107 protein-coding genes, 1 riboswitch and 1 other annotated feature (1 of these 109 running past the window's edge) are annotated in these 115343 nt (G+C 44.6%); of the genes, 59 read left to right on the forward strand and 48 right to left on the reverse strand.

Annotated elements, in window-relative coordinates; translation table 11 throughout:
* The first annotated feature begins 88 nt into the window (after positions 1-88).
* Positions 89-355 (forward strand): DksA/TraR family C4-type zinc finger protein, encoded by a 267-nt coding sequence (locus R7M92_RS06370; RefSeq protein WP_005437185.1) that lies wholly within the window; start codon positions 89-91, stop codon positions 353-355.
* A gap of 69 nt (positions 356-424) precedes the next feature.
* Here the strand turns inward: R7M92_RS06370 and bioA are convergent, their stop codons facing one another.
* The gene (gene bioA / locus R7M92_RS06375) at positions 425-1705 is read right to left on the reverse strand and encodes an adenosylmethionine--8-amino-7-oxononanoate transaminase (RefSeq protein WP_005388097.1); all 1281 of its coding nucleotides are present in this window, start codon (positions 1703-1705) and stop codon (positions 425-427) included.
* Positions 1706-1835: 130 nt separating this feature from the next.
* Here bioA and bioB point away from each other — a divergent pair, with 130 nt between their 5' ends.
* The 4 genes from bioB to bioD are packed head-to-tail and all read left to right on the forward strand — an operon-like array spanning position 1836 to position 5530.
* Complete coding sequence (gene bioB / locus R7M92_RS06380; RefSeq protein WP_086369529.1) at positions 1836-2888, forward strand: biotin synthase BioB; 1053 nt, start codon at positions 1836-1838, stop codon at positions 2886-2888.
* The gene (gene bioF / locus R7M92_RS06385) at positions 2875-4026 is read left to right on the forward strand and encodes an 8-amino-7-oxononanoate synthase (RefSeq protein ID WP_171342739.1); all 1152 of its coding nucleotides are present in this window, start codon (positions 2875-2877) and stop codon (positions 4024-4026) included. The genes bioB and bioF overlap by 14 nt, the downstream gene beginning before the upstream one ends.
* Positions 4026-4847: a malonyl-ACP O-methyltransferase BioC gene (gene bioC, locus R7M92_RS06390; RefSeq protein ID WP_005388087.1), complete on the forward strand. Its 822-nt coding sequence runs from the start codon at positions 4026-4028 to the stop codon at positions 4845-4847. The genes bioF and bioC overlap by 1 nt, the downstream gene beginning before the upstream one ends.
* Positions 4844-5530 carry a dethiobiotin synthase gene (bioD, locus tag R7M92_RS06395; RefSeq protein WP_005378217.1) on the forward strand — a complete coding sequence of 229 codons (687 nt, stop codon included), beginning with the start codon at positions 4844-4846 and terminating at the stop codon, positions 5528-5530. The genes bioC and bioD overlap by 4 nt, the downstream gene beginning before the upstream one ends.
* An 82-nt stretch (positions 5531-5612) precedes the next feature.
* Here bioD and R7M92_RS06400 read toward each other — a convergent pair whose 3' ends face one another.
* On the reverse strand, positions 5613-5780 hold the full coding sequence (locus R7M92_RS06400) for a hypothetical protein (RefSeq protein WP_005378215.1): 168 nt from the start codon (positions 5778-5780) through the stop codon (positions 5613-5615).
* A gap of 509 nt (positions 5781-6289) precedes the next feature.
* On the opposite strand from R7M92_RS06400, the gene htpX reads away from it, so the two are divergent.
* The 9 genes from htpX to R7M92_RS06445 all read left to right on the forward strand — a co-directional run bounded on the left by htpX (position 6290) and on the right by R7M92_RS06445 (position 13508).
* Positions 6290-7159, forward strand: coding sequence for a protease HtpX (gene htpX / locus R7M92_RS06405; RefSeq protein WP_005388085.1), 870 nt, complete (start codon positions 6290-6292; stop codon positions 7157-7159).
* 209 nt (positions 7160-7368) lie between these two features.
* Positions 7369-7788, forward strand: a complete 420-nt coding sequence (locus tag R7M92_RS06410; protein WP_005378211.1) for a nuclear transport factor 2 family protein — start codon at positions 7369-7371, stop codon at positions 7786-7788.
* Positions 7785-8510 carry an SDR family oxidoreductase gene (locus tag R7M92_RS06415; RefSeq protein WP_047100788.1) on the forward strand — a complete coding sequence of 242 codons (726 nt, stop codon included), beginning with the start codon at positions 7785-7787 and terminating at the stop codon, positions 8508-8510. Before R7M92_RS06410 ends, R7M92_RS06415 begins: the two co-directional genes overlap by 4 nt.
* A 12-nt stretch (positions 8511-8522) precedes the next feature.
* Entirely contained in the window at positions 8523-9833 is a 1311-nt protein-coding gene (locus tag R7M92_RS06420) for an NAD(P)/FAD-dependent oxidoreductase (protein ID WP_053349496.1), read from the forward strand.
* A gap of 1 nt (position 9834) precedes the next feature.
* Positions 9835-10653, forward strand: a complete 819-nt coding sequence (locus tag R7M92_RS06425; protein ID WP_154204701.1) for a DUF1365 domain-containing protein — start codon at positions 9835-9837, stop codon at positions 10651-10653.
* Positions 10647-11903 carry an SAM-dependent methyltransferase gene (locus R7M92_RS06430; protein WP_213970491.1) on the forward strand — a complete coding sequence of 419 codons (1257 nt, stop codon included), beginning with the start codon at positions 10647-10649 and terminating at the stop codon, positions 11901-11903. The genes R7M92_RS06425 and R7M92_RS06430 overlap by 7 nt, the downstream gene beginning before the upstream one ends.
* A 6-nt stretch (positions 11904-11909) precedes the next feature.
* Complete coding sequence (locus R7M92_RS06435; protein WP_318132951.1) at positions 11910-12422, forward strand: DUF2878 domain-containing protein; 513 nt, start codon at positions 11910-11912, stop codon at positions 12420-12422.
* A complete protein-coding gene (locus tag R7M92_RS06440) occupies positions 12382-12975 on the forward strand; it encodes a chalcone isomerase family protein (protein WP_213871563.1) in 594 nt (197 codons plus the stop codon). Before R7M92_RS06435 ends, R7M92_RS06440 begins: the two co-directional genes overlap by 41 nt.
* A complete protein-coding gene (locus R7M92_RS06445) occupies positions 12975-13508 on the forward strand; it encodes a DUF3833 domain-containing protein (protein WP_213893734.1) in 534 nt (177 codons plus the stop codon). Before R7M92_RS06440 ends, R7M92_RS06445 begins: the two co-directional genes overlap by 1 nt.
* Before the next feature lie 133 nt (positions 13509-13641).
* On the opposite strand, the gene purB is transcribed toward R7M92_RS06445, so the two are convergent.
* From purB to mnmA, 3 genes are all read right to left on the reverse strand, one after another.
* Complete coding sequence (gene purB / locus R7M92_RS06450) at positions 13642-15012, reverse strand: adenylosuccinate lyase (protein WP_005378198.1); 1371 nt, start codon at positions 15010-15012, stop codon at positions 13642-13644.
* Between the two features lie 153 nt (positions 15013-15165).
* On the reverse strand, positions 15166-15783 hold the full coding sequence (gene hflD / locus R7M92_RS06455) for a high frequency lysogenization protein HflD (protein WP_005378194.1): 618 nt from the start codon (positions 15781-15783) through the stop codon (positions 15166-15168).
* A gap of 10 nt (positions 15784-15793) precedes the next feature.
* Entirely contained in the window at positions 15794-16918 is a 1125-nt protein-coding gene (gene mnmA, locus R7M92_RS06460; RefSeq protein WP_005378192.1) for a tRNA 2-thiouridine(34) synthase MnmA, read from the reverse strand.
* Positions 16919-17106: 188 nt separating this feature from the next.
* Between mnmA and R7M92_RS06465 the strand changes: the two genes are divergently transcribed.
* Together R7M92_RS06465 and R7M92_RS06470 are read left to right on the forward strand one after the other, a co-directional pair.
* A complete protein-coding gene (locus tag R7M92_RS06465; protein WP_318132953.1) occupies positions 17107-17376 on the forward strand; it encodes a hypothetical protein in 270 nt (89 codons plus the stop codon).
* Between the two features lie 117 nt (positions 17377-17493).
* Positions 17494-18798, forward strand: coding sequence for an inosine/guanosine kinase (locus tag R7M92_RS06470; protein ID WP_005378187.1), 1305 nt, complete (start codon positions 17494-17496; stop codon positions 18796-18798).
* Positions 18799-18925: 127 nt separating this feature from the next.
* Here the strand turns inward: R7M92_RS06470 and R7M92_RS06475 are convergent, their stop codons facing one another.
* Positions 18926-19333 (reverse strand): H-NS family nucleoid-associated regulatory protein, encoded by a 408-nt coding sequence (locus R7M92_RS06475; RefSeq protein ID WP_005378185.1) that lies wholly within the window; start codon positions 19331-19333, stop codon positions 18926-18928.
* Between the two features lie 582 nt (positions 19334-19915).
* Positions 19916-20098, forward strand: a riboswitch (Lysine riboswitch).
* A gap of 109 nt (positions 20099-20207) precedes the next feature.
* On the opposite strand from R7M92_RS06475, the gene tet(35) reads away from it, so the two are divergent.
* Positions 20208-21809 (forward strand): tetracycline efflux Na+/H+ antiporter family transporter Tet(35), encoded by a 1602-nt coding sequence (gene tet(35), locus R7M92_RS06480; protein WP_005378182.1) that lies wholly within the window; start codon positions 20208-20210, stop codon positions 21807-21809.
* A gap of 324 nt (positions 21810-22133) precedes the next feature.
* Here tet(35) and R7M92_RS06485 read toward each other — a convergent pair whose 3' ends face one another.
* On the reverse strand, positions 22134-23087 hold the full coding sequence (locus tag R7M92_RS06485) for a sigma-54 interaction domain-containing protein (protein ID WP_005388056.1): 954 nt from the start codon (positions 23085-23087) through the stop codon (positions 22134-22136).
* Between the two features lie 369 nt (positions 23088-23456).
* Positions 23457-23594 (forward strand) — a sequence feature (His leader region).
* 53 nt (positions 23595-23647) lie between these two features.
* Between R7M92_RS06485 and hisG the strand changes: the two genes are divergently transcribed.
* The 8 genes from hisG to hisIE all read left to right on the forward strand — a co-directional run bounded on the left by hisG (position 23648) and on the right by hisIE (position 30822).
* Positions 23648-24544, forward strand: coding sequence for an ATP phosphoribosyltransferase (hisG, locus tag R7M92_RS06490; RefSeq protein WP_005378180.1), 897 nt, complete (start codon positions 23648-23650; stop codon positions 24542-24544).
* A 5-nt stretch (positions 24545-24549) separates the two neighbouring features.
* Positions 24550-25842, forward strand: coding sequence for a histidinol dehydrogenase (gene hisD, locus R7M92_RS06495; protein WP_033905089.1), 1293 nt, complete (start codon positions 24550-24552; stop codon positions 25840-25842).
* An 18-nt stretch (positions 25843-25860) separates the two neighbouring features.
* Positions 25861-26901, forward strand: coding sequence for a histidinol-phosphate transaminase (gene hisC, locus R7M92_RS06500; protein WP_170893708.1), 1041 nt, complete (start codon positions 25861-25863; stop codon positions 26899-26901).
* A gap of 69 nt (positions 26902-26970) precedes the next feature.
* Complete coding sequence (gene hisB, locus R7M92_RS06505) at positions 26971-28044, forward strand: bifunctional histidinol-phosphatase/imidazoleglycerol-phosphate dehydratase HisB (protein ID WP_170893707.1); 1074 nt, start codon at positions 26971-26973, stop codon at positions 28042-28044.
* Between the two features lie 26 nt (positions 28045-28070).
* Complete coding sequence (hisH, locus tag R7M92_RS06510; RefSeq protein ID WP_005389830.1) at positions 28071-28685, forward strand: imidazole glycerol phosphate synthase subunit HisH; 615 nt, start codon at positions 28071-28073, stop codon at positions 28683-28685.
* Between the two features lie 12 nt (positions 28686-28697).
* Positions 28698-29435, forward strand: a complete 738-nt coding sequence (gene hisA, locus R7M92_RS06515; protein WP_318132955.1) for a 1-(5-phosphoribosyl)-5-[(5-phosphoribosylamino)methylideneamino]imidazole-4-carboxamide isomerase — start codon at positions 28698-28700, stop codon at positions 29433-29435.
* Positions 29417-30190 (forward strand): imidazole glycerol phosphate synthase subunit HisF, encoded by a 774-nt coding sequence (gene hisF, locus R7M92_RS06520; protein WP_004749837.1) that lies wholly within the window; start codon positions 29417-29419, stop codon positions 30188-30190. Before hisA ends, hisF begins: the two co-directional genes overlap by 19 nt.
* Positions 30187-30822: a bifunctional phosphoribosyl-AMP cyclohydrolase/phosphoribosyl-ATP diphosphatase HisIE gene (gene hisIE, locus R7M92_RS06525; RefSeq protein ID WP_005533681.1), complete on the forward strand. Its 636-nt coding sequence runs from the start codon at positions 30187-30189 to the stop codon at positions 30820-30822. Before hisF ends, hisIE begins: the two co-directional genes overlap by 4 nt.
* A gap of 280 nt (positions 30823-31102) precedes the next feature.
* Here the strand turns inward: hisIE and R7M92_RS06530 are convergent, their stop codons facing one another.
* The 4 genes from R7M92_RS06530 to R7M92_RS06545 all read right to left on the reverse strand — a co-directional run bounded on the left by R7M92_RS06530 (position 31103) and on the right by R7M92_RS06545 (position 34304).
* Positions 31103-31618: a YchJ family protein gene (locus R7M92_RS06530; RefSeq protein ID WP_318132957.1), complete on the reverse strand. Its 516-nt coding sequence runs from the start codon at positions 31616-31618 to the stop codon at positions 31103-31105.
* A gap of 80 nt (positions 31619-31698) precedes the next feature.
* Complete coding sequence (locus R7M92_RS06535) at positions 31699-32913, reverse strand: EAL and HDOD domain-containing protein (RefSeq protein WP_005378158.1); 1215 nt, start codon at positions 32911-32913, stop codon at positions 31699-31701.
* Positions 32914-33011: 98 nt separating this feature from the next.
* Entirely contained in the window at positions 33012-33749 is a 738-nt protein-coding gene (gene lpxH / locus R7M92_RS06540; RefSeq protein WP_005389817.1) for a UDP-2,3-diacylglucosamine diphosphatase, read from the reverse strand.
* A gap of 60 nt (positions 33750-33809) precedes the next feature.
* The gene (locus R7M92_RS06545) at positions 33810-34304 is read right to left on the reverse strand and encodes a peptidylprolyl isomerase (protein ID WP_318132958.1); all 495 of its coding nucleotides are present in this window, start codon (positions 34302-34304) and stop codon (positions 33810-33812) included.
* Positions 34305-34506: 202 nt separating this feature from the next.
* Between R7M92_RS06545 and cysS the strand changes: the two genes are divergently transcribed.
* Entirely contained in the window at positions 34507-35889 is a 1383-nt protein-coding gene (gene cysS, locus R7M92_RS06550) for a cysteine--tRNA ligase (RefSeq protein WP_005378155.1), read from the forward strand.
* A gap of 87 nt (positions 35890-35976) precedes the next feature.
* Entirely contained in the window at positions 35977-36555 is a 579-nt protein-coding gene (locus R7M92_RS06555; protein WP_042522050.1) for a thymidine kinase, read from the forward strand.
* 60 nt (positions 36556-36615) lie between these two features.
* On the opposite strand, the gene R7M92_RS06560 is transcribed toward R7M92_RS06555, so the two are convergent.
* The 3 genes from R7M92_RS06560 to R7M92_RS06570 are packed head-to-tail and all read right to left on the reverse strand — an operon-like array spanning position 36616 to position 38975.
* Positions 36616-37254, reverse strand: coding sequence for a YdcF family protein (locus tag R7M92_RS06560; protein WP_318132960.1), 639 nt, complete (start codon positions 37252-37254; stop codon positions 36616-36618).
* A complete protein-coding gene (locus tag R7M92_RS06565; protein WP_213963957.1) occupies positions 37251-38078 on the reverse strand; it encodes an NAD-dependent epimerase/dehydratase family protein in 828 nt (275 codons plus the stop codon). Before R7M92_RS06565 ends, R7M92_RS06560 begins: the two co-directional genes overlap by 4 nt.
* 18 nt (positions 38079-38096) lie before the next feature.
* On the reverse strand, positions 38097-38975 hold the full coding sequence (locus tag R7M92_RS06570) for a LysR family transcriptional regulator (RefSeq protein ID WP_318132962.1): 879 nt from the start codon (positions 38973-38975) through the stop codon (positions 38097-38099).
* Positions 38976-39064: 89 nt separating this feature from the next.
* Between R7M92_RS06570 and R7M92_RS06575 the strand changes: the two genes are divergently transcribed.
* Positions 39065-39511, forward strand: coding sequence for a PACE efflux transporter (locus tag R7M92_RS06575; protein ID WP_042522041.1), 447 nt, complete (start codon positions 39065-39067; stop codon positions 39509-39511).
* A 43-nt stretch (positions 39512-39554) separates the two neighbouring features.
* Here the strand turns inward: R7M92_RS06575 and R7M92_RS06580 are convergent, their stop codons facing one another.
* Positions 39555-39788, reverse strand: a complete 234-nt coding sequence (locus R7M92_RS06580; RefSeq protein WP_005387662.1) for a TIGR02647 family protein — start codon at positions 39786-39788, stop codon at positions 39555-39557.
* 299 nt (positions 39789-40087) lie between these two features.
* On the opposite strand from R7M92_RS06580, the gene focA reads away from it, so the two are divergent.
* On the forward strand, positions 40088-40948 hold the full coding sequence (gene focA, locus R7M92_RS06585; protein WP_256902846.1) for a formate transporter FocA: 861 nt from the start codon (positions 40088-40090) through the stop codon (positions 40946-40948).
* A gap of 85 nt (positions 40949-41033) precedes the next feature.
* Here the strand turns inward: focA and R7M92_RS06590 are convergent, their stop codons facing one another.
* Positions 41034-41159, reverse strand: coding sequence for a hypothetical protein (locus R7M92_RS06590; RefSeq protein WP_254903806.1), 126 nt, complete (start codon positions 41157-41159; stop codon positions 41034-41036).
* A 366-nt stretch (positions 41160-41525) separates the two neighbouring features.
* A complete protein-coding gene (locus R7M92_RS06595) occupies positions 41526-42338 on the reverse strand; it encodes an ABC transporter permease (RefSeq protein ID WP_137281860.1) in 813 nt (270 codons plus the stop codon).
* A 462-nt stretch (positions 42339-42800) separates the two neighbouring features.
* On the opposite strand from R7M92_RS06595, the gene torE reads away from it, so the two are divergent.
* The 4 genes from torE to R7M92_RS06615 all read left to right on the forward strand — a co-directional run bounded on the left by torE (position 42801) and on the right by R7M92_RS06615 (position 48642).
* Positions 42801-42980: a trimethylamine N-oxide reductase system protein TorE gene (gene torE / locus R7M92_RS06600; RefSeq protein ID WP_005378141.1), complete on the forward strand. Its 180-nt coding sequence runs from the start codon at positions 42801-42803 to the stop codon at positions 42978-42980.
* 50 nt (positions 42981-43030) lie between these two features.
* A complete protein-coding gene (gene torC / locus R7M92_RS06605) occupies positions 43031-44215 on the forward strand; it encodes a pentaheme c-type cytochrome TorC (RefSeq protein ID WP_064368035.1) in 1185 nt (394 codons plus the stop codon).
* A gap of 26 nt (positions 44216-44241) precedes the next feature.
* A complete protein-coding gene (torA, locus tag R7M92_RS06610) occupies positions 44242-46704 on the forward strand; it encodes a trimethylamine-N-oxide reductase TorA (protein ID WP_042522039.1) in 2463 nt (820 codons plus the stop codon).
* A gap of 198 nt (positions 46705-46902) precedes the next feature.
* Positions 46903-48642, forward strand: a complete 1740-nt coding sequence (locus R7M92_RS06615; protein ID WP_318132964.1) for a glycoside hydrolase family 36 protein — start codon at positions 46903-46905, stop codon at positions 48640-48642.
* A 76-nt stretch (positions 48643-48718) separates the two neighbouring features.
* Here the strand turns inward: R7M92_RS06615 and R7M92_RS06620 are convergent, their stop codons facing one another.
* Complete coding sequence (locus R7M92_RS06620) at positions 48719-49933, reverse strand: putative manganese transporter (RefSeq protein ID WP_318132966.1); 1215 nt, start codon at positions 49931-49933, stop codon at positions 48719-48721.
* A 186-nt stretch (positions 49934-50119) separates the two neighbouring features.
* Here R7M92_RS06620 and R7M92_RS06625 point away from each other — a divergent pair, with 186 nt between their 5' ends.
* Together R7M92_RS06625 and R7M92_RS06630 are read left to right on the forward strand one after the other, a co-directional pair.
* A complete protein-coding gene (locus R7M92_RS06625; RefSeq protein ID WP_017634678.1) occupies positions 50120-51025 on the forward strand; it encodes a manganese-dependent inorganic pyrophosphatase in 906 nt (301 codons plus the stop codon).
* A 68-nt stretch (positions 51026-51093) separates the two neighbouring features.
* Positions 51094-51483: a DUF2750 domain-containing protein gene (locus tag R7M92_RS06630; protein ID WP_005378129.1), complete on the forward strand. Its 390-nt coding sequence runs from the start codon at positions 51094-51096 to the stop codon at positions 51481-51483.
* A gap of 84 nt (positions 51484-51567) precedes the next feature.
* Here R7M92_RS06630 and R7M92_RS06635 read toward each other — a convergent pair whose 3' ends face one another.
* From R7M92_RS06635 to pspF, 6 genes are all read right to left on the reverse strand, one after another.
* On the reverse strand, positions 51568-52359 hold the full coding sequence (locus R7M92_RS06635; RefSeq protein ID WP_005393308.1) for an ATP-binding cassette domain-containing protein: 792 nt from the start codon (positions 52357-52359) through the stop codon (positions 51568-51570).
* On the reverse strand, positions 52356-53351 hold the full coding sequence (locus tag R7M92_RS06640) for an oligopeptide/dipeptide ABC transporter ATP-binding protein (RefSeq protein WP_256901048.1): 996 nt from the start codon (positions 53349-53351) through the stop codon (positions 52356-52358). Before R7M92_RS06640 ends, R7M92_RS06635 begins: the two co-directional genes overlap by 4 nt.
* Entirely contained in the window at positions 53351-54238 is an 888-nt protein-coding gene (locus R7M92_RS06645) for an ABC transporter permease subunit (protein WP_017634676.1), read from the reverse strand. Before R7M92_RS06645 ends, R7M92_RS06640 begins: the two co-directional genes overlap by 1 nt.
* Positions 54225-55187 (reverse strand): ABC transporter permease, encoded by a 963-nt coding sequence (locus R7M92_RS06650; protein WP_005378122.1) that lies wholly within the window; start codon positions 55185-55187, stop codon positions 54225-54227. The genes R7M92_RS06645 and R7M92_RS06650 overlap by 14 nt, the downstream gene beginning before the upstream one ends.
* Positions 55187-56806, reverse strand: coding sequence for an ABC transporter substrate-binding protein SapA (gene sapA / locus R7M92_RS06655; RefSeq protein ID WP_005387652.1), 1620 nt, complete (start codon positions 56804-56806; stop codon positions 55187-55189). The genes R7M92_RS06650 and sapA overlap by 1 nt, the downstream gene beginning before the upstream one ends.
* A gap of 205 nt (positions 56807-57011) precedes the next feature.
* The gene (gene pspF, locus R7M92_RS06660) at positions 57012-58019 is read right to left on the reverse strand and encodes a phage shock protein operon transcriptional activator (RefSeq protein WP_017820869.1); all 1008 of its coding nucleotides are present in this window, start codon (positions 58017-58019) and stop codon (positions 57012-57014) included.
* A gap of 232 nt (positions 58020-58251) precedes the next feature.
* Here pspF and pspA point away from each other — a divergent pair, with 232 nt between their 5' ends.
* The 7 genes from pspA to R7M92_RS06695 all read left to right on the forward strand — a co-directional run bounded on the left by pspA (position 58252) and on the right by R7M92_RS06695 (position 65591).
* On the forward strand, positions 58252-58923 hold the full coding sequence (gene pspA / locus R7M92_RS06665) for a phage shock protein PspA (RefSeq protein ID WP_005378119.1): 672 nt from the start codon (positions 58252-58254) through the stop codon (positions 58921-58923).
* Between the two features lie 14 nt (positions 58924-58937).
* Positions 58938-59171, forward strand: a complete 234-nt coding sequence (gene pspB, locus R7M92_RS06670) for an envelope stress response membrane protein PspB (protein WP_005378117.1) — start codon at positions 58938-58940, stop codon at positions 59169-59171.
* A complete protein-coding gene (pspC, locus tag R7M92_RS06675; protein WP_017634673.1) occupies positions 59164-59553 on the forward strand; it encodes an envelope stress response membrane protein PspC in 390 nt (129 codons plus the stop codon). The genes pspB and pspC overlap by 8 nt, the downstream gene beginning before the upstream one ends.
* A 161-nt stretch (positions 59554-59714) precedes the next feature.
* Positions 59715-60746 carry an efflux RND transporter periplasmic adaptor subunit gene (locus tag R7M92_RS06680; protein WP_005378114.1) on the forward strand — a complete coding sequence of 344 codons (1032 nt, stop codon included), beginning with the start codon at positions 59715-59717 and terminating at the stop codon, positions 60744-60746.
* Position 60747: 1 nt separating this feature from the next.
* Positions 60748-61845 carry an efflux RND transporter periplasmic adaptor subunit gene (locus R7M92_RS06685; protein ID WP_205460897.1) on the forward strand — a complete coding sequence of 366 codons (1098 nt, stop codon included), beginning with the start codon at positions 60748-60750 and terminating at the stop codon, positions 61843-61845.
* Entirely contained in the window at positions 61842-64952 is a 3111-nt protein-coding gene (gene vmeI, locus R7M92_RS06690) for an efflux RND transporter permease subunit VmeI (RefSeq protein WP_262606120.1), read from the forward strand. Before R7M92_RS06685 ends, vmeI begins: the two co-directional genes overlap by 4 nt.
* A gap of 72 nt (positions 64953-65024) precedes the next feature.
* A complete protein-coding gene (locus R7M92_RS06695; protein WP_005378109.1) occupies positions 65025-65591 on the forward strand; it encodes a DNA-3-methyladenine glycosylase I in 567 nt (188 codons plus the stop codon).
* Between the two features lie 24 nt (positions 65592-65615).
* Here R7M92_RS06695 and R7M92_RS06700 read toward each other — a convergent pair whose 3' ends face one another.
* The 4 genes from R7M92_RS06700 to cls form a co-directional block, all read right to left on the reverse strand.
* Positions 65616-66476, reverse strand: coding sequence for a lipase secretion chaperone (locus R7M92_RS06700; protein WP_308387142.1), 861 nt, complete (start codon positions 66474-66476; stop codon positions 65616-65618).
* Between the two features lie 12 nt (positions 66477-66488).
* Entirely contained in the window at positions 66489-67394 is a 906-nt protein-coding gene (locus R7M92_RS06705; RefSeq protein ID WP_005378107.1) for an esterase/lipase family protein, read from the reverse strand.
* A gap of 248 nt (positions 67395-67642) precedes the next feature.
* Positions 67643-68848 (reverse strand): cystathionine beta-lyase, encoded by a 1206-nt coding sequence (locus R7M92_RS06710; RefSeq protein ID WP_042522027.1) that lies wholly within the window; start codon positions 68846-68848, stop codon positions 67643-67645.
* A 211-nt stretch (positions 68849-69059) separates the two neighbouring features.
* On the reverse strand, positions 69060-70514 hold the full coding sequence (cls, locus tag R7M92_RS06715; RefSeq protein WP_017820861.1) for a cardiolipin synthase: 1455 nt from the start codon (positions 70512-70514) through the stop codon (positions 69060-69062).
* 430 nt (positions 70515-70944) lie between these two features.
* Here cls and R7M92_RS06720 point away from each other — a divergent pair, with 430 nt between their 5' ends.
* The 3 genes from R7M92_RS06720 to R7M92_RS06730 all read left to right on the forward strand — a co-directional run bounded on the left by R7M92_RS06720 (position 70945) and on the right by R7M92_RS06730 (position 74063).
* Positions 70945-72315: a sodium-dependent transporter gene (locus tag R7M92_RS06720; protein WP_042522154.1), complete on the forward strand. Its 1371-nt coding sequence runs from the start codon at positions 70945-70947 to the stop codon at positions 72313-72315.
* An 82-nt stretch (positions 72316-72397) separates the two neighbouring features.
* Positions 72398-73090, forward strand: a complete 693-nt coding sequence (locus R7M92_RS06725) for a TIGR01621 family pseudouridine synthase (protein ID WP_138939984.1) — start codon at positions 72398-72400, stop codon at positions 73088-73090.
* Between the two features lie 31 nt (positions 73091-73121).
* Positions 73122-74063, forward strand: coding sequence for a class I SAM-dependent methyltransferase (locus R7M92_RS06730; protein ID WP_054574036.1), 942 nt, complete (start codon positions 73122-73124; stop codon positions 74061-74063).
* A 213-nt stretch (positions 74064-74276) separates the two neighbouring features.
* On the opposite strand, the gene R7M92_RS06735 is transcribed toward R7M92_RS06730, so the two are convergent.
* From R7M92_RS06735 to R7M92_RS06775, 9 genes are all read right to left on the reverse strand, one after another.
* Positions 74277-75332, reverse strand: coding sequence for a hybrid-cluster NAD(P)-dependent oxidoreductase (locus R7M92_RS06735; protein WP_262580395.1), 1056 nt, complete (start codon positions 75330-75332; stop codon positions 74277-74279).
* Between the two features lie 81 nt (positions 75333-75413).
* Positions 75414-77075, reverse strand: a complete 1662-nt coding sequence (hcp, locus tag R7M92_RS06740; protein WP_138939981.1) for a hydroxylamine reductase — start codon at positions 77073-77075, stop codon at positions 75414-75416.
* Between the two features lie 174 nt (positions 77076-77249).
* Entirely contained in the window at positions 77250-78779 is a 1530-nt protein-coding gene (gene norR / locus R7M92_RS06745) for a nitric oxide reductase transcriptional regulator NorR (protein ID WP_318132969.1), read from the reverse strand.
* A 202-nt stretch (positions 78780-78981) separates the two neighbouring features.
* Positions 78982-79461 carry a glycine zipper 2TM domain-containing protein gene (locus R7M92_RS06750; protein ID WP_005386695.1) on the reverse strand — a complete coding sequence of 160 codons (480 nt, stop codon included), beginning with the start codon at positions 79459-79461 and terminating at the stop codon, positions 78982-78984.
* Between the two features lie 123 nt (positions 79462-79584).
* Positions 79585-80196, reverse strand: coding sequence for a CDP-alcohol phosphatidyltransferase family protein (locus R7M92_RS06755; protein ID WP_047100743.1), 612 nt, complete (start codon positions 80194-80196; stop codon positions 79585-79587).
* Positions 80189-80836: an ATP-binding cassette domain-containing protein gene (locus R7M92_RS06760; RefSeq protein ID WP_042522013.1), complete on the reverse strand. Its 648-nt coding sequence runs from the start codon at positions 80834-80836 to the stop codon at positions 80189-80191. Before R7M92_RS06760 ends, R7M92_RS06755 begins: the two co-directional genes overlap by 8 nt.
* Positions 80802-82511, reverse strand: a complete 1710-nt coding sequence (locus tag R7M92_RS06765) for an ABC transporter permease (RefSeq protein WP_238844518.1) — start codon at positions 82509-82511, stop codon at positions 80802-80804. Before R7M92_RS06765 ends, R7M92_RS06760 begins: the two co-directional genes overlap by 35 nt.
* A 9-nt stretch (positions 82512-82520) precedes the next feature.
* Complete coding sequence (locus R7M92_RS06770) at positions 82521-83681, reverse strand: ABC transporter substrate-binding protein (RefSeq protein ID WP_042522009.1); 1161 nt, start codon at positions 83679-83681, stop codon at positions 82521-82523.
* Between the two features lie 435 nt (positions 83682-84116).
* Positions 84117-84563 (reverse strand): META domain-containing protein, encoded by a 447-nt coding sequence (locus R7M92_RS06775; RefSeq protein WP_065274387.1) that lies wholly within the window; start codon positions 84561-84563, stop codon positions 84117-84119.
* 184 nt (positions 84564-84747) lie between these two features.
* On the opposite strand from R7M92_RS06775, the gene R7M92_RS06780 reads away from it, so the two are divergent.
* Complete coding sequence (locus R7M92_RS06780; RefSeq protein ID WP_205460902.1) at positions 84748-84996, forward strand: DUF1289 domain-containing protein; 249 nt, start codon at positions 84748-84750, stop codon at positions 84994-84996.
* A gap of 135 nt (positions 84997-85131) precedes the next feature.
* Here R7M92_RS06780 and R7M92_RS06785 read toward each other — a convergent pair whose 3' ends face one another.
* A complete protein-coding gene (locus R7M92_RS06785) occupies positions 85132-85353 on the reverse strand; it encodes a hypothetical protein (RefSeq protein WP_005386686.1) in 222 nt (73 codons plus the stop codon).
* A 415-nt stretch (positions 85354-85768) separates the two neighbouring features.
* Complete coding sequence (gene ushA, locus R7M92_RS06790) at positions 85769-87457, reverse strand: bifunctional UDP-sugar hydrolase/5'-nucleotidase UshA (protein WP_005378064.1); 1689 nt, start codon at positions 87455-87457, stop codon at positions 85769-85771.
* 752 nt (positions 87458-88209) lie between these two features.
* On the opposite strand from ushA, the gene R7M92_RS06795 reads away from it, so the two are divergent.
* A complete protein-coding gene (locus tag R7M92_RS06795; protein WP_017634886.1) occupies positions 88210-88725 on the forward strand; it encodes a GNAT family N-acetyltransferase in 516 nt (171 codons plus the stop codon).
* Between the two features lie 147 nt (positions 88726-88872).
* Here R7M92_RS06795 and rplY read toward each other — a convergent pair whose 3' ends face one another.
* The 5 genes from rplY to R7M92_RS06820 all read right to left on the reverse strand — a co-directional run bounded on the left by rplY (position 88873) and on the right by R7M92_RS06820 (position 93783).
* The gene (gene rplY, locus R7M92_RS06800) at positions 88873-89151 is read right to left on the reverse strand and encodes a 50S ribosomal protein L25 (protein WP_005378066.1); all 279 of its coding nucleotides are present in this window, start codon (positions 89149-89151) and stop codon (positions 88873-88875) included.
* Between the two features lie 284 nt (positions 89152-89435).
* A complete protein-coding gene (locus R7M92_RS06805) occupies positions 89436-90785 on the reverse strand; it encodes an ATP-binding protein (protein WP_258657255.1) in 1350 nt (449 codons plus the stop codon).
* Positions 90775-91434, reverse strand: coding sequence for a response regulator transcription factor (locus R7M92_RS06810; protein ID WP_005378073.1), 660 nt, complete (start codon positions 91432-91434; stop codon positions 90775-90777). The genes R7M92_RS06805 and R7M92_RS06810 overlap by 11 nt, the downstream gene beginning before the upstream one ends.
* 76 nt (positions 91435-91510) lie before the next feature.
* Positions 91511-91876, reverse strand: a complete 366-nt coding sequence (locus tag R7M92_RS06815; protein WP_372036143.1) for a PepSY domain-containing protein — start codon at positions 91874-91876, stop codon at positions 91511-91513.
* A 155-nt stretch (positions 91877-92031) separates the two neighbouring features.
* Entirely contained in the window at positions 92032-93783 is a 1752-nt protein-coding gene (locus tag R7M92_RS06820) for a DEAD/DEAH box helicase (RefSeq protein WP_065274390.1), read from the reverse strand.
* 121 nt (positions 93784-93904) lie between these two features.
* On the opposite strand from R7M92_RS06820, the gene rsuA reads away from it, so the two are divergent.
* From rsuA to R7M92_RS06835, 3 genes are all read left to right on the forward strand, one after another.
* Positions 93905-94606 (forward strand): 16S rRNA pseudouridine(516) synthase RsuA, encoded by a 702-nt coding sequence (gene rsuA / locus R7M92_RS06825; RefSeq protein ID WP_064368069.1) that lies wholly within the window; start codon positions 93905-93907, stop codon positions 94604-94606.
* Positions 94607-95043: 437 nt separating this feature from the next.
* Positions 95044-96246 (forward strand): Bcr/CflA family multidrug efflux MFS transporter, encoded by a 1203-nt coding sequence (locus R7M92_RS06830; protein WP_017820848.1) that lies wholly within the window; start codon positions 95044-95046, stop codon positions 96244-96246.
* Positions 96246-96908 (forward strand): DUF2913 family protein, encoded by a 663-nt coding sequence (locus R7M92_RS06835; RefSeq protein WP_017820847.1) that lies wholly within the window; start codon positions 96246-96248, stop codon positions 96906-96908. Before R7M92_RS06830 ends, R7M92_RS06835 begins: the two co-directional genes overlap by 1 nt.
* A 30-nt stretch (positions 96909-96938) precedes the next feature.
* Here R7M92_RS06835 and R7M92_RS06840 read toward each other — a convergent pair whose 3' ends face one another.
* Positions 96939-98390: a DUF2867 domain-containing protein gene (locus R7M92_RS06840; protein WP_065274393.1), complete on the reverse strand. Its 1452-nt coding sequence runs from the start codon at positions 98388-98390 to the stop codon at positions 96939-96941.
* A gap of 94 nt (positions 98391-98484) precedes the next feature.
* Here R7M92_RS06840 and R7M92_RS06845 point away from each other — a divergent pair, with 94 nt between their 5' ends.
* The 8 genes from R7M92_RS06845 to fabV all read left to right on the forward strand — a co-directional run bounded on the left by R7M92_RS06845 (position 98485) and on the right by fabV (position 110844).
* Positions 98485-99861 (forward strand): MATE family efflux transporter, encoded by a 1377-nt coding sequence (locus tag R7M92_RS06845; RefSeq protein WP_172563313.1) that lies wholly within the window; start codon positions 98485-98487, stop codon positions 99859-99861.
* 187 nt (positions 99862-100048) lie between these two features.
* On the forward strand, positions 100049-100720 hold the full coding sequence (locus R7M92_RS06850) for an ABC transporter ATP-binding protein (protein WP_005378040.1): 672 nt from the start codon (positions 100049-100051) through the stop codon (positions 100718-100720).
* Positions 100701-103154: an ABC transporter permease gene (locus R7M92_RS06855; RefSeq protein WP_005378038.1), complete on the forward strand. Its 2454-nt coding sequence runs from the start codon at positions 100701-100703 to the stop codon at positions 103152-103154. The genes R7M92_RS06850 and R7M92_RS06855 overlap by 20 nt, the downstream gene beginning before the upstream one ends.
* A complete protein-coding gene (locus tag R7M92_RS06860; protein ID WP_318132975.1) occupies positions 103154-104278 on the forward strand; it encodes a lipocalin-like domain-containing protein in 1125 nt (374 codons plus the stop codon). Before R7M92_RS06855 ends, R7M92_RS06860 begins: the two co-directional genes overlap by 1 nt.
* A gap of 330 nt (positions 104279-104608) precedes the next feature.
* Entirely contained in the window at positions 104609-105760 is a 1152-nt protein-coding gene (gene nhaA / locus R7M92_RS06865) for a Na+/H+ antiporter NhaA (RefSeq protein WP_005378034.1), read from the forward strand.
* A gap of 717 nt (positions 105761-106477) precedes the next feature.
* On the forward strand, positions 106478-107113 hold the full coding sequence (locus R7M92_RS06870; protein ID WP_318132977.1) for a TetR/AcrR family transcriptional regulator: 636 nt from the start codon (positions 106478-106480) through the stop codon (positions 107111-107113).
* 71 nt (positions 107114-107184) lie between these two features.
* Positions 107185-109467, forward strand: a complete 2283-nt coding sequence (locus R7M92_RS06875; protein WP_318132980.1) for an acyl-CoA dehydrogenase — start codon at positions 107185-107187, stop codon at positions 109465-109467.
* Between the two features lie 174 nt (positions 109468-109641).
* Complete coding sequence (gene fabV / locus R7M92_RS06880) at positions 109642-110844, forward strand: enoyl-ACP reductase FabV (protein WP_005388648.1); 1203 nt, start codon at positions 109642-109644, stop codon at positions 110842-110844.
* 78 nt (positions 110845-110922) lie between these two features.
* On the opposite strand, the gene R7M92_RS06885 is transcribed toward fabV, so the two are convergent.
* The gene (locus tag R7M92_RS06885; RefSeq protein ID WP_005378028.1) at positions 110923-112605 is read right to left on the reverse strand and encodes an aspartate:alanine antiporter; all 1683 of its coding nucleotides are present in this window, start codon (positions 112603-112605) and stop codon (positions 110923-110925) included.
* Positions 112606-112780: 175 nt separating this feature from the next.
* Complete coding sequence (locus tag R7M92_RS06890) at positions 112781-113047, reverse strand: GrxA family glutaredoxin (protein WP_005378026.1); 267 nt, start codon at positions 113045-113047, stop codon at positions 112781-112783.
* 377 nt (positions 113048-113424) lie between these two features.
* Here R7M92_RS06890 and R7M92_RS06895 point away from each other — a divergent pair, with 377 nt between their 5' ends.
* The gene (locus tag R7M92_RS06895; protein ID WP_005388646.1) at positions 113425-114669 is read left to right on the forward strand and encodes an iron-containing alcohol dehydrogenase; all 1245 of its coding nucleotides are present in this window, start codon (positions 113425-113427) and stop codon (positions 114667-114669) included.
* 76 nt (positions 114670-114745) lie between these two features.
* Here R7M92_RS06895 and R7M92_RS06900 read toward each other — a convergent pair whose 3' ends face one another.
* A protein-coding gene (locus tag R7M92_RS06900; RefSeq protein WP_005378021.1) for a MurR/RpiR family transcriptional regulator crosses the window boundary here: on the reverse strand, positions 114746-115343 show its 3' portion. 257 nt of this gene lie beyond the right edge of the window; only the last 598 of its 855 coding nucleotides appear in the window; the start codon falls outside the window, past its right edge; the stop codon is at positions 114746-114748.

Consider the following 115343-nt stretch of genomic DNA (forward strand, 5'->3'; position numbering starts at 1 on the left):
CCCTAATTATCTTGTTATTTGTAATCGATATAATCGTCCACCTTACCACGGTAAGTAGATTTTCTCATTCAAGTAACGAGGAGGGCTTATGGCCGTAGGGTGGGCAAACGACGATAGTGTCAGCCAACAAATTCAAAACACAATAGACGACGAGATTTCTCGTGTTCGTGGCAGTATCACAAAGGGTGAGAGCGCCCATTACTGCGATGAGTGTGGTGATGAGATTCCGGAAGCTCGTCGTCTTGCTATGAAAGGCGTTCGTCTGTGTATCGAATGTCAGTCAACAATCGAATTGGTATCTCAACGCCAAGCATTGTTCAATCGACGAGCGAGTAAAGACAGTCAACTCCGATAACTTTACTGTTCTAATAAATAATGAGACGGTTTGAGTCTCATACTCAAACCGTTTTCGTATTGAATTGGACTATGAAGCGAAGCAGTCTTTACGTTGCAACGCCGCATCAATCGCGTTAACTAGCTTCTCAATATCTTCCGGCTTGCTGATGAACGGCGGCATCATATAAATCAGTTTGCCAAATGGACGAATCCAAACTCCGTGTTCAACAAACAAGGCTTGGATGGTTTCCATATTCACAGGGCGATGCGTCTCCACTACGCCAATGGCACCTAGCCAACGGGTGTTCTTCACCAACTCGTATTCTTCAAGTTTTGGTAGTAACTCAGAAAACAGCGTTTCAATTTGTTGGGTTTGTTGCTGCCAATTACCTTGCTCAATCAATTCCAAACTTGCGGTGGCAACAGCACAGGCGAGTGGATTCCCCATAAAGGTTGGACCGTGCATAAAACAGCCTGCATCACCACCACAAACGGTGTCTGCTACGTGTTTGCTCGCCAGGGTCGCAGAGAGGGTCATGTAGCCGCCAGTGAGTGCTTTCCCGACACACAGAATGTCTGGTTGAATGTCTGCATGTTCGCAGGCAAACAACTTACCGGTACGACCAAATCCGGTAGCGATCTCATCTGCAATCAATAACAAGCCGTATTTGTCGCAAAGCCTACGCACGCCTTTGAGAAATTCTGGATGGTAGATGCGCATGCCGCCTGCGCCTTGAACAATAGGTTCTAGGATCACCGCAGCAAGTTCTTCATGGTGCGTTTCAATCTTGTGCTCGAAGTCGGTAAGGTCCTCTGGCTTCCATTCATCCCAATAACCACAAGTTGGTGACTCCGCAAAGATATGCTCAGGCAAAAAGCCTTTGTAAAGAGAGTGCATTGAGTTATCAGGATCGGTAACCGACATAGCCGCAAAGGTGTCGCCGTGATAACCGTGTCGCAAAGTAAGAAACTTCGGTCGGCGTTCGCCTTTTGCATGCCAATATTGCAGTGCCATTTTTAAGCTGACTTCTACGGCAACGGAGCCTGAATCGGCAAGGAATACATGTTCAAGGTTATTTGGTGCAAGGGACAATAGCTTCTTACACAAACTGATTGCTGGCTGGTGGGTAATCCCGCCAAACATCACGTGAGAGACCTGATCGATTTGCTGGTGAGCGGCTTGATTTAAATGCGGATGGTTGTAGCCGTGGATCGTCGACCACCAAGAAGACATGCCATCGACCAGCTCAGTACCGTCTTCCAATTTAATATGAACACCATTTGCCGATGCCACTGGGTAGCAGGTCAGAGGTGTCAATGTCGAAGTGTAAGGATGCCAGATATGCTGGCGGTCGAAGGCGAGATCCATGTGCGATTCCAATAATAATTGAGGTTAAAAAACAGACAGATGTAAACTTTGTTCTTTTGCGTTGTGTTGACAGTTTATCGAGACTCAGTAGACTGTCAACACAACAACAAAAGTGACTAAAGGAATACACGTGGAAGTTCGTCATAACTGGACGCATGCTGAAGTGCGCGATCTCATGGAAAAACCATTCATGGATCTCCTATTCGAAGCGCAGCTTGTACATCGTCAATATCAACAAACCAACCATGTTCAAGTAAGCACGCTTCTGTCGATTAAGACAGGTGCTTGTCCAGAAGATTGTAAGTACTGTCCTCAGAGTGCTCGTTACACCACAGACATCGAGAAAGAGCGTCTGATGGAAGTAGAACGCGTACTCGATGCTGCGCAAAAAGCCAAAAATGCTGGTTCTACTCGATTCTGTATGGGCGCAGCATGGAAAAATCCAAAAGAGCGTGACATGCCGCATTTGACCGACATGATCAAAGGCGTGAAGGACATGGGTTTAGAAACGTGTATGACATTAGGTATGTTGACACCAGATCAAGCAAAGCAATTGGCAACCGCAGGTCTGGATTACTACAACCACAACCTAGATACCTCACCTGAGTTCTACGGCAACATTATTACCACACGTACTTACCAAGACCGTTTAGATACTTTATCTCACGTACGTGATGCTGGCATGAAGATCTGTTCCGGTGGCATCATCGGCATGGGTGAAAGTGCTAACGACCGAGCAGGTTTGTTGGTTGAATTGGCTAACTTGCCGGTACACCCTGAAAGCGTTCCAATCAACATGCTCGTGAAGGTAAAGGGGACACCACTGGAAGAAGTGGATGATGTTGAGCCTTTCGATTTCATTCGCCTGATTGCGATTGCACGAATCATGATGCCTCAATCAGCCGTTCGTTTATCCGCCGGCCGTGAAAACATGAACGAACAAATGCAAGCGCTGTGTTTTATGGCGGGTGCAAACTCCGTTTTCTATGGCTGCAAACTTCTGACCACGCCAAACCCTTCTGAAGACAAAGACATGATGCTGTTCAACAAGCTCGGTATTAACAGCCAAGAGGTGTCTCAAAAACCTGATGAAATCGAAGAAAACGAGTTACTCGATCGCGTCGTAGAGCGCGTTGCTGCTCGTCCAACAAAAGACGACCTTTTCTACGATGCCAGCGTTTAAATCTCGTATCGAGTCCGCCCTTGCTGAGCGTAAAACGCAAGGGTTGAATCGTTCTATGAATGTGGTGTTTGCCGGTAACCAGTCCGTTTTGGAACACGAAGGCAGACGCTACATTAATTTCTCAAGTAATGATTATTTGGGCTTGGCCAATGACCAAGCGCTTGTTCGGGCTTGGCAGCAAGGTTTAAGCGTATACGGCAGTGGCAGTGGGGCATCACCAATGGTGACTGGCTTTAGTGCAGCACACAGCAATTTAGAAGCCGCACTAACTGAATGGTTGAGCTACGACAGAGCAATTCTGTTTGGTTCTGGATTCAGTGCTAATCAAGCCTTGTTGTTCACCTTGTTAGAAAAAACAGACGTATTGATCCAAGATCGTTTGAATCATGCTTCACTGATGGAAGCGGGGATGTTGTCACCAGCTAAGATGAAGCGCTTCAAACACAATGACATCGAGCACCTGAAGTCGCTGATTAATAGCGAAGGCAACCATCTAGTTGTGACTGAAGGGGTATTCAGCATGGACGGTGACTGTGCACCACTCGCTGATATCGCTGCTGTCGTTGATAGCCACAATGCATGGTTTGCTGTCGATGACGCTCATGGAATTGGTGTTCTCGGTCAATCCGGTGGTGGTTCTTGCGAGTTGGCAACGGTTAAGCCTGAGTTATTGGTCATTACCTTCGGTAAAGCGTTTGGTATGTCTGGCGCGGCTATTTTATGTGACCACGCAACGGGGGACTTTTTAACTCAGTTTGCTCGTCACCATGTGTATTCCACGGCGATACCGCCAGCACAAGCGTATGCGTTGACTCATGCAGTCTCGATGGTTCAAGAGCAGTCTTGGCGACGTGAAAAGCTCTCTGAGCTTAGTGAAGTGTATCGAGATAGCCTTAGCGACCTTGAGGGGTTTGTTGAGACTCAAACTTCGATTAAGCCCTTTTTGATTGGTGAATCTGAATTGGCTTTGCGAGTAGCAGGTGCTTGTCGCCAAAACGGTATTTGGGTGACTGCTATTCGCCCTCCGACGGTGCCTAAAGGAACGTCTCGTCTTCGAATCACACTCACTGCCAATCACACTAATGAACAAGTTAAAACGCTTTCAATCGCATTGAAGCAAGCATTAGGAGCGCTGTAATGGATAATGCAACTACCGCATTAGCGCAAACGCTCGCGTTAGAGAGTTTCCATCAAGATAAAGACGCGATTGCCTCTTCGTTTGGTAAAGCAGCAGAAACATACGATAAACATGCGGCTTTTCAACGTGATGTCGGGCATCAGCTGCTTGATAAACTTCCTGAAAACTTGACGGGAAAACGTGTATTGGATTTAGGTTGTGGCACGGGTTATTTCTCCCAACTACTTCAACAACGCGGTGCGGAAGTAGTCTGCGGCGATATCTCTCAAGCCATGTTAGATAAAGCAGAGCAGCGTTGTGGTGCAGTACGAATGCACTACCAAGTTGCTGATGCTGAAAACTTACCATTTGACGATGATAGCTTCGATTACGTGTTTTCAAGTTTAGCGCTGCAATGGTGTACAGATTTAAGTTACCCACTAAAAGAAGTGCGCCGCGTGCTAAAAAATGGTGGGAAAGCGTGGTTCTCTACACTGGTTGATGGATCACTGTATGAGCTGCGTGCATCATGGGAAAAAATTGATGCATATCAACACGTCAATAACTTTCTAACGCTCAATCAGGTAAAAATTGCGTTAGCGCAATCTCGATGTGACAGCCATCAACTAGACTTGACCACCATCACAGTTTGGTACGACTCTGCATTTTCAGTTATGCGTGACCTCAAAGGTATAGGTGCAAATCACGTAAGCGGGCGCTCACACGGTTTAACTAGTCGCGAGACTTTGTTAAAAGTTGAGCATGCGTACCAAGCGTTTAAAAACGATCAAGGTCTTCTACCTGCAAGTTATCAGGTTTGTTTTGGAGTAATACATCTATGATTGATGCTTTTTTTATTGCTGGTACGGATACTGATGTTGGAAAGACGGTAGCGTCTAAAGCCATTTTGCAAGCGATCGCAGCAAAAGGACTAAACACTATTGGTTATAAGCCAGTGGCAGCAGGGAGTGACAAGACTGAAGCGGGATGGCGTAACTCTGATGCTTTACACTTACAAGACGCCGCAACACTCGATGTGGCCTATGATGATGTGAACCCATACGCTTTAGAGTTGCCTGCTTCTCCCCACATTGCAGCGAAGCATGAACATGTCGAAATAAGTTACGATGTTCTGAGTCAAAAACTGGCTCAACATAAGCAGCAAGCCGATGTTGTTCTCGTTGAAGGTGCTGGAGGCTGGCGTGTGCCAGTATCCGATACGGACTGTTTATCTACATGGGTAAAAGAAGAGCAGTTACCTGTTGTACTGGTGGTTGGCATTAAATTAGGCTGTTTGAGCCACGCTTTACTCACAGCGGAGAGTATTAAAGCGGATGGTTTGAATCTTGTTGGCTGGGTGGCAAACCGCGTCAACCCAGGCACAGAGCACTACGCTGACATTATCGAGATGCTAGAAGCACGTATCGATGCACCTAAGCTTGGGGAAATTCCATATATTCCAAGTGCTAAACGCAAAGAGCTAGGCAAGTACATTAATGTAGAGCCGTTGCTAAACACTGACTAATGGTGTTTAGGATAAAAGACTAAAAAACCCAAAGGGCTGCGCAATGCAGCCCTTTCTTGTTGGTGTAACCTAAAAAGTCAGATTACTTATCTTGGCTGAGCCCCATCAATGCTTGTTGTGTTTCTGCAACACGCTGAGACATATGATGATCGGTTGAAATACCAAGTTGTTGCTTTGCCTCGTCCTCTGAGATGCCTAGGTGACAACGTAGTAAATCAATAGCCATTTGATAGTCGTTAGTTTCTACCATGGTTTTTCCCTCAATACATGGAGTTTTTGAGCTCACCCAATGCACTTTTTGCAATGTACTTAGAGTGACTCTGTTTTGTTCATCTCATTCGAATTTAGCATGTCCATGTGGCCGCACAATAAGACCAAAGTCTATAGCAGAGCTAACGTACTGTTTTTGGTCTATTAAAAAATTTCTAGCTAAGTTGCTAAGAGGTGATAGATTTAACACCAAGATCATCTATCAATACATGATGGGTAGCTCAGAGCTTATTTCATCATTTTGATAAATGTATATGAGCGGAGGTTCCAGCTCCTACCAAAGCATGTTTTGAAATCGCTTGAATCAAATATTTCAGTCCCGAAAACAAATGTTGCAATTTATTGCTTAACCTTGTTTTTATCGCGGATAGACTATATCTATAACGCACGGAACATGAAAATCAACGGAATTGGCTTTTATAGCGATTACCATTTGTTCCTTATAACAATCCGTTTTAAAAAAACGATAAGCTTCCTCGGAGAAAAGTAATGAAGCGAATTATGTTATTCCTAGCAACTAACCTAGCTGTCGTGCTAGTGCTTAGTGTTGTTCTGAATATTGTTTACGCTGTAACTGGAATGCAACCAGGCAGTCTGTCAGGTTTACTTGTAATGGCTGCTGTATTTGGTTTTGGTGGCGCATTTATTTCGTTGATGATGTCAAAGGGTATGGCGCTACGCTCGGTTGGTGGTATGGTCATTGAAAGCCCGCGCAACGAAACGGAGCATTGGTTAGTCGAAACTGTGGGTCGTCAAGCTCAACAAGTGGGTATTGGTATGCCAACGGTGGCTATTTATGATTCACCAGATATCAATGCATTTGCGACTGGTGCAAAACGAGATGACTCTCTTGTCGCAGTTTCTACTGGTCTTTTACACAATATGACTCGTGATGAGGCAGAGGCAGTACTTGCACACGAAGTGAGCCATATTGCAAATGGTGATATGGTCACAATGACGTTGATGCAAGGTGTCGTGAACACGTTTGTTATCTTCCTATCACGCTTTATTGCCAATATCGTGGCATCGAACGATGATGAAGAAGGCCAAGGTACAAATATGATGGTTTACTTTGGCGTATCCATGGTGCTTGAACTGGTATTTGGTTTCCTAGCTAGCTTCTTGACTATGTGGTACAGCCGTCATCGCGAATTCCACGCGGACGCAGGTGCAGCGCGCCTCGTTGGCAAAGAAAAAATGATTGCGGCTCTAGAGCGTTTGAAGGTGAGTCATGAATCTCAACTGGATGGCACCATGATGGCATTTGGTATCAACGGCAAGCAGTCGCTGACTGAGCTACTAATGAGCCACCCTCCGCTAGATAAACGTATTGCAGCGTTGCGAGGCCAGCAATACTAATTGTTCCTACTTAAATAATTGTTAATCTGCTGAAAAGGCTTGGTTTTGACCAAGCCTTTTTTTTCGCCGATTGATCGCGTGCGAACTTCATCACGTACTACTTACAGAAATAAAGTTATACAAAATTATTTTTGTACAACTTTGGTGGAATGAACTATCTTGTACATATAATAATTTTGTACAACTTAATGGGCGTGTAGGAGTAAAAAATGGACATACAGTCTGTTGGCAATATCTATCAAAAGCTCAACAAAGCGAACTTACATCTACTTAAGGATATATATCACCAAGATGTAGTATTTGAGGACGCAGCGCATCGTTTAGAAGGATGGCCAGCACTTTCGGATTATTTCACCTCATTATATGCCAACGTCATCAGTTGTGATTTTGTAATCCATGAGCATCAACAAGTCGGAGATACAGGCTTCCTAACTTGGACAATGGACCTTCAGCATCCCAAACTTCAGAAGGGTGCGCCTATTCTCGTCAATGGTGTTTCGCACCTCAAATTTAGCGAAGGTCAGGTCATTTATCACCGAGACTATTTTGATCTCGGAGAGATGCTCTATGAGCATTTACCGTTACTTGGTTCAGTCGTTAAAACCATCAAGCAGAGGTTAGGACAATGAACAACACCATCTTAATCACAGGCGCCACCTCCGGAATAGGAAGACAGCTTGCCCTAGATTACGCGAACTCAGAATGGAATGTGATTGCTTGTGGTCGGAATCAAGATGTTCTTGCAGAACTGGAGGCAGTTTCCTCCAAAATTCATACATTGCAGTTTGATGTGACAAATTATGAGGAAACTCAGCAGGCGCTCTCTAATTTGCCCTTTACGCCAAATACATGGGTTTTTAACGCAGGCGATTGTGAGTACATGGATGAGGGAGTGGTCGACGCGAAACTCATGGCGCGTGTGATGAACGTAAATGTTGTCGGTGTTGCCAACTGCGTTGAAGGCTGCCAAGTGCATTTAGAGAGAGGGCACCGCATTGTTATTGTTGGCTCTATCGCATCAGAAGTGGCACTGCCTCGTGCAGAAGCTTACGGCGCATCCAAAGCGGCAGTCAGTTATTTTGCACGCACGCTCGCCGTCGACTTGAAAAAGAAAGGGATCAAAGTGGTAACGGTGTTTCCTGGTTTTGTTGAAACGCCGTTGACTGACAAAAACGACTTCGAAATGCCAATGATCATTTCTACTCAGCAAGCGTCGGACTCTATCAGGAAGCAGTTAGCCGCCAACAAGACCTATATCTATTTCCCGGCGAGATTTACCAGTATTTTACGTTTTATCTCGTTACTTCCATACAGTTGGCAAGCTCGCCTAACTGCTAAACTCGTATCATAAGAAGGAATAAAAATGAAAACAGCAGGAAGAAAGAAGATAGCGATTGTGGGAACGGGAATCTCTGGCCTTACTTGTGGTTATTACTTGCATAAAGAACATGATGTAACGCTGTTTGAAGCGAACGATTACATCGGTGGCCATACTGCAACCGTTGATGTGAGCCTTGATGGTAAAGAATACGCGATAGATACTGGGTTCATCGTCTATAACGACCGTACGTACCCTAATTTCATTAAAATGATGAGCGAGATTGGCGTTGAAGGTCTGCCGACTCAAATGAGCTTCAGTGTCAGAAATGATGGGAACGGACTAGAGTACAACGGCCACACAGTGTCGACATTGTTTGCTCAAAAACGTAACTGGGCAAACCCTAAATTTTATCGATTTATCTTCGAGATACTTCGTTTCAATAAACTTGCCAAGCGCTTCGCTAGCGAGCAGTCCACGCACTCTCAGACGTTAGGTGAGTTCCTTGACGAACACAAATTCAGTGCTTTCTTTACCGATAACTACATTTTACCGATGGGTGCTGCGATTTGGTCGTCGACTTTAGCTGACATGCGCGCATTCCCTCTTATGTTCTTCTTACGTTTCTTCCTCAACCACGGTCTGCTAGATGTGACTAACCGACCACAATGGTATGTGATTAAAGGTGGTTCACGTTCATACATTCCACCATTGACCAAAGGCTTTGCCGAGAATATTCGTCTTAATAGTCCTGTCGAAAAAGTGGTTCGCAACGAAAAAGGGGTTGGCGTTCAAGTTCGCGGAGAAACGCATTGGTTTGATGACGTTATCTTTGCTTGTCACAGTGATCAAGCAATGAGAATGCTAGAGGATATCAGCCCAATTGAGCAGGAAATCTTGGGGGATATGACATACCAAGCAAATGAAGTTGTTCTTCATACCGACTCTGCCGTACTACCAAAACGTAAGGCAGCATGGGCATCATGGAACTACCTATTGGAAGGCAGTGAAGAGGAACAGCAACGCCTCCCTTCGCTCACTTATAACATGAACATTCTTCAGCATATTCAATCAGAACACACGTTTTGTGTAACGTTGAATAGTACTGAGCAAATTAACTCAAATAAAGTCTTGCGTTCGTTCACTTATCATCATCCAGTATTCACCACTGAGTCTATTGCAGCGCAGCAGCGCAAAAATGAGATACAGGGTAAACAAAGTACCTGGTTCTGCGGCGCTTATTGGTACAACGGTTTTCATGAAGATGGCGTGCGTAGCGCGCTTGATGTTGTGAAAGAACTAGAAGAAAAGTACCGCGAACAAAATGTGGTTCCTTTCGAAAAAGGCGCAGCGTGATATGGATAGCCAAATGAACAGCCGATTGTTTATAGGCAACGTTCGTCACCGTCGATTCACGCCTGTGAATCATGAGTTGAACTACTCTTTATTTATGCCCGCCATCGATGTAGACGAGATCGATGCTTTAGAGAAAAAAGTATGGGGTTTTGGTTCGCGTTGGTGGCATTGGGCTCGCTTTAAGCGCAGTGATTACATTGGTGAAGGTAGCGTCAAGTCGGCAGTGCACAGCAAAATTGAAGAACTGACAGGTGTTCGCTGTACCGGCAAGGTAATCGCAGTCTGTCACTTGCGTTATCTAGGACTTTATTTCAGTCCCGTTAATTTCTACTACGTTTATAACACGGAAGGAGAATGGAAGTATCTCCTCGCAGAGGTGAGTAACACTCCTTGGAATGAACGACATTACTACGTGGTGTCAGCAGATAAAGAAGAAGAAAAGTTTGGTTGGGAACAAGATAAAGCATTCCATGTTTCACCATTCAACCCGATTGACCAACTCTACCGCTGGAGAATTAAACCTTTGACAGACAAGTTGAATATTCATCTTGAATGTCACAAAGGAGAGAAACACTTTGATGCCACCATGGTTATGAAAGCCAAGCCACTTTCAAGCAAAACCTTATTGAGGTGTTTGATCGTTACACCAATACAAACGGTAAAAGTAATGGTTGGTATTTATTGGCACGCATTAAAACTTTGGGTGAAAGGCGCACCTTTTTATTCTCATCCTAAATATTCAACGCATGAAGAAATAGAAGCCGATACTGAAAAAACAGACAAAAAAAATAAAAAGCACAAGGAGAATTCTGCATGTTAAATACTAGTTCTATGACATTGCCGCGTAAATTGACGACAACGCAAAAAGCGGCTCGCGGAGTTATTTTTCAATGTCTGCAAAAAATGGAAATCGGCTGCTTAACAGTTATTGAAAGTTTTAAGACGGAAACGACAGAGCGAAGCGAGCGTTTTAGTGCGCCAAATGGGGAGTACAGTGGTCAACCTGTTGTCGCTACTATAGAGGTAAAACATCCAGGCTTTTATTCACGGATCTTGCAGGGCGGCAGTATTGCTGCTGGTGAGGCTTATATGGATGGGTGGTGGGATAGCCCCGATTTAACCTCATTAATGAAACTGATGGCCCTTAACATGCGTGCTCTAGATAAACTCGAAGAGCAAGGCAGTTGGTTGACTAAAATACTGTACAAGTTCAGTCATTGGTCAAACAGAAACTCTGAAGAGAACTCACGTAAAAATATCCATGCGCATTACGACTTGGGTAACAACCTATACGAAGCGTTCCTTGATACCAATATGCTGTACTCGTCGGCGCTTTACAATCATGCGGATGACTCTCTAGAGCAGGCTCAAATCAACAAAATGGATCGTCTATGTCAGCAACTTGAGCTGAAGCCCACTGATCATGTTGTTGAAATTGGCACAGGGTGGGGCGCTATGGCGATTTACATGGCCGAACAATACGGTTGTCAGGTCACCACAACAACGATATCTGAAGAGCAACACGAGTACGCGGAGCAAAAAATCAAAGAGCGTGGCTTAGAAGACAAAATCACTCTACTCAAAGAAGATTACCGCAACCTAACCGGCACTTATGACAAGCTCGTTTCTATTGAAATGATTGAAGCTGTGGGCAAACAATTCCTGCCTTCGTACATTAAGGTCTGTGAGTCTTTATTAAAGTCCGGTGGCTTGATGGCGATTCAAGCGATTACGATTGCCGATCAGCGTTACGATTACTACAGTAACAACGTCGACTTTATCCAAAAGTACATTTTCCCGGGTGGTTTTTTACCGTCGGTAACCTCACTAACCCAAGCCACAACAAAATACAGTGACTTAGTGACGCGAGACTTGTTCGATATTGGTTTGGACTACGCTAAGACGCTGAATGAATGGCACCTACGTTTTAATCGAGCAGAGGGTGAAGTGCGCTCATTTGGCTACGACGACCGCTTTGTGCGTATGTGGCGCTACTATTTGAGCTACTGTGAAGGTGGCTTTTTGGCTCGCACGATCAGTGCCGTTCACATGACGTTTCAACGCCCGTAGTTCGTTATGAAGGTGTTTCTTGCTTCGACATGGTTCCAACTCTGCTGGTTTGCAGCGGTGCTTGGAACCTATCAATGGCAATGGGTGACGTTATTCCTTACTTTGGCAACCCTACTATATTGTTTGAAAACTGACGCATCTTCGCTCAAAAGTATTGGTGTTATCGCCACGATTGGTCTCGTGCTTGATACATTAAATCAGCAATTTTCAATTTTCATGTTTGCCACTCAATGGTTACCCCTTTGGCTTTTGTGCCTTTGGATTCTGTTCGCCTGGTATGCCTATCAACTCAACTCAATTTTGTACCGTTTCCCAAAAACCTACGTATCAATAGTAGGCGGTATCGGAGGAACAGCGAGCTACTTTGCTGGCTATAAGCTCCAAGCCGTTGAATTTGGATTTAGCACTGGCGCTACACTGGCAATGTTGTTTGCCGAATGGTGCGTCATGATGCTCTTGATACTCAAGGTGTACGGAAATGAAAAGCTTGAAGAGAGTTTTAACTCAGAGACTGACTAGGTTGCTTGCGTTGGTAATAGTAACTGGTTCTTTTGCTCTGCAAGCTCAACCCGTTGGAAACAGCGAAGCTGCTAGCAACATTGCTAATTGGAAGGGATGGAAAACTGTTGGAGAAGCCCAACTTACCTGGTTCATCTTCGATATTTATCACTCAAGATTAAAAGCGCCTGATGGAAAGTTCATCGTAAGCAATGACATATCGCCACATCCCCTTGCGTTGGAAATTAATTACAAGAGAGACATCAGTAAACAACAGCTGCTTGATGTGACGGATGAGCAGTGGGCGAAATTGGGTTTTACTGACTCATATCGAAAAACTTGGATCAGCGAGCTCGATCGTATGTTTCCTGATATTCAAAAAGGTGACGAGCTTACTTATCTAACAGATGGAAAATCTGGTCAGCTGTTTTATAAGCAGGTTGGGGACGTGCAAGTAAAGAACGTTGGCATCATTGAAGACGAACGAATGAACGATGCATTTTTAGCTATATGGTTATCACCCAACACAGAATTTCCGAAACTCCGAAAACAATTGATAGGGCAGGTTAGATAGTGTTTAAACGAATTTGTAAATCAGCGACTTTAGTGGCAGCTGTTTTTCTTTCGGCATGTTCCGCAGACATTGATAATTACCGCTCTTCTACACCGACTTTTGACGTATTCGGTTATTTCGAAGGCGACATAAAGGCGTGGGGGATGGTGCAAGATTATACCGAACAGCAAACCCGTCGCTTTGAAGTCGATATAGTGGGTACTGTAGAAGGTGATACGCTGACGCTGGTGGAAGACTTCGTGTTTGATGACGGAGAGGTGGACCAGCGAATTTGGGTTATCACTAGATTAGAAGACGGTAGTTATGAAGGTAAGGCAGACGATATTATAGGTGTAGCAACAGGGGAAGAGCAGGGCAATGCGCTACAGTGGCAATATGACTTTGAGCTACAAATGGAGGATTCATCAGTGACGGTTGCTTTTGATGATTGGCTTTACCGTCAGGATGACAGACACGTTTTCAATCTAACGAAAATAAAAAAGTTTGGTGTGGAAGTAGGAACAATAACCTTGTTCTTCCAAAAGCAGCCATAACAAATGGGGCAGATCTTCAATTAATAATCCATGCCATATAACTAACATTATTTTCTCCCGACCTAACTCTCCTAACTAAAAAAGGTTGACGCTTTCGCGTCAACCTTTTAGGTATCTGGTCGTTACAGGAGGATTACAGCTTATCTGTCAGCTCGATTGCTTGACCGATATAGTTCGCTGGCGTCATCTCTTTCAGACGTGCTTTCTCGTGCTCAGGAAGCTCAAGACCGTCGATGAAGTTACGCATTGCTTCGCCGTCTACACGCTTACCACGAGTTAGCTCTTTCAGCTTCTCGTATGGCTTCTCGATGCCGTAACGACGCATAACTGTTTGTACTGGCTCAGCTAGTACTTCCCAGTTCTTGTCTAGTTCAGCAAGAAGCGCTTCACGGTTTACTTCTAGCTTGCTGATGCCTTTAAGCGTAGAAGTGTAAGCGATGATAGCGTAGCCAACACCAACACCAAGGTTACGTAGAACCGTTGAGTCAGTTAGGTCACGTTGCCAACGAGAGATAGGCAGTTTCTGTGCTAGGTGGCCGAATACAGCGTTCGCAAGACCTAGGTTGCCTTCTGAGTTTTCAAAGTCGATTGGGTTAACTTTGTGAGGCATTGTTGAAGAACCAATCTCACCAGCAATAGTTTTTTGCTTGAAGTGGCCTAGTGCAATGTAACCCCAAACGTCACGGTCGAAGTCAATCAGGATAGTGTTGAAACGAGCGATAGCGTCGAACAGCTCAGCGATGTAATCGTGCGGTTCGATTTGAGTTGTGTAAGGGTTCCAAGTTACGCCTAGAGACTCTGTGATGAACTCTTCAGAGAACTTGTGCCAATCTAGTTCTGGGTAAGCAGAAAGGTGTGCGTTGTAGTTACCTACTGCACCGTTGATTTTCGCTAGGATCTCAACGTTTTCGATTTGCTTGAATTGACGCTCCATACGGTACGCCACGTTTGCCATTTCTTTACCCATAGTAGATGGAGAAGCAGGCTGACCGTGTGTACGAGATAGAAGAGGAATGTCGCGGTATTCCACTGCTAGTGCTTTGATAGCGTCGATTAGGTTACGGATTTCTGGAAGAATCACGTTCTCACGCGCTTCTTTAAGCATTAGAGCGTGTGATGTGTTGTTGATGTCTTCAGAAGTACATGCGAAGTGGAAGAACTCGTTTACTGCGTGCAGTTCAGGAACGTCTGCTACTTTCTCTTTTAGGAAGTACTCAACCGCTTTTACGTCGTGGTTAGTTGTACGCTCGATCTCTTTGATACGGCGTGCATCTTCTTCAGAGAAGTTTGCAGCAAGGTCGTCTAGGAATTGGTTTGCTTCTGCGCTAAACGCTGGCACTTCTGCAATTTCAGCAGTAGCAGCAAGCTTTTGTAGCCAGCGGATTTCAACGATAGTACGGTACTTTAGTAGACCGTATTCACTGAAAATTTCGCGTAACGCAATTGTCTTGCTTCCGTAACGGCCGTCTACTGGTGAAACAGCAGTCAATGCTGACAGTTCCATGATGTTCTCCTGAATTGGGTTTCTAAATTTCGTGAGCTTTATACCAATAACTGTGGCAATTGTCACGAATATTGCGCAAACGTTTGCGCGAGATTTATTTTAGTCGAAAAAAATGAGCTCGCGATAAACGCGAGCTGCTTATTTGATATTTTACTACAGACGAGCAAGAAGGATTTGTGCTTGCTCTACCATCTTCTTGCGCCCGAAGATTAGGTGGCGACGCTTACCACCAACTTGACGCCAAAGAACTGCACTACGAATGCCAGATAACAACAGCGCACGAACTTTGTGTTGGCTTGCCGTCTGCTGCAGTACAGATGGCGTGCCCGTTACTTGAATGCGTGGGCCAATAGGGCTAACGACATCCAGATAGATGCTCGCTAAATTGCTGATCATTTGATCGTCTAGTAGCTCAAAGTGCTCTGACTGACGCTTGGCCATTTGAATACGATCACCAAGCTGAGACATAGCATCGTTACGAGAGCTTAACTTACGTTCTAACGCCATTAAACTAATAATGTAACGAGTAATTTCACTGCCTGATGGTGTGCTATCAATCCCTTTAACCAAGCATTCTAGGCCGAGCTTTAGATCGGCTTCGCGACCGAATACGCCAACTGTGTTAGCAGGGTTCGTGCTCAAAATAGCGTTGATTGATGTTTCAAAAGCATCTTGATCACAATGTCCGTTTCTCGCTACCTGTTGAACTAAAGCAACAGCTTGGCAAATCCCAGCGAAAGCGATAGTACGGTCATAAAGTGTATTCGCCACGTAACGACTCCTAAGCTTGAGAATATTTAATGCGTTGCTCGATGATGCCGCCACCTAGGCACACGTCACCTTTGTAGAACACTGCTGATTGACCTGGAGTTACAGCAATTTGTGGCTCGTCAAAGATAACTTTAATGTTTTCATCATCGATAGGGATGATTGTACAAGGAATATCTTCCTGACGGTAACGAGTTTTCACTGTGCACTTCATAACATCGCGAATTGGCTCACGATCTACCCAGTGAAGTTGTGATGCAAGTAGACCTTCTGATTTCAACATTGGATGGTCTTTACCTTGAACGGCAATCAAAACGTTACGTTCTAGATCTTTCTCACCAACGAACCATGGGTCCTCGTTACCACCGCCGCCTTTACGGCCACCGATGTGTAGACCTTTACGCTGACCAAGTGTGTGGTACATCAGGCCTTGGTGTTGACCAATCACTTCGCCTTCTGGCGTCTCGATATTACCAGGCTGAGCTGGAAGGTAGCGACCTAGGAATTCCGTAAACTTGCGTTCACCGATGAAACAAATACCAGTTGAATCTTTCTTCTTAGCAGTAATTAGGTCTTGTTCTTCCGCAATGCGGCGTACTTCTGGTTTCTCTAGGTCACCAACAGGGAATAGGCTACGTGCGATTTGCTCGTTGCTTAATGTGTACAGGAAGTAGCTCTGGTCTTTGTTGCCATCTAGACCACGTAACATTTGTGGTTTTTCACCATTTTCTGGGAAAGAGCGACGCACATAGTGGCCCATTGCAATGTAATCAGCATCAAGTACTTCATCAGCGAATTCTAGGAATGCTTTGAACTTGATTTCTTTGTTACAAAGAATGTCAGGGTTCGGAGTACGGCCAGCTTTGTATTCAGCAAGGAAGTACTCAAATACGTTATCCCAGTATTCGGCAGCAAAGTTGATAGTGTGTAGGTGGATGCCTAGCTTGTCACATACTGCCTGAGCGTCAGCAAGATCTTCTGCCGCTGTACAATATTCTTCGTTGTCATCTTCTTCCCAGTTCTTCATGAAAAGGCCTTCTACTTGGTAGCCTTGCTGCTTTAGAAGATACGCGGAAACAGATGAATCAACGCCGCCGGACATACCGACGATGACTTTCTTTTGGCTGTTATCAGACATTACTAAACACCACTTAAATAAACGGGATGCAGATTCTATCAGAATCCACAGACCGGTGACAGATCCGAGATCGAAATCACAATTCGTTTCGCTGGATTTTTCTTCAACAAAGATTCGAACGAGTAATTTCGCAAGTATAGAAGAGGTATATATGGCATAGTTGGCCAAAATCCAAGAGGAAACACCAAATGACAGAAGAAAACCAATTTATGCAAGAAAGTGAGTTGATTGAAATTGTTGAAAATCAGCTCGAAGATGACAACCCGCTTAAAGTAAAAGAAACCCTTATGCGTTTAATGATGACTGGCACACCACGTGAAGATGCGGTTGCGATGATGGCATGTGCGATGTCAATTGAGATTTTTGATGTAATGAAGAATGAAGGTGAGTTCAACCTAAAGCGTTATAGCGAGCACCTTGAGCAACTACCAGATCTCAGCTTTATGGAAGGTGAATAAGCCACCTAAAAGAAAAAAGTAGTCAGCAAACGTTTGCTATAATCGCTTTTATTGCTGCTTTATTATTAGCGGTATAGAATCCGCTCTCCTTTTCATCCCCTTACTCAGACTGACAATATGAAATTTCCTGGACAACGCAAATCGAAGCACTATTTTCCTGTTCATGCTCGTGACCCGCTGGTGAGCCAAGCACAAGAAAGCAAGAAGATGACGCGCACTCACATCATTGGTATTGACCAAACCTTGGTTGATATTGAAGCAAAAGTTACAACGGATGTGATTGAAAAGTACGGTCTGAGTAAAGGTCACTCTCTGGTTATCGATGACGAAAGAGCAGAAGAGTTATACCAGCAACTGAAAGAAGAGAACTTGATTACCAATGAGTATGCGGGCGGTACAATTGGTAACACGCTACATAACTACTCCGTGCTAGCGGATGATCGCTCCACACTACTTGGAGTGATGAGCCAGGATATTAAGATTGGCAGCTACGGTTACCGTTATCTTTGTAATACATCAAGCCGCATGGATTTGAACTACCTACAAGGTGTAGATGGTGCAATTGGCCGTTGTTTTGCTCTTATCACAGAAGACGGTGAACGTACTTTTGCTATCAGCGAAGGGCAAATGAACCAACTCCATCCTGATAGCATTCCAGAGAAAATCTTTAAAAATGCATCAGCACTTGTACTGACGTCATATCTAGTACGTTGCAAAGACGGCGACCCAATGCCGGAAGCCACAATGAAAGCGATTGAGTACGCGAAAAAGAATGATGTGCCTGTTGTTCTGACTTTAGGCACAAAGTTTGTTATTCAAGATGACCCTAAATATTGGCAAGAATTCATTCGAGATAACGTTTCAGTCGTTGCGATGAATGAAGATGAAGCAGAAGCTCTGACGGGGGAATCTGATCCACTTGCTGCGTCTGATAAAACATTGGAGTGGGCTGATCTAGTATTGTGCACGGCGGGTCCTGTAGGTCTATTTATGGCTGGGTATACGGAAGATAGCGCGAAGCGCGAAACTTCTTTGCCATTACTTCCAGGGTCAATTGCTGAATTTAATCGTTATGAATTCAGTCGTCCGGCGAAAAAAGACTCATGCGAGACGCCAATAAAAGTGTACTCGCATATCTCGCCATATATGGGTGGCCCAGAAAAAATTAAGAATACAAATGGCGCAGGTGATGCCGCGTTATCTGCTGTTCTTCATGATATGGCAGCAAATAAATACCATAAAGAAAATGTGCCTAATTCAAGCAAGCACAGTAACGAGTATTTAACTTACTCTTCTTTTTCTCAAGTCTGCAAATACGCAAACCGCGCGAGCTACGAAGTTCTCGTGCAACATTCACCACGATTGTCGCGCGGACTTCCTGAGCGAGAAGATAGCCTAGAAGAAGCATACTGGGAACGTTAATACGAAGCGGTTTAATTAACTATTCTGTAACTAAAGTAAAAGGCGCATTAAGAAATGTGCCTTTTTTATTTGTAATGTTTTAAATAAAAAAGGCTCCCTATGGGAGCCTTTTAAAAATAGCACGGATCTAGATTAGGAACTCATCCAGAGATTTACCTGCATCAAGTTGCTCTTGAATTGCCGAAGGTGTACGACCTTGGCCAGTCCAAGTTTTCTCATTACCGTTTGAATCTGTGTATTTGTATTTAGCAGGGCGAGGTGCGCGCTTCGCTTTGCCTTTCGTCTTAGTTTCGCCAGATAGCGCAGTAATAAGTGCTTCTACATCAATACCGTCTTGAGCGATTTTCTCAGCAATCTCTGCAAGCTTAGCTTCTTGCTCTGCTTGTGCTGCGCGTTCTGCTTCTTCTGCTTCACGACGCTCATCTACGACAGTAGTGAGTTTATCTAGAGCTTCTTCCAATTGTTCTAGAGTCAGCTCACGAGAAAATGCACGAAGGCTACGGATATTTAGAAGGGTTTTAGTCAGCTCTGACATAACGATTCCTATTAAAAGGTTAATGTGTTGGGCACTTTTTATCGTTACGATTAAATAATGCCAATCTATAAATAAACAAAGAGTCCTTATATTTAACTTTATCTTTTCCTTATGTGCAAATGCTAAATCAAGATTTTGTTTAAATTTGACTATTTTTTAAAGCAATTAATATTATTACACTCGAAATAAATCATTATTAGATGAGAACTAAAATCAACAATCATTATTGTATAGAGAGAGTGACAGCTTGGTTTTTTATAAAAAAATTTGAGTTATTACTTAAAAATATGAAGCATCCATCTTTAATGGTGTGTCATATATCCTTAATTTATTGATATAAGATAAACCATGATATTTCTAAGGTAGTAATAATGTTTCATAAATAACATGATTGATGTGATTTCAGTTGCACAAAACTTATGGAAGTAGGCAAGGTTTATAAATTATCTCAGTCATTATTTATTTGTTTAATTTAGTTTGATGTGTTGCATTGACTCTCATCATAAGTACAATGGCTGCCACCTGATGCAATATTGCAGACAATTTGTTGTTAATTTGTACAGTTAGTGGTTAATTGTTTGTTGTTGCCGTAGAGGCGCGGTCTCGAAGAGTAGCTATTATTGGGGTGATGCCAATGAATAATAGTGGAAGGCGAAGATTGCCGAAGTAAGTAACTCATCAAAGTTACTTGCTGGGGTTGTATCTGAAAGGAACAACACTGCCATAGTATATATTCACATTAAACTATGGAGCGCTACTGTAGGGTTGGGTGGAGTGTTCGCTTCCCTGTCGCTAAGTTCAACATGAGCACGTATCGTATGCTACGTGACTTGTCTGCAGTAGATCTCTAGCCAAACTTTGGTTTTTGAAGATCATGAATTTAATAGATTTTTCTAGTTCTCCTGTTTCATTATTGCCACCTATTGTCGCTTTGACTTTGGCGATTTTGACTCGACGTGTATTAGTTTCCTTGGGTGTAGGTATCGTGCTAGGTGCGGTGCTACTTAATAGCTGGTCTATCAGCGACACCGCAGGTTACGTCAGTTCTCAAGTTTCTTCTGTCTTTATTGAAGATGGCGGAATTAACACTTGGAACATGAGCATTGTTGGTTTCCTAATCTTATTAGGTATGACAACAGCTTTATTAACGCTATCTGGCGGTACTCGTGCTTTTGCTGAATGGGCACAATCTCGAGTGAAGAGTAAACGCGGCTCCAAACTTCTTGCCGCCTTTTTAGGCGTATTCATTTTTGTCGATGATTACTTTAATAGCCTTGCTGTTGGTGCGATCTCTCGCCCAGTAACCGATCGCTTTTATGTGTCTCGCGCTAAGCTTGCGTACATTCTAGACTCAACCGCTGCTCCAATGTGTGTAATTATGCCTGCTTCTAGCTGGGGTGCTTACATTATTACTATTATTGGCGGGATCTTAGTCTCACATGGGATCACAGAGTATTCGGCTCTTGGCGCATATGTTCGTCTTATTCCAATGAACTTCTACGCCGTTTTTGCGCTGCTAATGGTGTTCGCTGTTGCGTGGTTTGGTCTTGATATTGGTAAAATGCGTGAGCATGAGATCTCTGCATCGCAAGGTCGTGGCTTTGATAAAGACAAAGAAAATGACTCGCAAGAAGCGCATGACCTAAACGAAGAGCTAGATATCCGTGAAAGTGAAAAGGGTAAAGTGTCAGATTTGATACTTCCTATCGTGACGCTGATTATCGCGACTATCGCTTCAATGCTTTACACGGGTGGCCAAGCATTGGCTGCTGATGGTAAGGAGTTTGCGCTTCTTGGTGCTTTTGAAAATACAGATGTAGGTACATCACTAATCTACGGTAGCTTGCTTGGCTTAGCAGTTGCACTGTTTACTGTTGTGAAGCAAGGTCTACCAATGGCTGAGATCGCACGTACACTTTGGATTGGTGCTAAGTCTATGTTTGGTGCGATTCTAATCTTAGTATTTGCCTGGACCATTGGTTCTGTTATCGGTGATATGAAGACAGGTACTTACCTTTCGACAATGGCGCAGGGCAATATCAACCCTCATTGGCTCCCAGTTATCCTATTCTTGTTGTCTGGCCTGATGGCGTTCTCAACAGGTACTTCATGGGGTACGTTCGGCATCATGCTTCCAATCGCTGGAGACATGGCTGGCGCAACAGACGTAGCGCTAATGCTACCGATGCTGAGTGCGGTTTTAGCTGGTGCGGTATTCGGTGACCATTGTTCACCAATCTCAGATACGACTATCCTGTCATCGACGGGTGCACGTTGTAACCACATTGACCACGTATCAACACAGTTACCTTATGCATTATCAGTCGCGCTTGTTTCATGCGTCGGCTTTATTGCCCTTGGTATGACTGCTTCAATTGCGTTCTCGTTCATTGCAGCGTCGATAACATTCGTTATCGTTTGCGCTATTTTGTCATGGCTTTCAAAGTCTAAAATAGCGTCTTGCCAGAGTGCGTAAGTTGTTTTGAATAGATTCGTTACAGAGGGAAGCTCCGCTAATTTAGCGGAGCTTTTTTTAACGCGACTTAGGTGAGGGGGGCAATCGCGTTTTTGGGGATAAAAGTCTCGTGTTAAGAGCGAATTGTTTGTGTACCGAGCTCTCCTTGATGGGCTGTAATGGAAAAGCAATCCATCTTCTTCTTAGTTCTAAGCAAAGACTATGCCCATTTTAAGCTTTTGATTTTTTAATACAGCAAAATCCGCATGGTTGCGATGCAGAGTTAACTAAATGATATCTAAAGAGTTACCTGTTACACAGTGTTACGTTACACCTATACAGTATTTAAACATTTAAGTTGTATTTCTTTATTAATCGATAAAGCGTTGTTCTTGAAATGCCGAGGTGACGTGCAGCCGCACTCATATTGTGTTTATTTTCTTCGATAGCTTGCAGTAGGTAGTCGAGATCAATTTGGTCCACAGAAGGGAGCAATTGCCTCTCATTGTTATCAAGGCCCAAGTCAGCGACGAGAAGCGTGTGATCTTCACACATGACAATTGCTCGTTGGATGACATTCCGCAGTTCTCTTACGTTGCCTGGCCAACGATGTTTGAGGAGCTTGGCTTTTACCTTATCAGACATTTTTTGTACCTGACCATGAGACAGGTCTGCTAGGAAGTGCTCAGATAAAATAATAATGTCTTTTCCACGCTTTCTCAGTGGAGGGATAGTTAATGGCAATATATTAAGCCGATAGAATAGATCTTCACGAAATCCTCCTTGTACGACTTCATTTTTCAGATCCACGTGGCTTGCTGCAATGACCCTACAGTCCACGTCAATGAATTTATCCGCTCCGACTTTATGGATTTGTTTACTCTCCAAAAAGTGAAGGAGGTGGATTTGTAGGTCTGGTGGCATGTCACCAATTTCATCAAGAAATAGGGTGCCTTTATGTGCCTTTTGAATAAAACCTATACGCTCTGAGATTGCGCCTGTAAATGCTCCTTTTTCATGGCCGAAAAGCTCGGATGCAATAAGACCACTTGGAATGGCTCCACAGTTGACTTCCACAAAAGGTGCTGAGTGTCTGTTCGACAATTGATGAATAAGGCGAGCGCAAAGACCTTTCCCAACACCAGTTTCACCCTGAATGAGGACTTCAGCATCACATTGAGCGTACTTTTGTATTGCAGTACGAAGTTCTTGGATACAGGCACTATTGCCGATCAACGGGTATAGTGCCGTATCGTCGAAATCTACAGCTTGTTTATTACTACCGTTACGCAGTTTCATTGTTAATCACTATTTTTTGCCCCGCTCTAATAATAGTTTTGAATGAATTGTCTCAAACGTGAGTTGCTGTCTCTTTATTGAGAAAAGTGTCAATTAATGGGTTGGGTACGGTCTAAATATTTGATTTGGTGGATATTCATACTATTCTTCGTTTTCTTCGTCAGAGTAGAGCTGATTGGAGGTGTTCTTTCTACCAGAGTATTCAATATGGAAAAGAATTTAATTTCATTTAAATCAATATCTTGTGAAAAATATTTAGAAAATATTCAATTGAGTATTGAAAAATATAGAATCCTTAGTTAGTGTGGTTACTAACAAAGCAACTCAAAAAGAGCCTTAAATAAGTATGCGTAATTTTGTAATGAACATTCATCACCATCATCACCCAATCTAGTCTTTCGGGCGATGTACGCATACCCGGGAGGCAGGAAACTCCCGGAGGTAAAATCAAAGTAAAAGCAGATTTTAAACCCTCGGGAGACTTCAATCTCCCGAGGGTTTTTTAGTTTTATTAGTTTGAAAAATACTTAGATATCAAAATCTTGCATAGGGACAAAGCAATGCAAACACAACGTTTAAGAATCGCAATTCAGAAAAAAGGTCGTCTTAGCAAAGAGAGTCAAGCTCTACTAAAACAGTGCGGCGTAAAGTTCAACGTGATGGGCGAGCGTTTAGTTGTCCATTCTGAAAATATGCCAATTGATTTACTCTTGGTTCGTGACGACGACATCCCAGGTTTAATTATGGATGGCGTTGTTGACCTTGGCTTTATTGGCGAAAATGAACTAGAAGAAGTTCGCCTTGACCGCAAAGCATTAGGTGAACCCTGCGAGTTTGTTCAGCTTCGTCGACTTGATTTTGGTGGCTGTCGTTTATCTATCGCAATCGACAAGGACGAAGAGTACAACGGTCCACAAGACTTAGCTGGCAAGCGTATTGCTACAACGTATCCTCAACTTCTAAAAGCGTACATGGATGAAGCCGGCGTTCCATTCTCTACATGTATGCTGACAGGCTCTGTAGAAGTTGCGCCTCGCGCGGGTCTCGCTGATGCTATCGCTGATTTGGTTTCTACAGGTGCAACACTGGAAGCGAACGGCCTTAAAGAAGCTGAAATTATCTTCAAATCAAAAGCGACATTGATTCAACGCACAGGTGAGTTCGACGCAGACAAAGTGGCGCTAATCGAAAAGCTGTTAACTCGCATGCAAGGCGTGCAGCAAGCGAAAGAATCTAAGTACATTATGCTTCACGCCCCAGCAGAGAAGTTAGATCAAATTAAAGCGCTACTGCCAGGTGCTGAAGACCCAACTGTTCTTCCTCTTTCTGCAGATAAGCAGAAAATGGCTGTTCACTTGGTGAGTTCTGAAAACCTGTTCTGGGAAACAATGGAACAGCTGAAAGAGTTGGGCGCAAGTTCAATTCTCGTTCTACCAATTGAAAAAATGATGGAGTAAGCATCATGAGAACAGTCGTTTGGCAATCATTAAGTGAGAATCAGCAAGACTCTATTTTGGAGCGCCCTGCTATTGCAGAAGGTGCCAATATCACCACTGCTGTGGCCGAAGTTATTGCTAAAGTTCGAGAAGAAGGTGACTCTGCTCTTATTGAGCTGACCGAAAAGTTTGACCGTGTTAAGCCTGAATCCATTCGTGTTTCTTCTCAGGAAATTAAGGCAGCGTCAGAGCGTTTGTCAGAGTCAATGAAGAGCGCACTAGAGCAAGCTTACGCCAATATTTCTAAGTTCCACAAAGCGCAAAAGCCGCAACCGATCAAGGTGGAAACCCAGCCAGGTGTCCTTTGTGAACAAGTAACACGCCCAATTCAAAAAGTGGGTTTGTACATTCCTGGTGGCAGTGCGCCTTTGCCATCGACTGTTTTGATGCTCGGCGTTCCTGCAAAAATTGCAGGTTGTCGTAAAGTCGTTCTTTGTTCTCCACCCCCAATCGCTGATGAGATTTTGTACGTAGCGAAACTGTGCGGTATTGATGAAGTGTATAACGTCGGCGGTGGCCAAGCGGTTGCTGCAATGGCTTACGGCACAGAGACTGTATCTAAAGTTGATAAGATCTTTGGTCCAGGTAACGCTTATGTGACAGAAGCAAAACGTCAGGTAAGTAATGATTTCCGCGGTGCTGCGATTGATATGCCTGCAGGGCCGTCTGAAGTGCTTGTGATTGCCGATGAAACCGCAGATGCAGACTTTATCGCTGCGGATCTTTTGAGCCAAGCAGAGCACGGTCCTGATTCTCAAGTGGTACTTGTGACTCCTTCTCCTGTGATTGCTGATCAAGTGACGGATGCGGTTCAACGTCAGCTTAAGGAGCTATCTCGTGCAGACATCGCAGAAAAGGCTCTGGCATCAAGCTTGATCATTATTTCCGAGTCGATGACGCAGTCAGTTTCTATTTCCAATTACTACGGTCCTGAGCACTTGATTGTTCAGACTAAGAACCCTCGTGAGCTTCTACCTCTACTTGATAATGCAGGCTCTATCTTCCTTGGAGATTGGTCGCCTGAATCTGCGGGAGATTACGCATCGGGGACTAACCACGTCCTTCCTACTTACGGTTACACACGTACTTATTCAAGCTTAGGTTTGGCGGATTTCTCTAAACGAATGACGGTTCAGGAGCTTTCTGCTGATGGTTTAAAGAACCTTGCACCAACGGTAGTCACGATGGCTGAAGCGGAAGGTCTGGACGCTCACAAACGTGCTGTTACTATCCGCGTAGAAAAATTAGCAAGTAAGTAAGAATAAGAGAGTAATGAGATGGAAAAGCTAGCGCGTAAACAAGTCCAACAGCTTACCCCTTATATGTCGGCTCGCCGAATCGGTGGTACGGGTGACGTATGGCTAAATGCCAACGAATCACCATTTAACAATGAATACAAAACAGACTTTGCTCGTCTTAATCGTTACAGCGAATGCCAACCGAAAGAACTGATTTCCGCTTACGCAGCGTATGCGGGTGTTAAACCAGAACAAACACTGACTTCTCGTGGCGCAGACGAAGGTATTGAGTTGTTAATTCGTGCATTCTGTGATCCGGGTGAAGATGCGATTCTTTACTGCCCACCGACTTACGGTATGTACGCCATCAGCGCTGAAACCATTGGTGTTGAGCGCAAAACCGTGCCGCTAACCTCAGATTGGCAACTCGATCTTGCAGGCATCGAAGCTAATCTGGATAACGTGAAGCTGGTTTTTGTATGTTCGCCAAACAACCCAACGGGTAACTTGGTTAAGCGTGAAGACATTGTGTCTCTGCTTGAGATGACAAAAGACCGTGCAATTGTGGTGATGGATGAAGCGTACATCGATTTTTGTCCAGAAGCGTCAACGGTAGATTTGCTGGCGCAATACCCGAACCTTGCAATTCTGCGTACTCTGTCGAAAGCTTTTGCGCTTGCAGGTCTGCGTTGTGGATTTACGCTTGCGAACGAAGAGCTGATTAATGTACTTCTTAAAGTTATCGCACCTTACCCAGTCCCAGTTCCAGTGGCAGAAATTGCGACTCAGGCGCTTTCGGAAGCTGGTTTAGCGCGAGCGAAGTTTCAAGTTCTCGATTTGAATGCAAACCGTGCTTACTTGCAAGTTGGCCTTTCAATGATTCCGGGCTTGGAAGTGTTTGAAGGGTGGGGGAACTACCTATTGGTGAAATTCCCAGATGGCGATGACCTTTTCAAAGCGGCTTGGGATACGGGCATTATTTTGCGTAACTCGCCAATTGAGAACTGTGTACGTATCAGTGTTGGTAACCGCGACGAGTGTGAAAAAACGCTTGGATTTATTAGAAACTACTACGCATAAGTAGAGACAAAATTAATCGCTCTCGCTCAATAGCGGGAGCGCCAAAAGAATAGCAATAAGGAAGTTCGAGTGAGCAAACAACAAAAAATCCTCTTTATCGACCGTGATGGCACCTTAATTGTTGAGCCGCCGATTGATTTTCAAGTAGACCGTTTAGATAAACTAAAACTGGAGCCATTTGTTATCCCAAGCCTGTTGTCGTTGCAGGATGCAGGATACCGTCTAGTGATGGTCACGAACCAAGATGGTTTGGGTACCGACAGTTACCCACAAGCTGATTTTGATGCACCACACAACATGATGATGGAGATCTTTGAATCTCAAGGTGTGAAATTTGATGACGTGCTGATTTGTCCTCACTTTGATGAAGATAACTGCTCATGCCGTAAGCCTAAATTAGGCTTGGTAAAAGAGTATCTTCAAGGTGGCAAAGTGGATTTCCAAAACTCTGTTGTGATTGGCGATCGTCAAACCGATCTTCAACTTGCAGAAAACATGGCAATTCGTGGCATTCAATACAACCCGGAAACCATGGGTTGGAAACAGATCCTGAAAGATCTCACGGTGAAGGCGCGCGTTGCTGAAGTCGTTCGCACCACAAAAGAAACAGACATCAAAGTATTCGTTAATCTTGATGAACAAGGCGGCAATGACATCTCTACTGGTCTTGGCTTCTTCGACCACATGCTGGATCAAATCGCGACACACGGCGGGTTCCAGATGGTGTGCAAAGTAGAAGGTGACCTGTACATTGATGATCACCACACAGTGGAAGATACCGCTCTTGCGTTAGGTCAAGCGTTGAAAGAAGCACTGGGTGACAAGCGTGGTATTGGTCGCTTTGGCTTTAGCCTTCCAATGGATGAGTGTTTGGCACAATGCGCACTAGACCTATCAGGTCGTCCTTACCTTAAGTTCGACGCGCAGTTTAGTCGTGAGCAAGTGGGTGATCTTTCAACAGAGATGGTGGTTCACTTCTTCCGCTCTCTGACTGACACATTAGCGTGTACGTTGCACCTTTCTTCTGCGGGCAACAATGATCACCACATCATTGAAAGCCTATTTAAAGCGTTTGGCCGTACTTTGCGCCAAGCAATCAAAGTAGAAGGCACTGAGCTACCAAGTAGTAAAGGCGTGCTTTAAGGCTAACGTTAGCAAGGAGAAAAACAGTGACAGAACAGAAAGTTGTCATTATCGATACTGGCTGTGCCAACGTCTCTTCGGTGAAGTTTGCTATTGAACGCCTAGGCTATGACGTGACTATTTCAAAAGATCCGCAAGTCGTATTGTCGGCAGATAAGTTATTCCTACCGGGCGTGGGAACCGCCAGTGAAGCGATGAAAAACCTAGAAGAGCGTGACTTAATCAGCTTGGTAAAACAGGTAGAAAAACCGCTATTAGGTATCTGTTTAGGCATGCAACTGTTGGGCAAAGTGTCTCAAGAGAAAGGCCAGAAAGCCGACGAGTTAGTTGAGTGTCTTGGACTTTGTGATGGCGAAGTGAAGCTACTACAAACAGGAGACTTGCCGCTGCCGCATATGGGTTGGAACACGGTGTCAGCAAAAGCAGGTAATCCACTTTTCAAAGGTATTGAAGAAGGTGAGTACTTCTACTTCGTGCACAGCTTTGCAATGCCTGTTGGGGATTACACGATTGCGGAATGTGAGTACGGCAACCCGTTCACAGCAGCAGTACAAAGCGGTAACTACTACGGCGTGCAATTCCACCCTGAGCGTTCTTCAAAAGCGGGCGCGAAGCTTATTCAAAACTTCTTAGAATTATAAAAGGGATTTAGTGTGATTATTCCAGCTCTTGATTTAATTGAAGGACAGGTGGTTCGCCTTTATCAAGGTGATTACGGCCAAGTAACCGAGTACAAAGTCGACCCAGCAAAGCAGTTCAACTTGTACCACCAAGCGGGTGCTAACTGGCTGCACTTGGTGGATTTAACTGGCGCGAAAGACACGGCAGCACGCCAGCTTGATTTGATTGCAAAGCTATTAGCAAGCACGCCAGCGAACATCCAAATTGGTGGCGGAGTGCGTACAGAGCAAGACGTGATTGATCTGTTAGAAGCCGGTGCGCAGCGTGTTGTAGTCGGTTCTACAGCAGTAAAACAGCCAGAGCTTGTGAAAGGTTGGATGGAAAAATACGGCGCAGAGAAAATCGTTCTCGCGCTAGATATCAACATCGATCAAGACGGCACACGTAAAGTGGCGATCTCTGGTTGGCAAGAAGATTCAGGCGTGACCATCGAAGCTTTAATCAAAGATTACCTAACGGTAGGTTTGCAGCACGTGCTTTGTACGGACATTTCTCGTGACGGTACGCTAGAAGGCTCAAACGTAGAGCTTTATGTCGACCTATGTAAACAGTACCCACAAGTGCAGTTTCAATCTTCAGGCGGCATTGGCTCATTAGCAGATATCGAAGCGCTAAAAGGCAGTGGTGTGGCTGGTGTGATTGTTGGTCGTGCGCTGTTAGATGGTAAGTTTACAGCAGAGGAGGCATTTGCATGCTGGCAAAGCGAATAATTCCATGTCTTGATGTTCGTGATGGACAAGTGGTAAAGGGCGTTCAGTTCCGCAATCACGAGATCATTGGCGACATCGTTCCTCTGGCACAGCGTTATGCGGAAGAGGGTGCTGACGAGCTTGTGTTCTACGATATTACCGCTTCAAGTGATGGGCGTGTCGTTGACAAAAGTTGGGTCGCTCGCGTTGCTGAAGTGATTGATATTCCCTTCTGTGTCGCTGGTGGTATTAAATCAGCGGAAGATGCAGCGCGCATTCTTGAGTTTGGTGCAGACAAAGTGTCTATTAACTCACCTGCATTGGCTAACCCGCAACTGATTACTGACCTTGCTGATAAGTTTGGTGTGCAATGTATCGTCGTTGGTATCGATTCATACTACGACAAAGAGACAGGCAAGTATCAGGTTTACCAGTTTACTGGCGATGAAGAACGCACCAAAGCGACCCAATGGGAAACGCGTGATTGGGTGCAAGAAGTACAAAAACGCGGCGCTGGTGAAATCGTACTGAACATGATGAACCAAGACGGTGTGCGTAACGGCTACGACATCGAACAACTGAATATGGTGCGCGAAGTATGTAATGTACCGCTGATTGCATCGGGTGGCGCGGGTGCTATGGAGCACTTTGCGGAAGCATACCAAAAAGCCAATGTGGATGGCGCGCTTGCCGCATCGGTATTCCACAAACAAGTCATCAACATTGGTGAATTAAAGCAGTATTTGAAACAACAAGGCATTGAGGTACGACTATGAGTGTGAAAGCCGCCGAAGTAAGTTCGCTAGCTGAGCGAATCAACTGGGAAAAGGTGGATGGTCTGGTACCTGCCATCGTACAAGATTTCCAATCAAGCCAAGTGCTGATGATGGGTTACATGAACCAAGATGCGTTGGCAAAAACGGGCGAAACGGGTCAAGTGACGTTTTTCTCTCGAACCAAGCAACGTCTTTGGACGAAAGGTGAGACTTCTGGCAACGTATTGCAATTGGTGAACATGCAGCTCGATTGCGACAACGATACGCTACTGGTGAAAGTTAATCCCATTGGCCCTACGTGTCACCTGGGTAACACAACTTGCTGGGATGTGGACCCTCAAGAGGAGTCACAAATGGTGTGGCTTCATCAACTTGAGCAGTTACTGGCTGCCCGCAAGAGTGCCGACCCAGATTCCTCTTATACTGCCAGTCTTTATGCCCGTGGCACCAAGCGTATTTCGCAAAAAGTGGGCGAAGAAGGCGTTGAAGTCGCGCTTGCGGCGACGTCGGGCGATAAGGCGGAGTTAGTGTGTGAATCAGCAGATTTGATTTATCACTTAATGGTATTGCTTCAAGACCAAGGCTTATCGATGAATGACGTAGTGAACAAACTGAAAGAGCGTCATAAGTAAGCTTGCTATAGATAAGTGAAAGCCCCTATGCTCTCGAGCTTAGGGGCTTTTTTAATTTAGTGTTCTTGATTCGGGGTAAAAACCGGCAACAGTGCTAGTAGCGATTAGATTCTGAATCACACTCGTTCCTCGCTGTTCAGAATGACGGTATATTTTCTAATGGTGCTTGCAGTAGAGTTATTTACTTCAAACAGGTACATATATTCACGTCACTCCAACGAGCCTAGACGAGTTCAGGAATCTCATTAAAGAGAGCTCAATAAGCTAGGAGTGGATGATCTTACCCACAACACTTCTTAAATTTCTTACCGCTTCCACAGATACACGGGTCGTTGCGACCTACTTTTAGGCTACTCACTGGTTGGTTTAGGCGAGGATCTTGTTCTGGTTCTTCTTCTAGCTCTTTTTCTGGAAACGTGCCGTCAATGTAGTACCAAAGCCCATTTTCTCTCACGAAACGAGAACGCTCGGTCATGCAGTAGCGTTTGCCGTCTTCATCAAAATAAGCGCTAAACTCTACAAAGCCTTCATTGTCATTACTGCCAGCTTCTGTTTTTACAACTTCAAGTTTGCACCAATCGCTGTCGATGGATTGGGCAATGCCTTCACGTTGCTCTTCTGCATTACAGCTTGGGTGGTACGTGTTCACCACGTAATCGACTAGACCTAACACATGCGCACTGTAACGAGAGCGCATTAACTGCTCTGGAGTGGTGACGTCAGCATGGTTGTTGTGGGCAATTTCACAACACTGTTGGTAGGTGCGGTTAGATCCGCAAGGGCAAGAAGAAGCCATAAAATGAAATCTCGATTAATTAAGCGGTAAAAACAAACAACCTCACAATTGCGAGGCTGGAGGTGAGGCATTATAGCGATTTAGGGCGTTTGAGACAGCAGTTCTTGCGCCCACTCGGTAGATTGATTAAAAGCGTCCGCTAATTGAGGTTCGGTTAATTTAAGAACGGTGCAATATCGCTCGGCTAACTCCCAGTCCGCTTGTTCATAGGCGATCGTCATCGAAAGTAAGTGACCAAGTACGCCTTTTCGACTGGTTAATGCGAGTTTTATATCTTCGTCAACGGGGATATCTTCAATGACATCCGAGAGCGGTTGATCGAGCAAAGAGCCGAGTAAAGAAAACATGCCTGTCAAAAAAGCCTGCCCAGGGTCATACCTAGTGTTCATTTGACTAAGTAACAGTTCACACATTCGTGCACGCTGAATCGCTAAAGAGTAAAGAGAGTCAGGTTTATCTTCTTGAACGGACGCAATTGCAACTAAGGAAATAAAGCGTCGTAGTCGCTCTTCACCCAGATAAATAAGCGCCTGTCTGAACGATTTGATCTTAGTCGTTAATGTATATCCTGAATTTACGTAAGTAAGCAGCTTGTATGACAGCGTCACATCAATCGAAAACAGACGTTCAACCTCATTGAAGTCGATGGGCTTATCTGCAATCTCTTTACAAAGTTGGATGACGGTAAGAAACGCGGGGTTCAACCGTTTTTTCTGGATCATCTCAGGTTTGCTAAAAAAATACCCTTGAAAATAGTTAAAACCGGCTTCTAGAGCTTGCTCAAACTCTTCATAGGTCTCTACCTTTTCCGCAAGAAAGTCGATTTTAAATGGGCTCAACGCCTGAATAAAAATGGCAGCTTTCTTGATCGGCACAAGTCTAATATCAAACTTGATCATGGAAACGTATGGAAGAAAACGCTTCCAAGCTTTCGTCGGAACAAAATCATCCAGAGCAATTTTGTATCCGCACTCATGAAGGTGCTTGATGGCTTCTAACAGTTCTTCTGTCGGTTCGCAGTCTTCAAGGACTTCAATGACGAGAGATTCTTTAGGAAACAAAGTTGGGACCAAGTTCACCAAGCTTTGATGCGGAAAGTTAACAAAGCCAAGTTTGTTTCCTAATGTGTTGTAATGCGTCGACAAAAAATGATCGGATAGCAGTCGACTAGTAGCCAGCTCTGGTTCTACTTCAGGGAAGGTATTTTTAGGGCCGTCTCGAAAGAGGAGTTCGTAACCTATGGTTCGTTTTTCTCTATCCAGAATCGGTTGGCGAGCTACGTAAGAATACTTCAATTAGGTACTTCGTTCTGTTTAACTTAGTATTATGATAATAGCGATTTTTTACAAAATATCTACGACTTGAGCGTGAATCTTCTACACGCTCTACATGCTTAACGCAAATTCTGTATGAACGGTCTCGTTTGTAGGTCAAAACTATCAGAATTTACTTTTAAAACTGAGCCTTGCGTATACCAATCCCCTAAAACAATTCGGGTCTTTTTAACGCCATCGACGTCAAAAAAATGTGTGTTCGGGCGATGCGTGTGACCATGAATCATTAAGTTGACGCAGTTCTGAGACATCACTTTCTCGACCTCATTTTGGTTAACGTCCATGATATCTAATGACTTGCTCATTTTATCATCACGAATATCGGATTGAACTTTTGAGACAATTTTCTTCTTAATAAACCAAGGAATACGGTTAAACAACCATTGTAGCCATGGCTTGTGAACGGTTTTTCTAAACTCTTGGTATTTCACATCGTCAATGCAGAGCGTATCGCCATGTAGGATTACGGCTTTTTGACCATAAAGATCAATCGTGCAGACATCGTCGAGTAATGTCATACCGGTTTCTTTGCAAAAGCGTTTGCCGAGTAAAAAATCTCGATTGCCTTGGATGAAAAAAGTTGGCACACCCGCATCCGTCAGTGCTTTAAATTCTGCACGGATTTGGTCTGCAAAAGGGGTGTTGTCATCGTCACCAATCCAGAATTCAAACAGATCGCCGAGTACATAAAGTGCATCAGCTTTTGTTGCTTCTGTTCGCATGAACGTCACAAAACATTCCGTGATATCAGGACGTGATGGGGTAAGGTGAAGATCGGAAATAAATAATGTCGTCATAGAAATAAGGGGAAGCTATGCCTCCCCATTAACTTATCTTTTAAAAATAATTCCTAAGAATTACTCTTCAATTGTTGTACCAGTGATTACTACGTCTTCTAGAGGTACGTCTTGGTGCATGCCGTAAGAACCAGTGCTAACGCCTTTGATCTTATTTACGATGTCCATGCCTTCGATTACTTCACCGAACACACAGTAACCCCAACCGTCTAGGCTTTCGCTACGGAAGTCTAGGAATGTGTTGTTGTTTACGTTGATGAAGAACTGAGAGCTTGCTGAATGCGGCTCCATAGTACGTGCCATAGCAAGTGTACCCTCTTTGTTGCTAAGACCGTTGTTTGCTTCGTTCTTGATAGGTGCACGAGTCGCTTTTTCACGTAGACCAGACTCCATACCACCACCTTGGATCATGAAGCCGTCAATAACACGGTGGAAAAGCGTGTTGTCGTAGAAACCGTCGCGGCAGTACTGAAGGAAGTTTGCGCTTGTCTCTGGCGCTTTCTCTTCGTTTAGTTGAATCTTGATGTCACCAAAATTAGTGTGAAGGGTGATCATGCTACTTTCCTTTACTGTGTTGTGTTGAGCCCGAGATTCTAGCCTAAGTTCTAGTGCTTTAAAAACTCAGGAAGAGGAAATTCTTCGTTTTGTGCTTGAAGTTTAGCCGATTATCGTTTTATCGGTTAATTGCTATTACCTAACTAGGTTGGAGTTGATATACTCATCTTCTTTTATTCATTCACAATCATAGATAGAGATCATGTTAAAGATATATAACACACTCACAAGACAGAAAGAGGAATTCAAACCAATTACAGCTGGCAAAGTCGGTATGTATGTCTGTGGAGTTACCATCTACGATCTCTGTCACATTGGTCACGGTCGCACTTTCGTCTCTTTTGACGTTGTATCACGTTACCTTCGCTACTTGGGCTACGATCTGACGTTTGTACGTAACATCACAGATATCGACGATAAGATCATCAAACGTGCCGCAGAAAATGGTGAGTCTTGCGATTCATTGACTGAGCGTTTGATTGGTGAAATGCACGCTGATTTTGATGCGCTGAACATGAAACGCCCGGACGTTGAACCTCGTGCGACACAGTTTATTGCTGAAATCATCGAATTGGTTGAGAAGCTAATCGAGCGCGGTTTTGCATACGTTGCAGATAACGGTGACGTAATGTTTGAAGTGGGTAAGTTCAACGAATACGGCAAGCTTTCTAAGCAAGACCTTGATCAGCTTCAAGCTGGCGCGCGCGTTGATATCGAAACAGCAAAACGCAGCCCTCTAGACTTTGTACTTTGGAAGATGTCTAAGCCGGGTGAACCAACGTGGGAGTCACCATGGGGTCCTGGTCGTCCAGGTTGGCACATTGAGTGTTCAGCAATGAACTCTTCAATCCTAGGTAACCACTTCGACATTCACGGCGGCGGTTCTGATCTTCAGTTCCCACACCATGAAAATGAAATCGCACAATCATGCTGTGCACACGATACACAATACGTGAACACATGGATGCACAGCGGCATGGTAATGGTAGACCGTGAGAAGATGTCTAAATCTCTAGGTAACTTCTTTACTATCCGTGACGTTCTTGGTCACTACGATGCTGAAACAGTGCGTTACTTCCTAATGTCTGGTCACTACCGTAGCCAGTTAAACTACAGCGAAGATAACCTAAACCAAGCACGTGCTTCGCTTGAGCGCCTGTACACATCTCTACGTGGTTTAGACCTAAACGCGGCGCCTGCTGGTGGTGAAGAATACGTATCTCGCTTCACTGCAGCGATGAACGATGACTTCAACACACCAGAAGCTTACTCAGTACTGTTCGACATGGCGCGAGAAGTTAACCGTCTGAAGACAGAAAACCTAGAGAAAGCGAGCGAACTCGGTGCGCTAATGCGTGAACTGGCTGACGTGATCGGTATTCTTCACCAAGATCCTGAAGCTTTCCTAAAAGGTGATGCGGGTAACGATGATGAAGTGGCTGAAATCGAAGCTCTGATCAAGCTGCGTAACGACTCTCGTGCTGCGAAAGATTGGGCGAATGCAGATATGGCTCGTGACAAGCTGACCGAAATGGGCATTGTTCTGGAAGATGGTCCAGAAGGCACAACGTGGCGTCGTAAGTAATTGAATTTTCATTTTTAAAGGGCTGATAATTCAGCCCTTTTATTTTCCATTTCCATAAATTAAAACTTTAACTTTAGGTAATGCTCTGTGGCTCAGATGTATTTCTATTACTCAGCAATGAATGCGGGTAAATCAACAACGCTTCTTCAATCCTCTTTCAACTATCAAGAACGTGGCATGACGCCAGTTATTTTTACGGCTGCGCTAGATGATCGTTTTGGTGTCGGTAAAGTGAGCTCTCGTATTGGTCTTCAATCTGACGCACATTTATTTCGTCAGGATACCAATTTGTATCAGGAGATCGCAGATCTGAATGAGGTTGAAAAACGTCACTGTATTCTTGTTGATGAGTGTCAGTTCTTGTCGAAAGAACAAGTTTATCAACTTACTGAAGTCGTTGATAAGTTGCATATTCCAGTATTGTGTTACGGCCTTCGCACCGATTTTCTAGGCGAACTTTTTGAAGGCAGTAAGTATCTATTATCTTGGGCAGACAAGCTGGTTGAGCTCAAAACAATCTGCCATTGTGGCCGCAAAGCGAATATGGTTATTCGTACCGATGAACACGGCGTGGCAATTAAAGAAGGCGATCAAGTTGCGATCGGCGGTAACGATAAGTATGTCTCCGTATGCCGCCAACATTACAAAGAAGCGCTCGGTAAATAAGCCGTATTGATAAAGAAAAGCCACCGTACTTGGTGGCTTTTTGTTGTCGGTTAGAAAAAGCTAGACTAAGTCAAAACCAAATCGCTCGAGTAAAGCCTGGTAAGAAGATTCGACTTGCTGAGGGATGTTCTGCTCGGTTTGAAATCCTTTCTCTGGATAGCTTTTTACGCGAGAGAAATCTTCCATTAGTGCTTCTAGCACCATCATTAAAGGCATGTCTTCATTAATGTATTCAAAAAATGGAAGAGCCGCAGAGCTTACTTGGAGCTGAGTGTAGGGTGACTGCCACTGTTTTTCAAATGTCGCGATTGCTCTACGCTCCATAAACGGTTTTTGTACCAGAATAAACGAGGAACACTGTTTTCCTTCCTCTTTTAATCGTTGCTCAGTAAAGCGAACGTTTTCTCCACTGTTTGTGGATTTAGTCTCGAGCAAAATTGCTTCACTTGGAACGCCCGACAACTTTGCAATCTCGGCAAAGGTTTCTGCCTCGCTTTTTTCAAATAGTCCATCTGTGAAGCGACCTTCACCCCCTGAAAATACAATAAAAGGTGCCAACTTTTGGTGGTAGAGCTTGGCAGCGTGCTCCGCTACACGCACATCATTACTGCACATCACAAACAAACAGTCCGCAGGTTTCAGTTCATGTTTGAGTTGCATGTAATCCCAAAGCGTTTCTATATGTCTATAGAGTCTCATAGCGCATCCAAAGTTGAATTGAAGTGAAATCGATAACCAAGTGAGAGTAGTTTGTCAGCAAGAATACGTTTGTCAGCTTGCTCTGTGACGGGGGGAAGAGGTATCTCACTTCCGATTTTGTTTATGGCAGCTTGGTAGAACTCAGCCTTGCTGACAGTATGAGGTGTCGTAACGTTAATGACTTGGTTGCTTAAATTGCCTAAGGCAAATTTCGCAGCCGAGACAGCATCATCTTGATGAAGCATATTAGCTGGTGCTTTACGACTAACTTGTTGAAGCCTTGCTGCAAAGCGAGATGGGTGTCTATCTGGCCCGATTAATCCGCTACAACGTAGAATAACAAAGTTAATATTCGAGTCGATAACATGCTGCTCTGCTTGAAGCATAATACGTGCATTGTCAGAGAAATAAGGGCTTTCGGCTGCTAAAGAGAGTGACGCGTCAGCTTCTTCCATATCGGAAGCAAGGTTAGGGTAAACCGTGGTAGAGCTGATCATGAGAAGTTTTTCAACGTTGTTTTGCTTAGCTGCGTTGGCAAGTATTTGCCATTGCTGTGCATATTCTTGACCGCGTCCTTTACGAAATCCTGGAGGAAAAGCACCGATAACGTGCGTAATTTGATGCTGTTTGAGCAGCTCATCTAGCCGTGCTGTGGCGTTCAATTGATTGAAATCGAACAATGCGGAGTGAGTTAATGAGGTGGGTAACTCTTTTAATCGAGTTTGGCTACGACGAGTGACGACAACAGAGTGTCCATCTTTCATCAATGTTTCTGCTAGCGGAGTTCCGAGCCAGCCTGCACCTACGATCAATGTATTTGCCATTTGGGTCTTCCTACTTACTTATGTCTGCCCGAATAGGGTGAGCAGTTCTGCTTTGGCTTGTTGATGGAGGGGATCTGAATGCCATTTCTGGTGCTGAATAAGGTCAACATTGACTTGCCAAGCCAGTTTTGTGAAATCATCCCCAACTTTTTTTAATGTATTAGGTGAATACGCGACTAAATGCTGTGGTAGAAAGCACCAACCAAACCCTTTATTCGCCAATTCCAACAAAATATAGTAGTTATCAGCGTACCAGATATCTGGGCTAAATGCTTGATTGAGACCACATGGCTCTGCACTTTTGGATCGTATGACCAATTGACGATGTTGTTTTAGTTGATCAATGTGAGTGATTTGCTGCTTTGCTAAAGGATGCGTTGAAGAGACATAGACATCAAATGCAATATTGCCAAGATTGGTGAAATCGATGTGCCTTGGCATTTGTAAATCACTCAAAATAATCCCAGTCGTGGCGCGTTCCGACTTAACCAATTCAATGATATCAGGGCTTGATGCCGTTAAGCATTCAACTTGTAAGTGTGGAAAGCGTTGCTCTAACTTCTTTAGCACATCCGGCAAGCGAGTCAGAGGAATCCCTTCATCAATAGCTAAGACTAATTTGTTCGTTGGCGTGGAAAAGAGCTGCGATGCCCTATTGTTTAGGCGGTCGAGTTGGCTGATTGTTGCTTGTGCATAAGGTACGATCGCGAGGCCATTCTCAGTTAATTTAGGGTACCTGCCTGATCGATCAAAAAGCTCAACGCCACAGTCGATCTCCATATTCATGATATGCTGGCTCACTACAGATTGAGCTCGCCCCAGTTTTCTAGCTGCTCCTGAAAATGATCCTGCTTCTGATGTAGCAATGAAAGCTTGCAGTTGTTCGATGGTAAACATATCGCTTAAACCGATGGTATCTAACTTTTGGTTATCTAAATAATAGATAAAATTCTAAGCATTGAGTAGAACTATTTGGACAGAGAAATATGACTCGTAACGAACGAATTTTTCATGCAGTACTTTTTGAGTTAATCGCACTCGCGATTATTGTACCAGCGGCTTCATTGATCACTGGAAAGGGTTCTAGTGATCTCGCGTTGGTTGGGGTCGGGTTGAGCATGTATACCGTGATATGGAACTACATCTACAACTTGTATTTTGATAAGTGGTTTGGTGACAATCGAGCTGAGCGAAGTTTAGCGATGCGGCTTGGACACACTATTGGTTTCGAGGGAGGATTGATCTTTATCTCTCTACCTGTGATTGCCTGGTTCTTAGAAATTACGCTTCTTCAAGCTCTAATGCTGGAAGCCGGCTTCCTCGTTTTCTTCCTATTTTATGCCACTGGTTTTAACTGGTTGTATGACAAGGTTCAACCATTTAGCAAAATGAAAAAGCGATTATTGCCACAGGCATCGACAGGAAAAATATAGGACTAAAAAACGCCACCGAGTTCGGTGGCGTTTTTTGTTCAAATTACACAGACAAAACTCTTAAAATCTTATCTGCATGTTCTGCAACTTCAATGCCTTCGTCTGTTAGATAACCACCGTCAGGCTGTGTACAAAGTTGCTTCTTATATAGACGAGCAACGGCTGCCTGCATTTCTTCTGACGCGTCTGTATGAACTTTAATACCAGTTGCAGCACTACTTAGGTCGAACTGAAGAAGTAGATTCAATTCGGCGATATGTTCAGCTGAATATTTCATAAATGATTCCTTTGCGCTTTTTTTACCAAGCTAGTCTGAAAAGTAGCGTTGGGCAACATTCAACGACAAGAAGTGTTAAGTATGGCGCTATCAGGCTGATATAACGCAGGATCTTTGTTCGAAAGGTCGAATACTTGTTAAGTATCAATGATACTTACGGTAGCGAATGATAGGCGCTATTTATTGCTTTATCTCCCAATAACAACGATTTTAGTAAACACGCCAAATAGCACTTGAAAAAATAGGGAAATAGAGCGATTATCCGCGCCTCTTTAAATGTTTCTAAATGTTACACCAGAATGAACTTTAATCAGTTTGACTCACTATTACCGCCACAAGCTGCGGAACGCGCGGCTGAAGTGGGGGTAGGCAAAGCAACGAAAGCTCCAATCAAATCTTTTCTGCTCGCCATTTCTGCGGGGCTTCATATTGGTATTGCTTTCATCTTCTATACCACAGTAACGACAGGCGCAGGCGAGCTGCCTTGGGGCATTACACGACTCATTGGTGGTCTGGCATTTAGCCTTGGTTTGATTTTGGTGGTGGTTACTGGCGGCGAGCTTTTCACTAGCTCTGTGCTGACACTAGTTGCGCGTGCGAGTGGAAAAATCTCTTGGCAAGCACTTATCAAAAACTGGTTGGTGGTTTATTTTGGCAATATGATTGGGGCCATTTTGCTCGTGGCCTGTATGCTAGTTACCAAGCAATATATGTTTGATCATGGCCAAGTTGGTCTCAACGCGATGGCGATCTCCCAACACAAATTACATCATGGTTTCTTTGCTGCTGTTGCGCTTGGCATCATGTGTAACGTATTAGTTTGTATTGCAGTTTGGATGACGTTTAGTGGGCGAACATTGACAGATAAAATAGCGGTCATGATTTTGCCTGTGGCTATGTTCGTGTCGGCAGGTTTTGAGCACTGTATTGCGAATATGTTCCAAGTACCTATGGCGATTGGTATTAAGTACTTTGCGCCAGAAGCGTTTTGGCAAATGACAGGGGCAGATATTGCAAACTACGCGGACTTAAACATGATGGGGTTCATCGTAAACAACCTAATTCCTGTTACGATAGGAAACATTATTGGTGGTGGCGTATTTGTTGGCATGTGGTATTGGATGATTTATCTACGCGATGAAGATAACCATTTGCGATAAGTTTAGAAGATCACAAGAAAGGCGAACCAGATGGTTCGCCTTTCTTTTTATTTGTCTCTGCAAATGTCAAATAAGTCGAGTTATGCTAAATCAACTCTTCGTTGATGCCAAAATCGGTTGGGAGCCAATGAGAAGTTACTTCCTTTGGTTCTTGAACGAGCCAATCCAGAGGTGCATCGGACAGAAGTTCATCGTAATTTTCTTTGATCATTAAGACATCCATGTACGTCTCTCCAAGTTTGTGGTCACTGCCTTTACTTTAAAATTAGAACATGTCAGTCACGTGATCAATGCATGACGATTCGATTGATCACTTATGTTGCTATGTTTCTGGTTGCGTATGGGTTTTGGGGGCTTATCCACATTTTCTGTGGATAACCTGTATCAAAGGTCGTGCGTATCTAAACTTGCAAAGAAAATTTCATAAAATTAGAGGCTTATATCAAAAAGAATTCTGCCTGACTTTTCATCTGAAAGCGTCTTGATGAGTGCTCGAAGAATAGTTGAGTTATTCAGTTATAAGTACGTTCGACTTGGCAACATGAGTTGTTTAACGGTCTTTACCCACAAGCGCCAGCTAACCATGAGTTTTGGTCGATTCGGGTTGCTCGATTTTTATCTTGATTCGGCCTTCTTTGGTTTGTACCCAGCGCAATGTCATTTCTAACGTTATGGTTACGGAGGCACTCAACATGACGAAAATAGCCAGCATAATTACTAACTGGTATTTGATCGCAACCATCGGGCTCGCGCCACCTAGAATTTGACCGGTCATCATACCCGGTAAGGTAACCAGCCCTGTAGTGGCCATAGAAGCTAAAGTCGGGGCAAGGGACTTTCTAAGAGCCTCCTGAATGAAGGGGAAGGATGCGTAGCGAGGAGAGGCTCCAAGTGAGATTGCAGCCTCATATTCTGCTTGTCTCTGCTCAAAAGCCGTAAACAAATTCTGAAGAGCGATGATATTACTACTCAAGCTGTTACCCAATAACATACCAGCAAGTGGGATCATGTACTGCGCATTGTAAATAGGGGATGGTTGCACTAAGCCTACTGTAATTGCTATCAGAAGTGGTATTAGACCACAGGTAAGGCCCGTTAGTAGCGGAAGCATAAGTGGCTTTTTAGGTAAGTGAGCTTTTCCCGCAATTGAGCTGGCACCAATCAGTAGCATGATGGCAAGCCAAAGTATATTGACAAGTAAGCTGTTCAATTGAAAAAGATATTCTAAATACACGCCAATCAATATGAGCTGAAGTGTCATTCGGATAACACTGATTATGGTGTCTTTTGCTATCCCTAATTTGTAGCGGGCATTGATAAAGAAGGGGACCAATAAAATCAAACCAAACAGTGCCAGTTTGACCCAGCTTATATCCACCACGTTATCCATAATCGCTCCTTGAAAATACGCGAATAATTGTATCTAAGCCTCCCCTTTATATGAACCACTATGTGCACTTTTTGCTGTTCTTAAAGTAAACCTTGAGTGCTATTTTAGACATTAATACGCAGCATTCTGTTTACAAGTGGTTATCTTTTTCGGAGTTTTTAAGTCGATTTATGGCATGGTAATTACGATTTAAATGTGATCGATGTTTCTTAAATGTTGGTTATTTAACAACTCCTTAAAAGACTTATTTTGTCACATCTGTTCATGTTTTTTAATAAATAACATCAATCCATCATATCTCTGGATGAGCTCAAAAAAGTGTTGAATTACAAGGTCTGAGGTCGCTTATTTGATTGAACCCTACTATTAGTATGGTCTAACATTTTCCATTAGAGATTGTAAAAAACTTAAGCTTGGTTACGCGGGCTTTTCAATAACACTAGATACAAAATAGGCAAATGTATGAGTGATGTTAATAAAATTGAGAGTGGTGAAAAACGCTCCCTGGAGTGGAAGTCGTTCCTCTTCATTGCAGTTGTTCTCTTCCCAATTCTGAGTGTGGCCTTTGTTGGCGGCTACGGGTTCATCGTTTGGATGTTGCAAGTCTTCTTCTTTGGACCTCCAGGCGCGCACGGCATGTAAGCCAGTGAGCTCATAACCACACTTTTGAAAAGATTTTAAGAGAGCAAATAATGAAATCATTAATCATTAAACTGTGGCGTACCATGACGCGCCCAGCTGTACATATCAGCCTAGGTGTGCTGACTATGGGCGGCTTTATTGCTGGTGTTATCTTTTGGGGTGGCTTTAACACCGCTCTAGAAGCAACCAACACAGAAGAATTCTGTATTAGTTGTCACACAATGCGTGACAACGTGTACGTTGAGCTACAAGAAACGGTGCACTGGAAAAACCACTCTGGTGTTCGTGCTACCTGCCCTGATTGTCACGTTCCACATAACTGGACAGATAAGATCGCTCGTAAGATGCAAGCTTCTAAAGAAGTATTTGCACAAGTATTTGGCAACTACGACGAACCGGGTGTGTTCGAAGAGCGTCGTATCGAACTTGCTAAACACGAATGGGATCGTTTCTCGGCAAACAAATCTCTGGAGTGTAAAAACTGTCACAACTACGAATCGATGGATTTCGAGCAAATGTCTCCTACGGCTCGTATCCAAATGAAGCAAGCCGCTGAGAAAGATCAAAGCTGTGTTGACTGTCACAAGGGTATTGCGCACAACCTACCAGCAGGCATGGAAAGCATTGGCGGTATCGTGGGTGATCTAGAGGGTATGACTTCTAACACGGATTACGGCGTTGGTCAGCAACTCGTGAGCGTTCGTCACCTACCAATTTACTTTGATGCGCAAGGCAGTAAAGAAGCTGGTCTTCTTAATCCTGCATCGACCGTTAAAGTTCTTGAAGACAAAGGCGAGTTTGTTGAGATCGAAATTGACGGTTGGCGCAAAGCAAAAGGTTTTGGTCGTGTAATTCAAGAAGACTTCGGTAAGAACATTGCGACTGCGTCTCTGATGAAAGAAGCAGCAACAGACAGCAACATTGTGACGACTGGTGAGAAAAAAGTGGATGAGTTAACAGGCCTTCCTTGGGAAAAAGTAGCGGCGAAAGTATGGATTAAGAAAGAGTCTATGCTGAACGACATCAATCCTGTTTGGGAAAAATCTCGTGAAGCCTACAAGACCAATTGTTCTGTATGTCACACTCAACCTGCGGAAGCGCACTTCGACGCGAACACCTGGCCAGGTATGTTCGACGGTATGTTGGCGTTCGTTAACCTAGATACAGACAGTGAAGCACTGATCTTGAAGTATCTACAGAAACACTCTTCAGATTATGCTGAAGGTCACCACTAATAAGCGTCGGATTGGAGTAATTTTAAATGGCTATTACACGAAGAAGTTTTCTTAAAGGTGTAGCAACCACAAGTGCAGCGTCAGTAATTGGTCCTAGCTTATTGGCGTCCGCCTCTGCAAATGCCGTTGAGACGACAGGTACTTGGAAAGTAACCGGTTCTCACTGGGGCGCGTTCCGCGCCCACATCTACGCGGGTAAAGTTCAAGAGATCAAGCCGCTAGAGCTAGACAAAAACCCAACAGAAATGTTGAACGGCATTAAGGGTATTATCTACAGCCCTTCACGTGTTCGTTACCCAATGGTTCGTCTAGATTGGTTGAAGAAACATAAATACAGCGCAGATACTCGTGGTAACAACCGTTTCATCCGAGTAACTTGGGATGAAGCGCTAGACTTGTTCTACCGTGAGCTAGAACGTATTCAAAAAGACTACGGCCCATGGGCGCTGCATGCAGGTCAAACAGGTTGGAACCAAACGGGTTCATTTAACAACTGTACAGCGCACATGCAACGTGCAGTAGGTATGCACGGCAACTTCATCACTAAAGTAGGTGACTACTCGACGGGTGCAGGCCAAACCATTATGCCGTACGTGCTAGGTTCAACCGAAGTTTACGCACAAGGTACGTCTTGGTCTGAGATCCTAGAAAACTCTGACAACATCGTTCTTTGGGCTAACGACCCAGTGAAAAACCTTCAAGTAGGTTGGAACTGTGAAACGCATGAGTCGTTTAAGTACCTTGCACAACTAAAAGAAAAAGTGGCAAAAGGTGAGATCAACGTTCTATCTGTAGACCCAGTGAAGAACAAAACTCAGCGCTACTTAGAGAACGATCACTTGTACATCAACCCGCTGACAGACGTAGCGTTTATGCTCGCTGTGGCACATGTGTTGTACAACGAAAACCTGTACGATAAGAAGTTCATTGATACTTACTGTCTAGGCTTTGAAGAGTTTATTCAATACGTTCAAGGTAAGACAAAAGACAAAGTAGAGAAGACGCCCGAATGGGCAGCAGCAATTTGTGGCGTGAAAGCGGACAAGATCCGTGAATTCGCACGCATGCTAGTCAGCGGTCGTACACAGATCCTGATGGGTTGGTGTATCCAGCGTCAAGAGCACGGTGAGCAGCCATACTGGGCAGCGGCCGTGGTTGCTGCAATGGTTGGTCAAATCGGTCTACCTGGCGGTGGTATCTCTTACGGTCACCATTACTCAAGTATCGGTGTGCCTTCTACTGGTTTCGCGGGCCCTGGTGGTTTCCCTCGTAACCTTGACCAAGGTATGAAACCTAAGTGGGACAACAACGACTTTAACGGCTACAGTCGTACTATCCCAGTTGCACGTTGGATCGACTGTCTGCTAGAACCTGGCAAACAGATCAACTACAACGGCGGTAAAGTGAAACTGCCAGACTTCAAGATGATGGTTATCTCGGGTTGTAACCCATGGCACCACCATCAAGATCGTAACCGCATGAAGAAAGCGTTCCGCAAACTTCAAACGGTTGTAACGATCGAGTTTGCTTGGACTGCGACATGTCGTTTCTCAGATATCGTTCTACCGGCGTGTACGCAATGGGAACGTAACGACATCGACGTATACGGTTCATACTCGAACAAAGGTCTGATTGCGATGCATCGCCTCGTTGATCCATTGTTCCAATCTAAGCCTGATTTCCAAATCATGAGTGAACTAACTCAGCGTTTTGGTCGCCGCGAAGAATACACTCGTGGTATGAGCGAGATGGAATGGATCGAAAGCCTTTACAACGATTGTAAAAAAGCGAACGAAGGTAAGTTCGAAATGCCAGAGTTCAATGAGTTCTGGGAGAAGAGCGTACTAGACTTCGGTGAAGGTAAACCTTGGGTTCGTCATGCGGACTTCCGTAAAGACCCTGAGCTGAATCCACTAGGTACGCCGTCTGGCTTCATCGAGATCACGTCTCGTAAGATCGGCCGTTACGGTTACGAACACTGTCAAGAGCACCCAATGTGGTTCGAAAAATCAGAGCGTTCACACGGTGGTCCTGGTTCAGATAAATACCCATTCTGGTTGCAGTCTTGCCACCCTGATAAGCGTCTTCACTCTCAAATGTGTGAGTCTGAAGAGTTCCGCGCGACTTACGCGGTACAAGGTCGTGAGCCGGTTTACATCAACCCAGCGGATGCCAAAGCAAAAGGCATCAAAGATGGTGATTTGGTACGTGTATTCAACGGTCGTGGTCAGCTGTTAGCTGGTGCTGTTTTGACTGACAGCTACCCACGTGGCGTTATTCGTATCGAAGAAGGTGCATGGTACGGTCCTCTAAACGAGAAAGAAGGCGCAATCTGTACTTACGGTGACCCTAATACGCTAACGCAAGACATCGGTTCTTCTGAGCTTGCACAGGCGACTTCTGCGAACACATGTATCGTAGACTTCGAGAAGTTCACAGGTAAAGTGCCGCCAGTCACTTCATTTGGTGGTCCGATCGAAGTTGCTTAATTAGTGCAGTTTGCATAAATCGAAATACCAGCCTCAGGGCTGGTATTTTTTTATCAAAATTTCAGTGAGCGTTGTCTCAATAGTAACTTCATAACGTTAAACGAGACTGGTATTCGTGATGATGGTAACGAATTGGGTGAGACAAGCAGGAGATAATGCGCCAAGCTAAACAATAATAATTAAGTGAGTAGACCCATTATGGCTCAGAGCATTCAATTGGCAAATCACACTGAGATCACTGTGAATAACAATGACTTCCAAGTTGAAGTCGAGGGTAATCAATTACATTTTTCTTTTGCTGGTCTTCACAATAAAACCTTTACGGACCGTGAAGTGTTATTCGAAATGCCGTTTTTGTACGAGCACGAGGCCAACGTAATTGGGGATGGTTTTCAAATGTTGGCGCAAACGGCGGGAACGATCAATCACCCCGTTGATATTGGTCGCTGCCCAGACAATAATCCTTCTTATCGAATCTACCCTAAAGATGCCCCTAAGCGTTATTACAACTATTTAGTGGTGGAAGGTTCAGCGGGCTACACATTGTATGGCTTCACATCATGTCATCGCTTTGCAGGCTATTTTGATGTTGTGCTGCGTGATGGGCATTGGGTTTTATCAGCCGCAATTGATGGTGAGTTGACTCAAGTGGCGGATTGGGAAAGTAATCAACTTGAGTCCGTGGCGGTACTCTGCGGTCAATCACTGTCCGAGCTTTATCAAACCTATGGCGAGATGATTGCAGAGCATCATCCTGTTCGCCAAGGTGTGACACAAGATGCGCCTGTTGGTTGGTGTTCGTGGTACGCGTACTACGCAGACGTGACAGAGCAAAACATCATGCAGAACGTAGATTGTATGCAAGATAAGCTCGAAGACCTAGAGTGGGTACTTCTGGATGATGGCTATCAAGCCTTTATGGGCGATTGGTTAACCCCATCAGATAAGTTTTCTGGTGGCGTAAAAGAGCTCATTCATAACATCCGTGCAAAAGGAAAAAAGCCGGCAATTTGGATGGCGCCTTTCATTGCACAGCCTGAGTCGGAGATCTTCAAACAGCATCCAGAGTGGTTTGTTCGCCACAAGGATGGTGGCTTACTTAAAGCAGAAGATGTCACATACGGTGGTTGGCGATGCACGCCTTGGTACATACTCGATACCTCAAACCCAGAAGTACAAGACCATCTGACGAATGTAGTCTCTGTCATGAGACAAGAGTGGGGCGTTGAGTTGTTCAAGCTAGACGCGAACTATTGGGGCACCTTAAAAGGTGTTCGCAAACAATCTGGTATTACAGGCGTTGAGGCGTATCGCTTAGGAATGGAAGCGATTGCTAAAGGCGCTGGTGATGCGTGGCTTTTAGGTTGCAACGCGCCAATGTGGCCAACTCTGGGGCTTGTGGATGCAATGCGTGTTTCTGACGATGTAGAGCGTCATAGTCGTCGATTCGAACAGATAGCCAAAGAAACCTTTTACCGTAGTTGGCAGCATCGAAAATTGTGGCAAATTGACCCGGATTGCGCCACGTTCACTTCATTAGCTAATCAATCTGCATCCAGAGAAGAGTATGAATTTCATCGCACGGTGTTATTAGCGAGTGGTGGTTTGCTGCTGTCTGGTGACCCGCTCCCTGAGATTACACCGTTTGCTAAGAAGACACTGTCTAAGCTCATGTTACGTCAACAACGTAACCAACAATCTGCAAAGTTTACCGCTTTGAGTTTAAATCACGCGTTTTTAAAACTAACGACGAAGAATGACCTCCATTGTTTGTTTAATTATGCGAGTTACGGAGCGATGGAATTTACGCTGACGTCTGATCAACCGGTGGACTGGTATGATTACTGGACAGGGGAAAAGCTAAACCAAGAACCTTGCCAGTTGTTAATGGTGAGCGTGGATAAAGGGCTCAATGCGAAAGCGATCGTTACAGCATAACGTGAAGTAAATCGCCCAATACTAAGAACAAGAAAGGAGCCTATTGCGGCTCCTTTCTCGTTTGATGCTCTGAGCGTTAGAACTCGAATAAAAAGTAATACCCGTATCCAACGATAAAAGCAGGAATGGACGAATAAATTGTCGCGACCAAAGCAGCTTTCGGTGCCATTGCAATGGCGGGGAATAGGGCGTCACCATCGTTAGAAATCGCATTGGCCAGTTGCGCAGAAAGTGGCGCTGCACCAGAAATGTATAGGCTAGTGACTAAAATTTGCGGTCCGCAACCAGGCAACATACCAATGGCTAGGCCAGCTAATGGCATCCAAATTCCCCAATGAGAAAAGGTTTCTACAAGGTCGAGTCCAGAAAAATAGGTTGTCAGCTCAAACGCCAGAAAAGCAACGATCACCCAAGCACTGACGAAGTTTGTGTCTTGAGCCGCTTTTTGAATTGGATGCGAGTCCACAATTTTTTCATCTTCAGAGACCGTTGACTGATAATCGCCGAGCTCTTTTGTCATAGCCCACAACGACATTGTGACCACCGCGAAGATAGCGCCCAGCCATTCAATGGTGTTGGCTTTCAAAGATAGCAACTGATTAATATCTATTTGGAAAGACATTAACACAGCAACGACACTAGCAGGCACAATAAGCCATTTCCAAAATGCGCCTTGTAGATTGATTGCACGTTGTTCAAGAGGTGTGTGTCGGTCTGTCTGGTGTTGGCAACAAGCATGTGTCTGAGATGCTTCTTTTGGTTCTGGTCGCAGAAAGTTATCAGCATGAAAAGCATTAACGACCAGTCCTGAAAGAGTACCCACGATAATGCCTAATCCAACCACGCCTAATCCTACACTTGGCTTGGCGGCAAGAAGTAAAAAGGCAGCGTCACCCATTGTTGAAGTAAGTACCGCGACAATCGCACCAAATCCCACTCGGCCACTAATAAATTGCGTTGTCACAACAATAGCGCCACCACAGCCAGGCAAAGCACCCAACAAAGAAGCAAAGAAAACCTGATGATTACGCGAGCGATGATATAGCTCGGTAATTCGATTGGTTTTCGACATAAAGTTTGAAAGATAATGATAAATAGCCAATGTGGCAGCAACATAGCATGACACTGCCCAGAATGAGTCGGATAGCGTCTGTACGGCAACGTCACGTGTATTTTCATTGCCTAGCAAAATGAGCATGACGATAGGGATCAGCAATCGCTTATAAGCTAAACGAAACTGAGTAGGCTGAAACAACTGTTGTGCAGAGTGTAAAAATTGGGTCGCGTTCATCGTTTACTCAAATGCAAATAGGAATAATTATCATTATATGTAAATGAGATTTATTCGCAATAGCATTGTGAACTTTTCTTCGTGTCAAACTCTCTGAAATCAGGTAAAGTATCGGCCTTTGTGAGCAAACACGCCCTAATTAACTGTATTAGGCGGCGTATAAAATTGACTTGAATAGGAAGAAACATGATTCTAGTTGTAGGTCATAAGAACCCAGACAGTGACAGTATTTGTAGTGCACTCGTTGCAACTGAACTTCTAAAAGCGCGTGGCGTTGAAGCTATGCCAATTCGCCAAGGCGAAATCAACCGTGAAACTCAGCACATCCTAGAAGTTGCTGGCGCTGAAGTTCCTGAGCTTCGCACATCAGTTGCGGGTGAGACCGTTTGGCTAGTAGATTACTCAGATCTAGCACAAGCACCAGACGATATCGCAGAAGCTGAAATTGCGGGTATTGTTGACCACCACCGTCTAGGTGACGTGATGACAGTAAATCCAATGGAAGCATGGATCTGGCCTGTTGGTTGTACCAACACTGTTCTATTCAACATGTTCAAGATTGAAGGTCACGCGATTACTCCACAAATTGCTAAGCTAATGATGTCAGCAATTCTATCTGACACAGTAGGTTTTGCTTCTCCAACTTGTACACAAAAAGACAAAGATGCCGTTGCTGAATTAGCGGCAATCGCAGACGTACAAGATGTTGACGCGTTCACTAAAGATCTTCTAATTGCTAAAACAAACATCGAAGGTCTATCAGCGGCTGAGCTTGTTGAGAAAGACCTTAAAGGTTACCCATTCAACGGTCGTGACGTAGTGGTTGGTCAGGTTGAACTTGCAACTCTTGAGCAAGTTGACGGTATGATCGAAGCACTAGAAGCAGACCTAGAATCTCGTTGTGAGAAAGATAACCTAGCGTTCGCTGCTGTAATGCTAACAGACATCACGACTGCTCAAACTCGTCTTCTATACAAAGGTGAGTGGGCTGAGAAGCTTGTTAAGCACGAAAAAGACGGCATGCTAATGATGGAAAACACGCTAAGCCGTAAGAAGCAAGGTTGGCCTTGGCTTCAAACTGAGCTAGCTTAATTTTCTAGCATATACTTTAAATGCCCGCCTAGCTGCGGGCATTTTTCTATGGGAAATAGGAGACGAATATGTCTGAGCAACTGACCCAAGAGCAGATGGATACCATTAATCGCTACAATGAAGAGCAACGTTTAAAGTACTGCGTAAAAGAGATTGTGGCGAATCGTAAGGTTTGGATTCTGAAAGACGAACATGGCTGTGTCATGTTAAATACAGAAGATGATGATTGTGTACCAGTATGGCCAAACGAAGAGTTTGCTTTGCAATGGGCGAATGGTGATTGGGAAGATTGCGAGCCTGAGGCGATCTCTTTAAACAAGTGGCACAGCCGTTGGACCTCTGGTCTAGAGGATGACGAGCTATCGATTGTTGTATTCCCAAATCAAAATGAAGAAGGGGTCGTATTGTTTCCTGACGAGTTTGATTTTGAACTGCGCAAACAAGCGAGCCGCCGTTAGTTTTTTTTGATTAGTACCCATGCAATAAAGAAGCCTGCGTTAAAGCAGGCTTCTTTACATTTGCACGATCACATCTTTGATAAGCTATTTTGTTTGATGGCTTGGCGCTTTATAAAAGTGGCTTTCGACTAGTCGTTGAGTAATAGGATGCTCGGGATGAGTCAGTACTTGGTTGGTCTCGCCAAACTCGACCACTTCACCTTCATGCATCACCATCACTTTATCAGTAATATGCTTAACAATGCCGATGTGCTGAGACACGTACACAAATGACAATCCCATCTCTTCTTGCAACTCGAGGAATAAGTTAATGATCTGTGAGCGCATTGCCATATCCAAACCGTTTAACGCCTCATCAGCGACAATGATGGAAGGTTGAAGAATAAGCGCACGAGCTAAACACACACGCTGTTTTTGACCGGCAGCTAGCATTTGTGGATAAAAATAGGCGTGCTCAGGCAGCAATCCTACGCGGAGTAGGGTGTTCTTTACACGCTGCATGCGCGCATCTGGCGGCATGTTGGTATTTCGCTTTAGCGGACCTTCTAAAATACGACCAATCTGGATTCGTGGGTTTAACGATGTGTTTGGATCTTGGAAAATCATGCGGATGAGCTTGCAGCGTGTCGCGTAATCTTTGTGCTCCAATCGTTCGCCATTCACACGGATCTCTCCGGAGCTTGGTTCAACAACGCCAGCAAGCATACGAGCTAGTGTGGATTTTCCTGACCCGTTTTGACCAATAAAACCAATAGTTTGTCCTGGCTCTAAAGTAAAGCTTACCGGTTTAACTGCCTCATTAACCTGACGTTTGAACAGACGGGAGCGCGTAACAAATTGCTTCGATAAATTATCGACTTCAAGTAACGCACTCATGACTTTTTCTCCGTGTTCAATGGAAAGTGGCAGTTAAATTTATGATTCTTAATTCGTCTGGTGTGTGGAATTTCTACACATTGTTTCTGCGCATATGGGCAACGTGGTCCGAGGCGACAACCGATAGGCAGATGCTGCAATGGCGGAATCGAGCCCGGTAGGGATTGGAGTTTTTGCTTGTGTGGTACCCAATCATTAAAGTCAGGCATCGCTTTAAGCAAGGCATCGGTGTACGGGTGCTTGGGTGCCGCAATGATTTTACTGGTATCGGCAGACTCCACCGACTGACCACAATACATTACCGTAATACGTCCTGCCCACTGTGTTATGGTCGCTAAGTCGTGGCCGATAAGCAAAATGGTTGTGTTATTAAGTTGGTTCATGCGGCTCAACAGACGCAAAATTTGCGATTGAGTAATCGGGTCTAAGTCGTTGGTTGGCTCATCTGCGATCAGCAACTTTGGTTTGGTCGCTATCGCCATGGCAATCATGACTTTTTGACACTCACCATCAGTCAGTTCATAAGGGTAGCTACCCATTAAACGCTTGTGATCTTTAATACCCACTTTATGCAAAAGCGCGACGGCCTGTTTTTTACGCCATTTAAATCGCTCCCACCATTTCCCTTCAAATGCGCGAGATGGAATGGATTCAATCAATTGACGCCCGACTTCCTCTGAAGGGTCAAGACAAGTTGAAGGTTCTTGGAAAATCATCGCAATATCACGAGCAATGACGCGCCGACGCTCTTTTGGTGTAAGCTGAAGCAAGTCAATATTGCCAAGGCGCATACGGTCTGCGGTGATGCGCCAGTTATCTTTACTTACCCCGACAATCGCTTTTGCAACTAAGCTTTTCCCTGAACCAGACTCACCTACAAGACCACGAATTTCGCCTTCGTTCAAAGTTAGGCTCATTCGGTCAACGGCTTTGACCAACCCTTGAGGTGTTTCGATCTCAATGGTCAAATGTCGAATATCTAACAACGGCATTATTCGATCCCCGCATTAAGTGCTTGACGTACACCTTCACCTACTAAGTTTAGGGTAATAACAGTAAACATGATGGTCAGGCCGGGTAGGGTCACTGTCCAAGGTGCAATATAAATAAGCTCGACAGAGTCACCTAATATTGCTCCCCACTCGGTGCTTGGGGCCTGTGCGCCTAGGCCAAGAAAACCCAGTGCCGTAATATCTAAAATCGCAGCAGAGAGCGCGAGTGTGATTTCAGCGGCAATGACCGTCAGAATGTTAGGAAGAATTGAACTCCACAGTAAGTAGAAATCATTAGCGCCATCAAGGCGTGCTGCCATTATGTAGTCTTTTTCAACTTCGGTGTGGACTGCGATATAAACAGAGCGAATAAAACGCGGAATCAAAGCTAAGCAGATTGCGAGTAAAATATTGAACCCACCAAAGCCGAGAAATGCCACAAAAATGATTGCTAATAAGAGCGACGGGATCGACATGACGGTATCGAGCAAGTGGTTGAGAGTACTCGACAGTAAGCCTTTCGTCATACCTGCCAATACGCCAATTAAACAGCCTACAACGGCAGCAATTGCGGTGATGGCGACAGCAGCGCCAAATGTTAGCTGAGAGCCCATAATCAGGCGCGAAAGAATATCTCTACCTAAGTCATCGGTCCCCAAAAAGTAATCAACCGTTCCTGCTGGGGCCCATGATGGCGGCACAAGCAACTCACCTGACTGTGCTTGGGCGTCAAATGGTGCAAGTAGGGGCGAAAAAATGGTAATAAGGACGATAAACACCAAGCACCACAAGCCAAACATGGCTAGTCCGTTGGCGCGGTAGCTTCGCCAAAAACGCTCAAACTGTGTTGGAATGCGCTCTTCCTGATAAACGTTATTTGTTAGCATACCATTCCTTTCGAACTAAAGGGTTAATCATCGCGCCAATCAAATCCGAGAGTATGTTAGCGGTAAGAACCAAAGTCGCAAGTACCATCACGCCAGCTTGGATAGATGCATAGTCTTGGCTTGCTAGCGCATCTAAAAGCCAACGACCAATACCTGGCCAGTTAAAAATAGACTCCGTGATGATAGCTAAGGTAATCATACTCGAAAGTTGAACACCAACTTTGGGAATGATAGGCGGTATCGCATTCCGCAATACATGTTGAGTTACGATTTCGCGGTTAGAAAGACCTTTGATTCTCGCTGCACGGATGTAGTTTTGGCTCATCACTTCCGCTACCGAGGAGCGCATTAGTCCGACAACCTGGGTGGTTGGAGCCAAAGCAAGCACCAAACATGGCAGCACCATATGCTCAATGACGCTTTGCAGTGCGTGAGCGCGGTATTCACCTTTCGCCATGAATGCGTCGATAATGGCAAATCCGGTTACATGATCAATTTCGTAAAGCAGGTCATATCGTCCTGCCACGGGAAAGAGTTGGTACTCTAATGAAAAAACCATGATAAGTAACAAAGCCACCCAAAAAATTGGGGCGGAATAACCAGACATCGACATGAATGAAATGCTGGTATCGAGCCATTTACCTTGCTTCATCCCAGCCACGGTTCCAAGTGGAATGCCGATCAAAAGGGACACCAAAAAGGCAAAGAAACACAATTCCAAAGTGGCTGGGAATACAACGGCGAGCTCGTCGTAAATCGCATTGCCGTTTTTACTTATGCCAAAATCGAGTTGAGAAAGGTTGATTAAGTAAGTTTGCCAGCCAGACCAAAAATCAACGTTTGCCCAGTGCGAGAGAGGGTCAAGGCGAAGCAGAGAAAAACCTACTAATGTAAGGATCATCAAAGTGATGATAAATAGGTTAAAGCGTCGAACGGTATACCAAAACATCAGTGAATTCTCTCAACTCTATCAAACGGTTGGGCATTGAAAGGGCTTGATTTGAAGCCTGTCAGCGATTTGTCGTGCACACGGAACTGCACGCCATGCGCCAGAGGAATAACCGGGAACTCTTGATTCAAAATGTTCTGTGCTTGGCGATATAGGTTCAAACGGTAACGCGGTTCTTGAGTTTCTAACGCCAAATCGAGCAAGAAATCGAAGTCATCGTTACACCACATGGACACGTTAAGGCCAACGCGGTCAGACTCGCAAGATAATAAAGGGCGGAAAAAGTTGTCAGGATCCCCGGTATCACCAATCCAACCAGTTAAAAGTAAATCGATATCGTTGATGTTCTCCAAATCCACACGTTCAAACCTATCATCGGTCAGTAGCGTTAATTTAACCCCAATATCGGCAAAATTCGCTTGGATTAACTCCGCAGTCTTACGAGGGCTTGGGTTAAAAGCACGTGGTTCAAGTGGTACCCACATGGTCAATTCTAGGCCGTCTTCGTAGCCTGCATCTCGAAGTAGTGCCAATGCATAATTCCGGTCATAACGAATTTTTACGCTGTCTTTTTGATAAGCCCATGAATTAGGTGGTAGCAAGGTATAAGCTTGGGAGCCAGTTCCGTAGTAAACCGAATCTAAAATATTTTGACGGTTGATCGCTAAGTTAAGAGCTTGGCGAACTCGAGCATCACTCAGCGCGGTGGTTTCTGTGTTTATCGCAATAAAGGAAACGTTGTTAGCTGGTGTAGCCGTCAGCTCAAGGTTGTCATTTTCTTGAATGACAGGTATTTGGCTCGAAATAGGTGAAGAGAGTACGTCACACTCGTTTCTTAAAAGTTTAGCTAATGTACCCGTGCCTCTGTGAGAGATATCGAACACCACTTGTTCCATTTTTGCTGGTGACTTCCAGTAATTAGAATGACGCTCTAATCGAATCAAATCGTTCACTTGGTACTCTTTTAATTGATAAGGGCCGGTACCGATAGGAAGTTGGTCGATTTCTTCTTTATGATCTTTTGCAGCCAATTGCTGTCCATACTCCGCAGACAAGATAACCGCATGGCTGGTGGCAATATTGGCCAAGAAAGAAAAGTTTGGCTGAGATAACGTAAACCTTACCGTATGCTCATCTATTGCAACCACGTCTTGGAGTAGGTTTTGAAAATCTAACCCTGCAAACCATGGATAAAAACCACCACCTACTTGGTGAAAAGGATGGTCTACATCGATGATTCGCTTGAAGCTAAATACCACATCTTTTGCATTCAATGGGCGAGTGGGTGTGAACCAAGGCGTGGTTTGGAATTGAACACCACGTTTAAGCTTAAACGTGTATTCCGTCCCTGATTCATTTACTGACCAACTCTCGGCGATGCTTGCCACGGGCTGATGTGATTTAGGATCGAGCGTGAGCAGCGTATCGTACAGCTGCGGGCTCAGAGCCTCTGCGGTAATACCGCTATCAATAAGCTGAGGGTTAAACGTGGTCGGCTTACCCTGTCCGCAAAACACAAAGCCAGCTTTGCGAATATCATTGTGGTCAATTTCATCGCCACAAGCGGTCAGTAGGCTAATCCCAATAAGGCTCAGCGATAATCTTATAAAAGCATTCATAATATGAAATGTTCATTGGATCTTGCTCGTTTCGTTTGATCTTACTCTTTCAAAGCTAACAAGCGAAAATGATCTCGCTAATTTATCACCTTTGTGAACTCGCTCCAAACATAAAATCCATACACTGTAAGGTGTTATGCCATAAATGCATGCGAATTAGAGCGCAGTCACGAGCTCGTGTATTGATTGAGTACTCTCGGTCAAGTTAGCTTTGTCCGACCAAACCATATTTTCTAACCATCCCTCGTAATTGGTGATAGCTCAAGCCAAGTAGCTCGGCTGCTTGTCGTTGATTAAACTTGGCTTCTTCCAATGCACGATTGAGTAAATGGATATCTTGTTCCTCTTGCCATTGTTTATAGTCTAGAGGGAATTGGATGGTGTTGCTTGATGCTTCCTCTTCTTGTTGTTCTGCTTGTTTTGCACTATGGCCAAGCGCGCTGTGCCAAACCGTTTCAAAAGGATTGAAAACCAGTTCATCAATTGGGTGAGCATTCAGACCATGTTGGTAAATCGCACGTTCAATCACGTTTTTTAGTTCGCGGACGTTACCGGGCCATTCATATTCAATAAGCGACTGCTGCGCTTTTGGGGTAAAACCGACAAAGTATTCCAGTTGCAGTTCACGACACATTTTCATCGCGTAGTGCTCTGCTAAAGAGAGAATGTCTTCTTTGCGCTCGCGAAGAGGCGGTAACATAATGACATCGAAGGCTAGCCTGTCGAGCAGATCCGCACGAAAATCACCTTGCTCTGCCAATTTTGGTAGGTCGGCATTGGTTGCACAAACAAGTCGAACATCCGCATTGAGAGCGGTATGACCGCCAACTCGCTCATATTCACCATATTCAATGACACGTAATAGCTTTTCTTGAACCAAAAGTGGTGCGGTTGCCAGTTCGTCAAGAAACAAAGTACCGCCCTCGGCACGCTCGAAACGCCCTTTATGCTTACCTTTAGAGCCCGTGAAGGAGCCGGATTCATGTCCAAACAATTCGGAATCTATTAGCCCTTCGCTTAATGTCGCACAGTTGAGTGATAGTAGTGGTTTATCCCAACGTCTTGATAAATAATGCAAACGCTGAGCGATGAGTTCTTTACCCGTACCTCGTTCACCAATGATGAGGACAGGGCGCTCAATGGGTGCAAGTTGTGATACTTTATCTAGTACAGCGAGAAAAGCAGGTGATTCACCAATCAGGTTTTGCTTCATAAAGTCCTTCTTATTTAACAGCCGAGCCATGATTTAGGGATAGAGTTGGTAAATTTCACCAACAGTTGGTGAAAAACATCATAGCACAATAGTGTATAACGACAACAAAATGCATAACACTCTGATTTTAAAGAAAATTATAAGTTGGCACGTTACTTGTTATATATTCAGGGAAACACAAGGTTAATCACCACCTTGTCGAGTTTTAATAGGAAAAAAGAGGAGTTCCGTTATGGGTATTTTTTCTCGATTTGCAGATATCGTTAACTCAAACATCAGTGCATTACTGGACAAGGCGGAAGATCCTGAAAAAATGATCCGTCTTATCATTCAAGAAATGGAAGACACACTTGTTGAAGTGCGTACTAACTCGGCTAAAGCGATTGCAGACAAGAAAGAGTTGGCTCGTAAGGTTGAAACGTTAGAAGAGCAAATTGGCGAATGGGGCCAAAAAGCGAGCTTAGCATTAGTTAAAGAGCGTGAAGATCTAGCTCGTGCAGCGTTAATTGAAAAGCAAAAGCTAGAGCAAGTGATTAAAGGCCTCCACACTGAGCAAACCTTAGTGGAAGAAACGATCGATAAGCTTACTGGCGAGATTGGTAAGTTGGAAAGCAAAATTGCTGAAACGCGCGCAAAACAGCAAGCACTAGCAATTCGTAACCAAACTGCATCTAACCGTCGTGATGTGCAAAAACACCTGCACACTAGCCGTACTAATGAAGCGATGGCGAAATTCGAGCAATACTCACGTAAAGTGGATGAAATGGAAGCGGAAGCAGACCTGTATGCTCAAACCGGTAATGCTAAATCGCTAGAACAAGAGTTTGCAGAGTTGCAGGCACAAGACGAAATTGAAAAAGAGTTGGCAAAACTGAAAGAACAGATGTCATCGAAAGATAAATAAGAAAGGAGCCATTTATGTCGGCATTTTTTATAGCAGGACCAGTGATTGTCTTTTTAATCTTTGTCGCTCCACTATGGCTCTTCTTACACTATCGCAGCAAACGCAAAACAGATAGTGCACTGTCGAGCCAGGATTTAGAGCGCCTTCAGGTACTATCTGAAAAAGCAGAAGCGATGCAGTCCCGAGTTGATACATTGGAGCGCATCTTGGATGCTGAGTCACCAACATGGAGACGCAAGTATGAATAATCGAGAACTGTATCGTGATCCAGTAAATGGCAAAATCTCCGGTGTTTGCGCCGGTATTGCCAACTACTTTGGTGCAGAAGTTTGGTTGATTCGTATTGTAGTGATTTCTGCAGCGCTGTTAGGTGGTACGTTTTTGGTATTGTTAGCGTACGTCGCGATGGCGTTTATGTTAGAAAAGCAACCAGTAACGTATTCTGAAAATATCAGAGCGCAGCAAGAGCATACGCTCAAAAGTAAGCCTTGGCAGAAAGGGCAAAGCCCTGATCAACTGCTCAGTGTGTTGGAAAGGGATTTTGACCGTCTTGATGGCAAAATTCGTAACATGGAAGCTTATGTTACGTCTGATACATATAGGGTGAACAGAGAATTCAGTAAGCTTTAGGCATTTTGTATCCAAAGAAGATTTAACTGAAGCAGGCATAAAGCCTGCTTTTTTATCACAAATTACTAATTTTAAAGCACTATTAATCTTTTCTGCTCTGGAAGTTCGTTCAAAATTCATCTACTTTAAAAATAATCCCCCAATTTTTATGGATGAATGTAATGAGAAAATTGCTCATTCCTATTGCCATCTCGGCTGTCTTGTCGGGGTGCGGTAAAGAACTTCCTCCTGTTCCTGAACCTGAATCGCGCCCTGCGAAGCTATTTACAGTATCTGTTGGCAATGCCCAGTTTGAGCGACATTTTCCTGCCACGACGGAAGCTGGCGATAGAGCAGTACTGACATTTCGAGTTCCTGGGCTTCTTCAAACGATAGAAGTGAATGAAGGTCAAGTCGTCAGTAAAGGTGATGTTTTGGCGTCATTAAACCCAGATGAATATTCTCTGCTCGAACAGCAAGCTCGGGCAAATTTTTTGCTCGCAGATGTGCAATACAAGCGATACCAAAAGCTACGTAAAGACCAAGTAGTATCTGAGCAAGATTTTGATGAGGCAAAAGCGAACCACAACTCGGCAAAAGCTCAATGGAATCAAGCAAAGGCAAACTTAAGGTATACCAAACTTGTCGCGCCATATGATGGAACTATTTCGTACATTCCAGCAGAAAACCATGAATATGTTGCCGCGAAAGAAGGGGTGATGAATATTCAGTCCAACCAACTCCTCAAAGTGATATTCCAAATCCCAGACTATCTTCTAAATCGTTACACGCAGGGGAGCGATGTCTCTGCCAGAATGATATTTGATGCGTTCCCCGAGCGAGCCTTTGACTTAACCTTTCAGGAAATCGATACAGAAGCCGACCCTAAAACGGGCAGTTACAAAGTCACGATGGTCATGGAGCGGCCAGCAGAAATTGGCCTTTTGCCGGGAATGTCTGGCAATGCTTACCTCCTGTCCAAAAGTGCAGGAGCGACAAAGATTCCTAACTCCGCGTTGCTAGAAGAAAACGGCAAAACATACGTTTGGCGTGTCGATGAGCAAGGCATTGTATCCAAAGCCGCAATTGAGATGAATGACAAAAATCAAGTGTTAGCCGGGCTTAACGATGGCGACCAAATCATTATCTCGGGTGTCAGTGTAATTGAACCCGGAATTAAGGTAAGAGCGTGGATTAAGGAAAGAGGGTTGTAATATGAAAGGAATCATCTCTCTAGCGACTTTACTTTCAACGCTTTTTCTCGTTGGCTGTGGGGATAAGGCGCCAGAAAAAGAGCTCGAAACGCCACGAGTTAGAGTTACGTCATTAGCGGGAAGCAAGGTGGATGACAACTTGTACTTCCCTGCGGTTGCGAATGCAGCGGATCGCTCTCATTTGAGCTTCAGAGTGGCAGGAGAAGTCAGCAGCATCATGGTAAAAGAGGGCGACAAAGTCACGAAGGGTGATGTTATTGCAACACTAGATCCCACTGACTATGAGTTGGATGTAGATAATGCGAGTGCGCGTTTTTCTGTTGTCGACAGTCAGTATCGCCGCTCACGCCCTTTGGTCGATAAAGGCCTATTAGCTAAGTCTCAGTTTGATGAAATTGCAGCACAACGACAAATCGCCTTAGCTGAGCTTCAGTTAGCCAAACTTCGTCTATCATTTACTGCCTTAAAAGCGCCCGTGGATGGGATTATTTCGCGAGTTAATATCGACCAATTCGAAAATGTTCAAGTCGGACAGCATATCGTTAATATTCACAGCTTGGAGCGAGTCGAAGTGTTGATTCAGCTTCCTGACCGCCTCTATGTGAACCAACCGCCAACGGAAGAAAGGCTTACCGCGATCAAAGCATTAGTGCGCGTGCCCAGTGGTAACGAATATAACGCGACGGTAAAAGAATTTACAACCGAACCCGACCCAACAACAGGTACGTTTACTGTCACACTGTCGCTTCCTATGCCGGAAGAAGAGTACATCCTAGATGGGATGGCTGTTGAAGTAACGTCTAAAGACGAGAATGTTGGGCTTGATCTCAACCTAGGAATTAATGTCCCTATCGAAGCCATTTTTAATGCGGATGGTGACGAGCTGGGGCGCGAAAACAAATTTGTTTGGGTACTGAATGACGACAATACGGTATCGCGCAAACAGGTGCGAGCAGGTAAGGCATCTAAAACGTCCATTCAAATCCTTGATGGTCTCATGCTCAAAGACAAAGTTGTGATTGCCGGTGTTTCTCGATTAAGGGATGGCATGAAAGTGGAAGTGATACAGGAAATGGCTACGCAGGAGGCCGGTCTATGAGCGATCTTAATAAATCAGCGCCTCAAAGTGATGATGATGTGACCGGTATTGCTGCGTACTTCATCCGAAATCGCGTCATCAGTTGGATGTTCGCACTGATATTTTTGATTGGTGGTATCGCCGCATTCTTTGGTTTAGGGCGTCTTGAGGACCCTGCTTTTACTATTAAAGATGCGATGGTAGTGACCTCTTACCCTGGTGCAACACCGCAACAAGTCGAAGAAGAAGTGACGTACCCAATCGAAAAAGCGATTCAGCAGCTTACTTATGTTGATGAAGTCAATTCGATTTCTAGCCGGGGATTATCTCAAATCACGGTCACGATGAAGAACAATTATGGCCCTGATGATCTACCACAAATTTGGGATGAGTTGCGCCGTAAAGTGAACGACCTTAAAGGGACGTTGCCTCCAGGTGTGAATGAACCTCAAGTGATCGATGATTTTGGTGATGTTTACGGGATTTTGTTAGCGGTGACTGGCGACGGTTATAGCTATAAAGAGCTACTGGATTACGTCGATTACTTACGCCGAGAGCTCGAACTGGTTGATGGTGTGAGTAAAGTTTCGGTATCCGGGCAACAGCAAGAACAAGTTTTCATCGAAGTATCGATGAAAAAGCTGAGCAGTATAGGTCTTGCTCCGGATACCGTGTTTAATCTTCTTTCGACGCAAAACGTGGTTTCTGACGCAGGAGCGATCAGAATTGGTGACGAGTACATCAGAATTCAGCCGACTGGCGAGTTCCAGAGTGTGGAGGAGCTGGGTGATTTGTTAATTACTGAGTCGGGTGCTCAGGGGCTCATCTTCTTGAAAGATGTGGCGGAAATAAAACGCGGTTACGTAGAAGTCCCGAATAATATTATTAATTTTAACGGCAGCCTCGCACTAAACGTGGGTGTTTCTTTTGCTGAAGGCGTCAACGTCGTTGAAGTCGGAAAAGCGTTTGATCATCGCCTTGCAGAGCTAAAGTACCAACAACCTGTCGGTATCGAAATTTCGGAAATCTATAGTCAGCCGAAAGAAGTGGATAAATCGGTTAGCGGTTTTGTTGTGAGCTTGGCTCAAGCTGTCGGTATCGTCATTATCGTACTTCTGTTCTTTATGGGGCTACGTTCTGGGCTACTAATCGGTTTAATCTTGCTGCTGACGGTGCTGGGTACGTTCATTTTCATGAAGTATCTCGCGATAGATTTACAGCGGATTTCATTAGGTGCCTTGGTTATCGCGTTAGGTATGCTGGTGGACAATGCCATCGTTGTGGTTGAGGGGATTTTGATTGGTACTCAAAAAGGGCGAACTCGACTCCAAGCAGCGACCGACATTGTTACCCAAACAAAATGGCCATTACTTGGGGCAACTGTGATTGCGGTAACTGCATTTGCGCCAATTGGACTGTCTGAAGACTCGACGGGCGAATACTGTGGCACTTTGTTTACGGTTCTGCTGATCTCTTTAATGTTGAGCTGGTTTACCGCTATCTCGTTGACACCATTCTTTGCTGACATCTTCTTTAAAGGCCAGAAGATTAAACAAGGTGAAGGGGAAGAAAATGATCCATATAACGGGGTTATTTTCGTTATTTATAAAAAGTTTCTTCAGTTTTGTATGCGTCGTGCTTGGTTTACCGTTGTGGTGCTGATTGCGGGATTAGCGGCAAGTGTTTACGGGTTCACGTTTGTGAAGCAAGCGTTTTTCCCATCTTCGACAACGCCGATTTTTCAGTTAGATGTATGGATGCCAGAAGGAACTGATATTCGAGCAACCAACACAACGCTTAAAGAGTTAGAAAGTTGGTTAGCTAAGCAAGAGCATGTTGACCATATCACGACGACCGCGGGTAAAGGCTTACAGCGCTTCATGTTAACGTACGCGCCAGAGAAAAGTTATGCGGCTTATGGTGAGATAACCACTCGTATGGAAAATTACGAAGCGTTGAAACCATTAATGGCGAAGTTTCGAGAGTATTTAAAAGCCAACTATCCAGAAATCAATTACAAGCTCAAACAGATTGAGTTAGGCCCTGGTGGTGGTGCAAAAATTGAAGCGCGTATTATTGGCTCAGATCCAACCGTCCTTCGTACGATAGCCGCTCAGGTCAAGGACATCATGTACGCCGACCCTCAGGCAACAAATATCAGGCATGATTGGCGTGAACGAACCCAAGTTCTTGAACCTCAGTTTAACGAGAGTCAGGCACGTCGCTATGGCATTACCAAATCGGACGTCGATGATTTCTTGTCCATGTCATTCTCTGGAATGACGATAGGCTTATACCGAGACGGCACGACGCTCATGCCTATCGTGGCTCGTTTACCAGAAGATGAGCGCATTGATATTCGTAACATCGAAGGCATGAAAATATGGAGTCCAGCACAGAGTGAGTTTATTCCACTTCAACAAGTCACAATGGGTTACGACATGCGTTGGGAGGATCCTATTATTGTGCGTAAGAACCGTAAGCGTATGCTCACTGTGATGGCAGACCCTGATATTCTAGGTGAAGAAACCGCATCGACGTTGCAAAAACGTTTACAGCCCCAAATCGAAGCGATTCAAATGCCTCCTGGCTATTCACTAGAGTGGGGTGGTGAATACGAATCTTCTGGTGATGCTCAAGAGTCACTGTTTACTACCATGCCAATGGGGTACTTGTTCATGTTCTTGATCACTGTATTCCTATTTAACTCTATCAAAGAGCCACTCATTGTTTGGCTTACCGTGCCGCTGGCGTTAATTGGTGTCACCACCGGTTTGTTGGCACTCAACACGCCGTTTGGCTTTATGGCATTGCTCGGCTTCTTAAGCTTATCGGGAATGGTGCTCAAAAATGGCATCGTATTACTTGACCAAATTGAAATTGAAATGAAGTCCGGTAAAGAGGCTTATGACGCGGTCGTTGATGCTGCGGTGAGTCGCGTCCGTCCCGTTTGTATGGCAGCTATCACGACGATCCTTGGTATGATCCCACTGTTGCCAGATATTTTCTTCAAACCAATGGCGGTTACGATTATGTTTGGTTTGGGTTTTGCGACAGTCCTGACACTGATTGTCGTGCCAGTGTTGTATCGTTTGTTCCATAAAGTGGCAGTACCGAAACAGGCTTAGGGCTACTGATATAACGATGAAAAATATCGCGCCTCTAGCTCATCAGTTAGAGGCGCTTTTTAAGGAAGAATAATGACAGAACAAAAAACGTGTGCGTGGGCGATGAATCACCCATTAGAGCGCGAATATCATGATTCCGAATGGGGCGTGCCAGTATATGACGATCAAGTCCTGTTTGAATTTATTACTTTGGAAGGTGCGCAAGCTGGTCTTAGTTGGATCACCATCCTTAAAAAGCGCGAAGGTTACAGAGAAGCGTTCGAGAATTACGATCTAGATGCGTTGGAACAAAGAAATGAAGAACGCGCTGAATACATCGTGGAAAACTTCGATGTTGTGAGACATCGCGGAAAGATTAACTCGGTATTCAGTAATGCCAAAGCGGCCAAAGCGTTAATTGCTGAATACGGGAGTTTATCAGACGCGTTGTGGCAGTTCGTGGACGGTGAACCAATCGTCAATCAATGGCAACATATGAGTGACGTACCAGCTTCGACAGAGCAATCCAAAGCCATGAGTAAATTCCTAAAAAAGAAAGGCTTCAAGTTTGTCGGTGAAACCATCTGTTATGCTTTCATGCAAGCCGTCGGCATGGTGGATGACCATATCGTTGGATGTCCTAAAAAGCAGAATAAGTGACGTTTGGCTATTAAGCTAATGTTGTTAGTTCTGGCTATCATGAATACGTTCCAAAGCTTCGATTCGACGCCATTGAGTGGCATCGAAGCTTTGTTTTCTTAAAGCAATGATTTCTGCCTGTTTTTCGTCTTGCCCTAGAAAATCCCTATTCAGAATATTTTGACGCTGCTTTAAGTAAGTGGCGAGTTGAGTCTCAAATGATGCTCTTTGCTCATCAAGCTTTTGCAGCCTCTGCGCTCCGGCATCTCCTACCAGAGCAACACGGGCGATGTACTTGTCTTGTGAATCAAGCTGAGAAGCTTGCTCGAGCTGCTCTGCTAATGCGTTATTGCGTTCACTTTCTCGTATGTAATCCGGTTGTTCTGATAGCGCTTGATTGAGAAGGTGTGCTTGACTCTCGATATCCGATGCCTGTGTTTTAATCGTCAGCTTTTCTAAAGCAAGTTGGCGAAGTCGGTTTTCTTCGTCAAACAATTGGGTTATCTGCACCTCGTTAAAGTATTGAAGCTGTAAGTTCAGTATTGCTTCATTCAGCATGGTTAACTGTTCAAGCGTTAGGTGGTTGTGCTCAAAAGGCTCTAATGCAGTGAGTGCTTGCTTGTAGGAAAGGTAGGTTTGAAAAAGTTTGGCATCAATATTCAGAGTTTGCTTTGCTAAAGTGTCATCATTGACTTCCGCTTTGATCGTATCGAGATCTTCTTCGCCCAGCCGGCTAAGAGAATATTCGAAGAAATCTTTTGGGGAAGAGACATCGGCGGCTATATCTTGCTGAGATGGCGAATGGTTAGAGGTTATCTCTTGTTGTTTGTCGCTTTGCAACAGAGAAAGCGCTCCCACGCCAAATATCGAGAGCAGGATAAAAGTGGTGAGAGCGACTTTCTTCATTGTGATGACCTCTTATAAACCTTGAAGTTTGAGACGATTTGCATGTTGGCGATAAAGCGTGACTGGATCGGTTTCAAAAAGATGATGAATACCGAGTAGACCGTTAATTTCATCCAAATGGTTCATTTGATAATCATCACGTATGACTTTGCCTAAATGTGTGCTGCACGCACCAACTAAGCCATCATTCGGCCCATCAAAGGCTAAGCCAAGTACCATCATGGCAGCGTCAGTCGGATCGAAAACGTTTGTAAAAGTGGATGATCCGGTCCATGAGTAGTAATAAACGCCATTTGAAGCTAGCAAGTCGCCATTACCACATTCACTGGTAGGGACTCCCTCTGGGTAGTGCTGGTTAAACGCCAATGATCCTTCCGTGGTCAAGGCTGCTAATGAGGCTAAAGGGTCTTGGTCGAGATCAGAACCACCTGATAGAAGATTAATAAGAGTGGTTAAACCTTGCGCCAGTTTTACCGCGAGCTGCTCACTCCCCGAACCCTCAGATACGGTGCCACGAACTAAATCGGCTACTTTAGACCCTTTATTAACGCCTCCTATACTCGTAACTGATGCGACTAGGTCAGGACGGACAGAGGCAACATAGCGCGTTGTTGGACCACCATGACTGTGACCAATGAGATTGACTTTCTCTGCGCCTGTAGCTGCAAGTAAGGTTTCTACTTGAGCAAGCAGTTGCTCCCCTCGAACTTCGCTGCTATTGGTCGCGGATACCTGTGCAACATAAACTTTAGCACCATCTTTTGTTAAGGAATGTGGTATTCCGAAAAAGTAATCAACGCCTGCCAGGGTATCAAAACCAAACAAACCGTGAACCAGAACAATCGGATACTTGGTTTGGGTATAACCTGTTGCAGCGTATACGGAGGTTATTGGGACGGTAACTAAGGTAAAAAGCATTAGCGCTATAAATTTGAGTTTCAAAACTATCTCCTTGTGGTATGACCTCTTATGAATGATAAAAAGTAGGAGAGAAACTCTAAATTTGAAAAGCCTATTTATGGCACATTATTTCATTCTGTGACTGCTCAATTGAAAAACAACACAAATGATTAACATTAATTAATGGTTCGGGCGAATGTTAGTTAATTCTAATTAAGTCAGAGGGTTATAAAAACGCCCCGCAATGCAGGGCGATTCAATCATTGTTATAGGGAGGCTTCTTTTTCAAGCATTAAGGCATTATAACGCGCAAAACCAGCCTCTAAATCAGCGATCAAGTCATTTACGTCTTCTAAGCCAATATGAATACGAACCAAAGTACCTTCAAAGTGTGGGTGAGCTACGGTTCTCAGGCTGTTAAAGCTCTTAGGTTCGTTAGCTAGAATGAGGCTTTCATAACCGCCCCAAGAGTAACCCATACTGAAGTGTTTCATACCATCAAGCAGAGCCGTCGTCGCTTTTGGATAAGACGTTTTGAGAACAAATGAAAACAAGCCGTTTCCACCTGTGAAGTCTCGTTTGAAAAACTCATGGCCAGGGCTTGTTTCTAAAGCTGGATGGCGGACATGATCAACTTCTGGGCGAGAAGCGAGCCACTGAGCGACTTTTAAACTGCTTTCTGCGTGCTGTCTTAGGCGAACATCCAACGTGCGAATACCTCGAAGACCTAGGTATGCGTCGTCAGGAGAAACGCACTGACCCATCAGGTAGCTTTGTTCACGAAGCTGATCCCAATACTTTTCAGAAGCCACAGCAGTACCTAGCATGACATCTGAATGTCCAACAATATACTTAGTTGCCGCTTGAATGGAAATGTCTACGCCATGCTCGAAAGGAGAGAAGTTCACGCCTGCTCCCCATGTGTTGTCAAGCATCACGATGATATCTTGCTCGTGGGCAATGCGCGCTAATGTAGGTACATCTTGGACTTCCATGGTTATTGAACCAGGAGACTCCAAGAAAAGGACTTTGGTATTCGGCTGAATCAAGTCTCGGATACCTTCACCGATCATTGGGTCATAATAGGTGGTTTCGATGCCCATTTTCTTCATTATGGTGTTACAAAAGTCACGAGTTGGTTCGTAACAAGTGTCCACCATTAGAATGTGATCGCCAGTTTCAACGAAAGAGAGGATGGCGTTTGAAATTGCTGCCGTTCCACAAGGGTAAAGCGCGCAACCAGCTCCACCTTCAATCTCAACCATTGCGTCTTGGAAAGCAAAGTGCGTGTTGGTGCCTCGGCGACCATAAAACAATGTTTTGTTTGCACGATTAATGGTGGCTTGGTTCTTTTCTGCAACGGTATTGAATACCACGGTTGAAGCGCGTTGAACGGGTGGGTTTACAACACCATTTGTCCACTTTTTATCGCGGCCAGCGGTAATGAGTTTGGTTTTTTTTCCCTCTGACATAAAAGTTCCCTGTCTTAAATATTGCGGTTTTGAATATTTAAAACATGGACGACGTAGGTTATGCAAGGGAAAAGTCAACTATCAGCCAATAACAGCCAAGATGAACAGGTAATGATGTCGAGAGGTATCGTGTAGATAGGGAGCTAAAAGAACAAACCTCCAGCAGGATGCATGTAGCGCTGGAGGTTTTTTAGCCTGTGTATTTGAGGTATTAGAGGAGTGGGTTGAAGAGATAGAACACTCGCTCTAAGAACCGAGAAAATAGGCTCCTTTTCTCCCATTCTTCCAATACAACAGTGTGAGATTGCTTAATATAGCTATCTTGTAACCAAGACATTTGCTTGGTGAACTCTTCGTCATCAACGGCGAGGGTCACTTCGAAGTTCAGCCACAAGCTGCGCATATCCATGTTTACGGTGCCAACTAAACAGAATTGGTCGTCAATTACGACAGATTTTGTATGCAGCAAACCACCATAAAACTCATAAATCTTGACCCCTGCACTCAAGAGCTCACTATAAAAAGCGCGTGACGCCCATTGCACCATCATAGAGTCATTTTTATGGGGAATAATGAGTTCAACGTTAATGCCTCGTTGTGCTGTCATCTTTAACGTTTCGAGTAAATCAGCATTGGGCACGAAATATGGTGTTGTGATTCGTACCGAGCGATTGGCTTGGTTTATTGCCAATGTTAATACTTGATAGATCAGATATTCCGGCATACCTGGGCCAGAAGGCACAACCTGAATAGGGTGTTGGAATTCACTCTCATCGATCTTGCATTCAGGTAGTCTTGGTAAATGACGTTCGCCAGTTTCGACTTCCCAATCCCAACAGTGGATGGCACTCAATACGTTTACCGTTGGTCCCGTAATGCGAACCATGATGTCCACCCAATGCCCGACGCCACTGTTTTGCTTGAAGTAAGCCGGGTCAACCAGGTTCATTGAACCGGTATAAGCAATTTCATCATCAATTACGATGATCTTGCGATGTTGGCGAAGATCAAGACGACGTAAGAAAATACGCCACATCTTCACTTCTAGCGCTTGAATAACTTCAATTCCAGCATCCTGCATCATTCGATACCAAGGACTTCTGAAAAAACGTGGACTACCTGCTGAATCGAGCAATAGTTTGACATCTACGCCGCGTTTAGCCGCTTGAATAAGCGCAGAAGCGACAGAGTCAGCCAAACCACCCGGATGCCAAATGTAGAATACCATTCGAATACTGCTCTGCGCGTTTTCGATGTCTTCAATAATGGAATGCAAAATCTCATTAGGTGACTGTTGCAGCGACAATGTATTACCGCTCAATGCGGGAAGACCAAGGCGGTTGTTACAAAGTTCATCAATTCGGTAGATGTGCCTTCCCATCGTTTCTGGGTTGTGCGCGTTACAGTCGTTAAGTTGACTGAACCACTTCTCGAATGGTGTAAACATCTCTTTCGCACGTTCGGCTCGTTTTCTGCCTAAGTTCAGTTCACCGAAGAGGAAATAACATGCGACACCCAGAACGGGAAGGATATAAATGATCATTAGCCAAGCTAAAGACACGCTCACTGCACGGCGCTTTAAAACGACACGAATGGTCACACCTGCGACCAGTAACCAATATAGCCCAATGCCAGCTAAAGTAAGAAAGTGATAAAACTTGTCCATATACGCTCAGAGTAATATGCCCTTCTAGGATATTAAGCATAAAAGTGGGTTGGGGGAATAGATTTCCCATTTAGACGTGGGATTGACCTTATATGAGGAACGAATTTCATAACAGCTGATTCTGTTATTTTAATGTGAAAAATAAGGTCATTCTTTAACTTTTGAACAAAAAAGCAGCATTTAACCTGCGTAACTCGACACTTGTGCGATAAATGTACTTTTTTGGGGTTCCAATTTTAAAGGGGAGCTGCTTTACTTTCTAGACATAGTGCGTCGAACGCTTATTTTATAAGTGTACAATAATTTTTACATAAACTTTTTAGACGCCTATCTCTATGCATACACAACAAACTAATTTTGGAGAAAAAGCGTGGCTACAACTAATACAGCAGCACCACGTGATACGTGGGGGTCTAAACTAGGCTTCGTAATGGCAGCAGCGGGTTCCGCTGTCGGTTTAGGCAATATATGGAAATTCCCTTACACAGCAGGTGAGAGTGGCGGCGGTGCATTCGTTGCTATCTATCTTATCTTTGTAATTTTTATCGGCTTTAGCGTGATGCTGACAGAGTTCGCTATTGGTCGTAAGACAGGTCTTTCTGCCGTAGGTGCATTCAAAACAACTGACCGACGCTGGACGTTTACTGGCGTTATGGGAGTCTTCAGTGGTCTTTTGATCATGGGCTTCTACCCTGTGGTTGGTGGTTGGGCATTGGCCTACATCTTTAAAGTGGGTGGTGGTCTACTCAGCGCGCCAGAAGCAATTGGCGACAGTTTTGGCGGTTTCATCTCAGATCCGATTCAACCTTTAATGTGGATGGGTGTTTACCTGTTCCTTAACGTCATGATTGTGATGAAAGGGATTTCGGGTGGTATTGAGAAAGCCGGTAAGGTTCTGATGCCGCTTCTGTTCTTAATCCTAATCGTTGTTTCTGTTAAAGGCTTGATGCTGCCAGGTGCAATGGCTGGCCTTGAGTTCTTATTCATGCCGGACTTTTCTAAAGTCGACAGCAACGTGGTTCTTGCTGCACTAGGACAGGCGTTCTTCTCACTTAGCTTAGGTATGGGTTGTATGATGACGTACGGTTCTTACCTGAAGAAGAAAGAGAACCTAGTTCAAACAACCGGTATGGTTACAGCTATGGATACAGGTGTCGCGATTCTTGCTGGTGTTGCTATGTTCCCAGCTATGTTTGCCTTTGGCATGGAGCCTGCGGCAGGCCCTGGTCTTGTATTTGTTGTCGTTCCTCAGCTGTTTGCTGAAATGGGCGGAGTGATTGGGTTGCTATTCGCGTTGCTATTTTTCATCGGTTTGACGGTGGCGGCATTAACTTCTTCAGTATCATTATTGGAAGTTGTCGTGTCTTACCTAATCGACGAGAAAGGCATGAAGCGCTCTAACGCTGTTCTGTCTGCAAGTGCAGTTATGGCGGCATTATGTATTTTTGCGTCACTATCTTTAGGTGGAATGGGGCCAACGCTGTTCGGTACCGGTGCCTTTGATATCTTCGACTTGCTAACGGACAAAATCTTCTTAGCGGTTGGTGGTATGTTGGTTTGTATCTTTGCAGGATGGCGCCTAAGCCGTGCTGAGCTAGAAAAAGAGATCACTAATGACGGCGAAGTATCCTTCCCGCTATTTGGATTGTGGTACAACCTAGTTAAATACCTGATTCCTGTTGCGATTGCTATTGTTGCCTTCATGGGGATTAAGTCTGGCTTTGATAGTGGCAAAGGTGAAATCATGCTGCTGGGTATCGCAATCATTGGTCTTGCTGGCATTTTCTCGAAGAAGCTTTAGCAAATACCTTGGGGGCAAGCCTCGATAGCTTTGTCCGATAACTTATGTATACTGCTGGCTCCAAACGTGGAGCCAGTTTTTTATGTTCGATATTCTACATACCCATCCCGATTTTCTGATCATCAATAAGCATCCCAACGTCTCTGTTCATAAAGACGATGGCGACACAATGCTGCTGCAAGAAGTGGCTAAGCAGAGTGGTGATCAGCAGCTCTATCTTATCCATCGCTTGGATAAAATGACATCGGGTATTCTGCTCCTCGGACGTAGCGCCAAAGCGGCCAGTGCGTTATCGCAAGCCTTCGCTGACCGCCAAGTGGAAAAGTTCTATCTGGCGATTGGCTCTAAAAAGCCGAAAAAGAAACAAGGTTTGGTCGTTGGTGATATGGAGCGTTCGCGCCGTTCATCATGGAAGCTGGTCAACAGCAAAAACAACCCAGCCGTCACCCAGTTTTTCTCTCTTGCGGCAGAGCCCGGAGAGCGCCTATTTTTATGTAAGCCACACACTGGTAAAACGCATCAAATCCGCGTGGCATTAAAATCGGTTGGCTCAGGTATTGTTGGCGACCCGATTTACAATGCAGGCAATGAGGCTGATCGCGGTTATCTGCATGCATTTTCACTTTGCTTCCAATACCGAGATGAGCAATATCGCTTTGTTTGCGATCCACGAGAATACAAAGTGCTGGGTAGCAAATGGCACAGTGAAATAGTCTCTCAGGGCTTGGATACTTGGCTTTCCCCTTGGGAGCTGAACTGGCCTACGATCAAATAACCGTCACAAAGAAAACTAATAAGAGAACTCGATGCAAGCATCACAACTTCCGCTGTTCTTTCAGCATCTAGAAACCGAGCTCGCGCAAGCTCCGAATGAAATTCGTCGACTGTTTCATGGTCGTGGCCGTCGTTTTGAGGGCCTAGAGCAAATCACCTGTGATTGGTTACAAGGTCAGTTGATTATCAACTTGTTTAAAGAAGTCGACGACGCGTTTCTCGCTGAGCTGAAAAGCGGCCTGAATGCGTTGGCACTATCACCACTGTGGGCAGACAAGCAAGGTCGCACTATGGTTCTTCAGCACCGTTATGCCGATGGTGCGCCTTCAGAAGTACTTGTCGGTGAATTAGACGCTCGCCCTGTCGTTGAAGAAAGCGGTTTGAAATACCAATTGGATATTGGCCGCAACCAAAACTTCGGTCTGTTTTTGGACATGCGCTACGGTCGTGATTGGGTTCGCGAAAATGCGAAGCACAAAAACGTGCTTAACTTGTTTGCTTACACGTGTGGCTTTTCTGTCGCTGCCATTGCGGGTGGCGCAGATAAAGTGGTTAACGTCGACATGGCAAAAGCGTCGCTGTCTAAAGGTCGTGAGAACCACAAGCTAAATGGTCATAACATCAACCAGGTAAGCTTTATGGGGCACGATATTTTTAAATCTTGGGGTAAGATTAAAAAATCTGGTCAGTATGATTTGATCATTATCGATCCGCCTTCATTCCAGAAAGGCAGCTTTGCGCTTACGAAAGACTACAAAAAGATTCTACGTCGATTGCCGGATTTGTTGGCAGAAGGCGGTCAAGTGATGGCATGTGTGAACTCACCATCTGTGACAAGCGACTTCTTGATTGAAAGCATGAAAGAAGAAGCGCCAGAGTTGACATTCCGTGAGCGTCTGGATAACCCACCAGAGTTTATGGACGTAGACAGCGAAGCAGCATTGAAAGTGTTGCTGTTTAGCGAGAAGCAATGACGACGAAACGAAAGTTGTACCTATCTATAATACCAGCCGTTTGAGTACGGCTGGCATTTCCACGATACCCCGTTAATCTGAATAGCGAGACGCAAGTGTGATTCAGAGTCTATTATCAGAGTGAGTTATTCCTAACACGCTGATATTAGATTCCTGACCTCGCCTAGGCTCGTCGGAATGACGGGAAACAATAAAAGATCGATACCAGCAGCATTAACCGATCTGCACTTCAAGATCCGCTTCGATGGTTGATGAGCAGGCGAGCACATAGCCTTGTTCAATTTCTTCTGGCGTCAATGTTTCTAGGCTGGTGGAAGAGACGTTGCCTTGACGAACCTTGCATTTACACGAGCCACAAATCCCGCTTCGACAAGCGACGATTAATGGTAAACCTGCGCCTTCGAGCACATCGGCCAGTACCTGACCTTTTTGCGCATCGATGCTTTGAGCAAAATCAGGAACAGAAACGTTAACCGTCTCATCGGAGACCGATGATTCTGCGCCAGTCGCTGGCGTAAAACTCTCTTGGTAGAAGTTCGTCATGTCAAAACCAAGATCATTCAAATAGCCGTGAACATCTTGCATAAACTGGCTTGGACCACACAGGTAAACGGTGCGTTGCTTGAAATCAGGAACAAGCTCTTTAATCCAGTCGGCATTCAAACGACCTTGTGGGTGTGACGTTCCTTCGCGGTTTTTCAGCAACAGCTTTAAATGGAAGTTGGGATATACGGCGTCTAACGTTTCTAGCTGATCGTAGTAAATCGTCTCTTCTGGGCTGCGTGCGATATGAAGAAATGCGATGTCCACATCGTTGTCGTTTTCATCTTGATTACTCAGCCAGTGTTTTGCCATCGAAAATACGGGCGTGACGCCGCAACCTGCACTGATAAGCAAGGCTTTTGTTTCGCCATCACGTAACACGGGTGGATGGTCGATGCAGTTAAATTCGCCTGCTGGTGGTAATGCTTGAACGGTATCACCTAGCAGCAGCGAGTCAACGATGTAGTTCGATACTTTACCGCCAGATACTCGTTTGATGGTGAGTTGAAGGTGATCGTCTTCATTGATCGAGCTGATTGAATAGGCGCGAAACTCCATTTTTCCATCAATTTCCACGCCTAAGTTAATAAACTGGCCAGGCTTAAACTGAAACAGAAGTGATTCGGTTAGTTCGGCCAATTTGATGCTGACGGTGTCGTGTGTTTCGAAGTATTTGTCGATGCAACGGAGTGTGACGGGTTGGTTACCTTGCCATTCAAAAAACATAACAATCTCTTTGGTTGTGGCTATTTTTGGTTCGAAATAGATAGCGCCTCCGCGTAAGGAGGCGCGTAACAAGCAGGTTTATTAGGCTGCTAGGATGGCTTTTAGATCATCCTGAACATTGCCAATACTGCGCATATCGAACTTCTCTTGGATGATGGCGATTAGGTTTGGCGTTAGGAATGCTGGTGCAGTAGGGCCTGTGTAAATGCCTTTCACGCCCAATGCAAATAGCGTTAGCAAGATAACGATCGCTTTTTGCTCGAACCAAGAAAGCACAAGCGTGAGTGGCAGTTCATTGATGTCACAGTCAAACTCTTTCGCCAGTGCAAGTGCAAGCTGGATTGCAGAGTAAGCATCGTTACATTGGCCCACATCCAATAGGCGAGGGATGCCGTTGATATCTCCGAACGTATTCTTGTTGAAGCGGAACTTACCACACGCCAAGGTCAGGATTAGCGTGTCTTCTGGCGCTTCAGCCGTAAAATCGGTGTAGTAGCTGCGTTCCGCTTTATCACCATCACAACCGCCGACTAGGAAGAAGTGTTTGATGTTGCCTTGCTTCACTTGGTCGATAACCGCAGGGGCGGCGTTCATCAGTGCATTGCGACCAAAACCAACCGTGATGTGGTGTTCGATTTCATCGTGTTGGAAACCGTCTTGCGCTAGAGCACATTCAATCACTTGGCTAAAATCATCGCCTTCGATGTGAGCCACACCAGGCCAGCCAACAATACTACGAGTGAATAAACGGTCTGCGTATTGACCCACATTTGGATTCAACAAGCAGTTTGACGTCATTACGATTGCACCAGGGAAGTTGGCGAATTCTTTCTGCTGGTTTTGCCATGCGCTGCCGTAGTTACCGACAAGGTGAGAGTATTTCTTCAGCTCAGGGTAGCCGTGTGCAGGCAGCATTTCACCATTGGTGTAAACGTTAATGCCTTTGCCTTCGGTCTGTTGCAGGATTTTTTCTAGGTCATGCAAATCATGGCCAGAAACAAGAATACATTTACCTTTTACTGGCTTGACGTTCACCGTGGTTGGTTCTGGATGGCCGAAGGTCATTGTTTCACCTTGGTCGAGCATTTCCATCACTTTGTAGTTCATCAGGCCGATGCGCATTGAGCAATCAAGTAGTTCGCCGAGATCTTCAGGGTCTGTGCCCAACCACGCCATGATTTCATGGTATTCGGCATAGATATCGTTGTTGGTTTGCTCAAGAACACGTGCGTGCTCCATGTACGCGGCTGCACCTTTAAGTCCGTATAGGCAAAGTAGGCGTAGGCCAATAACATCTTCATGTACTTGGTCCTTACCACGGTTCACCGCGACTTGAGGAGCAAAAGCTAAGATTGCTTCTGCGCTATTTGGTAGCTCAAAGTGAGCAACAACAGGGATGTCAGCAACTTCGGTATCGGCGAGTGTTGCAGCAGACATTACTTGCTCTTTTAACAATGCTTTGTACGTTGCGGCTTGAGAAGTTAACTCTAGGATGCGTTCAGGGTCGAAGTTAACGTTCGTCAATGTAGAGAAAAATGCCTTGGGTGCCCATTGGTTGATTTCATCGTTAATGATGTTGAATTCAAGTGCTTTTGATGCCCAAAAAGAAACCCCTTGCAGTGTGTAAACCAATACATCTTGCAGGTCAGATACTTCAGAAGTTTTACCACACATGCCTTGTGCAAAAGAACAACCTTTAACAGCAGGGGTTTGAATTGTCTGTTCACATTGAATACAGAACATATTGGGTTCTCCAGTGATTGTTTTAATAGTCGTGATGTTGACCGCTAGAGAGCAGAATGTGTGCCAATTATTATCTTGTTGATTTGTATTGAATTTTATCAGATTTAGGAGAGTGGTTGATGTAATTAAGACAACGCAGTTGATGTCTTAATCACATCGACTTCTTGTGGTCGGTTATTTATTGATCCCGAGCTTTTTACCCATCCGATATAAGTTCCCGCGATCCATTTGTAAAAACTCCGCTGCTTTTGCCCAAACGCCACCAGTTTGGCTCAAAGCATGTTCAATTAAATCACGTTGATAGCTTTCTATTAGCTCTCGCATTGGCTGGCTTTCTTTAGGCAGATAATGCGATGTGTTTTTTACATCATCGAGAGCTAATGAGGTGTCAAAATGGTTAAGCATGATCGTGCTTGCACCTTGTTGAATAGCGTGTAAAGCCGCGCGAGTTAAAGTGTGTTCGAGCTCGCGTACGTTTCCGTACCAAGGTAAAGACTCCAGTTGAGTCAACACTTTAGGGTGAACGTGCAGATTGGGTGCATTGAATTGTTGGCGTACTTTTTCCAACAAATATCCTGCTAAAACGGGAATATCCCCGTCACGGGCACGCAGTGGGGGGACTTGGATTGGGAACACGTTCAAACGGTGGAAAAGGTCTGCTCGAAACGTGCCAGATTCGACCTCTTTTTCTAATTGTCGATTGGTCGCGGCGATGATGCGCACATTGACCATCAAATGCTGATCGCTACCTACACGTTGCAGCTCGCCTTGCTGAATTACGCGCAGCAATTTTGCTTGCAAAATCAAAGGCAGTTCGCCCACTTCATCAAGGAAAATCGTTCCACCGTCTGCCAGTTCAAACTTACCGGCACGGTGGCTATTAGCACCTGTAAATGCGCCTTTGACATGGCCAAACAGTTCACTCTCAGCCAGACCTTCAGGCAGGGCCGCACAGTTGACGTAAATCATCGGCTTATCGCTACGATGAGATTGCGCGTGTACCGAGTGCGCGACCAGTTCTTTACCAGTACCGGTCTCTCCTGTGATAAGTACTGCGTAATCTGATTGAGCAACAGTCGCAATGTTGTTTCGTAACTGGTTGACCTGTGGACTCAAACCCACCATTTCGCCATGTTGAGAACGGGCTTGCTGGATAAGGGTTTGAGTGACGCTTTTTTGCTTCTGGTTTTGCGCTTTGAGCGCTTTTAACTGAGCAATGTTACGCAATGTCGCAGCGGTCAAAGCCGCAAAGGTTTCGATAGCGACAGGATCGATGCCATCAAACGCGCCCACCGTTAGTGCATCCATCGTTAGTGCGCCAACAAGTTGGCCTTCGACATACAAGCTAAAGCCCATGCAATCGTGAACATCAATGCATTGGTCTTCAGTTAATAGTGTGCCGTCGAAAGGATCCGGCAGTGAACAATCGGCATCGAAACGCACCGGTTCACGGCTATGAATAATGGCATCTAAGCGAGGGTGCGCTTTGGGGAAATAGCGACGACCTAAGACCGAGCTGGATAAGCCTTTTACCGCGACAGGAGTTAGAAACCCATCCTCATCGAAGATAAACAGGCAGCTCGCATCACATGGGAATACTTGCGCGACCCCATCAATGAGGTTTTGATATTGCTGCTCATGAGAGCGATTAGAGCTGAGGTTTAGCGCGATATTAAGGAGTACGTGGTCAACAGTCGGAGTCATAACAAGCCCAAAGTTATCTGGAATGGGCTCATGCTAGCAACTTGATGTCATTTGAACATCGAAAGGTGTGGGAGATTGATGTTCCATTGACGACGATCAAGTTTGATACGAAAAGAAACGCGCAAGTTAACAAGCCAGTGATGTAAGCTTGCGCGGGTTAGGTGTTTGAATTAAAGCAGGCCAAAGGTTTGGTTCGTCCGAATTAACGAGGAACGACTCTGGCGTCATTACCAGAAACATTGATTTGGACCGCTTGGCCTGGTTGGAAAATCATGTTTGGATTTGCTTCTTGAACAATAGAGATAATCTTTCCGTCCTCTAAACGAATGGTCAGATTCACGCCATTTCTTTTCGCGGTTGCTTCAGCCGCTTTGCTGCCTGCATAGCCACCCAATAGACCACCACCAATGGCAGCGATATCCGAGCCAGAACCGCCCCCAACTTTTGAGCCTAAGATCCCGCCCACGGCAGCACCAGCGATGGTGCCAATGGCATTGGATTGGGTAGAGGCATCAATGGTTACGGGTTCTACTTTTTCTACTGTGCCGTAGTAAACCTGCTGAACTTTGCGAGTGTCGGATGAGCCGTATGCATCTCCGTACGGGTTAGGTGAGCTACAGCCGCCAAGCACGAGCGCACAAGTAATGGTGAGCAACATGCCTAAATTGATCTGTTTTTTCATATAGCCTCCGAATGGTTTCTTCATTCAAAGAGTATATACCCCAATTTAACCTGCGTTTTGGTGCTTTATAAAACAGTGGCTTAGCGGCCTGTCCCTTAAGGAAACGCGATTGTCTAAGCAGTATTAATGATCGTTAAGCGTATGAAATCCTGAATAAATACGTGTAAAAGTAGTAAACCAGCATGCCGCGCCAAAGATATACGCGATGACGGCAAAGTGTTGCGGTAGCAAACAAAATAAAACCAAGCAGCCAATGGTTTCTGTACCTTCGGTTAAGCCGCTCATGTAGTAAAGCGATTTGTTTTTATATACCGGATTATCGATGCCTTGTTTTCCTGCCATGATGGCAAAAGCCAAAAAGCTGCTACCAGTGCCGATGAAGGAAAAAATCAAAAATGCGCCTGCAACGGCATTGTGCTCTGGGTTGGCAAGCACAAAGCCAAAAGGAATCAACGAATAGAACAAAAAATCTAAGCTGATATCAAGAAAGCCACCCGCATCGGTAATGCCTTGAATCCTTGCCAGTGCACCGTCTAACCCATCACAGATTCTGTTCAGCAAAATAAACAGCAACGCCAACAAGTACTGTTCGGTGATCAAAGCCGGCAGGGCAAAACAGCCAAGCACAAAACCAAATACTGTCGTCTGATTTGCGGTGATGCCACATTTATCGATATATGTCGCACTGAGTGCCAGCGGTTTGCGGATGAGCTTTATACTCAGGCTATCAAGCATGATTTGTCTCCCACGGCCAGTTTAGGCAGCGGCTGCCATCAGGAATATCATCTTCATCGTGCGTTACCATCAAAGTAGGGATGTTCGCTTGCTGCAATTGTTCGACCACCCAATTGCGAAATTGTACACGCAGGTCTTTATCCAACTTGCTATAGGGCTCATCAAGTAGCGCAACTTTCGGCTTTGCTAGCAGCATACGAGTCAATGAGATACGGGCGCGTTGCCCTCCCGAAATTTGGTCAGGAAAGGACTCTGCTAGTTTGGTCAATGAAATGTTCTTCAGTGCTTGCATGGCGTGAGCTTTACGCTCTTCACCTTTGATTGAGTTTGGTAGCGCGAAGGCAAGGTTCTCCCACACCGTTAAATGAGGGAAGAGCAAATCTTCTTGGAACAGAATACCGACCTGACGCTTATGGGCAGGGAGGGCATCCAACTTTTCGTTATCAAGCGTAATGGATCCAGAGTAGTTGAACTCGGCGGATAGGTGCCCGGCAATGGCATCCAACAAAGTGGATTTACCACAACCGCTAGGCCCCATCAGGGTAACGATTTCACCTTTTTCTACGGTCATATTGAACGCCGAGAAAAGCGCGTCGCCATTGGTTTTACGGATGGCGAGGTTTTCGAGACAAAGACTCATTCAGTAGTAAACCTTTTATAGACAAGCGGCGATACTTCCTGTGCAAGTGGCTAAGCAGTATCGCAAAAGAAAAGAACAAGAATGGCAGCAGAGCTTGCCAAATAGCGTAAATAGCGGTGACACGTCGGTCAAAACCACTGGATAGTGCAACGGCTTCGGTTGTGATGGTGCTAATGCGCCCAGCCCCTAGCACCAATGTTGGTAGGTATTGCGCCAGGCTGACACTAATACCGACAGCCCACGCGAATGCAATTGCAGGCAGGAGGATTGGCAGTTTCACTTTTAACCAAGCTTGCATCGGTGATTTACCCAAGCTGAGTGCGGCGCGAGTTAAGCCGTTATCGAAGCTGCGCCACGGACCGTCTAGCGAGAGGTAAATAAATGGGAACGCAAAGAATATATGCGCCCAACATACCCAAAAGAAATACGCATTACTGTTTAAGTACAGCGTCACTACTTGCATACCGAATAGCACTGATAGCTGAGGAATCAGCATTGGGATGGCGATGATGTAACCGGGCACCTGCCAGCGATAACGGAGACGATACTCATGTGCTATTAAAGCAAGAACTAGCGCGACAGTCGCGCTGATTAGGGCGATTGACATACTTTGTTCTAGAGTCCCTAGAATACTGTGCCATTCGTATTCCCAAAAACGCAGGCTGTAACGGCTTGGGAGCAAATCTGGAAAGCGCCAACGTTGGGCAAAGCTCCACAGCACCATGAGTGGAATCATTAGAAGTGCAAGTAGCGCGACCAGTGAAAATAGGGTTTTACCGGGTAAACGAAACCCGTTTCGACCAGAGTACTGCCAGCGTTTGAAGCCTTTGGTAATACACCATTCCATTAAGCGTGCAAATCCAATCAAAAGGCTTGCGATCGCAAACAGTATTACTGCGCCAGCGGCCGCTCTTGGTAGGAGCGATAAATCTGGATCGTTAAACCATTGCCATACCAAAACCGCAAACGTCGGCGGGTTGGTGGGGCCAATAATCAGGGCGACATCGACAACGGACAAACTGTAAGCCAATACCGCCAGCATTGGAAAGCGCAGTTTTGCTATCCACTGTGGGAACACGCATTTCCACCACGCTTGCGCCGAACTGTAGCCCATCGAATGACTGACTTTTTCAATCTTATCGACTTTCAATTGCTGAAGAATTGGAATACTCATCAACAATAAAAACGGCACTTCTTTAATCGCAAGCATGATGATCAAACCGAGTGCGTGCGGATCTTTAATCAGCAATGCTAAGTCATTCACCGTTTGTGCATTCGGGTCGTAACCAAACAGTTGGTTGAGAACCCTAACGCCCATACCAGTTGGGGCAAACAAGAACGCAAAGCCAATCGCAAACGCTACGTGCGGCATGGCAAGAAGTGGCGAGAGGCTTACTTCAATTTTTCGCCAAAACTTACTGCCCCAAGAGGCTTGCAAAATCGCAAATGTGATCAAGCAAGCCAAGTAGCTACTGAAAATGGCAGAGTAGAAAGTAAGCCCGATGGATGTCCAAACACCCTCCCAATCAAAAACAGCGTTAAAGCCATCTAAAGAAAAGTGGTGCAAGCCGATAGGAGGCACATAACCGAGCGCAGAGACCACCACTCCAAGTAGTCCCGGAATGGTAGGCAAAATACAAACTGCGATAATGACTAAATACAGCGCTCTTAACATGGATTCTTACTAATTCCCGTAGCGTTTCAACCATTCTTTTTCTAACGCCGCTTGCCAACTTGGATGTGGCTCAGCGATAGATTTGAATTGTTGAGTGTTTTTGGCCGAACCAGTTAGATATTGGTTGCTTAGTACCGAAGGGTCGCCCCAGATGTTTAGGTTACCTTTGCGAGACTGTGCTTCAGGGCTCAATAAAAAGTTTATCGCAACTTGTGCACCAGCACTGGCATTTGCGTTCCAAGGAATCGCTAAAAAGTGGATATTTGAGAGTGCTCCTGCGTCCATTGCGTACGCTTTGGTGCTCTCTGCAAGATTACCGCTCGACTGCGCAGAGAAAACCGCGTTCGGGTTAAAGGTAATCGCCAGGTCAGTCTGACCATCATCTAGTAGCTGAAGGGTTTCTGCTGTACCGCCTGGAAACTGCTTACCACCGCGCCAAGCGACTTTATGGAACTCATCTAGATAAGACCACAGCGGTTGAGTGACTTGCTCAAACGTGTCATCGGTAACTGGTTGTTGCAGCTCAGGGGCGTTGTTAGACAGTTCAATGAGTAATGCTTTGATAAAGCTTGTGCCATGAAACTCTGGTGGTCGAGGGTAAGTCAGGCGATTCGGGAACGCTTTTGCATAGCTCAGCATTTCTGCGAATGATTTTGGAGGGTTATGGAGGGTTTGCTCGTCATGGATAAACACTAATTGTCCTACTCCCCAAGGTGCTTCTAGACCTTCTGTTGGCTCGGAGAAGTCCACATCAATTGGTAGAGATTTATCCACATATTGCCAGCTTGGCAAACCTTCGACAAAAGGACCAAATAGCAATTGGTTATCCTTCATTGATTTGAAGTTTTCGCCATTGATCCAAACCATATCAACACTACCACCGCTGTTTTTGCCTGCCGCTTTTTCTGCGATAAGTCGAGTAGTGGTCTCAGAAATATCCGTCACTTTAACGTGGTTTAGCGTCACGTTATAACGTGATTTTAGCTCTCTACTCGCCCACTGTATGTAGCGATTAATTTCTTGGCTTCCGCCCCAAGCATGAAAGTAGACGGATTGCCCGTCGGCTTGTTGTTCGATTTTTTGCCATTCGCTATTCACTGATGAATCGGCAAAAGAAGGTGTCGCAAAAGTCGTGGCTAAAATGCCAATGCTGCTGAGTAGCTTTTTCATATCTATTCCGTGTTATGTCTTTTGGTGCTTGCTTTCGTTTCTATTGATGTTTTCGCAAGTCGTTCCGCTCTGTTACAAGGATAGTAATTCATCTCTCTCTATTATCAATGCCAATCCCAAACGGAATCACTCATTGATTCAAAGAATTACTCTCAATGTGAAGCAAAACGAATAAAGGACAAATTTGGTGTCATTTTAGGAGCGGACCGTTTGTTTGAGGATATTCTTTCAAGTAATTGAAAATTATTGTCCCCAGAGATATGAATAGGTTGTTTTACAGAGCAAAATTGATGTCTAAAGCATGGAATTGAGGGCGAAAAGAGAAAGAAAGTTGGCTATTTAAATGACTTTAGCATGCATGACTAACGATTCATCGATATAAAAAAAGCAGCCGTTTGGCTGCTTTAAGATACTATCTGGTTTACTTAGTTGGGATTAGTTTACCCAGTCACGTAGTGTAAACGTCAATTCGTGATCGGCACTTTTCAGAACAAGACCATCTTTAGTTAGCGTGATATCGCTCCAGTTAGATAGTGTTTGTGTCATTGCGTTTTCGATCTTCATTTGATCTTCCATACACATCTTCATGGTCATGCCCATTTTTTCGATGCGTAGTTGGTTGTTTTTCAGCTCGGCTTGACCGAAGAAGTTGTTACAACCTGCGTTGCCGTTTGCGGTTAGATTTTCACCGATTTCTAGGCGAGCCGCTTTTTGGTGTTCGTCTAGAACGATATTTTTGCCATCAACTTGAACAAGTTCCCAGTTGTGGTGCTGCAAATCTTGAGCCGTTATTTCTTTCACATTATCACCGTTGCTAGCACAAGCAGTCATAAGAACAGGGAGAGAGATTGCTGTAACTAACGTTTTTAGGCTAAGCTTCATTTTATAGACTCCGTTTTTATAAACGCGGTAAGTATAAGTAATAAAACACTGTTTTTGTCAGCATAAGGTTATGGTTTCGTATGTTTTTGACATAACGAAGTATATAGCAAGTTTTGTTGCTGACTAATCTTCTCATTATTTAAACTAGGCCAATACGCCCTAATATGGAAAGAGCGGTTTTAGTATGGAGCAACTGGAGTTTTTTACTGTCCCAAGCCCTTGTGTTGGAGTATGTACCTCCGATGAAAAAGGGTATTGCAAGGGGTGTATGAGAAAGAGAGAGGAAAGGTTTAATTGGCTTAACTTAACCCCCGCTCAGCAGTTGCACGTTATTAAGTTGTGTCGTCAAAGGTACAGAAGAAAGATGTTGGCAGGGAAGACGAAGTCAGAACAGCTTCAAGATGAGTCATCGCCTCAACAAGACTTATTCTAGAACTCTTGTTCAGTCTGTGGGGTTACGCCTTCGCTTTCGGTTCTGATTAGGCTTTTACATATTCCCGGTCCGGCAAGGTGTCCTTTAAGAACCGGGAATCTCCTATCCATTTTCCCTACAGAGCGGTAATTGGCGTTATTTCATCGACCAACGGTCGCTAACCCAGCCTCCCGCTTGTTCGTCGAAGTGATTTCCTGAAAATCGATGATTGAATTCAACATCTAATTTACTTGTTGGGCGTTCATCCATCAGTTGATGAATATATCTCGCCATAGGATCCGTACAAGCTTCACGCTCTCTACGGGTAACTACTTCTTTGATCATTTGGAGTCTGTAGCTATTGCTGGCTCGTTTCATTTTTGACCTCCAGAACTCGATGGCAGCAGTTTGAATACATTGACGTCCAGATCGCTGCTCATTAGTGTGCGCGTGGAGGCACATCACCATCGTTTGAAGTCCAAAGACAAATTGTTTGAGAGCAGTGTTTGTAACGCCATTCACATCTTTCTCAGAATCATTGACTATGCGATTAAAAATGTTTCGCGAAATTTAGCCGATGAACCTGCATATTTAAAAGACCTTATCAAACATAGAAGCCCAACACAGGGGCGTCAATAACACAAATGAACAATTTTTGAACATATTGTGAAGGTGGAGAGTTTTCAGTAATTTATCGAAAATAAAAAACCGAAGCACAAAGCTTCGGTTTTAAGGAAAGCCCTGACGAAATTGCTTGTAAAAGCTCTTAGCGCCAGGGGTAAGGTGTTGAGTATTAGCTACCAGTTGCAGGACAACCTTTTACTGGTTGGCCATTACTGAAGTACTTGATGTTCTCTAAGTTCTTGTTGTAGTTATCCGCAGAGATTTGTGGGTTGTTTACGAAGAACTCGCGCAAAACGTATGCATCGGTTAGCTGTGTAGATTGAACATCGATGATTGGATAGTTATCGCCACCAGCAGCACTGAAGCTGATTACAGAGAATGTGTACGTTGCGTCTAGATCGAAGCCTTTATTGTTAATATCGGTAATGGTTACTGAGCCAGCATCACAATTTACATCTAAAGTGATGTTATCTAGTTGAGCGTAAGCACCAGAACCTGCAGATTTCGTCGCAACCACGTCTAGGTATTCTTTAACTTCTTTACCTGTCATAGTTGCTTTAGTCACGAAGTTACCAAATGGCTGAACCGTTAGTACGTCACGGTAAGTGATATCACCATCTTGGATTGAATCACGCACGCCGCCAGAGTTCATCACACCAAAGTCAGCATTTACCGTTTTGTAAGTACGGTATGCCTCGCCGAGTAGGTGACCTAGGTTAGTTTGTTGAGAGCGAACTACGTTACGATCACCTTCTAACTTACCCGTCGTATTAGAAATCTTCTCATCTAATAACTCTTGACCTTGTTGTTGGTATGGCAGTAGTAACGCTTTTACTGTTGCATCTTGTTGAATTCGTTCACCGATAACTTCATCGTTTTCGTCTAGAAGGTTTACAGGAATCAGTGCGTAGTTCGCTAAGTGAAGCTTGCCGTCGTAGTATTCGAAGTCAGCACGACCCACATATTTACCCCACTCATGCGCTTGCATAATCCAAGTGCCTTTTTGTTGGTCTGGGGCACAATCATCCCCAGGTTTAAAATCAGCATACTCATTGGTACCTGGTTCCATACATACAGGGTTTTGTGAGTGACCACCGATGATAGCGTTTAGCTGTCCTTCTTCAAGAGAGCGAGCGAGTTTCACGTCACCTGGTGCTTCACTACCGTTTTTACCATCTTCGTAGTGACCCATGTGCGTCGTTGCAAATACTAGGTCTACCTTTTCGTTCTCTTCGATTTCCTTCAGTACCTTTTTGATTTCTACTTGAGGGTCTTCGAAGTGGATGTTTGATACGTTGTCTGGATTGACTAGCTTCGCAGTGTCTTGCGTTGTTAGACCAATAACAGCGATCTTAAGGCCGTTGATAGTAAATACTTTGTAAGGGTCGAAGTAACGCTCGTTTGTATCTTTTTTATAGATATTCGCAGCCAGCATAGGGAAGTCAGCTAGCTCGGCTTGCATATCGAGAATATCTAGTGAGTTATCAAATTCGTGGTTACCGACAGCCATTGCATCGTAACCAAGTAGGTTCATCCCTACGAAGTCTGGAACCGCATCTTGCATGTCTGATTCTGGTACACCGGTATTAATATCACCGCCAGATAGCAGAATGGTTTCACCGCCTTTTGCTTCGACTTCTGCGCGGATAGATTCGATTAAAGTGTGACGCGCAGCCATGCCGTATTCGCCGTCGCTGTTATGCCAAAAGCGACCATGGTTATCGTTAGTGTGGAGAACGGTGAACTTGGTACAAGAATCTGCAGTCTCGCAGGTTACTGGAGAATTGTCGCTGTCTGAGCCGCATCCTGCTAGCGCAGCGCCCACTGCCACTACCAAAAGAGATTTGGAAAACTTCATAAGGGATCCTTTCTTTGTGATTTTGTTATTGTTACGGCGTGAAATATACGGAATTAATGTGAAACTTTAGTGATCTATCTCTTATTTATACTTCTATCGGAGAAATGAATTAATAAGCCTGCAAACTACGTCTATAAATAAACAGAATTGGTATTTAGTATTTATTTTATATAGCTAGCTCTATTTTTTGTGAGGTAGTTAATTGAATGTGTGTTGTTTGTGTGAATCAATGCGCATTTTTGCGAAGTATTACGCTGATTTTGGTGATTATTTTGCCAAGTTTATGTTTTTCCTAATAGGTATGACACAAATCGTTATAAATTTTCGCTCTGATGATGAGGGGTGGCGGTTTGTATGCATAATGAACAGCACAGAGCTTAAACTCATTTGATCATGGCTTTATTCTGCCAAACTCTATCAAAAATTGTATTTATCTCTTTACTATAATTGCGATCGTTTAGAAACCTTATGCTTTAAGCATCGTTTATTTATCCTCATCCGATACCTTATCGTGCTTATTCCGCATTTGACACTCGAATGTTTAAACAAATAGATTCAACCTAATGAGTCAAAATGAAAAGTAAATAATGGATCGTTCTTCTTCGAATATTATGATGTGAACTATCATTTAATTAATGAAAATGAAATGGATTAATGTAAAGCGTTGCGACTGTAGCTGTTATCTTTGAGCTTTGGTTTAAAGGGTAGGGTTAAAAGAATTTGTAAGTGGTGAACGCTAATAAAGGATGCTTATGAGATACACAGTAAGGGACGCACTCAAAAAGGAAGCAGCCCAAATCGCCAAGATACACGTTGATTCTTGGCAGGTGGCGTATAAAGGATTAATGCCAAAGAGCTACATAGAGCAGTTTACGATTGAGCGTCGAGAAAGGATGTGGGCGCGAGTGATGACGGAGCAACTGGCCCAATTGATCGTAGTTGAGAGGCAAGGAGAAATTGTTGGCTTTTTAAGTTACGAGTTACCTAACCACACCAGCGAAGATAAAACGGCATTAGTGACATGTTGCTACGTTACGCCGCTACATTATGGGCAAGGAGCAGGAAGTGCACTGTTAGATGAGTTAGAGACACGTTTGCTCTCTACGTCAGTTATGCAGATCAGTTTGAAAGCACTGGATACTAATCAACAGGGGCTTAACTTTTACAAGAAGTGTGGTTTTGTGCGTACTGGAGAGGAAGAGTCGGAAGTGATTGAGAGTATGACGCTGACCGATCTCACTTTAGTGAAGTATATTGCCCGTTCATAAATCAAATGCTATATGCCAAATATAGTAAAACCCCGGAGGTGGTAAGACTCCGGGGTTTTGAAATTTTGTAGATGTCTCGGTTGGTAAATCCGATTATCTTTTATGCAAAAGGTTTGGATTTAATCCGATTAATTCCTTGGTAGGGAATTAGATACGGATGAAGTCCATGTGTTCAACTTTTGGCTTGAACGCGTGACGTTGAACGTCTTGTGGCTTAACTTTAACTTCTTTGCCATCGATAACTAGAACGATGCCTTCGTAGAATTCAGGCTTGTCCATTTGGTTTACGATGTCGTCGTGGTTAAGAACGATAGCTACTGCTGCTTCTTCACCGCCGTATACAACTGCAGGGAATTTGCCAGCGTGACGTAGGCGGCGGCTCGCACCTTTACCTAGTTCAGTACGTACTACTGCTTCGAATTTCATAGTATTTACTCTCAAATTAGTAAAAATCAAATGTTCACAATCAACAATGCGACCTTGTTGTTCGTGGTAAAGCTTGAAACAGGAACTGTTCAAGCGAGCGCGGATACTATCATTCCACTTATAAATGGGCAACCCAAATCGTATCCAAATCAACAAAAAGGTATGATTTAGCGGGGTGGAAGGCTATCCCTTTTAACGCTTTGCTTGGATTTTGTTCACATCGACTTCATTTTCATCGGTTTACTGATCATGGTCCGAAAAACAAAGTTTATGTGTTATATGCTTTATGTTCGGCCGAGATGTAAGACTAAAGATGCTTTTAATCCACCTAAAGCGCTTGTATCCAATGTTAATTGACCTCGGTAACTGTGTGCCATTTCACTGACTATGTTTAGACCAAGACCTGAGCCAGGGGTTGTTTCATCCAATCTAACTCCTCTCTTGATTACTTGACTCAGTTTCTCTTTAGGGATGCCTGGCCCATCATCTTCAATAATGATGTGTATATTTTCCTTATCCTGAGAGGAGTGCACACGAATCATGCTGTTGGCCCACTTATAGCCATTTTCTAGCAAGTTACCTAGCATTTCATCGAGATCGGTCTGCTCTACTGCTACATTCAGCTCTGAATCAAGTTCATTAATTAAGGTAATGCTTCGGCTCGCATACACTTTATCAAACGCCATTGAGATAGCATCCACACGATCTGCTGGGTTCGACTTCACTGATAATATGTTCATCGATCCGGCCATACGGGCACGACCCAAATGGTAATCGATATGGTCTTGTATTTGATTGATTGGAGCTCGGAGACGGGATTGTGCCTCAGGTTCTAACGTCTGAACTTCATTTTTTAGAACAGAAAGTGGCGTTTTAAGTGCATGAGATAGGTTACCTGCATGATTGCGAGCTCTCTCTAGTAATTCTTGGTAATGGAACAGCAGAGCGTTGAGGTCGAAGATTAGAGGAGAAATCTCTTTTGGGTAGGTTTCTTCTAGACTCTTTTTATTACCAGACTTCAGCTCGGCTAATTCTTTTTGTAGCTTTGTAAGCGGACTCAATGACCAAGCAATTTGCAGTAAAATGACGGTAAGCACGCCCGCGAATAATAAACCCAAAATAAGCCAAAGTTGGCCGATTAACGTCTGAAGGGTATTTTTAATGGGCTCTTCGTCAATACCAATAATAATGTGAATAGGACCATCGTAATCAGGAAGATACAGCGCTTTTTCTAGCGTAATTAGTTTTTCGCCTCTTGCTCCATACGCATCTTTATCCAAACCTTTGTATTCGATTTTTTTGTCCCACAAAGAACGAGAACGTTCGAGGCTTGCCTCTGTAGAGGCACTCCAATACAAACCACTGTAAGGTCGGTTAAATCGAGGGTCTGATAGCTGAGCTGCGAGTGAAAGATGCCCGGTGTTATCAACTTCTAACTGTGCTGCGACTTCATCCATAAAAATGCTGAGCTGTGAGCGAGTGTCATCAACCATATAGTTGTAGACCTGCGTCGGTATCGTCACACCAGCGGCGAGGATCATTGCCGTTAACCAAACGATCGCCGCTAAAACGAGGCGACTTTTGATACTCAGTCGTTTTATTGCGTTCAACGGTAGCCTGTTTCTATTCGGCATTTAATTGGTATCCCAACCCTCGGACAGTTTTGATGATCTTTGGTGCGATTTTTTTGCGAATTCGGCCGATAAAAACTTCGATTGTGTTGGAGTCACGATCAAAGTCTTGTTTGTAAATGTGCTCGACGAGTTCGGTTCGAGAAATCACTTTTTCCGGGTTATGCATAAAGTAAGCGACCACTTTATACTCTAGCGCCGTCAAGCTTACCGCTTGCCCTTGCCACATGACTTTAGAAGTGCGTGTATCCAAGCTCAAGTCGCCAATTTGCATCACAGGAGAGGCATTACCAGAGGCTCTTCGAAGCTGTGCACGAATACGAGCGATAAGCTCAACCATTTCAAATGGTTTAGTTAGGTAATCGTCTGCACCTGCGTTTAAGCCTTCAACTCGCTGCGTTAGGGTGTCGCGAGCGCTTAAAATCACGACAGGAGTATTAATGTTTTCATCTCTGATGCCTTTTAGGACGGTAAGACCATCCAGTTTTGGCAACCCGAGGTCGAGAACAATGGCGTCCCATTCTTCCGAGGTCGCGCGATACAGAGCGTCTATGCCATCTTGGGACAATTCTGGTACCCAGCCGGTACTTTCTAATGTTTCGATGATTTGCTCGCCTAAACGAGGATCATCTTCAACAACAAGTATTTTCATATTGATGATTCTTATTATGTTTGGATTTTTATCGAAGTAAGCTACGCATCGCGTCTGGATTACGCATTAGACAAGTTTAGTTGTTTTGCGGCTTTAACGCTTTGTTAAAGCTGCGACCTTTGATCTCAAGCATTTCCAGCGTGGCGGCGTCGTACTCAACTTTCAGGACGCTATTGTTGTACAGAATTTTCAATTCATACACCCAAGCATCATCATCTTCTTCAAGCTCGACCTTGATGATGCGGCCGTATAGGTCGTTTTCTACTGCGGCGTAAAGTTCCGAAAATGGTCGTATATATCCTTGTTGAACCGCGCGGTAGACCTCATCTTGATCTTCATCGAACTCGATGCGTGTTCCTGGCTTTTCGACATCTTGCACGATGGCGTGGCCATTTTGTGATGTGTACTCGTTGTCATGCTTGGCAAAACTTGGTGCACACATGAATGTCGCAATAAGGCCGAAAAGTAACGCAGAATGTAGAGAAGTCGTTGCTTTATACATAGTCAAACCTTTTCTGGAGCGTTAGCCGCAGTATATCGGATATAGATGAACCGAGAGTGAATCAGCTAATTAAGTTTTGCCATGTGTTGTGGATGTTATTTCAACTCATCTTCAAAAATTTTATCTCGCAGCTTCCAAAAGCGACCAGATTTTCTAGCAATAACAAACTGAGGCAAACGGAAACGATGTTGATTAGCGACAACGCGTGTCGGTGAAGCCTCTTCAAAAGGGCGATGCTTGTCTGCTAAGTGGGGGCGTACGAACTGATCTTTAAACGTTTGTTTTTGTTTTTTGGTACTCAATGACCAAAACTCATGAACTAACGCATTGCCTTCGCCTTGGTATGGTTCACCAGAATACGTCACTTTTAGCTGAGATTTACCATCACTGGACTTAAATACAGATAGGTCCATTTCTGTGCATTCAAAGATTAATGCATCTTTGAGATTAAGGGCTTCTTTTAGCTTTTTATCTGGGTCTACGAGCGTCGCGTCACACTCATGACAAATTCGTGCAGCGATATCGTTGTCCGCACCACATTCACCGCAGTATTTGGCACGAAAACGGTAGCCACAGTGTTCACGTTCGCCTGTGTCTTCATCTTCAAAGTAACCTTGGCAACGTCTGCCAAAATGTTCAACCAAGAAACCGTTACTATCCAACTTACCCCAGAAATTGTTATTGAATCCGCAAGCCGGGCAAGGAATCGTGATAATTTCACTGTCAGAGTCTGGTTTGGGATCACCGACTTCAGGTTGGTATAAATCGTAGCTGTTGCCTGCGTAATCAAGCACTAAACATTCTGATTTTCCGTCTGATAAGCGTAATCCTCGTCCTACTATCTGTTGGTACAGACTGACTGACTCTGTTGGTCGCAAAATCGCGATTAAATCGACATGCGGCGCATCAAACCCGGTTGTCAGTACCGAAACATTGACTAAGTATTTTATTTGACGATTCTTGAACGCTTGGATGATCGCATCGCGCTCCGGCGTAGGTGTATCACCAATGACGATTTCAGTTTCGCCTTCTGGCAATAAACCGTGTATCTCCTGTGCGTGTCGAACAGTTGCAGCGAAGATCATGACACCTTGACGCTCTTTCGCATATTGCATGATTTGCTCAACAATTTGTGGAGTCGCACGTTTGGCTTTATCGATCACCATGTCCATTTCTGCTTCTTTGTAGCGTCCGGTGTTAGCGGGCTTCAGCTGAGAGAAGTCGTAAGACAAAACGGGCGCATCCATCATGCGGGCTGGAGTGAGGAAGTTTTCGTCGAGCAAGTAACGGATCGGCAGTTCGAAAATACAATCGCGGAAGAATCGAGGCTCTTCGGTTCGCACTTGACCTCGGGTGTGATACTGATAAATCCAGCCCATTCCTAAACGATAGGGCGTTGCAGTTAGTCCCAGCACCTTAATGCCAGGGTTCAGTTCTCGTAAGTGAGTAATAACTTTTTGGTAGCTGCTGTTTTTGTCATCTGGCACACGATGGCACTCATCAATAACGAGCAGAGAAAACTGGTTTTTGAACGAATCTAAGTTACGTACGACCGATTGAACCGAAGCAAACACGACTTGCTGGTCAGTTTCTTTTCGTCCCAATCCTGCTGAGAAGATAGAACCTTTTAAACCATAACCTTCATACTTCGCGTGGTTTTGCTCGACCAGTTCTTTTACGTGGGCGAGGACTAACACTCGTCCTTTTGCAAGGCGAGCAAGTTCTGCGATCACCAAGCTTTTTCCTGCACCGGTTGGCAGCACGATCACTGCTGGTGTCGAGTGTTTACGAAAGTAATGAATAACGGCTTTAACCGAGTCGGCTTGATAAGGACGAAGTGTGTACATGAAAATATGTGAAATTGCTCAACTATTCGAACGAGGAACGCTATAATACCTGACTTTTATACCCAAGTGACCTTTAAACCGAGATTTAGAGATCACTTGGGTATAATTCAATGAGGTATTCATGCGTTTAGATAAATATTTGTGTGACGCTCTGGGTGCAACACGCAAACAGGCAACAAAGATCATCAAAAGTGGAGACATCACCGTAGACGGTGAGGTTCAAAAAAGTGGTGCACTTAAAGTACCTGAAGGTGCGGAAGTGATGTGGGAAGACCGTGTTATTGGTGCTCCTGGTCCTCGTTACATTATGTTGTATAAGCCTGCTGACTTTGTTTGTTCACATGAAGATGGCTACAACCAAACTGCATTCGCATTGCTTGATGAGCCTAAAATTGAAAACCTTCACTTTGCGGGCCGATTAGATGTCGACACAACTGGTTTAGTGTTGATTACGGATGATGGTAAGTGGTCTCACCGTATTACCTCACCTAAGCATAAGTGTGAGAAAACGTACCGTGTTTGGCTCGTCGATGCTATTCAGCCAGATTACGCGGAAAAGCTCGAACAAGGCATCATTTTGCGCAATGAATCAGAAGCAACATTGCCTGCTCGTTTGGAAATCGTGAACGAGGCCGAGAATGAAGTATTGTTAACTATCGTGGAAGGTAAGTATCACCAAGTGAAACGTATGTTCGCGGCGTTAGGAAATAAAGTTGAGTACTTACATCGTGAGCGTATTGGTTCTATCGAACTTGATGAGGCACTAGAACCAGGTGATTATCGCTACCTCACGCAAGAAGAAATTGATTCTATTTGGAATTAATTGTCGGCATGGGAAATTCTTTAGTTCCTAATAGGAACTAGTCTTTTGGTAGGAATTGGCTCAAAATAAATTTTCCTACCAAAATTAGTGCCTAGACAATTCCGGTGTGCTTACTCATCTCAGTGATATGCCTTTGCATTTAGCTGAGGCATGCATACTCTTATTGCAAAGCCTTCGGCTACGGTGAATGGAATGATGGTGTCAACGCCATCATTTTTACTGCATTGTGTTTGTTTCCCATAAACACATTTCGCTTTCACATGCTTTTCTATGTCGAGTTCGTCAAGGTCACACCTTGGTACATATTTGTCCTTATGATTCTCGAACGTTGGATAGAACAGGTTTTTGGCTTCTACATTCAGCGATATGAGAACTGTCCGTTATTTTCACTTTGTTCTGCAAGTATTGACGGTAGGGCTCCAACAAGAGGTAAAAGAATGACAGAAAAAGCTCAAAGTGCTCCGCAATCCCAAATCAGTTTTCTATTGTTTCTGGTACTAGGAGCGATTGGTGCTTTGACGCCTTTGGCGATCGATATGTATTTGCCTGCGATGCCGACAATTGCGAAAGATTTGGGGGTCGCGCCTGGCGCGGTTCAGATTACGTTGACGGCTTATACGGCGGGTTTTGCGATCGGCCAGTTAATTCACGGGCCGCTTGCCGATAGCTTTGGTCGCAGACCTGTGTTGATTTTAGGCGTACTTTTCTTCGGCTTGGCTGCTGTTGTGAGTGCGACAACAAATGGCATTGATGCGCTGACCTATGTACGTACGGCACAAGGTTTTGCTGGCGCGGCAGCGGCGGTCATTATCCAAGCTGTCGTGCGTGACATGTTTGACCGTGAAGACTTTGCACGCGCAATGTCCTTCGTTACTCTGGTCATTACTATTGCGCCGTTGGTGGCACCGATGATCGGTGGCCATCTCGCGATTTGGTTTGGTTGGCGTTCCATTTTTTGGGTACTAGCTATTTTCGCTGTAGTTGTGATTTTTCTCGTACTTTGGAAAATCCCTGAAACGTTACAGCCTGAAAATCGTCAGCCTCTTCGTTTCCGCACGACGCTGAGAAACTACGCCAGATTATGCTCCAATCCTGAAGCGATCGGTTTGATGCTCTCAGGTGCGTTTTCATTTTCCGGAATGTTTGCATTTTTGACGGCGGGTTCTTTTGTTTATATTGATTTATATGGTGTTCGACCAGACCACTTTGGTTACCTATTTGGTTTGAACATTGTGGCGATGATCATCATGACCAGTATTAATGGTCGCTTGGTGAAGAAAGTTGGTTCCCATGCCATGCTTCGTTTTGGGTTGTTCGTGCAACTTTTGGCGGGGATTGGTTTATTCGTAAGTTGGTTAATGGACTTCGGATTATGGGGCATTGTACCTTTTGTTGTGCTGTTTATCGGTACATTGTCGACGATAGGTAGTAACGCGATGGCGCTGCTTTTAAGTGGTTACCCATCAATGGCGGGTACGGCGTCGTCTCTAGCGGGGACATTAAGATTCGGTATCGGTTCATTGGTTGGTGCGCTGGTGGCATCACTGCCCGGGAATGTTGCTTGGCCGATGATCATCGTAATGTTTGCTTGTTCTGTGCTTTCAGCACTGTTTTATTGGACTTTAGGAAGAAAGGCGTAATGTCGAATTACACCAAAGAAATTCAAAACTTGGTTAACTCAGCACTTGAAGAGTTAGATCAAGAGCATCGCTCAGGTAAGTTAGCCAATGCCCCTGTTGCGAATAACCATTATTTAGTGCGTTGGGTAACAAAGGCGCTAAAATCACAACGTTTCGGACGTACGGTAGGCGATGACTTAACGCGTTGGCAAAAAGCAGGTCGCTCAAAGGGGAACGATGCTGGTTTGTTGTTTATCTTTAAACGTATTTCTTCTTTTTATGCGCAATTCTTCCCTGAAGGTGAAGACTCCAAAGTGTTCAAAGATTCAGATATTGAGTCTTTTCTTGATTTGATGGAGCAAGCAGGCTGGGAAGTCTCAACATCTGAGCAACTGATTGGGTGCGGCAAAGTACAAATCTTCACTGAAGGTCAAAACTCTTTAGCGTTATGTGCAGACCAATGCGAAAGCTGTTTTGATGGCGAGTTGCTCGTAAAGCCAATGAGTTGGTTTGTGCGTGGCAATCATGCTGAGTTTGTTGAGAAAGCAGCGCAAGCGGGCTTTATGGTTCATAAGGTAACAGACTACAAATCGATGGTGAAATACCATGGCGAGTACCTTATTTTTCCAGCAAACGAAGGCAACCAGTTAGCCGAAATTCCACTCTCGTTCAAAGCTGACTAAAGTGACATTTTGAGTGTTTAGAAGCCCCTGTTATTGGGGCTTTTTGTTTTCTAAACGGTTTGCTTCTTTCGCGATGGCTTTGACCATGCCTTTAAATATGAAAAGATGGGCTGGCATCATTGCAAACCAATAAAGCAGCCCAAGAAACCCTTGCGGGTGCCACCAGGCGGTAATATCCAGCTCTCGTTCGTCACCGAGATCTTTGATGGTAATTTCTAAACGCCCAAGGCCTGGGCCTTTCATACCAAAAAACAGTGAAAGAAACTGATTATTATCGCAGCGAATCACTTTCCAAGAGTCAATAAAATCACCGACTTTAAGCTCTGGTCCAGGAGGAGAAACGCGAATCGGTTTTCCGCCACCAAAAAAGATATCGAGCCATTCACGTGTACGCCACAAGATGTTGGCAAAGTAATAGCCTTTTTCGCGACTCCCGATCTTTTGCGCCACTTTCCATAATGCCGCAGCGGAGGCATGAGTTTTAATGCTCGCTCCAGCTTGTTTTGGGTAATAGCCATATCCTGGTTGCCATCGACGAAGCGCTGCGGGTTCAAACCCCCAGACATTACTGCGTACAAATGTGCCTTCATCTTGAATGGTATCAGTTACCGCTTGCTCGTAGCTGATCAGCGTTTGAGGAAATCGTTCTTCAATCGCTTTGGAGTTTGCAATGTAGTCGTGCTCTAAGCCCGCAAGTAATGCTTTACCGATACTAGTTGGCACTGAGGTAACTAAACCTAGCCAGTACGATGCCATTTTCGGAGTAAGTAGCGGGGTCGACCACAGTCGATACGGCTTGTTCGTGATTCGGCAAATGACTTTGAACTGTTCGCGGTAGCTAAGTGTATCTGGCCCACCAACTTCATAAATTTGACTTTCTTCTGGAGAGGGGGCTTCTGCTAACTTCAACAAATAGTGGTTGAGATTGGGCAAGGCAATAGGGTTCGCTTTTGAGTCGACCCATTTAGGCGCGATCAAAATAGGTAAGTTGTAGACAAAGTCACGCATGATTTCGAAAGCAGCAGAGCCGGGGCCGATGATAACGCCTGCACGCAATTCAGTTACTGGAATACCAGACTGTCGAATTATTTTTCCCGTGGCTTTACGAGCGGCTAAATGGCGAGAGTTTCCGGTTTGAGGTTGAATAGCGCTCAAATAGATAACATGCTCGACGGAGCTTTGTTCCAACGCATATTTGAAGTTCAAAGCAAGGTTTAGTTCGTACTCAACAAAGTCATCACCTTGAGCCATCCCGTGCACGAGAAAAAAGACTAAATCAAAATCGTTCACTACAGCCTTCGTGGTCTCTGCGTCAGCCAAGTCGAGATACCTTAACGTTAAATTAGGGTGAGGCTGAGTTCTTGACTCTAAATAATCAATATGTCGCGCCGCTGCTGTGACGGCGTAACCTTTATCTAAAAGTAACGGAAGAAGTTGAGAGCCAATGTAACCCGAGGCGCCTAGCACCAACACCTTTTTCATTATCTGTCCTTTTATCGTTGGTGGAATAAACACCACAGAGTATAATCATGAGACACTTTCCCCATTCTATCAATAAGTTGTCGTTGGAGCGCTTGTGACTTTTCTTTCTCAACTCTCAATACACGCAGATAAAGCATTCTTACGTCGTTTATTTGCAATCGCGTTACCAATTACACTGCAAAGCATGATGTTTTCTAGCAGAAGCCTCGTCGATGTTCTTATGCTTGGTCAACTTGGTGAAGCTGAAATTGCCGCTGTTGGAGTTGCTGCGCGCGCGACTTTCGTCACCACCATCATGTTAGTTGGGGTGACAACGGGCGGTGCGTTGTTAACCGCTCAATATTGGGGGGCTGGCGATAAAGTTGGGGTGCGTCGCAGTACCGCTTTAACATGGATGATCGCAATGATGTTTGCTGCGATTGCTGTTGCTTTGTTTGTTGTTTTTCCACAACTCATCATGAGCTTGACTACCGATTCACAAGAAGTGATTGAGCTAGGGGCCAGCTATCTCATTATTTCGTCGGTTAGCATGTTTGCTGTTGCATGTGTGGCCAGTATGTCGGTGGGCCTAAGGGCGATGCACCAACCAGGCCTAAGCACTTTTTTTAGTGGTATAGGCATTTTATCTAATGTGTTTCTTAACTGGGTTTTAATTTTTGGTCAATTAGGCTTTCCTGCTCTGGGTATTACGGGAGCAGCGATCGCAACGGTAATCAGTGGCGCGATCGAAGTAGGTTGCTTGTTTGGTTATCTATGGTTGAAAAAGCACATAATCGCATTTGGTTGGGATGATATACGCGCAGGATTGGTCTTAGATAAAATTACGCGTTTCTTGAGCCTCTCTTTGCCCACCACATTTAACTTCTTGGCGTGGGCTGGTGGGCTGTTTGCTTATCACGCCATCATGGGGCAAGCAGGTGTACAAGGTTTGGCGGCACTTTCCGTAATGACACCTGTTGAGTCGATCGCATTGGCGATGATGATTGGTTTATCGAATGCGGCTGCAGTTCTAGTCGGGAACCAGCTCGGCGCTCGTAATTTTGAACCCGTTTATTATCAAGCATGGGCTACGGTCATTTTGAATGTGCTTATCGCATTTGTGGTCGCCGTCTTGTTGATAGTGTCAAATCAATGGATCCTTAATGCGTTTAGTGCACTGACAACGGACACTCGCGAGCTAGCTGAACAGTTTATGGTGATTCTAGCGTTGGGTGTCGTGCTACGCTCGGTGCCGATGATGGCGATTGTTGGTGTATTACGTGCGGGCGGTGATGTTAAGTTTTGTTTGTATCAAGACATCTTGGCGCAGTGGGTGATCGGGATTCCACTCGCAGCATTTGCAGCGATTTATCTCAATTGGGACCCACAATGGGTTTACTTACTCTTTTTGACAGAAGAAGTTGTGAAGTGGGTGATTTGCTTGCCAAGAATGGTTAGCCGAAAATGGATGAAAAACCTGATTGGCCAGTAAGGAGGAACAGAGTTTATTTTGGCTGCAAAAATCTGCTCAAAACGTCAACAAAATTAGCAACAGAAAGTGAATCGAGTTGCATTTGTACTTCCATAGTGTGATCAAGCATTCAAAATACTTTCTACTAACAGGATTTTAGTGTAGATTCTGATCCCAATTTTTAAACACCATCCGAGCGGCATAATCAATGTTAAAACTGTCAGACCTATGTAAAGGCTATGTAGACGGGGGAGAGTTTCACCCTGTATTACAAGGGGCAGAATTAACATTGCAGCAAGGCGACCAAGTTGCTCTGATGGGAGAAAGTGGTTCGGGTAAAAGTACTCTGCTGAATTTAATCGCCGGATTAGATACTGCCGACTCTGGTGAAGTGCAGTTTCCAAATTTTGCTATGCATGAAGCACCGGAGCATTTAAGAACCCTTTATCGCCGTAACAATATTGGGAATATCTTCCAACAATTCAACCTGCTTCCTACACTTAATATTGCCGACAATATTCGTTTTTGTCGTCAGTTAAAAGGTCTGCCGGAAGATAAAGAGTTGTGGCGTCAAATTCTTTCTGCTTTGGACTTAATGCCATTGCTAGGACGTTATCCGGAAGAGGCGTCTGGTGGTCAGCAACAACGTGCGGCGATTGCTCGTGCACTCTATATGGAGCCAAAAATCCTGCTTGCTGATGAGCCAACTGGTAGCCTAGACGAGCGAAACGCAGAAGCAGTAATGCGCTTACTAACGAGCCTCGCTCGCCAACTGGAGTGTACTTTGCTGTTAGTGACGCACAGTGAAAAAGTGGCCGCCCATATGGAAGGAAAGATTCGACTTCAAGGAGGGCAGCTACATGTTATGGCCCGTAGTTAAGGCACTACTCGGTCATTACCGTCGTTACCCTCTACAAATTATTCTTGTCTGGCTGGGATTAACTTTAGGCGTGTCCCTCCTTGTTGGTGTTACTTCTATCAACCAGCATGCAAAACAAAGTTATGCTACTGGGGAAAAGCTTTTCTCCAATCCTTTGCCATACCGAATCCGAACGAAGCACTCTGCCAATAAAATTCCTCAAGGTTTCTATATTCAGTTACGTCGAGCTGGGTTCAACCAATGTGCACCGTTTGACGTGCTTCATCTAGATGCCAAGACCGATATGAGCCTGATGTTGGTGGGGATAGATCCTGTCGCGATGATCCCACTACAACAAGGAAAATCGCTAGGTGAGATGCCTGTTTTATCACTAATGAAGCCTCCTTATCCTATTCTTGTTAGTCAAGATTTGGCCGCTTACATGAGTTGGCAGGATGGGGACTTCATTGAGATGAATGACGGAAGCCGTCTTGGGCCTATTCAAGTAGATAAGGACAAGATGCTTTCGGGTACTCGGCTGGTTACTGATATATCGTTGTTGCGTATGCTCAAGCGGAGCTCAGGTTTGTCTGCGATTTCTTGTGGTGAAATGCCAGAGGAAAAGCTAATAGCACTGAAAAACATGCTGCCAAACGGAATGACGCTCGTTAGGAATACGCGTACAGAGCTTGAGTCGCTAACTAACGCATTCCATATGAATCTCACCGCGATGGGAATGCTGTCGTTTTTGGTCGGGTTGTTTATTTTTTATCAAGCGATGTCTCTGTCTTTCATCCAGCGACAACGTTTGGTAGGTATTTTGAGACAGACTGGTGTTAACGGAACACAGTTAGCGCAAGCCTTATTGCTAGAGTTGTCTTTGCTCGTCTTTATTGCGTGGGCGTGTGGTAACTTTTTTGGCTTGATCTTAGCGAATGAACTTATCCCAGCAGTGTCTTCGAGCCTGAGTGATTTGTATGATGCCAACGTAGGCTTAACCATAGGATGGTCATGGCAATCTAGCTTATACAGTCTAATCATGGCAGCGATGGGTGCGTTGATATCGTGTCTGTGGCCATTAATCCGTTTGCTGAAGTCACAACCAATCCGCCTTTCTTCTCGACTGTCGCTAATGCGATTTGCTGGAAGAGAGTTCTCTTGGCAGGCGCTTGCGGCATGTGCGTTTTGTGTCGCTGCAATAGCGGTATATCAGGCGCCGAAAACACAAGAAACCGGTTTTGCTATTATTGCGCTGATGTTGGTTAGTGTGGCGTTGTTTATGCCATTTATTATGTGGCATATGTTCCAAAGTTTTTCTTATACCATGCGATGGGTTCGTGTCCGTTGGTTTTTTGCTGATGCAGCAGCCAGCATGAGCTATCGCGGTGTGGCTACGATGGCGTTTATGTTAGCGCTGGCGGCAAACATTGGTGTAGAAACAATGGTCGGAAGCTTTCGAGATACAACCGATAAGTGGCTAAATCAGCGATTAGCGGCTGATGTGTACATCTATCCGACCAACAATTCAGCCGCTAGGATGAGCGCATGGCTCCAGAATCAGCCAGAGGTGAACTCGGTTTGGTGGCGCTGGGAAAAAGATATGCCGACCGAGCATGGTGCTCTGCAAGTTGTGAGTACGGGCTCTTCTGAAGGTGAGTTAGACTCACTTACCGTCAAGTTAGGTGTCCCAAATTACTGGTATCAACTGCACGCTACCAAGAGCTTAATGGTCAGTGAGTCGATGGCCTTGAAGCTGGATATCCGCCCTGGCGATTTCATTAACTTGCAAGAACCGCTTGGTGGTGATTGGCAAGTCGTAGGCGTTTACTACGATTATGGAAACCCATATAACCAGGTGATGATGTCGCACCGGAATTGGCTGTATGCATTTGCAGGTACGGGTAATGTTGGTCTTGGCGTAGTATTAAAAGATAACGTCAATGGAGAAGGGCTGAAAAATCGCTTAGAGAATGTATTCCGTCTTCCGCAAGATCGTGTGTTTGATAACGGTAATATTTATAGCCAAGCAATGAGAGTGTTTGATCATACCTTTGCTATAGCAGGAACCTTGGGCAATATCACGCTGATTATTGCCGTGTTTGGTTTATTCTTTGCGACGTTGGCAGGAGAACTTTCACGGCAGCGGCATTTTTCCTTATTAAGGTGCATGGGTGTGTCCGGAAAAGAACTTGTCGTATTAGGTGGTTTGCAGCTATTCGTCTTCGGAGCCATTTCTGCGATTATTGCAGTGCCGCTCGGCTTGGCGCTCGCACATTTGATCGTTGATATTATCATTAAGCAATCATTTGGCTGGTCTCTAGAGCTTCAAACGATTCCATGGGAGTATGCTCAAACCATTGCTTGGGCGATGCTTGCCATCATGGTTGCTGGCGCATTGCCAGTTATTAGAATGATCAAAAGTACACCGATGAAGTCATTAAGGGACGCGTTGTAATGAAAAAAATGGGCTCTAAAAAACGCTTGTTGGTTTCAACGCTCATTGTTGTTACGTTCGCTTTTCTGACTGGGGCTGCTTTTTACTCAACTTTTTGGTTAGAGGCGACAGCAACACGAGAAAGCGAACTTGATTCTATCTTAACGCTTGAAAATCAAACGATTTTCGAGCCTGTACTACCTAATGAGCATGTCTCTTTACCCTCAGACTTTCGCTTTCATCCCGAGTATCAGCATGAATGGTGGCACTACTTTGCGAAGCTAAAAGATGAGCAAGGCAAGATCTACAATGTTCAATGGAGCTATTTCAGGGTTGCGACGGACGAGCGAGAAACCAGCGGTTGGCAGAACCCTCAATTGTACATTTCACATGTTGTCGTCAGTCATGGCTCGCATGTATGGAAAGAGCAACGGGTAGCTAGAGGTGGGATAGGCCAAGCTGGTATGATCAATCGTCCTTTCAGGTTATGGATTGATAATTGGACTTGGCGATCACTCGGTGCGACGCCTTTCCCGGGCAACTTGAATGTGAATACTGATACGTTTGGACTTGAGCTCAATACCATGACAAGCGGCCCCTTTGTGGTGAATGGAGACAAAGGCTTCCAAGTTAAACATGCGTTGCAATCTGTTGCTTCTTTTAGCTTCAGTGCTCCATTTTTAAAAGTAAAAGGCAGCTTAAGCTTAAATGGTAAGCGATTCTCAGTGACGGGTTCTGCATGGGCGCAAAAAGAATGGGGCAGCGGCTTAATTGGTGAGGGGCAACAAGGCTGGGATTGGTTTGTTTTCAATTTAGATGATGGTCGAGCATTAACTGTTAGCCGTTATCGTCACCATGGGCAAACACCGCACGTATTTGGCACGTTGTCGACACGCTCAGGTAAAGTCATCAACCTCTCAGACGATGATATCAGTATTAAACCAATGCAAGTGACCAGTTTATCCAATGGAAGAAGGTTACCTTTGCAGTGGATTATCAATATTCCGAAGCATCAAATTAATTTGACTACCCGCATTATCAAGTCAGATATGTGGCTACCCTTTGTAATACCTTACTGGGAAGGGCCTACTTTAGCTTCCGGCTCCAATGAGGCTTGGGGCTTTATGCAGCTGACAGGCTATTGAGTTGTGAAGAAAACCACCCCCTACGGGTGGTTTTTTGGTGCGCGAAGCTTCCTAGCTTTTTCTCAAAAGTACGGGGTTATCATGATGGTACAAGCCGTGTTATGCTGATTTTCTCATCATCTTGATAAATATTTGGTGCGACAAGTACAAATACGATCTCCGATCAAAATTGAGTGTCATGTTGGAAAATACGATGTATAGTAAACTTAACATCGAAAAAACCGAAGTTTATACTCTGAAGAAGCGATTATTCTAAAGTTTTCGACAGCTATACACTCTTATCACTCTTTGTTAATCGTTTATTAAGATAATAAATATAAGGACGAAACCATGAACGATGTCATTCGTGACTTTTTCAAAATGGAATCAGCAGGTGGTATTCTTCTCGTAATTGCAGCGGCAATTGCGATGACCATTGCTAACTCACCGCTGGGCGAAACTTATCAATCTGTACTGCATACTTATGTATTCGGTATGTCAGTTTCTCACTGGATTAATGACGGCCTAATGGCTGTTTTCTTCTTACTTATTGGCCTTGAAGTGAAGCGAGAGCTACTTGAAGGAGCGCTAAAATCAAAAGAAACCGCAATTTTCCCTGCGATTGCAGCGGTTGGTGGTATGTTAGCCCCTGCTCTTATTTACGTTGCGTTTAATGCTAACGACCCAGAGGCGGTTTCTGGCTGGGCCATTCCAGCTGCGACGGATATTGCATTTGCTCTAGGTATCATGGCGCTACTAGGTAAGCGTGTACCAGTAAGCCTTAAAGTATTTTTGTTAGCTCTCGCTATCATCGACGATTTAGGCGTGGTTGTTATTATTGCACTGTTTTACACAGGTGATCTTTCTAGCATGGCGCTGCTTGTTGGCTTCATCATGACTGGTGTCCTGTTCATGTTGAATGCGAAGGAAGTGACGAAACTGACGCCATACATGATAGTCGGCGCGATCTTATGGTTTGCGGTACTTAAATCTGGTGTTCACGCAACACTTGCAGGCGTAGTGATCGGCTTTGCTATTCCTCTTAAGGGTAAACAGGGCGAACATTCCCCACTTAAGCACATGGAGCATGCACTTCATCCATACGTGGCATTTGGTATCTTACCTCTATTCGCATTTGCAAATGCGGGGATTTCGCTAGAAGGCGTATCGATGTCAGGCCTAACTTCAATGCTGCCATTAGGTATTGCTTTGGGGCTACTGGTTGGTAAGCCTCTAGGTATCTTCACCTTTAGTTGGGCTGCTGTGAAAATGGGTGTAGCTAAGCTACCGGAAGGCATTAACTTCAAGCATATCTTTGCGGTATCTGTGTTGTGTGGTATCGGTTTTACAATGTCTATATTCATTTCCTCTTTAGCGTTTGGAAATGTAAGCCCTGAGTTTGATACCTATGCTCGACTAGGTATCTTAATGGGCTCGACGACAGCCGCGTTACTTGGCTACGCGTTACTGCACTTTTCTTTGCCTAAGAAAGCGCAAGCGTAAGATACACACTGTTTAGTAAAGCCTCCCATTCGGGAGGCTTTTTTATGTCTGCAGATCGGCACATCAACCACTTCAGGCTGGTTACTTTTGTGACCAACTAAGGTCTAGCTTATGGAGTTGGGGCAAATCATCGAAAGAGGCGCTTGGCAAATCTATAGGCGAAAAAAAGCCCAGCCGAAAATTTGACTGGGCGGATACAAACATAGGAGTTAATAAGAAAAAAGCAGCAACGTAACAATTGGATGGAAACAAGTTTGACGGCCAGTGAAACTTCAAATGCCCTAACTGTTACGTATATTCAGACCGAGCCTTTTCCAAACAGTTCCATTTTTTTTCAAAAAATTTCTACTTAATGCTTTCTAGCTTCTTACACACCCGAAAGTAATAGAAAAATCGAGATGGATTACCAACTTGGTGAAGTGACTAACTTCGGTGTTTCTCATTTTATATCCCCTAGAACCGAAGATGTATTTCATACTCTCGTCGCTTACTCCGAGCCGTCAAGGCTATTGTTAGCGTTTCAATTGCGATGGTCTGAGAAATTTGATCGTTTTCTTCTGACAAGCTTCACTGGAGTATTCGATTGAATTTCAAAAGATTAGATCACACCTTTTACTGTCTGGTCAGACCAATTGGTTAAAGTGTGATGTTAATCATTTGTTAATCTTAAGTTTCGGGAGTATATTTTCAAACAGTTGTTTAATACGAGTGATTAAAATGGCCCCGAGAACATCAACAAAAGAAAAAATACTCGATGTCGCAGAAGGACTCTTTGCTGAACATGGCTTTAATGATACTTCGCTAAGAACGATAACAGGTAAAGCTAACGTTAACTTAGCATCGGTAAACTATCACTTTGGCGATAAAAAAACGCTGGTTAGAGCGGTTTTAGATAGGTATTTAGAAGCACTAATGCCGAGCATTAAGACTTCATTAATTGAGTTAAACACGCGCGATAGCTACAACATGGACGATGTCTTTGAGTCATTGCGATTACCTTTACGTACATTAAATGATGTACGCCCAAATGGTACTGCGCTATTTATGTTGTTAATTGGCCGCGGTTATACAGACGTTCAAGGTCATCTACGCTTGTTCATTACCACCAGATACGAAGAGGTACTGAACCTTTTCACTTTCTCGATAATGAAGGCGAACCCGGAACTATGTGAAGAACAGTTGTTTTGGCGACTGCACTTCACGTTAGGAACCTGTGTATTTACGATGGCTTCAAGCCAAGCTCTTTCGGAGCTGGCAGAAAGTAAGTTTGAAAAGGAAGTCGATGTGAAATCTGTCGTCGATTTACTGATTCCATATTTGTCAGCAGGAATGTCAGCAAAGCAGTTGGCATAAGACAAATAAGAAAGTTAAACCAATAATAAGATTATACCCCGAGCGGTTACGTGAACAAAAGGATCTGAACTATGAGCTCTCTACGAAGAAAATGGATTAGTGACCCGGCTTTTAAAGTGTTCAAAAAAGTATTGCCACCTCTGTCTAGCACCGAGAAAGAGGCGATGGAAGCGGGTAGTGTATGGTGGGATGCCGAACTATTCTCAGGCAAGCCAAACTTCACAACATTGCATCATTATCCAACGCCTACACTGACGGCAGAAGAGCAGTCATTTATGGATAATGAGCTTGAAACTCTGCTAGAAATGCTTGATGACCAGAAGATTGTCAAAGAAGACAGGGATTTACCGCCTGAAGTATGGGAGTACCTACGTAAAGAGCGATTTTTCTCTTTGATCATCTCGAAAGCATATGGTGGTCGTGAATTTTCCGCTTTGGCGAACTCAACCATTGTTTCTCGTATTGCGACTCGAAGTATCAGTACCGCGGTATCGGTAATGGTACCGAACTCTCTTGGTCCTGGTGAGCTGCTATCGCACTATGGTACGCAAGAGCAAAAAGATTACTGGTTGCCTCGTTTAGCTGATGGTACAGACATCCCTTGTTTCGCCCTAACTGGCCCTGAAGCGGGTTCTGATGCGGGTGGCATACCTGATCAAGGCGTGGTTTGTTACGGCACCCATGAAGGCAAAGAAGTGCTTGGCGTGCGAGTTAGTTGGAATAAACGCTACATCACGCTTGCGCCAGTTGCGACAGTGCTCGGGTTAGCATTTAAACTGCAGGATCCTGAAGGGCTACTTGGTGACAAGAAAGAGGTTGGCATTACATGTGCGTTGGTTCCCGCTGACCATGAAGGTGTCGAGATAGGCGAACGCCATGATCCTCTGGGGTCTGCGTTTATGAATGGTCCTACTCGTGGTGAAGATGTCTTCATCCCTATGGACTGGTTGATCGGTGGCGCTGATTATGCAGGTAAAGGTTGGCGTATGCTGGTTGAGTGTCTTTCTGCTGGTCGCGGTATCTCTCTCCCAGCGCTTGGCACAGCGATTGGTCACCTTACTACACGTACAACAGGTGCTTATGCTTACGTGCGTAAACAGTTTGGAATGTCGATCGGTAAGTTTGAAGGTGTTGCAGAAGCAATGGGGCGCATTGGTGGTCTTACTTACCTACTAGAAGCGACGCGTACGCTAACGACGACTTCTCTCGATATGAAAGAAAAACCTGGGATTGTAACCGCGATTGCCAAGTACCACATGACGGAAATCGCGCGTACCATTCTAAATGATTCGTTTGATATCCATGCGGGTCGTGCGATTCAAGATGGCCCAATGAACTATCTTGCTAAACATTACCTTGGTATCCCGGTTGCTATCACCGTTGAAGGCGCGAATATCCTGACTCGTAACCTGATGATTTTTGGTCAAGGTGCGACTCGATGTCACCCATATGTTCTAAAAGAAATGGAAGCCGCGGCGAATCCAGATTCTGAACAAGGTGCGAAAGAATTTGACAACTTACTCTTTAAACACATCAAGCACGCGCTCGGTAATACATTCGGTGCATTTGGTGCAGCACTAACTGGTTCTCGATTTGTTAACGCGCACATGAGTGGCCCAACGCAGCAATACTACAAAGACATTACTCGTCTCAGTCGTGCACTTGCAGTAAGTGCAGACTTTGCGATGTTAACCTTAGGTGGAGACTTGAAGCGTAAAGAAATGATCTCCGCACGTTTGGGTGATGGATTAAGCTATCTATACATGGCATCTGCTGCCTTGAAAAAGTATGAAGATGAAGGCCGTCAACAAGGCGATCTAGACTTCGTTCATTACGCTGTTCAACACTGTTTGTATAACGCTTCTAAGTCATTAAATGAGGCTTACACCAACTTCCCTGTGAAATACGTTGGCGGTGTGCTTAAGGGGCTATTGTTCCCGCTTGGTAATCATTTCAATAAGCCAAGTGATGAGCTGTGTGTGAATTTGGCTGAAGCGATGATGACACCAGGCGCGCAACGTGATCGCCTCACGCATCTGTGCTACATCGGAAAATCAGAGGATGACAGCGTAGGCTTAATGGAGAATGCATTCCTTGCAATGTACGACATTAAACCTTTGGAGCGTAAACTTATGAAGGCTGCGAAGGATGGTAAAGTGGCTCGTAAAGGTCTGCTACATGATCGTTTGCAGCAAGCATTTGAAGCAGGCGTGTTAACTGAACAAGAAATTGATCAAATCATGGCTGCAGATAAATTGCGCTACAAGGCGATTCAAGTTGACCACTTTAGTCATGACTTTTCTGAAGTGCGAACTCATAGCCCAAAAAAGTCGCAGTTGAATCCGGCGGCATAATAGACAACTAATGTTAAGAAAAGCACCTCAATGAGGTGCTTTTTTGTATTCTTGGGGAGTGGATGGTGGGATAGTGCTCCAACCACTTGCCTTTTAAGAGCATTTTTACAGAAATTAGATGCGAAATCCCAACGAAACTTTTATCCTAACAAGGTTTTTTAAAGGAAGTTGAATATGATCATCAAACCTAGAATTCGTGGATTTATCTGTACTACAACGCACCCTGTTGGTTGTGAAGCTAACGTAAAAGAACAAATTGCGTACACCAAAGCGCAAGGTCCAATCAAAAACGCACCTAAGCGTGTTCTTGTTGTTGGTGCATCAAGTGGCTACGGTCTATCTTCTCGTATCGCTGCGGCATTTGGTGGCGGTGCATCAACTATCGGTGTTTTCTTCGAAAAAGAAGGTACTGAGAAGAAGCCAGGTACAGCAGGTTTTTACAATGCCGCTGCTTTTGAAAAGCTAGCGCGTGAAGAAGGTCTGTACGCAAAAAGCTTAAACGGCGACGCTTTCTCAAATGAAGCGAAACAGAAAACTATCGAGCTGATCAAAGAAGACTTAGGTCAAATCGATATGGTGGTTTACTCACTGGCATCTCCAGTACGTAAAATGCCAGAAACTGGTGAATTAGTTCGTTCATCTCTTAAACCTATCGGTGAAACTTACACATCAACGGCTGTTGATACCAACAAAGATGTGATCATCGAAGCTAGCGTTGAGCCTGCAACAGAAGAAGAAATCAAAGACACTGTCACGGTAATGGGCGGTGAAGATTGGGAACTTTGGATCAATGCGTTGTCTGATGCTGGTGTTCTTGCTGAAGGTTGTAAGACCGTCGCGTACAGCTACATTGGTACTGAGCTAACTTGGCCAATTTATTGGGATGGTGCACTAGGTAAAGCAAAAATGGACCTAGACCGTGCAGCGAAAGCGCTAAACGACAAGTTAGCAGCAACAGGCGGCAGTGCCAATGTTGCGGTACTTAAATCTGTTGTAACTCAGGCGAGTTCTGCAATTCCTGTTATGCCACTGTACATCGCAATGGTATTCAAGAAAATGCGCGAAGAAGGTGTACACGAAGGCTGTATGGAACAAATCTACCGTATGTTCAGCCAACGTCTATACAAAGAAGACGGTAGCGCGGCAGAAGTTGATGAGATGAACCGCCTACGTCTGGATGACTGGGAACTTCGTGACGACATTCAGCAGCACTGCCGTGAGCTATGGCCTCAAATTACGACTGAGAACCTAAAAGAGCTGACTGACTACGTTGAGTACAAAGAAGAGTTCTTGAAACTATTTGGTTTCGGCGTTGAAGGCGTAGATTACGAAGCGGATGTGAATCCAGCAGTTGAAGCAGACTTCATTCAAATCTAATCGAATCACAGACTAGATAACCAATAAACAAAAGGCGCTCATTGAGCGCCTTTTTGTATTTCATAGTCAAAGTGAGTATTAACTTAGTATTATCAGAATCGTACCAGCTAGCGTCATTAAAATATTCGCAATCGCATAGGTACCCGCATAACCAAGGGCTGGGATGGTGGACTTAGCGTAGTCGTTAACGACATCCATAGCCGGAGCGCAAGTACGGGCGCCAATAATGGCACCGAAGAGCAGGGCACGGTTCATCTTGAGTACGTGTGCGCCAACTAAGTAAGCCAGAACTACAGGCACAACACTGACAATAAATGCCAAACCAATGACTTTTGGTCCTACTTGCGTTAGGTGCTCGAACATCTTTCCACCTGCACTTAGACCAATTCCGACCATAAAGAACATTAACCCTAGATCTTTGACCATATTCAGCGCCCCTTGTGGGACATAACCGAAAGTAGGGTGATTTGCTCGTAAGAAACCAAGCGTAATACCGGACAACAGAAGACCCACCGCATTACCCAAACTGAAAGACACCTGACCGAACGTCATTGTGATGAGGCCAAACAGAATACCCAAAATAAAGAAGCTACAAAAAGCGAGCAAATCGGCCATTTGACTGTGGATCGAGATGAAACCGATTTTTTCCGCCAGTCCATGTACTCGGCTTTTCTCGCCGCTCACTTGAAGGACGTCCCCTTTAGCGAGCACAATGTCTAAGTCCATAGGCATTTCAATCTGAGCGCGAACTACGCGGTTTAAGAAACAGCCAAACTCAGACAAATTCAAATCCGATAAACGCTTACCAGCGATTGCGTCACTTTTTACGACGATTTCTTCTTCAACGATGCGTAAATCAAGCAAGTTACGGTCGAATACTTCTTTACCATTACGGAAGCTAGGGTCTAAGCGAGCATGGCTGTCAGGGAAGCCAACCAGTGCAATTTCATCTCCCTCTTGCAAGATAGCATCACCATCTGGGTGGGCGAGAATACCATTTCGGCGGATTCGTTCAATGTAACAGCCAGTTTGACGATAAATACCCAGTTCTCGTAAGTTTTTACCATCAGTCCAGTCAATTAGCTCTGGGCCCACTCGGTAAGCTCGAATAATGGGTAAATACACTTTTCTCTGGCTTGAATTTCCAAGGCCACGCTCTTGTGCGATTTGCTGCGCGGAATCAGAAAGGTTTTGTTTTTGCAGTTTTGGCAACAATTTAGCAAACATGATCATGCTAATTAAGCCGACCAGATAAGCCATCGCGTAGCCTACGGATAGATTTTCTAATACCAGAGAAAATTCCATATTCCGCGGTATAGTCGCAAGGCCAGAGTTAAGAGCATCTTGTGCACCAACCAGTACTGGCGTTGCGGTCAATGCGCCTGCCATCATACCGGCGGATAAGCCAAAATCGAGGCCGAAATAGTGACTCAAGCCATACGTTAAGCTGACCGCAGACACGAGAACAGTCATGCTTAAAATAAAATAATGCTTACCATCTCTGAAGAATATACCAAAAAAGTTTGGTCCAGCTTCAATGCCAACGCAGTAGATAAACAGCATAAAGCCAATGGTTAAAGCTTCTGCATTAAATGAGAAACCAAGGTGGCCCATTACCAAAGAGGTAATAAGAACGCCAATAGAGTTGCCTAATTGTAATTTGCCAAATCGAATTTTTCCGATGGCAAGGCCAATGGCTAATACGACGAAGATTAGAAGGATAGGGTTTTGCTCGAGAAGGTATACGACGTCTATGTTCACTGTGTGGCTCGGTAGAGTGTGTGCCAAAAAAGATTAAGAACTGTGAATTGTAACTAAATATAGCAAAAAGATAAGTGAATTTTTTTAGGTTTTACCATTAGTTGACTTAACGTAATAACCAGCTGAAAAATAATAAAAAAGCCGCATGAAGCGGCTTTTTTGAAAACAGTCTTTATTACTCGTCAAATAGACCTAGGTGCTCTTTCGCGTATGCTTCGAACTCGTCGCAGCCACCGATGTGCTCTTGGTCGATAAAGATCTGAGGAACGGTTTCAACTGGTTTACCAACTGTTTTCTCAAGATCTGCTTTAGAAATACCTTCAGCGTGAATATCAACGTAACGGTAGTTGAAGTCATCACGTTTTGCTTTTAGCGTTTCTGCGTGCTCTTTTGCACGAACACAGAAAGGACATGCAGGGCGACCAAAGATAACAACGAACATAATCTTATTTCTCCTAAATCTATTCTTTTTTGAAAGCGTACAAAACATAGCGGCTGAGTGCGCTTTCTTTTGTTGGAGTAACTATGCCCGATCCAGATACGGAAATAAAGCGGCAATTACCTCTTGGTTCTATAGGTGAAATCTATCGAATAAAAACTAAACGCACGTGCTTATTTTACGACTCTGAAGTATGTGAAGTGACGCATAAAAAACATACATTCTAAAGGGTTAATGATGGCAAGGTGGAATTGGTCAATTTTTTTTGTTTAAAAAAATAGCAATCTATTTTGGCTATACGCAAATAACTTCAACTCTTACATAAGTGTTAAATCAGAGGGCGAGAGGTTATTTGGGTATATTCTTTTGGGAGGGTGTGTATGTTTCAGTTTATGACTGCAACAAGGATTATATTTGGTGAAGGTGCACTTCAATCTTCATTATCCGTTATTAACCAATTTGGCTACAGTGTTTTGCTGGTTACTGGGCAGGATACCCAACGAGCCGCCCCCATTATCCAATATCTTAAAGCTCAAAATATGCGTTACCAGCACGTAGCTATCGTTGGTGAACCATACATCACGATGGTAGAAGAGACCGCAGTGCTCGGTAGAAAATTCCAACCTGATATGGTGGTTGCGATAGGTGGTGGCAGCGTCATCGATATGGGCAAAGCCTTAGCTGCCATTATTCCCAATCAAGGCAATGTTTACGATTACGTAGAAGTGGTAGGAAGAAGCGTCCCTTTAAAAGCAAAGCCTCTTCATTTTATTGCAATTCCTACGACAGCAAGCACCGGTTCAGAAGTGACCAGAAATGCTGTGCTGAAATCTGGACAAGATAAAGTGAAAGTGAGTCTTCGAAGCCCTGATATGCTCGCAGACGTTGCCATTGTAGACCCGACACTTACTTACGGGACCGACCAATACACATCTGGACGTGGCGCAATGGATGCGTTCACTCATTTAATGGAAGCGTATGTGTGTGGTGAGCCAAACCCTCTTACTGATATGGTCTGCGAAGAGGGGCTACGCCGTTTAAGCCGTTCAGTGATTGCCGCTTGTAAGCAAGATAATCATAAGGCGCGCTCTGATTTATCGTTCGCTGCATTGCTTGGTGGTATGGCGATTACTAATGCCAAATTAGGTGCCGCTCATGGGTTAGCATCGGCGTTAGGAGGCAAGTTAGACGCCCCCCATAGCGTTATTACGGCTCGCCTAGCTCCGCACGTGATGCAGGAGAACATTAACGCCGCTAAACTCGCGGGTAGGAATGATGTGATAAGTCGTTATCGCAAGCTGGCCCAATTAGTCACTGAGCGAGTAAACGCGAACGAACACGATGGAATTCTTTGGGTAAATATGGTGCTAGATAAGTTAGCGTTACCGCTACTGGCTCAATTTGGAGTATGCCAAACCTCTTTTGAGCAAGTGGCGAATGATGCGCTTAAATCGATGGCAATCAAAGGGAATCCTTTACCCCTGAATCAGGAACGTTTGATTTACATATTGCAGCAAGTCTGTGATTGTAGCGGAGAGTGCGCAGCTGAGAGTGCACAACATGTCAGTTCTGTTGAAGTACTGGAATCAAGAACGGACTTATCGAGTGTCAACGACTTAGGGTGATTGCTCCCTTAGCAGCATTAAAACAAAAGGGGAGCCTTGAGCTCCCCTAGATAAAGTATTGACTAAGCTTTAGTGCTTAGTACTGGCTTAGTTTGTCATAGCGACTGTCTTTCAACGCATCTTTTACGCGTTTTAGGTTCTCACGGAAACCTGTACCACGGCGAAGAGTGAAGCCAGTTGCTAGCACATCAATCACTGTCATTTGTACAACTCGGCTTGCCATTGGCATGTAAACGTCGGTATCTTCTGGAATATCGAGCGTGATGGCCAGCGAGCTTGCCTTTTCTAGAGGAGAATCCTTCGCTGTAATCGCAATAACCGTTGCGCCATTTTCACGAGCAAGGTTCGCTATTTCTACCTGACTCTTTGTTCGACCGGTATGAGAAATAAGAACCACAACATCATTATCACTGCAGTTGATACAACTCATGCGCTGCATAACAATATCTTCAAAACAAGTAATTGGAATATTAAAGCGAATAAACTTGTTTTGTGCGTCTCGGGCAACAGAAGATGATGCACCAAGGCCAAAGAATGAAATGCGCTTCGCTTGCGTTAGCAAATCGACCGCACGGTTCACTTGCATTGGATCTAGGCTATTTTTCGCGACATCTAAACACGCCATCGTCGATTCGAAAATCTTATGGGTGTACGCGTCTGGGCCATCGTCTTCT

Origin of the sequence: Vibrio sp. Vb2880, from assembly GCF_033337975.1 — a bacterium.
GTDB lineage: Bacteria > Pseudomonadota > Gammaproteobacteria > Enterobacterales > Vibrionaceae > Vibrio > Vibrio alginolyticus.

Bases quoted from the DNA above. Each gene is read 5' to 3' on its own strand.
- norR (WP_318132969.1), bottom strand. From the start codon at position 78,779: ATGACTCCGACTGTTGACCACGTACTCCTTAATATCGCGCTAAACCTC.
- bioA (WP_005388097.1), bottom strand. From the start codon at position 1,705: ATGGATCTCGCCTTCGACCGCCAGCATATCTGGCATCCTTACACTTCG.
- R7M92_RS06770 (WP_042522009.1), bottom strand. From the start codon at position 83,681: ATGAAAAAGCTACTCAGCAGCATTGGCATTTTAGCCACGACTTTTGCG.
- R7M92_RS06595 (WP_137281860.1), bottom strand. From the start codon at position 42,338: ATGGATAACGTGGTGGATATAAGCTGGGTCAAACTGGCACTGTTTGGT.
- bioD (WP_005378217.1), top strand. From the start codon at position 4,844: ATGATTGATGCTTTTTTTATTGCTGGTACGGATACTGATGTTGGAAAG.
- R7M92_RS06580 (WP_005387662.1), bottom strand. From the start codon at position 39,788: ATGAAATATTCAGCTGAACATATCGCCGAATTGAATCTACTTCTTCAG.
- R7M92_RS06685 (WP_205460897.1), top strand. From the start codon at position 60,748: ATGAAAGGAATCATCTCTCTAGCGACTTTACTTTCAACGCTTTTTCTC.
- sapA (WP_005387652.1), bottom strand. From the start codon at position 56,806: ATGAATGCTTTTATAAGATTATCGCTGAGCCTTATTGGGATTAGCCTA.
- R7M92_RS06820 (WP_065274390.1), bottom strand. From the start codon at position 93,783: ATGTACACACTTCGTCCTTATCAAGCCGACTCGGTTAAAGCCGTTATT.
- R7M92_RS06650 (WP_005378122.1), bottom strand. From the start codon at position 55,187: ATGTTTTGGTATACCGTTCGACGCTTTAACCTATTTATCATCACTTTG.
- R7M92_RS06640 (WP_256901048.1), bottom strand. From the start codon at position 53,351: ATGCCGTTGTTAGATATTCGACATTTGACCATTGAGATCGAAACACCT.
- R7M92_RS06875 (WP_318132980.1), top strand. From the start codon at position 107,185: ATGAGCTCTCTACGAAGAAAATGGATTAGTGACCCGGCTTTTAAAGTG.
- R7M92_RS06830 (WP_017820848.1), top strand. From the start codon at position 95,044: ATGACAGAAAAAGCTCAAAGTGCTCCGCAATCCCAAATCAGTTTTCTA.
- R7M92_RS06735 (WP_262580395.1), bottom strand. From the start codon at position 75,332: ATGTTTTTTGAATGGCAAGGTAACCAACCCGTCACACTCCGTTGCATC.
- R7M92_RS06560 (WP_318132960.1), bottom strand. From the start codon at position 37,254: ATGAGACTCTATAGACATATAGAAACGCTTTGGGATTACATGCAACTC.
- R7M92_RS06485 (WP_005388056.1), bottom strand. From the start codon at position 23,087: ATGAAACTGCGTAACGGTAGTAATAAACAAGCTGTAGATTTCGACGAT.
- R7M92_RS06645 (WP_017634676.1), bottom strand. From the start codon at position 54,238: ATGCTAACAAATAACGTTTATCAGGAAGAGCGCATTCCAACACAGTTT.
- R7M92_RS06725 (WP_138939984.1), top strand. From the start codon at position 72,398: ATGTTCGATATTCTACATACCCATCCCGATTTTCTGATCATCAATAAG.
- R7M92_RS06620 (WP_318132966.1), bottom strand. From the start codon at position 49,933: ATGAACGCGACCCAATTTTTACACTCTGCACAACAGTTGTTTCAGCCT.
- R7M92_RS06435 (WP_318132951.1), top strand. From the start codon at position 11,910: ATGAAGGTGTTTCTTGCTTCGACATGGTTCCAACTCTGCTGGTTTGCA.
- pspB (WP_005378117.1), top strand. From the start codon at position 58,938: ATGTCGGCATTTTTTATAGCAGGACCAGTGATTGTCTTTTTAATCTTT.
- R7M92_RS06810 (WP_005378073.1), bottom strand. From the start codon at position 91,434: ATGAAAATACTTGTTGTTGAAGATGATCCTCGTTTAGGCGAGCAAATC.
- bioC (WP_005388087.1), top strand. From the start codon at position 4,026: ATGGATAATGCAACTACCGCATTAGCGCAAACGCTCGCGTTAGAGAGT.
- R7M92_RS06705 (WP_005378107.1), bottom strand. From the start codon at position 67,394: ATGCTTTTTACCTTAGTTACCGTCCCAATAACCTCCGTATACGCTGCA.
- R7M92_RS06420 (WP_053349496.1), top strand. From the start codon at position 8,523: ATGAAAACAGCAGGAAGAAAGAAGATAGCGATTGTGGGAACGGGAATC.
- R7M92_RS06780 (WP_205460902.1), top strand. From the start codon at position 84,748: ATGGAGCAACTGGAGTTTTTTACTGTCCCAAGCCCTTGTGTTGGAGTA.
- fabV (WP_005388648.1), top strand. From the start codon at position 109,642: ATGATCATCAAACCTAGAATTCGTGGATTTATCTGTACTACAACGCAC.
- R7M92_RS06625 (WP_017634678.1), top strand. From the start codon at position 50,120: ATGATTCTAGTTGTAGGTCATAAGAACCCAGACAGTGACAGTATTTGT.
- R7M92_RS06530 (WP_318132957.1), bottom strand. From the start codon at position 31,618: ATGGCTTCTTCTTGCCCTTGCGGATCTAACCGCACCTACCAACAGTGT.
- hisIE (WP_005533681.1), top strand. From the start codon at position 30,187: ATGAGTGTGAAAGCCGCCGAAGTAAGTTCGCTAGCTGAGCGAATCAAC.
- cls (WP_017820861.1), bottom strand. From the start codon at position 70,514: ATGGACAAGTTTTATCACTTTCTTACTTTAGCTGGCATTGGGCTATAT.
- purB (WP_005378198.1), bottom strand. From the start codon at position 15,012: ATGGAACTGTCAGCATTGACTGCTGTTTCACCAGTAGACGGCCGTTAC.
- R7M92_RS06425 (WP_154204701.1), top strand. From the start codon at position 9,835: ATGGATAGCCAAATGAACAGCCGATTGTTTATAGGCAACGTTCGTCAC.
- R7M92_RS06815 (WP_372036143.1), bottom strand. From the start codon at position 91,876: ATGTGTGCACCAAGTTTTGCCAAGCATGACAACGAGTACACATCACAA.
- R7M92_RS06860 (WP_318132975.1), top strand. From the start codon at position 103,154: ATGAAAAAAATGGGCTCTAAAAAACGCTTGTTGGTTTCAACGCTCATT.
- bioF (WP_171342739.1), top strand. From the start codon at position 2,875: ATGCCAGCGTTTAAATCTCGTATCGAGTCCGCCCTTGCTGAGCGTAAA.
- R7M92_RS06890 (WP_005378026.1), bottom strand. From the start codon at position 113,047: ATGTTCGTTGTTATCTTTGGTCGCCCTGCATGTCCTTTCTGTGTTCGT.
- R7M92_RS06635 (WP_005393308.1), bottom strand. From the start codon at position 52,359: ATGAGTGCGTTACTTGAAGTCGATAATTTATCGAAGCAATTTGTTACG.
- R7M92_RS06760 (WP_042522013.1), bottom strand. From the start codon at position 80,836: ATGAGTCTTTGTCTCGAAAACCTCGCCATCCGTAAAACCAATGGCGAC.
- R7M92_RS06440 (WP_213871563.1), top strand. From the start codon at position 12,382: ATGAAAAGCTTGAAGAGAGTTTTAACTCAGAGACTGACTAGGTTGCTT.
- hisD (WP_033905089.1), top strand. From the start codon at position 24,550: ATGAGAACAGTCGTTTGGCAATCATTAAGTGAGAATCAGCAAGACTCT.
- torE (WP_005378141.1), top strand. From the start codon at position 42,801: ATGAGTGATGTTAATAAAATTGAGAGTGGTGAAAAACGCTCCCTGGAG.
- focA (WP_256902846.1), top strand. From the start codon at position 40,088: ATGAACTTTAATCAGTTTGACTCACTATTACCGCCACAAGCTGCGGAA.
- R7M92_RS06775 (WP_065274387.1), bottom strand. From the start codon at position 84,563: ATGAAGCTTAGCCTAAAAACGTTAGTTACAGCAATCTCTCTCCCTGTT.
- mnmA (WP_005378192.1), bottom strand. From the start codon at position 16,918: ATGTCTGATAACAGCCAAAAGAAAGTCATCGTCGGTATGTCCGGCGGC.
- hisG (WP_005378180.1), top strand. From the start codon at position 23,648: ATGCAAACACAACGTTTAAGAATCGCAATTCAGAAAAAAGGTCGTCTT.
- lpxH (WP_005389817.1), bottom strand. From the start codon at position 33,749: ATGACGACATTATTTATTTCCGATCTTCACCTTACCCCATCACGTCCT.
- rsuA (WP_064368069.1), top strand. From the start codon at position 93,905: ATGCGTTTAGATAAATATTTGTGTGACGCTCTGGGTGCAACACGCAAA.
- R7M92_RS06415 (WP_047100788.1), top strand. From the start codon at position 7,785: ATGAACAACACCATCTTAATCACAGGCGCCACCTCCGGAATAGGAAGA.
- pspC (WP_017634673.1), top strand. From the start codon at position 59,164: ATGAATAATCGAGAACTGTATCGTGATCCAGTAAATGGCAAAATCTCC.
- R7M92_RS06895 (WP_005388646.1), top strand. From the start codon at position 113,425: ATGTTTCAGTTTATGACTGCAACAAGGATTATATTTGGTGAAGGTGCA.
- hisF (WP_004749837.1), top strand. From the start codon at position 29,417: ATGCTGGCAAAGCGAATAATTCCATGTCTTGATGTTCGTGATGGACAA.
- R7M92_RS06785 (WP_005386686.1), bottom strand. From the start codon at position 85,353: ATGAAACGAGCCAGCAATAGCTACAGACTCCAAATGATCAAAGAAGTA.
- R7M92_RS06805 (WP_258657255.1), bottom strand. From the start codon at position 90,785: ATGCCGAATAGAAACAGGCTACCGTTGAACGCAATAAAACGACTGAGT.
- R7M92_RS06695 (WP_005378109.1), top strand. From the start codon at position 65,025: ATGACAGAACAAAAAACGTGTGCGTGGGCGATGAATCACCCATTAGAG.
- R7M92_RS06630 (WP_005378129.1), top strand. From the start codon at position 51,094: ATGTCTGAGCAACTGACCCAAGAGCAGATGGATACCATTAATCGCTAC.
- hcp (WP_138939981.1), bottom strand. From the start codon at position 77,075: ATGTTCTGTATTCAATGTGAACAGACAATTCAAACCCCTGCTGTTAAA.
- R7M92_RS06870 (WP_318132977.1), top strand. From the start codon at position 106,478: ATGGCCCCGAGAACATCAACAAAAGAAAAAATACTCGATGTCGCAGAA.
- R7M92_RS06850 (WP_005378040.1), top strand. From the start codon at position 100,049: ATGTTAAAACTGTCAGACCTATGTAAAGGCTATGTAGACGGGGGAGAG.
- R7M92_RS06545 (WP_318132958.1), bottom strand. From the start codon at position 34,304: ATGATCACCCTTCACACTAATTTTGGTGACATCAAGATTCAACTAAAC.
- pspF (WP_017820869.1), bottom strand. From the start codon at position 58,019: ATGAAGCAAAACCTGATTGGTGAATCACCTGCTTTTCTCGCTGTACTA.
- torA (WP_042522039.1), top strand. From the start codon at position 44,242: ATGGCTATTACACGAAGAAGTTTTCTTAAAGGTGTAGCAACCACAAGT.
- R7M92_RS06570 (WP_318132962.1), bottom strand. From the start codon at position 38,975: ATGTTTACCATCGAACAACTGCAAGCTTTCATTGCTACATCAGAAGCA.
- R7M92_RS06700 (WP_308387142.1), bottom strand. From the start codon at position 66,476: ATGAAGAAAGTCGCTCTCACCACTTTTATCCTGCTCTCGATATTTGGC.
- R7M92_RS06730 (WP_054574036.1), top strand. From the start codon at position 73,122: ATGCAAGCATCACAACTTCCGCTGTTCTTTCAGCATCTAGAAACCGAG.
- R7M92_RS06755 (WP_047100743.1), bottom strand. From the start codon at position 80,196: ATGCTTGATAGCCTGAGTATAAAGCTCATCCGCAAACCGCTGGCACTC.
- hisC (WP_170893708.1), top strand. From the start codon at position 25,861: ATGGAAAAGCTAGCGCGTAAACAAGTCCAACAGCTTACCCCTTATATG.
- R7M92_RS06410 (WP_005378211.1), top strand. From the start codon at position 7,369: ATGGACATACAGTCTGTTGGCAATATCTATCAAAAGCTCAACAAAGCG.
- R7M92_RS06840 (WP_065274393.1), bottom strand. From the start codon at position 98,390: ATGAAAAAGGTGTTGGTGCTAGGCGCCTCGGGTTACATTGGCTCTCAA.
- R7M92_RS06765 (WP_238844518.1), bottom strand. From the start codon at position 82,511: ATGTTAAGAGCGCTGTATTTAGTCATTATCGCAGTTTGTATTTTGCCT.
- R7M92_RS06400 (WP_005378215.1), bottom strand. From the start codon at position 5,780: ATGGTAGAAACTAACGACTATCAAATGGCTATTGATTTACTACGTTGT.
- vmeI (WP_262606120.1), top strand. From the start codon at position 61,842: ATGAGCGATCTTAATAAATCAGCGCCTCAAAGTGATGATGATGTGACC.
- R7M92_RS06855 (WP_005378038.1), top strand. From the start codon at position 100,701: ATGTTATGGCCCGTAGTTAAGGCACTACTCGGTCATTACCGTCGTTAC.
- ushA (WP_005378064.1), bottom strand. From the start codon at position 87,457: ATGAAGTTTTCCAAATCTCTTTTGGTAGTGGCAGTGGGCGCTGCGCTA.
- cysS (WP_005378155.1), top strand. From the start codon at position 34,507: ATGTTAAAGATATATAACACACTCACAAGACAGAAAGAGGAATTCAAA.
- pspA (WP_005378119.1), top strand. From the start codon at position 58,252: ATGGGTATTTTTTCTCGATTTGCAGATATCGTTAACTCAAACATCAGT.
- torC (WP_064368035.1), top strand. From the start codon at position 43,031: ATGAAATCATTAATCATTAAACTGTGGCGTACCATGACGCGCCCAGCT.
- R7M92_RS06465 (WP_318132953.1), top strand. From the start codon at position 17,107: ATGACAGAAGAAAACCAATTTATGCAAGAAAGTGAGTTGATTGAAATT.
- R7M92_RS06615 (WP_318132964.1), top strand. From the start codon at position 46,903: ATGGCTCAGAGCATTCAATTGGCAAATCACACTGAGATCACTGTGAAT.
- R7M92_RS06795 (WP_017634886.1), top strand. From the start codon at position 88,210: ATGAGATACACAGTAAGGGACGCACTCAAAAAGGAAGCAGCCCAAATC.
- nhaA (WP_005378034.1), top strand. From the start codon at position 104,609: ATGAACGATGTCATTCGTGACTTTTTCAAAATGGAATCAGCAGGTGGT.
- R7M92_RS06590 (WP_254903806.1), bottom strand. From the start codon at position 41,159: ATGATCAAAGAAAATTACGATGAACTTCTGTCCGATGCACCTCTGGAT.
- R7M92_RS06565 (WP_213963957.1), bottom strand. From the start codon at position 38,078: ATGGCAAATACATTGATCGTAGGTGCAGGCTGGCTCGGAACTCCGCTA.
- R7M92_RS06470 (WP_005378187.1), top strand. From the start codon at position 17,494: ATGAAATTTCCTGGACAACGCAAATCGAAGCACTATTTTCCTGTTCAT.
- R7M92_RS06370 (WP_005437185.1), top strand. From the start codon at position 89: ATGGCCGTAGGGTGGGCAAACGACGATAGTGTCAGCCAACAAATTCAA.
- R7M92_RS06475 (WP_005378185.1), bottom strand. From the start codon at position 19,333: ATGTCAGAGCTGACTAAAACCCTTCTAAATATCCGTAGCCTTCGTGCA.
- R7M92_RS06680 (WP_005378114.1), top strand. From the start codon at position 59,715: ATGAGAAAATTGCTCATTCCTATTGCCATCTCGGCTGTCTTGTCGGGG.
- R7M92_RS06750 (WP_005386695.1), bottom strand. From the start codon at position 79,461: ATGAAAAAACAGATCAATTTAGGCATGTTGCTCACCATTACTTGTGCG.
- R7M92_RS06575 (WP_042522041.1), top strand. From the start codon at position 39,065: ATGACTCGTAACGAACGAATTTTTCATGCAGTACTTTTTGAGTTAATC.
- R7M92_RS06430 (WP_213970491.1), top strand. From the start codon at position 10,647: ATGTTAAATACTAGTTCTATGACATTGCCGCGTAAATTGACGACAACG.
- rplY (WP_005378066.1), bottom strand. From the start codon at position 89,151: ATGAAATTCGAAGCAGTAGTACGTACTGAACTAGGTAAAGGTGCGAGC.
- R7M92_RS06835 (WP_017820847.1), top strand. From the start codon at position 96,246: ATGTCGAATTACACCAAAGAAATTCAAAACTTGGTTAACTCAGCACTT.
- R7M92_RS06720 (WP_042522154.1), top strand. From the start codon at position 70,945: ATGGCAGCAGCGGGTTCCGCTGTCGGTTTAGGCAATATATGGAAATTC.
- htpX (WP_005388085.1), top strand. From the start codon at position 6,290: ATGAAGCGAATTATGTTATTCCTAGCAACTAACCTAGCTGTCGTGCTA.
- R7M92_RS06710 (WP_042522027.1), bottom strand. From the start codon at position 68,848: ATGTCAGAGGGAAAAAAAACCAAACTCATTACCGCTGGCCGCGATAAA.